This window comes from Streptomyces sp. BoleA5 (assembly GCF_000373665.1).
Taxonomy (GTDB): domain Bacteria; phylum Actinomycetota; class Actinomycetes; order Streptomycetales; family Streptomycetaceae; genus Actinacidiphila.
The window spans coordinates 113922-213543 of record NZ_KB892094.1; the positions used below are offsets into that span (position 1 = coordinate 113922).

The following is a 99622-nucleotide window of genomic DNA, read 5'->3' on the forward strand; positions in this document are numbered from 1 at the left end:
GGGAGCGGCCGACCTCGTCGCTGTACGAGCCGAGCAGCAGCGGGGCCGCCTCGACCCGCAGGCACTCGGGGACCATGCCCGAACGCCAGTCGCCGCCGCCGTACTTGGAGTCCCAGCGCCGGGCGTCCTCCGCGGCCTCGCGGAGCTTGGCGACGTCGGAGTGGCCGACGTGGTGCGTGCCCGGGGCGGGGTCCTCGCGGGCGACGCGGGCGTCGGCCGGGGTTATCAGCCAGCGGGAGGCGGGCGTGACGTACGCGCTGACCGCGAAGGAGCCGGCGAGGCTCTGCCAGATGCCGCCGCCGCCCGGGCCGCGGCGGCCGGGGTCGAGCTTCCACAGGTCGGTGGCGGACTTGACGGCCTCCCCGACGTCGCGGGGGAAGGCGAGGCCCACCTCGGGCGCCGGGTCGGCGTCGGCGAGACCGATCTCGTGCAGCGGCACGGGCCGGCCGAGCTTGCTGCCGATGGCGGCCGCGATGAGGTGCGGGGCGGCGCCCTGCGGCACCATGCCCTTGGTGACCCAGCGGGCGACGGAGGTCTTGTCGTACCGCAGGGTCAGACCGCGCTGGGCGCCGAGGTCGTTGACCCTGCGGGCGAGTCCCGCGTTGCTGATGCCGGCCAGGGCGAGAAGGGTGCCCAGTTTCTCGTTGGGCCCTCGGGGTTCTTTGGTCATGACCACTACCACCTCTCGCCGTAAGCGCGAGGGCCGCGTACGCCTGCCACGCCTGTCACACCCTCTCGACGCACAACAACGGCTGGCCCGGCGCCTCTTGTGGAGGGGTGCCAGGGCCGCCGCCACCCGCCACCGGGCATGCGCCGGACCCCGAGCTGCCGGGACATCGCTTCTCGGGTGCACCCAGCGTAGTTCGCCGTATCCCGCCCGTTAAGAGCTGTTGTCCCGGATGGCGAGATTCCTGCCCTGAATGCGGCCTGGCGACTCCTGCTTGTGGCGCGTGCTACCGGCGTATGCGGCTGTGCGCCCATCCGCGCGCTCTGTGCCGGTTCGTGCGGTAGGGGTTCCATGGTGGCGTGGGTTGGCCCGCGGCTCTCATGTGCGGCTATGGGGGGTAGTGGCGGGTCAGGGGGCTCCGTCACCACAATCCCCGCGGGTGGCGGACCGGTCCGGGAGGTGCGCCACGCCTCCCGGACCGCGACCCCCAGATGTCGCACAACGGGCGAATGCGGCCTCCTGGGGCATTGACCGGAAAATGACGTTTGAAATCCCGCAGCTCGTTCCAAGTGACCTTGATCAGGCGGGAGTTGGGTCGAACCGGCCCGCGCCGGACCGCGCGTGAAGCGCGGTCCGGCGCTCAACCATGTCCTCATGCGCCTCTTTGTGCGCCGCTCCGTGGCAGCATGTTCCTCGGACGGGGCGGCAGTTCGGCCTGCCGAGAGGCCGGTTGGCCACGCCGGCCCACGTAATCCACAACCTGTGGAGGCGGCGATGCGGTGGTTGGTGGGGTGGAGCAGCGCTGCCGTGGGACAGGTTCCCGGCGTGCGCCCCGGCCGCACCCTGCAGCCCGTCGGCGCCCAACTCCTGTGGGCCGACCCCGATCCGCTGTGGATGGTGGGCGACTGGCGCGCCGACGAGGTGCGGATCGTCCACGCCGAGAACGGCTCCGTGGCGCGGCTGGCGGTGCTCGGCCGCTGCGCCGCCTCCGACGCCGACCTGCGGGTGGGACTGTTCGCCGCGCGCGGCGGGGCGCTGCGCCATCTGACGGCCTGGGCCGGGAGCTACACCTGCGTGCTGCAGATCGGCCGCCGCATCACGGTGCTGGGCGATCTCGCGGGCGCCCGGCCGGTGTTCCACACCCAGTGGGCGCGGGGCACGGCGTACGGCACGGCGGCGCTGCCGCTGGCCGACCTCACCGAGGCCGCCCTGGACGTGACCTACCTGGCGGCGCTGCTGGCCTGCCCCGACTCCCCCGAGGCGCTCGGCGAGGGCACCCCGTACGCCGGGGTGCGCCGGGTGCCGCCCGGGCACGCGCTCATCATGCGCGACGGGGTGCCCGAGGTCAGCGGCTACGAGCCCACCGCCTCGCTCGCCGTCGCGGGCACCCCGGCCGCCCACGCCGACCCGGACCACGCGATCGCCGGCATACGGGACGCCCTGGTGGACGCCGTCCGGACGCGGCTGGCGCAGCCCCGCTTCGTACCGGACCCCGGCGAGGACCCCGCGCCGGGCATCGGGGCCGACCTGTCCGGGGGCAGTGCCTCCTCCACGCTCGCCCTGCTCGCCGCCGGCCTGCCCGGGATGCCGGGCACACCGCTCGGGCACGGCTCCGCCGCGGGACAGCGCCTGCTGGCGGTCACCTTCAACGACCTCGCCACGGGCAGCGTCCACGCGCGCGAGGCGGAGCTGGATCGCGCCCGCAGCATGGCCGCCGACCCCCGGCTGCACCACGTCGTCGTGCCGGGCGGACCGGAGTCCCTGCCGTACGCCGACCTCGACGGCGGGCCGCTCACCGACGAGCCGGGCCCCTCGCTGATCACCGCGGAACGGCACCGGCGGCGCCTGGCGGCGGGCGGCGCCGACCACTTCGTGGGGCACGGGGCCCGGCAGGTGCTGGACGCCCATCCGGCGCGGCTGGCCGACCTGTTGATGGACCGGCGGCGGCGCGGCCTGCTGCGTCCCGTCACGGCCCTGGCGCGGGCGGACGGGCCCTCGGGGCGCTCGGTGTTCGTGCCGTTCACCGTGTACCGGGCGGCGCGGCGGCTGGCCCGCACCAGCTACCGGCAGGGTGTGGAGGACGTGGCGGCGCGGCTGCTGGACCGGAGCTTCGAGGAGCACGGCGGCGCGCTGGCCGCGTCGCTCGCGGCCCTCGCGTGGTGCCGGCCGGGCCCCGCGGCGCGCTGGCTGACCGGTGAGGCGCTGGCCGAAGTATCGGTTCGCCTCCAGGACGCGGCGGCCCGGCCGGGCACGACGGTGGAGCGCCCCGGTGAGCGCCGGGCGCGTGCCGCGCTCGCCCGGCACGCCGCGGACCACCGGGTCTTCGAGCAGGCCGCCGAGGTGCGCAGCCAGCGGCTCCACGCGCCCTTCCTGGACAACCAGGTGGTGCGGGCCTGCCGGGCACTGCCCGAGACGCTGCGCGTCCAGCCCGGCGCCCGCGCCACGATCCTGCGCTCCGTCCTGGCGGGCGCGGGCATCCGCGAACTGCCGCCCGGCTGGGGCGCCAACTCCCACGTCTCCACGGCCGTCGCCGTCCGCGCGGGCCTGCGTTCGGCCGTCGACGACCTGCTCGACCTCTTCGAGGCGCCGCTGCTCGCCGACGCCGGGCTCGTCGAGGCCCGGGTCGTACGGGCCGCCCTGCGCGCGGCGGCGGAAGGCGAACCGGTGGCCGTCGACGGGCTCACCGACCTGGTCGCCACGGAGGTCTGGCTGCGCCGCCTGCTGGCGCGGCGCGGCTCCTGCTGGACGGGCACGGAGGTGCCGGAGCAGCGCGCGGTCGCGGGCGGGGTGCAGCGGCTGTCGCTCTGAGCGGCGGCTCACGCGCGCCAACTGCCGTGCGCATAAGCCAATTCGGGTGAGCGTGCGCCCCATGTGTCCCCTGTACGGGGGGAAATGGACGCCGTTACTCCACAAATGTCGTCGGCCGGAAATGGACCCCGGCGCAGCCCTCCGCGCGGGTCTCCGGGACACTCTGAACATGCGCATCCGTACCACGGCGGCGGCCCTCGCCGCCGCTGCCGCCGCCGCGGCCCTTTTGGGCCTGGCCGCGCACGCTTCCGGCGCGCCCTCCGACCGGCCCGGAGTCCGCCTCTACGACGAGGCCCTGGGCCGGACGCGCGAAGACGGCGCCACGGTGTGCACCTTCTACTTCAGGGCCGAGGGCTTCGTCCCCGACCAGCCGGTCAACTGGACGGTCTCCTACGCCCGGGGCGAGGACGCGGTCGTGGGCACGCTGGTCACCGGCGACCAGGGCACGGGGAGCAGCGACCGCGTCGTGCTCGCCGACGGCTCCTACCGCTTCCGGTGGGCCGGCTCCGAGGCGAAGCCGCAGCGCTTCACCGTGGCCTGCCCGGACGGGACGGCGACGCCGTCGCCGGGCAGTGCGGCCGCGGCCCCGTCCGCCCCCGTGGGCGCCGCGCCCGGGGTGACGGCCGCGGCGTCCACCGGCCCGGGCACGGGCCTCCCCGCCGCGGGGCTCACCTCCGTGTCGACCTCCACCGGCCCCTCGACCGGTCCCTCCGACGTCACCGCGGGCGTGGCCTCCGCGCTGGCCGCGCTGGGCATCGCCTCGGGAGCGGCCTTCGTCATGCTCCGCCGCAAGCCGGCGGCGCCTCGTCGACACCGCCGCGGGTCCGGCTGACGCCGCGGACCGGGGTCGGTTGTTGCGGCCGGTTGTCGCACACGGGCAACCGGCCGCAACCACAACCACCCGCACGATCCTGTCGGTGGCGTACCCGACAATGGTGGAGCCGGAGCAGGCGAGTGCAGGCACCACAGGACGGGCGGGCGCGATGGCGGTATGGGACGACCTGGTCGGCCAGGACCGGGTGACGGAGCAGTTGGCCGCCGCCGCGCGGGACGCGGACGCCTTCGTGACGGCGGCAGCCGCCGGTACCGCGCTGCCCACGGCGTCGAAGATGACGCACGCCTGGCTGTTCACGGGCCCGCCCGGCGCGGGCCGTGACACCGCCGCCCGCGCCTTCGCCGCCGCGCTGCAGTGCGTGAGCCCGGACCGGGCCCTGGGCGGCGCGCCGGGCTGCGGCTTCTGCGACGGCTGCCACACGACCCTGGTCGGTACGCACGCCGACGTCGAGGTGGTCCGCACCGACCTGCTCTCCATCGGCGTCAAGGACACCCGCGACCTGGTCCGCCGCTCCACGCTCTCGCCGGCCTCCGGCCGCTGGCAGGTGATCGTGCTGGAGGACGCCGACCGCCTCACCGAGGGCGCCGGCAACGTGCTGCTGAAGGCCGTGGAGGAACCGGCGCCCCGTACGGTGTGGCTGCTGTGCGCGCCGTCCATCGAGGACGTGCTGCCGACGATCCGCTCGCGCTGCCGGCACCTGGTGCTGCGCACCCCGCCCGTGGCGGCCGTGGCCGACGTGCTCGTCCGGCGCGACGGCATCGACCCCGTGATCGCCGAGTCCGCCGCGCGTGCCACGCAGGGCCACATCGACCGGGCCCGCCGGCTCGCCACCGACGAGGCGGCGCGTTCCCGCCGGGCGGCCGTGCTGAGGCTGCCGCTGCGCGTGGACGACGTCGGCGGCTGCCTCAAGGCCGCGCAGGAGCTGGTGGACGCGGCGACGGAGGACGCCAAGCAGGTCTCGGAGGAGATGGACGCCAAGGAGACCGAGGAGCTGCGCACGGCGCTCGGCGCGGCCGCGGGGGCGGGCAGCCGCATGCCGCGCGGCACGGCGGGCGTGATGAAGGATCTCGCGGACCGGCAGAAGCGCCGCTCCACCCGTACCCAGCGCGACACCCTCGATCTGGCCCTCACCGACCTGGCGGGCTTCTACCGGGACGTGCTGGCCGTGCAGGTCGGCACGTCCGTCGCGATCGCGAACGTCGAGGCACGGGACGCCGTCGAGCGGATCGCGGCGGGCTCGCGGCCGGAGAACACCCTGCGCCGCATCGAGGCGGTGCTCGCCTGCCGTGGGGCCCTGGACAGGAACGTCGCGCCGCTGCTGGCCGTCGAGGCGATGACGCTGGCCCTGCGCGCGGGCTGACCGCCGGCGCGCGCGACCGGCCGCGCGGACCGCCTCCGCGCCCTTGATCATCCGGCGGACGGGTGATCGTTTGGGGTGCCCGCGCGTCGCCGGTCCCCGGTGTGCCCGGCCTTGCCGCAGGCTGCTGTGCGGTGCCCCCGGCCGCTGTCCCCGCGGGGGTGATCCAGCGCACGGGATGCGCTCCCCCCTGCCTCCGGCGCGGGTGCCCACCCGTGCCCGAAGCACCCTCGGGGACGTCCCGAGGTGGTGCCGCACGTGCCCGAGGTGGCCGAGGTCGTCGTTCTGTACGCGCTGCTGACCGTGGCGGGGGCCGCCGCGGTGGCGCTCGCCCGCTCGGCACTGCGGCACTGGTGGGAGCAGCGCGCGGGCCGCGTGTACGAACTGCCCGTCGAGCGCGCCGGCACGGTGCTGCGCGGGGCCGGGTCCGCGCTGGCCGCCGCGGTGGCGATCACGCTGGGGGTCTGCTTGCCCCCGGGCCCGGGGTCGCCGTCGCTCTCGCCGCACCGCCAGGTCACCGCCGCCGGGCCGCCGTCGTCGCCGAGGCCGCGGCCGGTGCCGTCCGATCCCGCGGACGCCGGGCTGGTGCCGCCGCGCACCCTCGGTCACCCGGCCGGGGGTACGCTCCACGAATTGTCCGACGGCACGCGGGTCTGGCTGCCCCCTCAGTACGACTACCCGGACTCCGCAGGGCTCTACTTCCCCCTGGTCGTGGCCCACATCGACCCCGCCGACCCGGATCTGTTCGCCGGCTTCGCCGCCCAGTCGCTGCGGGGCCTCGCCGACCCCTTCGTGGTGGTGCTGCCCGCCCGCTGCGACGACGGTCCGGGCGCGCGCCCCGCGTCCGTCCCGGCCGCGGTCGCCCGCCTCTACCGCGTCCTGCCCGGCCGCCCCGCGCGGGCGCTGCTGGGTGCCGACGGGGACGCGGACTGTGTCGTGCGGCAGCAGTTGACCGACCCCCGGGGCTTCGCGACGGCGATCGGCGTATCGGGCGGCTACGAGGAGATCGACCGCTCCGGTCCGCCGCCGTACTTCTCCGCGGACGGCCGCTACGCCGGACGGGACATGCCGCGCCCCGCGTTGTTGCTCGCCGTACCCTCCGGAGAGGAGAACGCCCGGCGCTCGGCGCTCGCCCTGCGCGGGCGGGTGCGCGGCGTGTCCGCCGAGGTCCGGGTGCTCGACGGCATCGCCCCGCGGCGGCGGCTCTTCGCCCTCGTCGCCGGGTACGCGACCGAGAAGCTCGACAGCCCGGACCGTCCCTGACGGCGCGGGCCGGAATCACCCGTACGAGGACTGTGGACGGCGGTTCGCCACCGGCCCTGCGGATACGCTCCAGATGACCACCACGAGGAACCGAGGCTTCGATGCACACCCCGCGCCTGCTCCGTACCTCCGGCACCGTCCTCGCCGTCGCCGGGCTGATGCTGTCCGCGTGCACGACCGGTGGCAGCACCCGCAGTGCCGCCGCGTCTTCCCCGGCGGGCTCGCTCGGCGGGCCGCCGCCCTCGGGCGCTGCCGCGGACTCCTACGGCGACCTCCGGTCGTACTACGAGCAGAGCCTGTCCTGGCGCGAGTGCAAGGACATGCCGGGCATGCAGTGCGCCACCATGAAGGTTCCCCTCGACTACGCGCACCCGTCGGCCGCGACCGACCTCAAGCTCGCCGTCGCCCGGAAGCGGGCCGGAGACGGCGGCAAGCGGCTCGGCACCCTGCTGGTCAACCCGGGCGGCCCCGGCGGCTCCGCGATCGACTACCTGCAGTACGCGGCCTTCGGCTACCCGTCGGCGGTCACCTCCCGCTACGACATGGCCGCCATCGACCCGCGCGGCGTGGCCCGCAGCGAGCCCGTCGAGTGCCTCAGCGACAGCCAGATGGACGCCTTCGCGGCGACCGACGTCACCCCGGACGACGGTGCGGAGGTCAACGCGCTCGTCGCCGCCGACAAGAAGTTCGCCGACGGCTGCGAGCAGCGCTCGGCCAAGCTGCTCAAGCACGTGAGCACGGTGGAATCGGCCCGTGACATGGACGTCTTCCGCGCCCTGGTCGGCGACCGCAAGCTCAACTACGTCGGCAAGTCCTACGGCACCTTCCTGGGCGCCACCTACGCCGAGCTCTTCCCCGACAAGGCGGGCCGGCTCGTCCTCGACGGCGCCGTCGACCCGTCGATCTCCGCCCTCGACGCGAGCCGCGGCCAGGCCTCGGGCTTCGAGACCGCCTTCGACGCCTTCGCCGCGGACTGCATCACCCACCGCGACTGCCCGCTCGGCACCAAGAGCACCGCCGACGCCGGGCGCCGCCTCGACGCGCTCTTCAAGCAGCTGGACGGCAAGCCGCTGAACACCGGCAGCTCCCGCAAGCTGACCGAGGCGCTCGGCACCACCGGTGTGATCGCCGCGATGTACGACGAGTCGATGTGGCCGACCCTGAGCACCGCGCTCACCAAGGCGAACAAGGGCGACGGGAGCGGCCTGCTCACGCTGTCCGACACGTACTACGAGCGGGACGACCGCGGCCACTACGGCAATCTGATGTTCGCCAACGCCGCCGTGAACTGCCTCGACCTTCCGCCGGCCCTGTCCGGTCCGCAGGCCGCCGAGCAGTCCGTCTCCGCCTTCACCGCCGAGTCCCCGCTCTTCGGCAAGAACCTCGCGTGGTCCAGCATGATCTGCACCTACTGGGCCGTTCCGCCGACCGGCAAGCCCCACCGCATCGAGGCCGCCGGCGCCGACCCCATCCTCGTCGTCGGCACCACCCGCGACCCCGCCACCCCGTACGCCTGGGCCAAGTCCCTCGCCGGCCAGCTCGACTCGGGCGTCCTCCTCAGCTACAACGGCGACGGCCACACGGCGTACGCCCGCGGCAGCAACTGCATCGACTCCGCCGTCAACCGCTACCTCCTCGAGGGCACGCCCCCGGCGGACGGCAAGACCTGCTGACCCCCGAGGGGCCCCGCCCGACCCGGCCGACGGCGACCGGAGCGCCGTCGCACCCTGGTCAGGGGCCCCTCGAGAACTGTGTAGACTTGTGGCCGCTGCCGATGCCAAGCTGTCTCGGCGGCTTGCCGCCTTAGCTCAGTTGGCCAGAGCGACGCACTCGTAATGCGTAGGTCAAGGGTTCGATTCCCTTAGGCGGCTCAAAGTGAAACCCCAGGTCGGAGTATTCCGACCTGGGGTTTCTTCGTTCAACGGATGCGGCGGCGGTGGCGTGATCGGGCCGCGCGGGTGTCGGCGGTCTCAGTTCTGGTCTCAGTGGGGGCCGGATCGCGGTCTGTGGGAGCGGGGGCGAAGAACTCGCCCATGCGCCGCATGGCGTCCTTCGAAAGGTGGGATCGACCCTTCACATAGCGGCGGGTCTGGCTGATCTGGGTGTGCCGCAAGATCTCCATGATGGTGGTCATGTCGACCCCGAGCTCGTTCAGGATCGTGCCCGCTGTGTGGCGGCTTCCGTCGTAGAGGCGACGGTCGTCGATCCCAGCCTCGGCGAGCAGCTCCTTGAATTCTCCGTAGTCGGCGCGCGGGTCCAGCGGGCGCCCGTCCGGCCGCGAGAACACGACGTGATGTTCCTCCCATAGCTCGCCGGCCGCGGCCCGCATCGCCTCCTGTCGCGCCTTGTGGTCGGCTAGAAAGGGGATGAAGACGGGTGGGATCGGGACGGCGTTCCGGCTCTTCTTTGTTTTGGGGCGAGTGAAGACGAGACCGCCCTCCTTGCGTGCTGGACAAGCGCTCGCGTGCCTCGTGCACGTCTTGGTGCAGGGCTTCGGACAGCCACGCGTGTAGGCCTTGTGCGTGGTGCAGCCGGATGGGCACGGCTCGAAGCGGTGGAGGTGTTCTCCGCACGCGTGCGGGTCGTCACATCCGTGTCGCCACGTGAGGCGCTGTAGCTGCCACTCGGGGCGGAACAGCTCCGCCTTCAGATCGACGTACGGCCATCGCAGCCCGAGCGTCTCGCCCTGCCGGAACCCCATACCGACACCGACGATCCACCGCATGAAGGTGGGCCGCTTCGCTGCGGCTTCGAGAAATGCCTTGGCCTCCTCCTGCGTGAACGGGTTCGCCTCGGTCTCATCGACGCTGGGCGGGTCCACGAGCGTGGCGACGTTCTCACTGATCATGCGGCGACGGTGGGCAATCTTGAGTGCGCGAGACAAGATGCGGTGCACCTTCACGACGTGCGAGGGAGCATGGCCGGCGTCGAGCAGGGCGCGGTACATCCGCTCCAGATGCTCCGGCCGCAACTTGTCGATTCGGTGCTGACCGACGCCCGGAATGATGTCGTTGCGCGTCTTCGACCAGTAGTCATCGAGGGAGCGCGGCTTGAGCTTCAGGCTCGCGATGTCGGTGAGGTAGATCTCCATCCACCTCGCGACGGTCGGCGCGCGGCCCGCTTTGGTTGCGCGGCCTTCGTCGCGCTGCCGTTCCAGATCCTTGACCTTGCGCTTGATCTCGGGTTCGGTCTTGGCGCGCCGGTGGCGACGGTCAGGGCTTCCGTCGTTCTTGACGCCCATCGTGACGCGGCCGTGCCACCAGCCATCGGCACCGAAGTAGATGGACGATTCATTGTTCGGCTTGCGGGGGCTCATGTGCTCCTCCATGCGGAAGGCGCCCCGAGCGCGATGCTCGGGGCGCCTCTGGGCGTGGGCAGGTCAGTTCTGCTGGGACGGAAGGGCCGCTACGTAGGCTTCGAGATCGGCGCGCCGAATCCGACGTGTGCGGCCCAACTTGATGTACTTCAGGCCGCCCTCGGCCATCAGCTCGTAGACGGTGGAGCGGCCGATGGCGAGCGCCTCGGCGGCTTCCTCGGGCTTGTACAGGAGTCGGTCGACGGGGGCAGCAATCGCGGTGCTCATCCGGGGTGCCTCCTGGGCAGTCCTTGCCTTCGGGAAATTGGGCTCGGGGTCTTGGCCCGCGTGTGTCCGAGGTGCGGATTTCTGCGTCACCTGCGTCATCTGCGTCATTCGCCCCTCTGACCTGGGGTTTCGAGGTGACGCAGCACGGTGGGTGTCCGTCACCGGTGACACATGCCTGCGTCATCGGGTGACGCAGGTGACGCAGGATGACGCAGGAATCGGCCGTCTGCGTCACCTGCCTTTCAGCAGGTCACCGGTCGTTTTCGGGGCGCGGGTGACGCAGGTGACGCAGCGTCTCCCTACTTCGGACAAAGAGGGGGGTGTCTGTAGTAGTGCGGCTCAGAGAGTGAAGAAGGAGCCGCTTCGCGGCGCGACCCTTGCAGGGCGGCGCTGCCGCCGAACAGCAAGAGGAGCACGCGCCGGCGGGTGCTCTTCTTGCTTGTCCGCGCGCGGAGCGCGGTCCGGCTAGAAGGCCGTTTCCTGCTCGGGCTGGGGCGGAGCGGCGGCCGGCCGCGCGATCTCGATGTAGCGGGATGCGTTGGTGCGTCCCCAGTCGATGAGGACGCCCCGGGCGGCGAGGGTGGGCTGAAGGCGCTTGAGGCGGTCCGAGAGCACCTTGCCGGTGGTCGGCCAGCCTTTGGGCAGGGGACGGAAGTCCTCACCCGTGTAGAGGCCTGTGAGGCAGTGCAGCCACTCGGCCGAGGTCATCCGCTGCTCGCTGCCCGGGGCAATGCCGGCGGCGTACTTCAGTACGGTCTGCGCCAACAGGTCGCCTTCAATGACGTCGTCGTTGAGGTCGTCCAGGCTGGCCCGGTAGGCGGCGAGCGCTCCCAAGCCGGTAGCCGCGTCGAGCTGCGCGCACAGGTGCGCGAAGTCGGCCATGCGCAGGTCGGTCGGGATGTCCGCCTGAGCTGCCCGCACCTGCACGGTGAGGTCCAGGAGCGAACCGAGGATGACCGGCAGCACCTCAGCGAAATCGGACCACAGTTCGGCCTCGGTGCGCCGGACGCGAGGGCGTTCTAGTCGGAGCGGCAGGAGCCGTTCGGCGAGGTCGGGGCGGATGACGCCGACGTCGATGCCGGTCAGGAGCAGCGGCCGGCGATAGCCGATGCGGAAGACGTCCCCGTCGGTGAACAGGGCGCGCTTGACGTTCTCCGCTCCGGTCACGATGCAGCACATCGCGTCCGACAGTTCCGGGGTCATGTGGGAGAGGTTGTCCAGGGCGGTGACCCATCCGGCCGCCACCGCCGTGATCAGGTTCTCCTCATCCTTGGGTGCCCGGCGCAGGTCGCCGCTCATGCCCTCGATGATCCGCACGAGCATCCGCCCACCGGTGGACTTCCCCGCCCCCTGCGGGCCGGTGAGGAACGGCGCCGGGACCGGCACGTTCGGACCGAGGCAGCCGATGAGCCACGCGATGGCCAGGCACTCGGTCTCAGCGGTGGCGAAGTTGCACAGCCGCATCAGCAGGTCGATGCCCTTCCCGTCGGTGTCCTTCACGGGCAAGGGCAGTTCCCCGGTGAGCTGGGTACGGCGCCAGCACACCTCGCGTGGGTCCGGCGTGAGGATGTCCCACCCGGTGGGGTGGATGCGCACGGACTGCCCGTCGCTGCGTCCCAAGTCCAGCCACGTCGCCCCATCGAATCCGGAGGCCACGCGGATGTGGACGGGCTGCACGTCCTCGGTCAGCGCCAACGCCTCGATCAGGTCCAGAGCCTCCTTCATCGCAGTGCCGTTGAACACGCCGATACCGTCCCTGAACAGCCCGACCATGAGTTCCTGCCGGTGACTGCCCGTGGTGCCCTGCGAGCGGATCGGACGTGCCACGGGGTGGCGCTTCTTCTGCGCGTACACGGTGCCGTCGGCGGTGCGGAAGTACCGGAAGTGCGCTTGCGCGTAGTCGGTGATGATCTCCCGGCCAGGGGTCTTGTCGTCGTCAGCCATGGTCACAGTCCCAACGTGATGCGGGCGTTGGTCCACGCGTCGGCACAGTGCCGGGCCGATTCGCCCTTGCCCTGAGCGGCCGTGAACAACCGCGCGGTGTGCGCGTCGGTGAGGCAGCCGCACCGGCCATGAGTGGACAGCACGGCCAGGAACGTCCGGTACACCGTGGCGTGCACCGCAGTGGAGGCTTGGGTGATGCGCTGCTCCGCCATGGCGATACCGCGGTCCAGGTAGGCCGGTGTGCGGTGAGGGCACTGTCCGTCCGCGGTCCCTGCGGGCACGCTGACGGCCTGGGCCGCCGGCCGGACGGTAGAGGGTTCCTTCACGGCCAGCGCACGTACGGCGTCCGGCAGCGCCGTGATGGTGCCGGTGCCGGGGCCGAGCCACCGGGCGTAGGCCATGGTGGACTTGATGTCCACGCCGGGCCGGACCGCGTTGGCAGAGGGCATCGCACCGAGGTAGAGCCAGTGCTCGCCCCGGGTGGTGGGCACGGTCTGCGTGGCCGGCAGGACGGCGCGGGCCCACTCGATCGCGTCGGCGTTGTCCAGGTCCAGGACCGTCCATCCCGCCCCGCCCGGGTGATAGGCGACTGTCTCGGCTTGCCGCCACGCACGGCGCCATGGCCCGGAGCTGATGACGTGCGGATCGGTGGACGCGGCGGCCCACGCGTGGCAGGGCTCCGGGCACGAGCACGGCCCGGGGGTCTTCATGTTCGGCCGGCCGCCGCACGCGTTGTTCGCGCAGCGCGTGCAGTTGCCGAACGGGACCTTGCCCGCCCGCAGCGGCAGTACCGGGATCTGTAAAGCGGCGAGTTCAAGCGCGGTGCGCAGGTGCTCGCTCATGCCGCCACCGCCCCGGCTTGCAGAGCGGTGTGGAAGGCTTCGCCGACCCATTGCGTGTAGGCGGGTGGGATGCATTCGCGGATGCCGTCGCGGGTCATCCAGTGGACGCCCATGTCGGCGCGGACGTAGGGGACGTTGGAGAAGTTGCCGACGGCGTGGTACCAGTCACCGGGGTTCAGGGGGCGACCCATCTTCACCATCGCTGCCTTGTGTTCGGGGTGCGGGGGCGGGGTGAGGGTGAGGCATCCGCCGGTCTCGAACAGGCGGTGCCGGTAGGTGTGCAGGCCGAATGCCGCGCCGCACAGGGTGACCGGGTCGCGCAGCTCACCTCGGGCGTCCTCGACATTCTCGATCACCCACGGGCGCCCGGTGGATTCCAGGGCTTGGCGGGTGGGCGCGATCAAGTCGGGATGGTCGCGGCGCTGGATGCGATGGGTGAGGCTGTAGAGCTGGCACGGCGGGGACGCGTGGATGACGTCGAACGCGTGGCCGTACTCGCGGATGAATGCGACCGCGTCGCCCTGTACGAAGTTGAACGGGTACCGGGGCTGGGGGGCGATGTCGATGCCGGTCACGTCGAAGCCGGCCAGGCGGTAGCCCGTGCTTGCGCCGCCCTGGCAGCAGAACGCATCCAGCAGGCGCGGCCTGCGGGATCGCCCGGCGGGGACAGGTTGGGTCATGCTGGATATCTCCAGTTCTCTGCGGAGGTGCTGGGACCGGAGCGGGCCGCGTGTCTTTGGCGAGATCGGGCGGCCCGCTCCGGCGTAGTCAGCCGTGGAAGTGGTTGCGCTTGAAGACGGCCTTGCGGATGTTGACCGTCGTCCCCTGGTCGGTCTTGCCGGAGCGGAGGACTTGGGTGGCGATCCATCCGCCGAAGATGACCGCGGCCAGGACGATGAGCTGATGGACCAAGGCCGCGAGTGCGGCGATGAACGTCGTCAGCAGCACAAGCCCGCCACACACAGCGGCGAACCCGACACCGCCCAGCGCGATGTTCACCGCAGTCCGCGACACGGCCGGCCGAGCCTGCTCCGGCGTCGGGGCGAGGCTGTGCGGGCTGAGGGTGTAGCCGGTGACGACGCGGCCGTCGGGCAGGACGACGCTCGCCACGGTGGCGTCCGGCTGGACCGGTATCAGCGGGGCCGCGTACGGCTGCACGGGGATGACGGGGGTGGGCTGGTGGATGGTGACGGCCTGCTCGGTGGCCGCGCGGGGGGTGCTGTCGGGGAACATGCGGAATCCCTTCTCGGCATGGTGCAGGGAGGCTGAGGCACCGCCTGGCGGGGTGCCCCTGGAGGGGGTTTGAGGGGTGCTGACCTGCGGTCCTCCCTGACTCCCTGATGGATCATCTGGGCTGGTCAGGGGCAGGGAGGCGGGTCAGGGAGGGTGTCAGGGAGTTCTCCCTGCCTCCCTGACCCGTCGGGGGTGCGGCTCCCTCTAGTCCGCGGTGGAAGCGGAACCGTCGGCGTCGCGGTTGGCGAGGGCGCGGGCGAGGCGTTCGCGGCCGATGACCATGCGGCCGTCGGACTTGTAGGGCTCGGCTCCGGTGCCGTCGAGGACGCGCTTGAGGTCGATGAACGACCAGCCGCCGTAGGCGTCCGCGTTCAGCGTCGCCAGCCGCTTGAGGACGTCCTGGGTGAGCACCCGCGACGCGTCGCCGAGGACGCCGGCGATGTCTGCGAGCGGGTCGCGGTCCTCGCCGGACTCGATGACCCGCAGCGTGGTCACCCCGTCCCGCATCGCCTTGGCCCGGTCGGCGATCTCCGCGGCGGTGTCGGTGTCGATGTAGTGGGTTCGGACCGTGATGGACGCCTGACCTGCGGGGATGGCGATCCCGTCGGAGGCGACGACGACCGTGCCCTTGTCCAGCCCTGGGCGGAGCAGGTTGGGGGCGGCGCCGCCGTCGACGGCCTTGTCTCCCAGTGCCATACGGGCCTGCGACTCCGTGCCCAGCGCGAGCGAGGCGCGGGTGTGGGCACCTTCCCGAACGAGCTTGGGGAGGTTTTGGTCGGTGGGGTCCTGGGTGCCCTGCCACAGCAGGACGTTCACGGCACGGCCCTGGTTGTGGATCTTCCGTGCGGCCATGAAGTACCGCGACGTGGCCTTGGACCCGCCGTAGGGGCGCTTGTCCTCGTCCTTGAGCGGGCACATGAACGCGACCTGCGCCTCGTCCACCAGCACGATCAGTGGCGGGAAGACGCTGCCGGGCGGGGCGGTCAGGCGGCGTTCCATCTCGCTGACGCCGCTTTCCACCATCTCGGTCGCTTGGATGACGTGGTCGTCGGTCGGGCCCTGGATCAGCACGGTGGCCAGGCCGTCGAACATGGCCCAGTCGCCAGCGCCCTTGAGGTCCGCGACGCGGAACTCCACCGATCGATCGAGTGCCAGCCACAGGGCGAGTGCTCGCAGGGCCGCGGTCTTGCCCTGGTTGGACAGGCCCGTGATGAGCAGGTGGCGCTGATACAGGCTCAAGCCCGCGGCGTCGCCGCGCAGGTCCTGGCCCCACGGGGCGCGGCCCTTGGCGTAGTCGGCCCGAAGTGTCTCGTCGGCGACCAGCGGGGACGGGCCGATCGGCTCGTCCAAAGCGCCGGAGTCGGCGATCCACAGCCGCACGGTGCGGGCCGCGGTGGGGATGGTGATGAACACCTCGTGTTCATGGCGGGTCAGGTTCTCGGCGAGCTTGCGGCGCCGGTTCTGCACCTCGATCGTGGACACCCCCGAGGGGAGGGTGACGTCGACCTCGACGCCGCATCCGGCGATCCGGATCGGTCCAAGCATCGAGGCGCCGGCGTCGCCCATCTCCTTGATGGCGCCTCGCAGGGCGGGCACCCCGAGGTCGCGCAGGGCCTTGACCACGATGGACGGGGTGATCGGCTCTCCCTCACCCGACCGGACGTTCGCGGGCATCGTCCACTGCGGCGCGGCCTGCTGGTGCCGGCCGACGGCCCACAGCGCGAGCAGGGCGAGGAACGGGCCGATGTGGACCAGGGGACCCCACACCACCTGAACGATCGTGATCATCAAGTTGATGAACTTGATCACCGCCATGACCGGGGTGACGACGTCCGTGACGTCCTTCGTCGCGATCGCCATCACGATGCCGAGGGTGACCAGGCCACCGATCCCGACGCCGGTGCCGACCACGATGCCCTTGGCTGCAGCGATGGGCGAGTAGAGCAGGTCCATGCGGCGGCGGTGCCGGGCGGCACGGAAGCGCTGCCCGCGCTCCTCCCACTGCATCGCCTCATCGAACTGCCCCGCGGCCTCCGCCGCGCGCAGCATCCGCTCATAGCGGGCCGCGGTGCGGCCCTCCCACGTACGGCGGACCACGATCCGTGTGCCACCGAGGACGTACATGCCATGCCGGATCACCGCACGCGCCACGGTCTTCGTGCGCTCGTGCGTCGCAGCCGACTTGATGGCGCGCCCGCTGCGGACCCAACGCCGCGTGAGCTGCGGCTGTTCGGGGGCCGGTATGGGCTTGGGGTCGACCGCAGGCGCGGTGTCGGTGTCGGTGTGCTTGAACAGTCGAACGACGTTGTCACTCATGCTTCGGGGTCTCCAGACTGCCCCGCTCCCGGGGCACGCAAAGGGAAGCCCGGGACGGGGTGACGTCCCGGGCGGTGGCTTCCGGTGTTGCGGGTCAGGCAGCAGTGCCGATGAGCTGGGCGCGACGCGTCCGGTGTGCCTCGATCGGGGGTTCGATAGAGTCCCGATCGTGGAAGGGGCCTACCTGCGGGATGACGGCAGCTATCACGGCGAACTGCCTTGCCGGTGGTGCAAGACACGCATCAACCAAGGGGGACGCCGGAAGCCGCGTCTCTACTGCCGAACGTCACATCGCTGGAAGACCTACGGGGCATGGGTTGGCGCCGTGGTCGCTGGCCTGTTCTGACCTGAACTACTCAGTGCGCTGTTCGGAGGGGTAGGCGCAGGTCACGCACATGCCGAGCGACGTCGGGATGCAGTAACCGGCATCAGTCCGGCAGGCGGGGCACCGCCGGCGAGCGGCCATCGCCGCCGCGAGCGCGGCCCGCTTCCCGGGGGTCATCGGCCGCACGGGCTTCGCGCGGTCGACGCGGTAGAGGTAGGCGACCAGCACACCGGACTTGCGCCGGCGTGCCTGCCGCATGAGCTGAGCCGCAACCGGCTGACCACCAGGGCGCAGGCCACGGGCCCGCAATTGGCGGCGGGTGGCGTAGCCATCGGGCGCGAGGCGCCACGGGAAGGTGGGGATTCCCCACGTGGCGCCGGACGGGTCGTAGCACTTCCCGAACGCCGGCGACATCAGGCGACCGCGTCAGCGTCGCCGGGGCCGTCGGTGCGCTCGGCCCGCAGGGTCTCGCGCAGCACCCGCGCCTTTGCCGGCGAGGTACGCACGGCCCGGCGGATGCCCTCCGCCGTCAGATCCTCGACCGGCCAACCGGCGGTCGCCTTACGGGCCTCGATCAGCAGCTCATCGGCCGTCCGGACCGGTCGGGGCGTACGGGCTACCTCGGGGACTCGACCGGTCGCCCCACGGAGTCGGGCCGACTCCGCCGCGGCAACCGCGACCGGTGCCGACTCGATCGACCGGGCCAGGTCCACCACGGCGGGCGGGGTCGGGGTGGGAAGCTCAACCGGAGCCGGTGCCGGAACAGGCTCCGGCGGGGTCGACTCTTCCAGGTCAGCCGTAGACCGATTCCTCCCGGTCTCAGACGATTCCTCCGTATTCGCGTGCGGAGTCGACTGGTGGTGCAGCACCTTGGCCACCAGGTCCGAGCCGAAGTAGATCGACCCGACCGGAAGCGACGTTGCCAGCAGCACCAGGGCCCAGTTCGCCGGGTCCCAGTCGGCCAGTCGACCCCAGTCGACCGACCCGCCGTGCAGTTCCGGCACCAGCCCGTGCACGTAGTTCAGCAGCAGCGATGCGACCGTGTAGGTGGCCAGGACCCGCAGTGCGAAGCGGCGGTCCCGATCGGTCAGGACCAGGGTCGCGATCAGGGCCAGGGCCATCAGGCCGTCGACCACGAACGGATACAGCGTCGCCGCGGTCGCGTCCGCGCCGATCGTGGTTGCGACGTCGCGCAGGGCGTTCCATGAGACGCGGAAGGCCATGCCGACGACGCCGACCAGGGCCAGCACCAGGGCGGCCCGCCCCTTGCGCTTGAGATTCATGCGGCACCGCCCGTCCGGCCCACGGGGCCGTTGGCCAGCACCCGCCGGGCGGCGAGCACACGCCGGCGGGCCCGACGCAGACGACGGGCGTCCACCTCGGTGGGCGTGCGGTCAAGCGTCATGATCTGCGCGTCCAGCAACTCCACCTCCGCCAGGACGACGGGCATCTCACGCTCGATCGCAGAAAGCTCGGCATCCGACGGTTCACCGTCGGACAGGGCGCCGGTAACAACCGGCTGACGTGCAGCGATGTGCACCATGGGTCACAGTTCCTTTCACGGAGGAACGGCCCGACAGCGGNCCCCGGGGTGCCACCCGGGGACCGCGCGCCGTTAGAGCAGGAAGACCCGGCTCCCCTCAGCGCTGCTCGTACGAGACGAGCAGCGGAGGCAACCGGCCGCCGCGCGACGCGGCGAGGGTTAGAGGTGCGCGGGCCTGAGCCGCGCCGGACACCTTTTGCGGGAGGTGACGGCCCGTACTGCGCGATATGGATCTGTGCCTCAGTCCCGCTCCTCCGAGGAATCGCATCTCGGTCTCTTCGCGTGGCGTTCGCACCCTTGGGCAGATCCGGTCTTTTGAGTCGGTTCGTGCCCCTGACGGGAGATGACCGACTGGTCTCCACTCGCCTCGACCGGAGTCGTCACGGCCGTCGCATCTGCGGTGGATCACGCTGTGGAGTTGTCGTGCACCGGCACGGAGGCGAAGCCCTTGCGGGCCGCCCGTCCGGCGATAGAGCTAGATTGACCTATGTCAATCTAGCTGTCAAGCGGAGTCCGTTGAAGGATGAGAGATTGACCTAGGTCCGGTTACTCTCGATGGCATGGACCAGAGCCCCAAGGCGCCCAAGCAGACGCCCACAGCCAAGGAGATCGCGGCGCAGTTCCGCGAGAAGATCACGGGCCCCGACCGCGAGTACGAGCCGGGCGACCAGCTCCCAGCCGCTCGCAAGCTCGCCAAGGAACTTGGCGTGCAGCTCATGACTGTCCAGAGCGCGTTCGGTCAGCTCCGTGACGAGGGGTTGGTTCTCACCCAGCAGGGTCGCGGTACGTTCGTCCGCGACCCTTCCGTGCCCCTCGGCAGCGAGCCGGGCAGCAGCCCAGCGTTCACCGCCCTCGCCGCAGAACTCAGCACGGTTCATGACGCCCTGGCCCAACTCGGCGAACGCCTTGATCGCCTTGAGCGGCTTGTGGGTAGCGAGACTCCGCCGTCGCCGTGAGTTCGTCCGCGCGCCTCAGCAGTCGTTCGACCTTGGCGCGCGCCTCGCTCAGACTCGCTTTCACGAAAGCGAGTTCGGCGGGAGTCATACCTCCCAGCTCGCCGTGTTGCTCATTGATCCCTGACATGACAATGAGCATGTGGCCGCGAACGGCAGAGGACCCGGACAGAGTGTCCGGGTCCTCTTTCCTTGCAGCTCAGAGTGGTTGACGGCCCGTCACCGCGTTGCGTCGTCCACCGTATCCAACACTGTCGACCAGGGGAGCGGACGATCGGCCGGCGCTTCCCGAGGCTCGTACAGCGGCCACACATCCGGGCCGTAGACGACGTGTACGCCCCCCGCCCGGAGGGTGTCGATGTGGTGCTGCCAAGCCGGATGGCGAGCGTGCGCCGCATTCACCCGCGGAAAGACGACGACAGGCAGTCCGAGGGTGCCGATGGCCTCGCCCACTTGCGTCAGTGCCTGGTTGTCCATCAGGCCGGCCGCTAGCTTCGCGACCGTGTTCGCGGACGCGGGAGCGACGACGTAGCAGTCAACCGGCGGGTGAGGCCGTGCCTCGCCGGGCAACCGCGGCTCGTCGCGCACGGGCAGGCCGGTCAGTTTCTCCAGCCGTCCAACCTCGCCACTCAGCCGCAGCCACTGACCTGCGGTCGGCGTGAGCGTGACGGCTACCCGCCATCCGCGATCCATTGCAGACTCTACGAGACCGGTGCGCAGCGCCTCTACGCCTCCAGCCGCAGACCCGACGACCCCGAGCACTCCACGCCTGCCTGAACTCACTGCACCGCCCTGCACCGCTGAGCCATCACGAACACCTCGGACGAACGCGAGCCACCCGTGACCGGAGACTGTTTGATGAGGTCCCGCAGCGTCTCGCGCACCCTGGGATTGTTGCGTACGAGCTGCGGCGACGTGCGCTCAGCCGTCCGGAGTTCCGTGAACGCATCATCGCCGTGGCCCGCTAGCGACAGGGCGCGCGCAAAGTCGATTCGGTGCGAGACGCTGCGTTCCTGCGGCATGTGGTCCACGTTGATCTGTCCGTGCTCCACCACGTACGACACGTTGTCGAGGTCCAGCTCTATGGACAGGCGGTGGAGCAGCACGTTCGTCGGCCCAAAGCCGGTCTGCCAGTAGTTCTCATCCGACCCGAGGTCGTCCGCAAGTTCCTCGGCTCGATCCACCAGCCCCGTAGCGGTGGGTCGATCCTGGTGACGCGCTGCCGCCACAGCGGCGCGCAGATGGATCATGCCCAGCAGGCTAAGTGCCGCGGGGTCGTTCTCGGTGACCCGGGACGACAGCCATGTGGCGGCCGTGTTGCCCAGTTCCAGCGCGTCGTCATACCGGCCGTTGGCCAGTAGGGCATGTGTACCGGAACGCGCGGCTGACGCCAGCACAAGCGGGTCGTCCGACTCGTCAGCGGCCCGCATCGCGCGCTCGGCAGCGAGCCATGAGATGTCTGACTCGCCGATCTTCGCGAGCGTCGTCGCCGCGAGGTGATGTGTGCGCGCCGATACAGCCCAGCAGTCGCTACGGTCATCACCGCGCCGTGCGGCGCGATCCTCCAGCTCCTGTGCGGTCTGCAAGAGGGCCGGAAGAGCCGCTATCACGCTGCCGAGCCGCCCGCCCTGGTAGTCGTTCCATGCCTGCTCCACGCGCACGGCGACGGGGGCCGGTGTCGGCAGTTGCGCGTCTGCCTCGGGACCGAACAGCAGGCGCGAGAGTCGCCGCGGGGTCATCAGCGCGTCGCGCACGGCCGGCACGTCGTCCTGTTGCCGCTCGTCCTCCATGAGCATGGTCTGACCGAGCAGATCCCCGAGAGGGACGCGCAGGATGCGCGATAGCTCGGCGAGCATGTCGATACGGGGCGGCTTCCGGCGCCCCGTCTCGATCTTCGCCAACCAGTCGGTGCTTCGGCCGACCAGACCGGCCAAGACCTCTTGCGTGTACCCGCGACGCTTGCGGTAGAACGCGATCCGCTCGCCGATGCTGAGGTGATCTCCAAGACCACGCATTGCGTGCTGCCTCCTACTGCTTGTGAGGGGCCGGTTTTACGGTACAGAGCCGGTGAAGAGGCGGGTAGCGGGCGTGTCCGCTACCTGAGCGAGTACGAGCGTGACAGGCCCGAAAGGCGAGAACCCGGACAATCTGTCCGGGTCTCTGAACCTCACGGCGGGCCACGGTGCGGACCATGAACGCCCGCTGCCGGAACGGGGCCGCCGTCAGCCCGCACACGTCCATCGTGGAGGCGTAGGTGAAGTGGAACCGGCCCAACGCGACCGGCAGCCCGACCAGCGACCGAGCTGTTACGGGTTTCCCTATCTCATCAAGGCGCTCCCGCCGCGCAGAGCGCGGCGGCGCGCGGCCCGGCGCCTCGGGCCGCCGCTCCTGTCTTCGCCCCGCTCCGGCCCGGCCGCTGGCCGCCCGCCAGACGGCGAGAGGTTGCCGAGGGGAAACCCGCTGTGGCTGGGGCGGTCGGCTCCGCGGCTTTACGCAGCCACCATGGGGCGAGCCTCGAAGATCGGGGCCCACATCGGGCCATTGCGGGCAGGTCCACAGACCGCCCGAGTCGCCGCAAGCTTACGGGCCCCGATCTCTCGCCCCATGGCAGCTCCTGCCCAAAGCCGCTCCGTCGACCTCACGCCGCCATTGCCGAGGGTAGTCGCATCGCTCCATGCTGGACCCATGCCTGTGTCCGCCGAAGTACATGATCTGTGTCGGACGATGTTCGCTGAAAACGATGTGCACCTTGCGCTCCATGTGCTCAATACGTACGAGGGGGAGCAGTCGGATCGGGTGCACGAGGCCGTGATCAAGCTGAGCAAAGGCGATCTGCACCTCTTGGCCTCCTGGGTTTCCGGGGTGAGAGAGCGGGGGCTTGAGACGCTCTTCTGGTTCGCCGGAGCCATGGAGCCAGGTGCCACAGAGAAGCAGATCTTTGGCGCTGGGTGGATGAACAGCTTCTACAACAAGAACCGTCTCGCATCACCGGGTGACGGTTCCTGACGGCAGTAGGCAAAGTGCCCCTCACGCGTGCCCCATCTGGCGGGAAGCCGCGGGGAAACACCGGTCGATCATGGGGAACGGTTGCTTTCCCGCCCGGGCTTGCTTATACCCCGGGCCGTCTACGGGCCGCCCGAGGCTGGCCAACGGTGACAGGCGAAGACAGCCACCAACCAGATCATCGCTGGCCAGCGCGGCAAACTGGAGCATCCATGCAGGTCGCCGACCAGCCGCACCACTTCCAGAAGATCTGACCGTCCGCGAGCGGCCCTGCTTCTGCCAACTGCACGGGGCCCCTTACCGGCGGCAGGCTGGCCATGCAAAGATCACGCCTGGCGGCCATGGAGTCGCACAGTTGTTGCATGGGGGGACTCGCTGTGGATGTCATCGGATGGACCGTGTTGGCGCTCTTTTGGCTGCTGACCTTCGTCCCTGGCATTGCCGCCACCTGCTTCGGATGGGTCTCCCCGTGGTTCAGGAAGACGGTTTCTTCGCCGCGACTTGGAGGCTGGGCGGACATCTGCGCAGGCATCGGCGGCACGATCACCGTGGGTCCGGTGCATCGCCACCTGGACTCGACGCCAATGTCGACATTCGTCACAATCGTGGGCTTCTGCTTCCTCTTCGGCGCCTTCGGTCTCTACCGACGGTCCTATCGGCCGGAGCCGTCGAGGTTGACGGCATACCAGCACGCAGCAGGTTCGGTTGATGCTGTACAGCAGCGGAGTACAGCAACCATGGCGCCCGCAAACGACTCCCATCGGCCGCAGACGCCCAACTGACGTGCTTGGCGTACCTCAGCGACCGTCGCGCCCATAGTTCGCATCGAGAGGGTCAGAAGGAATGTCGAACCAGGCACCCACCCCCGACCCGCTGCAGAGCCTCAGACTGCTGGTCCCGGCTCCGCCATCCGGCGGCACGCACGTGGACTGGCAGGATCTCGCGGCCGAGTACCCACATGGGTTCCCCGACGACTATTGCGTCTTCATGCGTGATTACGGCGAGGGCGAATTCGATAATCACCTGATGGTGTTTCCGCCTGTGCCCGACGTCTACCCGCAAGATCCCGACTCGACGGTGCGCGGTGTGACTGCGGAAGCCCGCTATCAAGCGGAAGAGGATGAATACGACCAGCCCGACCTACTTGTCGGCTGGGCCATGACAGCCGACTCTGACCTACTGTGCTGGCGTACGACTTCGTCCGACCCGAACGATTGGACCACGGTGATCTGGCGCAGGCAGTGGCTGGAGTGGCAGGCGTTCGACTTCGGCATGACCGAATTCCTGCGACGGTTCGCGGCGCGCGATCTGCCCGAGTTGTGGACCTTTGACCTCCCCTATGAGGGGTGCCGGTTCATCCATAGTAGGGACACCAAGCGGCTCCACCTAGAAGGCATCAACCCCTGGAGGCCGGAACCGGCCGCCGGCTCATGAAGCGAATCATCCTCCAACGGGGACTTTCCGCGGACCCAGCGCCGGCTCAATCGCGGCTGACATCTCCGGATGACATCAACGACGAGAGACCACCACGGTGCGAGGCAGCCGAGAACGAACCAGCGGTCGCCCGCATACGCGTCTTCTGGCAGGCCGCACCAAGCGGGGCTCGAACTTGTAAGGCGAGGGTCAGGGGCCGGTGGACGTGGACTATCGCAACTCGGCTTGAGCGGGCTTGGGGTCTCAGTTCGGGTCTCAGTCGACGCTGGTTCCGCAGCGGTTGGCATCTGTCTACCGTCGTCCGACAGGGCGGCTGAGCTTGGACGTCGCCCATGGGACGGACACTCGTGGACGCCAGTAGACCTAGAACGGACAACTCGTAATGCGTAGGTCAAGGGTTCGATTCCCTTAGGCGGCTCAACGAAGAGGGGCCAGGTCAGTAACTCCGACCTGGCCCTTTCTCATTTCCCTGATCGGCTCGCGGGCTGGCCGTATCGGCCGGCGGCCTGGGCTCTCCGGCCTGTCGCATGCGCCGACGGCGGCGGGTGCGCTCTCCCGTGCAGCGGGCCTCGCTTCCGGTCCCGGTTTCGGGGACGCCGAGCGTCATGCGGCGGGGTCGGGCCGGCCCTGCGCTCCGGCTCGTCCGCATCCCGGGCCGTGGCGCGCGGCGCCCGGAGGTCACCTGGTGAGGTGGACGGTCAGCCTGCCATGCGTGGTGTCGATGTTGACGCCGTCCATGTAGCCGCGGGCGTCGCGGTAGGCGCCGGTACCGCCGGTGGCCGCGAGTGTGAACCTGGTCGGGAAGCCGACGATGAAAGGCGCGAAGCCCTGATGTCGCCCTTGGTCAGCCGGAGGGTGGACTGGCACTGGCGGAGACTCTTCTGGAGGCTGACGACGGTGCAGACGAAGCCGCCGGTGCCCACCTTGCGACCGTTCTGGAAGAAGTCCGAGAAGCCGATGGCCTCGTCGCCGAGGCTCATTCCCGGGCCGCCCACGTCCGACCGGACGCGGGGCCGGTGCAGGGCGTGCGCCGGCAAGCCCGTGAGCGGCGGCCCGAAGGGGCCCGCGCAGACGGCCAAGAGCCCCTGTCCCAGGTGGGGTGGGGCCGTTTCGCCGAGCAAAGGTCTTCGCGCTGGACGCCGCTTCGCTCCCCGCGCCGTGACGAACGTCCCTTTGACCGGACCCGCGGGTCCGGTTACGGTGGCGACAAGTGGACCCACAGGTCCGTTTATTCGCCGCGCACAGGAGATTCCATGATCGACAACCCGACGGCGCTGGTCACCGGCGCCAACAAGGGGCTGGGTCGCGAGACCGCCCGGCAGCTCGCGGCCGCGGGGGCGACCGTCCTGCTCGGCAGCCGCGACCTCCGGCGGGGCGAGGCCGCCGCCGCCGAACTCGCGACCGCGGGCCTTCGTGTCCTCCCGGTCCGACTGGACGTCACCGATGTGGACGGCGTCGAGAAGGCCGCCGAACGGATCCGCCGGGAGTTCGGGCGCCTCGACATCCTCGTCAACAACGCCGGCGGAATCGTCGAGTCCCCGGCGTTGAGCACCACGGCGGCGGACGTCCGAGCCACGTACGAGACGAACGTCTTCGGCGTGGTCACGGTCACCCACACGATGCTGCCGCTGCTGGCCGCCTCGGCCGCCGCGCGCATCGTCAACGTCTCCAGCACCACCGCCTCGCTGACGGTGACCAGCCAGCCGGGCACCCTCTACGCCGACGCCGACCACATCCTGCCCTACGCGTCCTCGAAGGCCGCGTTGAACATGCTCACCGTCCAGTACGCGCAGGCGTTCCGGCGGGAGCCCGGGTACGGGCACATAAAGATCAACTCGGCCTCGCCAGGACTGACGGCCACCGACCTCACCCACCACGCCGGCGCCCGTACGGTCGAGGAGGGGGCCAGGGTCATCGTGAAGCTGGCCACGCTCCCCGACGACGGCCCCAGCGGCGGCTACTTCGACGAGGACGGCCCCGCTCCCTGGTAGCGCGGAAGGCGGACACCCCGGGCGGTCGACGCGCGCAGTAGGTTCGTCCCATGGGCGACCCGATCGTGAACCTGGACCAGTCCGACGCGTGGAACGGGTACGAGGGGCGCCACTGGGCCACGTATCCCGAGCGGTACGACGCGCTCAACGACGCGGCGAACCACTACCTGCTCGACGACCTTCCGGTCGTGGCGGGCAGCCGGGTGCTGGACGTGGGCTGCGGGACCGGGCGCGTGGCGCGCCTCGCCGGACGGCGGGGCGCCACGGTGCTCGGCGTGGACCTGTCGGAGCCGATGCTGGCGGAGGCGGTCGCCGCCGCCGAACGGGAGGGGCTCGGCGGCGTCGCCTTCGCGAAGGGCGACGCCCAGGTGCACCCGTTCGCCTCTGAGGGCTTCGACGCGGTGGTGAGCCGCTTCGGGGTGATGTTCTTCGCCGACCCCGTCGCCGCGTTCGCCAACCTCCGCCGGGCGCTGCGTCCCGGCGGGCGGCTGGCGTTCGTGTGCTCGCGCGGACACCAGGTCATGGACCAGACGAAGATCTACCGGGCGATCGGGACCGTGGTGTCCGTGCCCGACTTCACGGGGAACACCGGGCCGGCCTCCTTCGCCGATCCCTCGTACACCGAGCGGATCCTGACCGGGGCGGGCCTCACCGGGGTGACCTCGACCGCGGTGGACGTCCCGCAGCTCTGGGGGAGGGACGCCGAGGACGCGGCCGACTTCCTGATGGGCTGGGGGCCCGTGCAGTACTGGCTGCGCGAGGACGAGGCCGACGAGACGGCCCGCTCCCGCGCCCGCGACGCCGCGCTGGAGGCCTTCCGCGGCTTCACGACCCCGGACGGGGACGTCGTGCTGACCGCCCGGCTCTGGCTCGTGACCGCCGAACGCCCCATGAGCCGCTCCTGAACCCCTCGGACCGGACCCGCCCCCCGACGCGGCCTGTAATCGTCGGCGCCCGGCCGGACATTCCCCCAGTGACAGCCTGTTCCGGGAGGGGAAGGTGCGCATGACGGCACGTGAGGGCCCGCGAGGGCACGAGACGGTGGAAGAGTGGTTCGAGGCCCATGCCGACCGGGTGATGGGCTACCTGCTGCACCGCACGGACAGGGAGACGGCCCAGGACGTGCTCTCGGAGACGTTCCTGCCGGCCTGGATCTCTGGTCTGCCGTCGGACGCGGTGAAGGAGTTCGACCAGAAGGACCCGGGCGCGGTCTGCGCCCGGCGCTGGAAGGAGATGTGGGGGCCGTCCGAGCCCGTCCCCGCGTCCTTCGCGGCCTGCTACTACCCGGGTGGCACGGGCAAGGTCGTCTGGCCCGCCGACGGCCTCGGCCAGGACGAGGCCTGCGCCCGCATCGGGGCCCGGCCCATTCCCGCCGGGTAGCCCGTGGGCCAGGGGCCCGTACCACCGGTGGGGGCTCGGCGGCGGTCGCCGCGGGGCCCCCACCGGGCTTGGGGCGGCCGGGCTCAGCCCGCCAGGGCCTTCTTGAGGGTGGGCTGGATGAACGGCACCAGGGACTTCGCGTAGCCCGCGGTGATGTGGCTCGAGTCGAAGTAGACGATCTGGTCGGAGATCACCGTCGGGCAGACGCCGTTCGCGCAGAACGCGGGCAGCACGTCGATGACCACGGCGCCGTGGCGCACGGCCACTTTCTGTTCCATGGCGCGGAAGTCGGGGAACTCGATGGCGGCCTGCTGCTCGGGGTTGCAGGCGGAGATGTCGCGCGTGTGAGTGGCGAGGCAGTCCGGGACGTTCTTGCCGGGCTGCGGGGTGTCGGTCATGTAGATCAGCGCGGCACCGGAGTCCTCCAGGGCCTGGAACGCCTCCTCGGCACCGTCCTCCGTTGCCTCCTGGCGGCTGCGGTTGGTGATGACGACGACATCGGGGCGGAGCTTGTCGATCTCCTCGAACGCCGACTGCCGCCAGCTGTCGCACTCGGAGTACTCGCGGTCCAGCTCCGGGTTCTTGATGGCGTAGACCTCGGGCGAGCAGCCGCCCTTCGCCACGGTCACGACCCTCGCGTGGAGCGACTGCCCGATCTCGTGGAAGGCGTCGCCCCACTGCCAGGCGTGCGAGTCGCCCATGACGACGATCGTGGACTTGCCCTGGCGGTCGCCGACGACGCAGTTGTCGCGCATCACGAACGTCCTGACGTCGGTGTTGTCGATGCAGCCGAAGTGCGTGCGGTCCTCGGGGGAGTTGGGGAGGGCGCCCGCCGCCACACCGGAGAGCTGCTTCTGCAGGACGGCGCTGCGCACCGAGTCCGCTCCGCGGTACCCGGCGGCGGTCCCGTTCGAGGCGACGGCGGAGGCGGAGATGTTCAGGGGGACGACGAGGGCGACGGCCATGGCCGCCGCGGCTCCCGCGGTGGCGGTGCCGCCGGCGAAGATCCCCTTCCAGGGCTTCGCCACCAGCTGCTTGTTGTTCCTGAACCGCAGTTCGACGCTGTAGTACATGACGGCCGCCAGGATCAGCGACAGCGACGCCACCCGGTAGCGGTCCGAGTAGGCCAGCTCGTGCCCGGTGATGTCCGGCCACAGGATGAGGAGCGGCCAGTGCCACAGGTACCAGCCGAAGCTGACGTTGCCGATGAAGTCGGTCACCGGGTTGATCAGGATGACCTCCGCGCCGTAGCGGGGCGCGGCGCAGCCGCCGGCGATCACCATGACGGCGCCGAGCACGGGACCGCCCACCGCGTACCCCGGTAGCGGCGTCTCCTTGGTGATCAGGAGCGCGGTACCGATCGCGGTGGCGAGCCCCGCCCAGGAGAGCACGGCCGCCAGCGCCAGGTTCATGCGGGAGAGGAAGGGGGCGGCGAGGGCGAGCAGGATGCCGGAGGCCAGCTCCCAGATGCGGGCCTGGGTGCCGAAGTAGGCCAGCGGCTGGTTCGACGCGGTCTGTGTGACGGACAGGTACAGGGAGCCGCCCACCACGGCCAGGAGGAACAGCGCCACCAGGGCGCGGTTGCGGAAGAGGGAGCGGCTGAGCCAGGCCGTGGCGATGAGCGCCAGCGGGGCGGCCACGTAGAACTGCTCCTCGATGCCGAGCGACCAGAAGTGCTGGTACGGGGACTGGGTCCCGTCGTTGGCGAAGTAGTCGGTGCCGGTCTCGACGAGCCGCCAGTTCATGAAGCTCAGCGCCGAGCTGAGGCCGTCCGTCATGTGGTCGCGGAACCTGAGCGGGCTGGCGTAGACCCACGACAGGACCGCGGTGGCGACGATGACCAGGGCCATGCCCGGGGCGAGCCGTCGCATGCGGCGCGCCCAGAACTTGCTCAGCGACACCCTGCCGGTCTTCTCGATCTCGGCGAGGAGCTGGCTGCCGATGAGGAACCCGCTCAGCACGAAGCTGACGTCGACGCCGCCGTGGATGTCGAGCACGCCGACGTGCATGCTGACCACCATCATGATGGCGACGGCACGCAGGCCCTGGATGTCCGGCCGGTACTTCCGGAGGCGGTCCGCCCTCGGGGCCGTTGCGCGGTGGTGGGTCATGGTTCTCCCGTGGCCGGGCGTCGAGCCGGCCGGTAGACGCGGGTTCAGTGGATCGTCGGGCAGGCGGCGGCCGTGCCGCTGAGGCGCACTCCGCCGGCGGGGATGTCGATGCCGCAGGCCAGCCGCAGCTGGGCGGGCAGTTCGTTCTCCGCGCCGACGCGGGCGTGGCAGCCGACCACGGCCTCGCGCAGGACGCACCCGCTGCCGATCGCCGAGTCGTGGTCCACCACGGACTCGTGGATCAGGGCTCCCTCGGCCAGGGTCACGCCCGCGCCGATGATGGAGCGGTCGACGACCACGCGCGGACCGACGACGGCGCGGGGACCCACCGTGGAGCCTCCCGTGACGCGGGCGGTCGGGTGGACCTCCGCCGTGGGGTGGATCAGCGCCTCGGCGGGCGGTCCCACCAGGGGCGAGGCCGCCCGGCCGGTGACGAGGTCGGCGGAGCCGTGGACGAAGGCCAGCGGTGTGCCGAGGTCGCGCCAGTAGTCGTCGGTGGTGTGGCCGAACACGCGCCCGCCGCGGGCGACGAGTCGCGGGAAGGTCTCCTGCTCCACGGAGACCTCCCGGCCGGCCGGGACGGCGTCCAGGACGGACCGGCGGAAGACGTAGCAGCCGGCGTTGATCTGGTCGGTGACGCACTCCTGCGGCGTCTTCGGCTTCTCGAGGAAGGACAGCACCCTTCCGGAAGGGTCGGTGGGGACGAGGCCGAAGGCGCGCGGGTCGGGGACCCGCGTGAGGTGCAGGGTCACGTCCGCCTCGCGGTCCTCGTGCCGCGCGAGGATCGCGCGCAGGTCGACGCCGGAGAGGATGTCGCCGTTGAGGACGAGGACCGGGGCGTCCGCGCCTCCGCGCAGCAGGCGCCCGGCGTTGCGGATCGCACCGCCGGTGCCGAGCGGCACCTCCTCGACGGCGTAGGAGATCTCCAGGTCCTGGGTGAAGTCCCGGAACTCCTCCTCGAACAGGGCCGCGAGGTAGGAGGTGGCGAACACGACGTGCTCCACTCCCGCGTCCATCAGCTTGGCCACCTGGTGCCGGATGAAGGAGGCGCCCGCGACATCCAGGAGCGGTTTGGGGGTGTGGTTCGTCAGCGGGCGCAAGCGGGTTCCCTTGCCGCCCACCAGGATGATGGCTTCTCGCACGATCGCCTCGCTCGCTCAGTTCGCCGGGTCGGTGCCGGGGCCCGCGTACCCGGAGGTGAAGCAGGACTTGATGGCCTTCTCGGTGAGGGGGCGGCCGGCGAAGTCGAGCCGGGAGGCGACCTTGTCGTCCGGCGCGGTCCTGGGGTCGTCGTCGAAGTAGATCGACCACCAGTAGACGCCCCTCATGTGGCGTTCCCGGACGACCTTGCAGACCGCGGTGTACCAGGTGGCCTGCACTTCGGGGTTGACCGCGCGCTTGGTGTAGAAGTCGCCGGGGGCGCGGTAGCCGCCGTCCATGGCGCCGATGCCGGCCTCGGCGACGGTGATCTTCGGTAGGGGTCCGGTGGTCTTCTTGTCCAGCCAGTCGTCCCAGCCGGCGACGAGCGTGTCGACCGACGCGTCGTCCGGGACCTTGACGGGGAAGTAGGCGTCGATGCCCAGGTGGTTGACGGGCATGTGGACCGGGCCGTTGACGTAGGCGTCCCAGTTGGAGTCGTACGCGACCTCGCCGGAGAAACGTTTCTCGGCGTCGTCCACGAGCGCGTCCCAGTGGGCGTCGCCCTCCATGGAGTTCAGCTCGGTGGCGATGACGAAGGTCGCCGCGTTCGCCTCGTCCGCCGCCTTCAGGTAGGGCGCGAGGAACTTCTCGTAGGACGCGAACCAGGCGTCGCGGTCGGCAGGGGTGATGTTCCCGCGCCAGCCGCCTGCCTTCGTGTCGAGGGATTTCTCGTCCATGATCGGCCGGACGGTCGTGCGCAGGCCGGCCTCGTGGAAGATCCGCAGGACGCGGGCGATGCGTTCGGGGGTGGGCGTCTTGTCCCCTCTGCCGATCTTCGACGACGAGCGGCCGCCGGTGTAGAAGGGGAAGCTCACGCTGACGGAGTTGGCGTGCAGGCCGACGAGGTAGTCGGCCTGCACCCGGGCCTGCTTGTCGATGTACTCCAGGGCGTGGTCCGGGTGGTCCTCCCAGTAGAGCTGGATGCCCCACTGGGGCATGCCCTTCTTCCACTCCTTGTCCACCTTGGCGGTCTCCGCCGTGGGGGAGGGCGAGGCGCTCGGTGCGGTGCCGCCGTCCCCGCCGGAGGCGGCCTTCGACGGCCCGGTGTCCTCGTCCCCGAGCACCAGGCTGGGTACGAGCGAGCCCGACTCCCAGCGGAGCGGATGGTCACCGGCGACGAAGGGCACGGCGACGACGAGGGCGATGACGGTGACGGGCAGCACGGCGAGCAGGGGCAGACGGGTGCGCTTCATGATGAGAGGCCGGTCTCTTCCGGGTCAGGCGGGCTTGGCGATGACGACGAACTTGTTCTCCTCGCGGCGGATGAACTTCAGGAGCCCCCTGAAGCCGCCGAGCCCTTCGATGAAGGAGAACAGGGGCAGCAGGAGGATCACCGCGAAGGGCTCCCACCACCTGCGCCTGCCGTTCGCCGAGGCGATCGCGTTGAGCCGCAGTCCTTCCCAGTACGCCCAGATCACGTAGGCGAAGCTGAGCGACCAGAGCACGACGACCGACTGGGTCACGGGTGAGGTGTTCATGTCGCCGATGAACCAGGCGACGAACACGATCGTGCCGACGTGCTGCAGCGGGCCCAGGATCCAGCTGCCCACGCAGATGGTCAGGAACCAGCGGTAGCGCAGCGGCACCTTGCGGTTGAAGCAGAGGGCGACCAGGCCCCACGACCAGCGTTCGCGCTGCTTGATGAAGTCCTTGACGTTGGCCGGCGACGCTCCGTAGCAGCGTCCGTTGAACCAGTCGCTGCGGCCCGGGTAGAGGCGGCAGAAGGTCAGGGCCAGCCGGGCGTCCTCGACGATCTCCTTCGGGCCGAAGTCCCAGCCGATCTCGGCCTCGATGGTCGCGCGGATGACGAGGAGTTCGCCGTGCACGCCGGCGGCCGGGGTGCCGAGGCCGGTGAAGGCGCGGAACCGGGCGATGTCGTCGGCGGGGCGGATGGCGTCGGCGAACCAGGTGAGCATGCTCACCGCGTTCTCGCGGGGGTAGGTCAGGATGCCCTGCGCCATGTGCTTGACCTCGTCCGGGGTCGCTCGGCGCTGGCGGTTGATGAACTGGGCGAGGGAGGCCGCGGTGTCGGGGCCGACGCCGGTGTCGTCGTCCATGTGCAGGACCCAGACGTGGTCGAGGGCCTCGCCCTCGGCGATGCGCAGTTCGTGGGCGTAGTTGTTGGCACGGGCCTTGAAGCGGGTGCCGTTCGCGGTCTCGTAGGCCTTGGGCACCGTGACCACGCGGATCAGCGGGCTGGTCGCCGCGAGCCGGTCGATCCGCTCGGCGGCCTCGCAGCCCTCCTCCGTGAGGACGTCGACGCGCATGTACGGGAACCACTCCGGGAGGTGTTCCACGTAGGACAGGACGGAGCGCTCCAGGGCCGGGTAGGTGTCGTGCCGCCCGATGGTCGGGACCAGCACGATGAGGAAGTCCTGCTCGACGAGGGCCGGCGGGGCCATCAGATGGGCCTTGCGGGCCCGGCGGCGGATGAGCAGGAAGCCCTGGATCGAGACGAGGACGCCCGGGACGGGCAGTGCCCAGCAGATGGTTATCAGCCACGCCAGTGGTGAGTCGCTGGGCGTGTACGACCAGAGACTGAAGGCGAGCAGCGCCACCAGTGGGAGGAGGAACGGCATGATGCCGGGCCGCCACGCGGCGGTACGTTTTGCCAGCTTGGCGTTGTGCCGGGAATGCGGCACACCCCCGTCTACCTGTGTCGTAGCCATGACGACTGCGGAACTCCCGTGAATGTGGTGGTGCGTTGAGGCAGCAAAGGACCCCCGGTCGTGGCACGGCGGAGTGCCACGAACGTGCTTGTCTCCCGGGCTCCGTTCCTCTCAACGCCTTCTGTGGCGCCTGGGCCGTGGCCGCTCAGAAGCCCCCCCAGGCGCCCAAGCCACTGGCCGAAAACAGGAGCACGTTACTCGTATGCGTGCGCGATGCACGGGGATTGTTTGGTGAACTTGTGCTTAAAAGTTCACGATATGGTTTTTCTGTGATGACCTTGGGTAACGCGAGCTGACCTGCGTCTTTTACCCTTCGCACGTCATTTTGTGCCGCGTCGTGAGGTGCTTCGGGCTCCGGGTGATGCGGACATTCGTCCCTCCGCTGACACATGGCCTCCGCCCCTCCGTACTCGTTGACAGGGCAACGGCCGGACGCGGCGCCACGGCGGGCGCGTCCGGGACATCGGACGAGGGAAGGCGCGCATGAACGTCAGTGCTCACATCGAGGCCGTCTACGCGGACGTCTGCCGGCGCAATGCCGGCGAGACGGAGTTCCACCAGGCGGTGGGGGAGGTGCTGCGCTCGCTGGCGCCGGCTCTGGAGCGGCACCCGGAGTACCTCGGGACCCGGATCGCGGAGCGCATGTGCGAGCCGGAGCGGCAGGTGATCTTCCGGGTGCCGTGGGTGGACGACCAGGGAGGCGTGCGGGTCAACCGGGGCTTCCGCGTGGAGTTCAGCAGCGCGCTCGGCCCCTACAAGGGGGGCCTGCGCTTCCACCCGAGCGTCGACCTCGGCATCGTGAAGTTCCTCGGCTTCGAGCAGATCTTCAAGAACGCCCTGACCGGGCTGGCGATCGGCGGCGGCAAGGGCGGTTCCGACTTCGACCCCAAGGGCCGCTCCGACGGCGAGGTCATGCGCTTCTGCCAGTCGTTCATGACCGAACTCCACCGGCACCTGGGCGAGCACACCGATGTGCCGGCCGGGGACATCGGCGTGGGCGGACGGGAGATCGGCTACCTCTTCGGGCAGTACAAGCGGATCACCAACCGCTTCGAGGCCGGGGTCCTGACCGGGAAGGGCGTCGCCTGGGGCGGCTCGCACGCGCGGACCGAGGCGACGGGGTACGGGGCGGTGTACTTCGCCGCCGAGATGCTGGCCACGCGCGGGCAGGGCTTCGAGGGGCGCCGGGCCGTGGTCTCCGGCTCGGGCAACGTCGCCGTCTACGCGATCGAGAAGGTGCGCGCGCTCGGCGGCTCCGTGGTGGCCTGCTCGGACTCCGGCGGCTACGTCGTCGACGAGGCCGGCATCGACCTGGAGCTGCTGAAGGAGATCAAGGAGGTGCGCAGGGCGCGGCTGTCGGCGTACGCGGAGGCCAAGCCCTCGGCACGGTACTCCGAGCGCGGCTCGGTCTTCGACGTGCCCTGCGACGTCGCGCTGCCCTGCGCCACGCAGAACGAGCTGGACGGGCAGGACGCCGGGACGCTGGTGAAGAACGGTGTGCTGGCGGTCGCCGAGGGCGCGAACATGCCGTGCACCCCGGAGGCGATCGAGGTCTTCCGGGAGGCGGACGTGCTCTTCGGCCCGGGCAAGGCCGCCAACGCCGGCGGGGTGGCGACCTCGGCGCTGGAGATGCAGCAGAACGCCTCCCGCGAGCTGTGGACCTTCGAGCGGACCGAGGCCCGGCTCGCACAGGTGATGCGCGACGTCCACACCCACTGCCGGGCCACCGCCGCGGCGTACGGCGGCACACCGGACGACTACGTCCTCGGCGCCAACGTCACGGGCTTCCTGCGCGTGGCGGAGGCGATGACGGCGCAGGGCGTCGTCTAGCCAGTCCCGGCCCTGGGCCGGGGGCGCTGCTCAGCGGTGCCCGTGCCCTCCCGCGTACGTCGCGGGAGGGCACGGGCGTTCCCGGGCGGCGATCAGGAGGGGCCGCCGCCCATCACGCGGGCGAAGGACGCCGGGTCGGCGTCGTAGCCGTGGACGCCGGGCCGGAAGCGCCACTCGCCGGTGTCGCCGCGGCGGAACTCGCCGACGGTGGCGGCCGTGGCGGTGGCCACCTCGCCGAGGTCGGAGGCGGCGAGGTCGGTGTGGCCATCGACCACGTGCACACCGGTGCCCGCGACGTCGCCGAAGGTCATCCGGCCGTCGTGCTGCTGCACGACCACGCCGACGACGACCCGCTGGTACGCGGGGCTGAGCCGGTGGAGTTCGAGGGTCATGACCTCGTCGAAGCCCAGCCCCTTGCCGGTCTTGCTGTCGCGGTTGAGCGTGATGGTGCCGTCCGGGGAGCGGCTGTCGAAGTGGACGAGGTAGGCCGGAGTGCCGTGGAGGTCGGCCGCGCTGTAGGTCGCGGCCACTATGTCCAGGTCGCTCACGGGCGCGCCGAGCGGACTGGGATCCCATTTGAGCCGGACCTCGACCTTGGCGAGGCCCTTGGTGACGCTGCTCACAGGCCGGCCCCCCTTGCTTCCGACTGGTCGGGTGCGGTTGCCACGGAGAACGCCCTTTCTTCTGCGGTCAGTTGGGGACGCCCACGCGCCGCGCGGCTGTCCGAGGCGGCAACGAACGAGGACGAGCACGGATTCCCGGCAACCGATCCGGCGTCCCGGACGGTTCGAACGGGTGTGAGGCTGCTCGGAGCACGGACAGGAACGCGATGGCAAGGACACCACGGTGAGGGATGCGCAGGCGGACTTCGAGGAGTTCGTCGCCGCGCGCGGGCCGCGGTTGCTGCGGGTCGCCTGGCTGCTGACCGGCGACACGCACCTGGCGGAGGACCTGCTGCAGACGGTCCTGGCCAAGGTGTGGCCGAAGTGGCGGGGCATAGCCGGGGAGAATCCGGAGGCCTACGTGCGCAGGGCACTGGTGAACACGGCCTCGTCGTGGTGGCAGCGCCGCTGGCGCGGCGAGGTGCCGCACGGCGAGGTTCCGGACACGGTGGTGACGGCGGTGGAGGACCCGTTCGCCTCGGTCGACCTGGAGCAGTCGCTCGCGGTGCTGATACGCCGGCTGCCCGCGCGGCAGCGGGCGGTGGTCGTGCTGCGCTACTTCGAGGACCTGAGCGTCGAGGAGACCGCGGAGGTGCTCGGCTGCCGGCCCGGCACGGTGAAGAGCCAGGCGTCCAAGGCGCTGACCATGCTGCGGGGGCAGCTCGCGGCCGTGCCGAGCCTCGCGAGGGGTGGTGAGCGGTGTGAACGCTGATCCCGAGCCGGAGGAGGAATGGGAGCTGGCGGTGCTGCTGGAGCGCGTCGTGCCGCAGACGCCCGCACCCCACGACCGGATGGCGCAGATCAGGCGACGGGTGCGGCTGCGCAGACGGCGCCGGGTGGCCGCAGGTGCGGCGGCCGCGCTCGGCGGTCTCACGGCGGCGGCGGTGGTGGCCGCCGCGTTGCTGCAGCCCACGGACCCCGCGATGCCCCGGGGGCAGCACGTCGTCCCCGCCGCGTCCGCCGACCGCGCGATGCCGGCCCCGGAGACGCCCCTGCCGTCGCCGACGCGGACCACGGACTCCGCCTACGACCTCGTCAGCCTGGACGCCCTGTCCGGGCTGCGGCTGAAGCTGCCCGGCAGCGGCTGGACGTCCCTGGTGGCCACGGCCGCGGACGGCCGGGTGGTCGGATTCGTCGCCGCGCAGCCCCTCGAGGAGCGCGCCGAGTGCACGAAGCAGGAGGTGGTCGCCTACTCGGTGTGCCCACCCGTCGGCAAGGTCGCCGTGGGCGGTGCGCTGATCTCCTTCCGCCAGGTGGAGAAGCTCGCGGGCGGCTCCCTGCCGGGGCGGTTCGCGGTGAAGGGCGTGGCGGACGCGGGAGACGGCTGCCGCGCGCTCGGCGGCCGGCGGGAACTGACGGCCTGGGGGCGGGACCCGGACCGCTCCTCCGCTGTGGGCCTCGTGGTCAGCGCCTGCTTCGACCGGCCGGCGAAGGGCATGGTCGAAGGGGTCATCGCGGGCCTGAAAGGCGGGTTCTACACCCGGCCCTCCCCCGGCGGCTCGACGCTACCCGGCACATCGGGCTGACCGCCTCGGTCCTCTCCCCGCACTTCCGCCCCTCGGCCACCGGCCGAGGGGCGGCTGACGGCGAGTAGGGCAGGCGCGGCGCCCCGGGCCGCCCGTTCACCCCCTCCGGGCGTTGGCCGCCGAACGAGACGGAGGGGGCGGGGGAGGTGGGGGCACCCCGGCCGAAGGCTGGGGGAGGGCGGGGGCAGCCCGCCGCAGGCGCAACGCACTCGCACACACCCAACGCACTCGCACACACCCACCGACCGCAACCGCAACGGCGCCGCACACGAACCCGCGCCCGCTGCGGGGCAGGCATCCGGCGGACGCGGTGCTACAGTGCGAAGTGCACGCCTGCGCGCCGCTCTTCGGCGCCGGTGCCTTCCCGTGACCGCCCCGCGGTCCGCTCCCGCAGTCCGCTGCGGTCGGTTTTCCCTTCGCCCGCGCCCCGCGCCGGCGATCTCCCCGAGGCTTCGCCTCTTCTGCCGCGTGTCCCGGCGGCCGGCCGATTCCGCCGCCGTGCGCGCCCTTCTTCCGAGGACCCCGTATGTCCACAAACCCCAGTGCAACGATGGCGACCAACGCAATCGGCGAGACCGGCACGACCACCGCACCCCCCGCTCCCCGGGAACGGCTCGTCGCCGTCGCCGGAATCCTCGACGTCGAGGGTGGACGCGGCTTCCTGCGCACCGCCGGTTACGCGCACGGTCCGCACGACGTCCCGGTGCCGCCGGAGGTGATCAGGCGGTACGGGCTGCGCAAGGGCGACGTCGTCGAAGGCGTGGCCACGGCCGGCCGCTCGCGCGCCCTCGTACGGGCGGAGCAGGTCTGCGGCAGGGCCGCCGACCAGGCCCGCGGGCGGCGGCACTTCGCGGACCTGACCCCGCTCCACCCCTCCGAGCGACTGCGCCTGGAGTGCTCGAAGGGCGGTCTGACGACCCGTGTCGTGGACCTGCTGGCCCCCGTCGGCAAGGGCCAGCGCGGGCTGATCGTGGCACCGCCGAAGGCCGGCAAGACCATGCTGCTGCGCCGGCTGGCCGACGCGGTCGCGGACAACCACCCGGAGTGCCACCTGATGGTGGTGCTCCTGGACGAACGCCCCGAAGAGGTCACGGAGATACGGCGATCGGTGCGGGGCGAGGTCGTCGCCTCGACCTTCGACCGCACGCCCCGGCAGCACATCGCCGTCGCCGAACTGGCCGTCGAGCGGGCCAGGCGGCTGGTCGAGACCGGCCGGGACGTGGTCGTGCTGCTGGACTCCCTCACCCGGCTGTGCCGGGCCCACAACAACGCGGCGTCCTCGGGCGGACGGACGCTGTCCGGCGGTGTGGACGCGGCGGCGCTGCTCGGCCCGAAGCGGCTGTTCGGCTCCGCGCGGCTCGCCGAGGAGGGCGGTTCGCTGACCATCCTGGCCACCGCGCTGGTCGACACCGGGTCGCGGGCCGACGACTACTTCTTCGAGGAGCTGAAGAGCACCGGCAACATGGAGCTGCGCCTGGACCGCGGGCTCGCCGACCGCAGGGTCTTCCCGGCCGTGGACGTGGCCCCGTCGGGGACCCGTCGCGAGGAGCTGCTGCTCAGCCCCGCCGAACTGAGCGCCGCCCGCGGGCTGCGCCGGGCCCTGCGCGGTCCCGGGAGCTTCGAGACGCTGCTGGAGCGCTTGCGGGCGACCCCGGACAACGCCGCGTTCCTGCGGCAGATCCGCGGCACGGTGCCGGCCGCCTGAGCCCGCGGCGCACGCTCGCACCCGCATCATGGAACGGTGACCACACCGCAGCGCGTGGGGCCCCGGAGCGTCGGCCGGCGGGACCGGCCGCCCGGCGTCGTCTGGTACGCGGCCTACGGCTCCAACACCCACCTCGTGCGCCTCGGCAGCTATCTCGCCGGTGGGGTGCCGCCCGGCGGCGGCCGGGAGTACCCGGGCTGCCGGGACGCGCGGCCGCCGCTGCGGTCGGTGCCGCTGGAACTGCCGGGGCGGATGTACTTCGCGACGCGCTCGCAGGTCTGGTCGGGTGGCCGGGCCTTCTACGACGGCGACGCGCCGGGCGGCGGAGTGCGGGCCCGGGGCCACCTGCTGACGGTAGGTCAGTTCTCCGACATCGTCGCCCAGGAGACGTACCGTTCACCGGGCGCCGACCTCGACCTCGGCGAGGTGCTGCGGCACGGCAGGGCCCGGCTCGGCGACGGGCGCTACGAGACGCTGCTGTACCCCGGGGACGTGGACGGTCACCCGGTGCTCGTCTTCACCGCGCCCTGGGGCTCGGGCGGGGCCGAGCACGTCAGGCCGTCCGGGATCTACCTGCGGCACATCGCCGAGGGCCTGGCGGAGACGGGCGCCTGGGACCTGCCCGGCATCGCGGCCTACCTCGCGGAGTGCGCGGACGGGGCCTGGGACCCCCGGGAGATCGCGGCGCTGTTCGGACGGTGACGCGCGGCGGCGATGGATTACGGCCGTGCCGCCGGTCCTAGGGATGTACGGAGGCGTACGGGACCCGTACGCCCGCGCCCGGATCCCGCTCCAGGAGGTCGCCCATGGCCCGGCCGGCGCCGCCCCCGCCCCCGCCTCCGCCCGCGTCCAGGCCGGGCGGTGGGCCGGCCGTGCTCGTCCTGACCGGAAGGCTCGACCGCTCCGGGATCGCGCCGCTGGCCGAGCGGGTGCGCGTACTGCTGGCCGAGCGCGGCGGCGGCACGGTGACGTGCGACGTGGGAGGGCTCGAGGGTGCCCCTGACGTCGTGCTGGTCGACGCCCTCGTACGGCTGCAGCTCACCGCACGGCGCCACAGCGGGCGGATACGGCTGCGGGGCGCCGGGGGCGCGCTGCGGGAACTGCTCGCGCTCACCGGGCTGGGCGGACTAGCGGGCCTCGGGCTCGAGGCGCGCGGGGAGGCCGAACAGCGGGAAGAGCCGCTCGGTGTCGAGGAAGGAGTTGAGCCCGGTGATCCGGCCCTGTGATATCTCGATGACCTGCAGCGCCCACGGCTCGTGCCCCCCGCCGGGGCGGGGCCGGTACTGCCCGAAGCCCGGGGTGCCGTTGGCCGTGACGGGGACCAGCCGCGAACCGCGGCAGCCGGCGCCGATCCCGAGCATCCAGGCCCGGATGTCCGCGGGACCGCGCAGCCACAGGCCGAAGGGCGGCATGGACAGCGTGGCGTCCTCGTGGAGCAGTGAGGTGAGGGCGTCGAGGTCGTAGGACTCGAAGGCGGCGACGTAGCGGCCGAGCAGGGCGCGCTGCTCCTCGTCGAGCGGACGGGCCGGGTCGGTCGTGGCCGGGGCGGCGGCGGCGAGCGTGGCGCGGGCACGCTGCAGCGCGCTGTTGACCGAGGCGACGGTGGTGTCGAGCAGTTCGGCGACCTCGGCGGCCTTCCAGGCCAGCACCTCCCGCAGGATGAGCACGGCCCGCTGGCGCGGCGCGAGGTGCTGCAGCGCGGCGACGAACGCCAGGCGCACGCTCTCGCGCTGGTCGGCGAGATCGGCGGGGTCGCTCGTCGCGGGAAGGACGCGGCCGTCGGGGGCGGGCGAGATCCAGGTGCTCTCCGGCAGGGTGCCGGGCAGCGGGCCCTCGGCGCCCCCCGGTGAGGCCAGGTCCATCGGGCGGGCGCGGCGCCCCGTACCGCCGAGGATGTCCAGGCACGCGTTGGTGGCGATGCGGTAGAGCCAGGAGCGGAGGCTGGAGCGCCCCTCGAAGCGGTCGTACGAGCGCCAGGCGCGCACCATGGTGTCCTGGACGGCGTCCTCCGCCTCGAAGGCCGAGCCCAGCATCCGGTAGCAGTAGCCGGTCAGCTCCGCGCGGTACCGCTCCAGCTCCTGCGCCACGTCCGGGGGTGCAGCGAGATCGCTCATGATTCTCCTCCGCCTTCCGATGAGTTCCGGAGCGCCCACGGGTCTACTTCAGCACAGACCACTGACAGAACCCCTGGAACGGAACGAGGCGCACCATGTCGACCCAGATCTTCGTCAACCTTCCCGTGCAGGATCTGCCCAGGTCGAAGGCGTTCTTCGGGGGCCTCGGGTTCTCCTTCGACGACCGGTTCACCGACGACAACGCCGCCTGCCTGGTGATCGGCGAGGGCATCTTCGCGATGCTGCTCGCCGAGCCCTTCTTCCGGCAGTTCACCAAGAAGGAGGTCGCCGACGCCACCAAGACCACGGAGGCCATCGTCTGCCTCGGCGTCGAGTCGAGGGAGCGGGTGGACGAACTGGCCGACACGGCCCTGGCCACGGGCGGACACCCCTCGAACGAGCCCATGGAGCAGGGCCCCATGTACGGCCGCAGCTTCCAGGACCCGGACGGCCACCTGTGGGAGGTCGTGTACATGGACGCGGCGGCGTTCCAGGGCTGACCGCCGCGCCGCCCCCGGCCCGCGCCGCCCCCGGCCCGCGGGGGCCGACGGGCCGCCCGGCCTCGCCGACCACCACCGCCCTGGTCGCGCGCCGAAGGCTCAACCCCGGGGGATGTCCGGGATCTCCTGCTCCGCCCAGATCAGCTTGCCGTCGGCGGTGTAGCGGGTGCCCCACCGGCGGGTGAGCTGGGCGATGAGGAAGAGCCCGCGGCCGCCCTCGTCGGTGGTCCGGGCGTGCCGCAGCCGCGGCACGGTGTTGCTGCCGTCGTAGACCTCGCAGATGAGGACCGACTGCCGGATCATGCGCAGCCGGATCGGTCCCGAGGCATGCCGGATGGCGTTGGTGACCAACTCGCTGACGACCAGTTCGGTGGTCGCCCGCAGCTCCTCCAGTCCCCATTCGGCGAGTTGGCGGCCGGCCAGCGCGCGGGCCTCGCTGACGACCACCGGGTCGACCGGCAGGTCCCAGGCGGCGAACCGGTCCGGGGCGAGCGCGTGCGTACGGGCGACGAGCAGTGCCACGTCGTCGGCGGGCGGACCGGGCAGCAGGCGCTCCAGCACACCCGAGCACAGTTCCTGCAGCGGCAGTTCGGGGTGGGCCAGGGCGCGCGCGAGCCGGTCGAGGCCGACGTCGACGTCCTCGCCGAAGGTGTCGATCAGGCCGTCGGTGTAGAGGGCGATGACGCTGCCCTCGGCCAGTTCTAGTTCGGCGGACTCGAAGGGCATGGCGCCGAGACCGAGCGGCGGCCCCGCGGGCAGCTCGGCGAAGGTGACCCGGCCGCCGGGGTCGACGACCGCCGGCGGCGGATGCCCGGCGCGGGCCATGGTCAGCCGGCGGGTCACCGGGTCGTAGACCGCGTAGAGGCAGGTGGCGCCGGTGACGGTGGCGGCCACGGAGGGGTCGGCGCTCTCCTCCTCCGTGAGCCGCATGATGAGGTCGTCCAGGTGCGCCAGCAGTTCGTCGGGCGGCAGGTCCATGTCGGCGAGGGTGTGGACGGCCGTACGCAGCCGCCCCATCGTGGCCGCCGCGGTGAGCCCGTGCCCGACCACGTCCCCGACCACCAGCGCGATCCGCGCCCCGGACAGCGGGATGACGTCGAACCAGTCGCCGCCCACACCGTCCTGGATGTCGGTGGGCAGATAGCGGGAGGCGACCTCCAGCGCCGTGCCGCCGGGCAGCGTCTGGGGCAGCAGGCTGCGCTGCAGGGTGAGCGCCGCCTCGTGCTCGCGGGTCCACCGCCGGGCGTTGTCCACGCACACCGCGGCGCGGGCCACGAGTTCCTCCGCGAGCAGCAGGTCGTCCTGCTCGAAGGGGTCGGGGCGGCGGTGCCGGATGAAGGTCACCACGCCGAGGACGGTGCCCCGGGCCCGCAACGGCACCCACATCACCGACCGCATCCCGAACTCGCGGATCTTGGCCGCCCGGGCCGGGTCGTCGGTGAGCCAGGACGCCCGGTCGATGGCGATGTCGCCCTCCACCTCGGACCGGCCGCTGGTCATGCAGCGCACATGAGGGGAGGTGTCGCCGGCTTTGATCCGCTCGCCGAGTGCGACGATCGACTCGGGGGTGCCCGGGTTCACCGAGCGCATCCCGGCGCGGCACAGCGGCACCCCGCCGAGCCCGCCGCCGGACGGCGGCTCGCCGCCGCACAGCACCGGTTCCAGCAGGTCGACGGTGACGAAGTCGGCGAGCCGGGGGACGGACACGTCCGCCAGTTCCTGGGCGGTGCGGGTGACGTCCAGGGTACTGCCGACGCACGCCCCGGCCTCGTTGAGCAGCGCGAGCCTGGCCCGGGCGCGCCACCGGTCGGTGACGTCCATGGCCATGTAGCAGACGCCCATCGACCTGCCCTCGGCATCGTTTATGCGGTAGAAGGAGGTGGAGAATGACCGCTCGCGGTACGGGGAGGCGAGTGTCCAGCCCTGGAACTCGTGGTCGATCGCCGGCTCACCGGTCAGCAGCACCTCGCGCATGACGGCCTCCATGGCCCCGGTGTCCATCCCGGGCAGGGCGTCGGCCAGGCGCATCCCGATGCGGCGCTCGCGCGGCACGCCGCCGAAGTGCTCCAGGGTGTCGTTGAGCCACACGTACCGCAGATCGGGGCTGAGCACGGCCATGCCGATCGGGGAGCGGGTGAGGAAGCCCTCCAGGATGGCGCTGCTCACCGCCCAGGACGGGGTCTTGGCCAGGTCGATGGCCGACACCAGCCAGCGCTCCTGCCCGTCGGGCGCCGTCAGGGCGGACACCCGCAGGCCCACCTCGATCCGCCGTCCGTCACGGTGCCGGGCGGCCACCAGACCGCCCCAGATGTCGTGGTCGCGCCACTGGGCGGCCAGCTCCACCGCCTCGGCGGCCTGCCCGGGTGAGGCGAGCAGCAGCGTGGCGGGGCGGTGCAGCGCCTCCGCGGGCGGATAGCCCAGCAGGTGCTCCGCGGCGGCCGTCCAGCCGACGATCGTGCCCATGCCGTCGATCAGCGCGGACGCGGCGTATGCGAGATCGAACGGCGCCTTCGCCGGCGCCGCCGCGCCTCTCTCCGGCGTGACCATCTGGGGCGTCCCATGTCCGCGGATACGTGCCTCCCATGCTAGGACGTCCCGTCCGCGGGGGCTCCCCGCACGGGAGCCGGCGCGGCCATGCCCCTGCCCCTGCCCCCGCGCCGCTCAGGGCAGCGGCTCCGGAGGGAGGGGAGGCGTGGGGCGCAGCGCGTGCAGGCCGCCGTCGACCGGGAGCGCGGTGCCGGTGACCGCGGCGGCCGCGGGCCCGGCGAGGTAGGCGACGGCGTCGGCGACCTGCTGGGCGGTGACCAGGCGCCCGCTGGGCTGGCGTGCCTGAAGGGCGGCCCGCTCGGCCGCCGGGTCGGGGGCGGAGGCGATCAGCCGCTCCACCCAGGGCGTGTCGACGGTGCCGGGGGTGACGCAGTTGACCCGGACGCCCTCCGCCAGATGGTCGGCGGCCATCGCCAGGGTGAGCGCGAGGACGGCGCCCTCGCTCGCCGCGTACAGCGCCTGGCGGGGGAGCCCGGCGGTGGCGGTGACCGAGGAGATGTTGACGATCGACGCGTAGGGGGAGCGGCGCAGGAACGGCAGCGCCGCCCGGCTCGCCCGGACCACGCCGAGGAGGTTGATCTCCAGCACCCGGCGCCACTCGCCGTCCGGGTTCTCCTCCACGGTGCCGACGGCCCCGGTCCCCGCGTTGTTGACCAGGATGTCCAGTCCGCCCAGGTCCTCCACGGCCCGGCCGACCGCCCAGCGCACGGACGTGTCGTCGGCCATGTCGGCGGCGAGCGCGTGCACGTGCCCCGGTGCCCGGCCGGGGGCCTGGTCCAGCACGGCGACCCGTGCGCCGCGCGCCGCCAGAGTCTCCGCCGTGGCGAGCCCGATCCCGGTGGCGCCGCCGGTGACGATCGCGGCGAGCCCCTGCAGTTCGCTGGCCGTCATCGGACGTCCCCGCTCCCCGCGCGCGTGACATTGCTCCCCAGAGGGGCCGCGCGCAAGTACCCGTCACTCTTCCGGGTGAAGCGAATTTTTGCGTGCCTCCCGGGTCCCGCGGTCCGGGCGCACCGCGCGCGGCGGGACGGCGTCCGCCGGGGTCGCACCGCCCTGCCCGCGGGGGCCCCGCCGTACCGCCCGGGCAGACCTCGGGGGGCCGGCCGCTGGGCGGGGGGCCCGGCACCGTCCGCGGGCGCCGCCCGAACCGCCCGCCGCCCTTGCGGGGCCTGGCCGGCGCGCGTCCCGCCGGGGCCGCGTGACGTGCGCAAGCGGCGCCCCGGGGCCCTCGCGGAGGCGGCCCGCCCGGCGTGTTCCTGCTCGCTCATGGGGGCCTCCCGGGGTGCGGGAACCGGCGTCGGAGTCGACCGAGCCATCCTTGGTCAAACAGTTTATATCGGTCATTGCTCATGATCGAATCGTGGCCGCACAGATGGTGCTGGAGTGTCCGGGAGGGGTTTGCGTCGACGCGCAAGAACCGATAACCATACGTCAATCGGCATGTGCCAAGGGCATCGTGATGCGGCATCAGCCATGAATGGAAGCGGCTATGCTACTTGCGGCTCAGCGTGTTGTAGCAATTACGCCAGGTCAGGCACGGCCTGCTGGTTGCCCACTCCGTTGAGGCCGCAATCCGCTGCTCTTGCCGTGTTCGTTCCATGACTAGCGATCACCTGAGGATGCTGATGGTTCGTGCTGGATCGTCCCCCGGAGACCACCGGCCCACCGCTACGTCCGCGTGGTTATTTCCGGTCGTCATAGTCGCGGCGGTCGCGACCGTCGCCGTATGGACCGTCCCCTCGTCCGCCAGGATGGCGGTGCTCTGGTGCGGTGTGACCGCCACGGTGGCCATCGCCGTCCTCGCCGTCGAAGTCGCGCGCCGAGGGCACCTGAACGCGGAGCTACGTGCCGACGTCGCCCGGCACGACGCCGAGTTGAGGTACCGACTGGCCCAGCAGGAGGCGGAGACCGTACGTCTCGCCAAGGAACAGCTGCCCGACGCCATGGCGAAGCTCCAGCGCGGTGAGTTCCTGGAGGACGTGCTCAAGAGCGTCGAGACCCGCACCGAGGGCCTCACGGCCGAGTTCCACAGCGCGCACCAGGCCGTTCTCCACTCCGTCCTCACGGCCGTCTCCGCCGAGGAGGACATCCGTGAGTCCTCGCAGCGCGCCTTCGTGAACATCGCCCGCCGTGTGCAGGCCATCGTCCACCAGCAGGCGAGTGCCCTGCGGGAGATGGAAGACCGCCACGGCCAGAACCCCGACGTCTTCGGCGACCTGCTCCGCCTCGACCACGGCACCGCGCTGATCGGCCGTCTCGCCGACAGCATCGCCGTCCTCGGGGGCGCCCGTCCCGGACGTCAGTGGAGCAAGGCGGTTCCCCTCTTCAGCGTGCTGCGCGGCGCGATGTCGCGGATCACCGACTACCAGCGCGTCGAGCTGCACTCGGTCTCCGAGGTCGCGATCGTCGGCACCGCGGTCGAACCGCTGATCCACGCCGTCGCCGAGCTGCTCGACAACGCCACTCGTTACTCGCCGCCGCAGACCCGCGTCCACCTGACCGCGGTCGAGGTGCAGTCGGGCATCGCGATCGAGATCGAGGACGGCGGGGTCAGCCTCAGCGAGGAGGCCCGCCAGCGGGCGGAGCAGATGCTCGCCCAGGCGCAGGCCGGCATGGACCTCAACGGCCTCGGCGAGACGCCCCGCCTGGGCCTGGCTGTCGTGGGCCGTCTGTCGAAGGCCTACGGATTCCAGGTCTCGCTGCGGACCTCCGCCTACGGCGGTGTGCGCGCGGTCCTGATCGTCCCGCAGGACCTGATCACCACCACCACCAACGCGACGGGCCTGGCGCACGGCATCGGTGCCGCCTCCGGTCCGCGGACCGTCCCGGCGCCCCGCGCCGGTTCCCGCCCGGGGTCCGGATCCGACACCAAACGAAGCACGGGGCCCCAGGCTTCGGCCCCCGTGATGGCCGACATGGCGGACGACACACCCGTCGTTCACGAGCGCACCTCGAACGGGCTGCCCCAGCGGCGTCGGCGCACCCCGCCCGCCGCGGCCGCCCCCGCGGGCTCTGCGTTCCCCGCCGGTTCTGTCACTGCTTCCCGTGCCAAACCACCGGCGCAGGAGCCGGTGCAGCCCGGCATGTGGTTGGCCGCCTTCCAGAGCGGCGTGTCAGGAGAGACGCCCGCTGCCGCTCCCGTCAGCAACAGTGACGAGTCGTTAGATAAGGGTGAGTAGCCGTGATTCAGCAGCGGGCCAACATGGACTGGATGCTCAAGGACCTGGCGACCAGCGTTCCGCAGACCCGGCAGGTGGTGGTGCTCTCCGCGGACGGCTTGCGCATGGCCCAGTGGGGTGCCGACACGGACGCGGCCGACCGGATCGCCGCGGCCTGTGCGGGGCTGCAGAGCCTGGCGGCGGCCGTCGCCACGGAGTTCCCGCAGGGTGACGGCCGCATGCGGCTGGTAGTGATCGAGATGTCGGGCGGTTTCTTCTACCTGATGGCGGCCGGCGCCGGGGCGTACCTCGCCGTACTCGCCGACGAGGGAGTCGATGCCGGACTGATGGGGCAGCGGATGCGCGACCTCGTGGCGCGTATCGGTGAGCACCTGAGCAGTCCGCCGCGCAGTGACGAGCAGGCCGGATGAGCGAATCGGGTCAGGGATGGGAGGAGGGAAGCCCCGAGCGGCTCTACGTGATCACGGGAGGTCGGAGCGGGGGGTCCGAGACTTCCACCCTCGACCTGGTCACGCTGGTCCGGGCGCGTACCGGACCGCCGCCGGGGATGCCACCGGAGCAGGCGGCGATCGTGCGACTGTGCAGTTCGCCGCTCTCCGTGGCCGAGATCTCCGCGTACCTCAATCTTCCGGTCAGCGTCGTCACGGTGCTCCTCGCCGACCTGCTGGCCGAGAAAAGGGTGGAGGCACGTTCGCCGATCCCACCCGCCAACCTTCCCGACGTCGCTCTTATTGAGGCGGTGATGCATGGACTTGAGAAGCTCTGACCCCCTCGTCGTCGCCGGGCCACGGAGCGAGGACGCACTGCCGGAAACCGCCACCGCCGCGGTCAAGATAGTGATCGTCGGGGGTTTCGGGGTCGGCAAGACGACCCTGGTCCGATCGGTGAGTGAGATCCGGCCGTTGACGACCGAGGAGACCATGACGCAGGCGGGTGTCGGCGTAGACGACACCGCCGGGGTGGAACGCAAGACCGCGACCACCGTGGCCATGGACTTCGGCCGGATCAGCATCAACCGGGAACTGGTGCTGTACCTCTTCGGCACCCCCGGCCAGCAGCGTTTCTGGTTCCTCTGGAACGGGCTCTTCGAGGGTGCGCTGGGCGCGGTCGTGCTCGTCGACACCAGGCGCCTCGAGGTCAGTTTCGACGTCATAGGGCGGCTGGAAGAGCGCGGAGTGCCCTTCGTGGTGGCCATCAACACCTTCCCGGAGGCTCCTCCACATCCCGTCGAGGAACTGCGTGCCGCCCTGGACCTGCCCGAGCACGTCCCGATCGTGCACTGCGACGCCCGCAAGCGGGACTCCAGCCGCGACGTGCTGCTCACCTTGATGCGATACCTGCACTCCCTCGCCCTCTCCACGGAGGCATCGTGACCACCCCACCCCCCGAGTGCCCCGCCCACGCCTCCGGTGGCGCCGGCGTACGACGCCTCTACGACCCCGAGGCCGAAGCCGACCCGATGGGCGTCTACGACAAGCTCCGCGCCGAGCACGGAGCCGTGGCTCCCGTCCTGCTCCACGACGACCTGCCGGCCTGGCTGGTGCTCGGCTACCGGGAGAACCTGGAGGTGCTTCGCACCCCCTCGCGGTTCTCCTCCGATTCCCGGCGTTGGAGTGTGTTCCAGCGAGGGGACCTCAAGCCGGAGCATCCGCTCGGCCCCACCATCAGCTGGCAGCCCTTGGTCGTCTTCGCCGACGGTGAGGATCAGAAGCGGCTGCGCGGCGCGGTCAGCCGAGGCATGGGGCGTTTCAACCGCCATGGCATCCGCCGCCATGTCACGAGGGTCTCGAACCAGCTGATCGACGAGTTCGCCGCCGCCGGCAGTGCCGACCTGGTGCCCCAGTTCGCCGAGCAGTTGCCGCTGCTCGTCATGACGAACCTGCTCGGCCTTCCCGAGGAGGAGGGCCCGCGGCTCGCCGAGGCGTGCCGTGACCTGATGAAGGGCACCGAGACCTCGGGTGCCAGCTACGTCCACATCCTGGAGTCGCTGACCCGGCTGGTGGCGGAGAAGCACAACGACTCCGGTCACGACCTGGCGTCCTGGCTCATCGACGACGCCGCCGGGTTCAGCGACGACGAGGTCATCCAGCACCTGCGTCTGGTGCTCGTGGCCGCGAACGAGACCACCGCGAACCTGATCGCGGGCATGGTCAAGCTGGTGCTCACCGACCCGCGCTTCCGTGGCAACCTGTCGGGCGGGCACATGACGCTGCCGGACGGCCTGGAGCAGGTGCTGTGGGACGAGCCCCCGCTGTGGGTGATGCCGGCCCGGTACGCCACGGGCCCGATGGAGCTGGGGGGCCAGCGCATCGAGGAGGGGGACATGCTCCTCCTGGGTCTCGCCGCGGGAAACACCGACCCGGCGATCCGTCCCGATCTCGCGACCCCGATGCACGGCAACCGTTCACACCTCGCCTTCGGCGGCGGTCCCCACGAATGCCCCGGCCAGGACATCGGGCGTGCGATCGCGGAGACCGGCATCGACGTCCTGCTGGCCCGGCTTCCCGACCTTCGGCTCACGACCGAGCCGGACGACCTCGCCAGAATCCCGGCGTGGACCTCGCACCACCTCGCCGAACTCCCCGTGGAATTCACACCACGCCGTCCGCGTGAGGGTGAGGACACCGGGGTCAGCGCGAGGCCGGTACCGCGCGAGGTGATCCCCCAGAAGCTGCCGCAGGCGGAGCCGCAGCCTTCTGTGGCCACCGTTCCCCAGGTGGCCGCAGCGCCGATGCCCCCGGTACGGCCGCGCAGGCGCTCCTGGTGGAGCGCTCTGACGAGCTGGCTGCGGCGGTAGCCCGAGCGTCTCATTCTGTGACCCGCGCACGGCGGGCGCACGGGCGGATGCGCCCGTGCGCCCGCCGTGCGCCTTTGTCTATCCGGAGAGTCCTTCGCGCCAGGTCGGGGCGCGCACGTGCGCCGACGGCGCACCCGGCGCAAGCACCGCGTGGGCCAACTCAGGTTCACATGGCGAGATTTAGCCACTTGACTGGACGGCCATATGCCGGAGTAATGGTCGCTGTAAATGATCCACTCGCGTTCCGCTTGGGCATGTGCCAGGCGCAACTGCTGGTGGTCATAGGGTTGACAACTGAGAGGTGACCGTCAGTGGAGCCCGACCTGATAGTTCCACCGATCTACTCTCCGCTCAGTCCGGCCATCCATCCCAGCCACGCCGCCATCGACGCACGGACCGCCGAATGGGCCGACCACTTCTCCATAGGCTCCGACGCGCTCCGCAGCCACCTCGTGCAGCACGACATCGGAACCTTCGCGGCGCGGATCCTCCCGGACGGCCGCGAGGAAGTCATCTCGATCACCGCGGACTTCATCATCTGGCTCTTCGGCGTCGACGACGGCTACTGCGAGGAAGGCGACATCGGGACCCGGCCGGGCGACCTCATGGGCGCGCTTTCCCGCCTGCTGCGCATCGCCCAGAATCCCGAGGTCACCATGCTGGCGGACGACCCGCTGGCACAGGGGCTGCGGGACCTTCGCTACCGGATGGACCTGTACGGCACTCCCGGGCAGGTCGCCCGCTGGGTCGACGCCCTGCGCGAGTACTTCTCGTCCGTTGTGTGGGAGTCGTCCTTCAGGAGCCGCGGCGCCGTACCGGACCTCAACGACTACACGCTCATGCGCATCTACGACGGCGCCACGTCGGTCATGATGCCGCTGCTGGAGATGGGGCACGGCTACGAACTCCAGCCGCTGGAGAGGGACCTCACCGCCGTACGCGCCACGGCCGAGATGGCGTACTTCATCATCTGCTGGGACAATGACATCTTCTCCCACCACAAGGAGAAGCGGGCCGGTGGCTTCTACCTGAACGCGGTGCGGGTGCTAGCCGAGGAGCGAGGCCTCTCGCAGGACAAGGCGCTCACCCTCGCCATCGCACAGCGCGATCGCGTGATGAACCTCTTCCTCCGCGTCACGGAACATCTGCGGATCTTCGGCAGCCCACAGCTGCGCCAGTTCCTCGACAGCCTCGGCCACTTCATACGCGGGGCCCAGGACTGGGGTGTCAGCTCGGTCCGCTACACCACACCCGACGATCCGGCGAACCTCCCCTCGACCTTCTGCGACACACCGAGCGACGACAGTCTGGATCCGCTGGACATCCCGGCGATCGCCTGGTGGTGGGACCTGCTTCCCGACGGGGATCCGTCCCGCTCGCCGCACGAGTTCACCCAGGCGACAACCGTCGACTCCTTGATACACCCGATCGCCCAGCGCACGGCGTAGTTTCCCGCGAAAGAAGAGGAGTTCTCGGGGTGAATGCAGACTTGCGCTCGGTTCCGCGCGCCCCCGGTCGGCTTCCGCTCATCGGCCACGTCTGGCCGCTGGCACGCAACGCCCTCGGCTTTGTCACGTCGCTCCGGGACACCGGTGACCTGGTCCGGGTCGACGTGGGCACGATGCCCGTCTACTTCGTGAACAGCCCCGCGCTGGTGAACGAATTGCTCGTCACCAGGGGGCGCAGCTTCGAGAAGGGACGTTTCTTCGACCGGCTGAAGGTCCTGGTGGGCGAGGGACTGGTCACCGCGGGGGGAGACACCCACCGGCGGCACCGCCGGCTGATGCAGCCGATGTTCCACCGGACCCGCATCGCCGGATACGCCGAGGTCATGTCAGCGCAGGCGCGGGAGACGGCCGACTCGTGGCGGCCGGGGGACACCGTCGCGGTGGAGCGGGAGATGGCCGCCATGGTGGTCAACACGCTGGCGGGGACGATGTTCTCGACGGACATCGGCAAGCCCGCGGTCGACGCCATACGGGTGCACCTGCCGGTCATCGTCAACACCCTGCTCCTGCGCACCGCCTCACCCAAGTTCCTCGACCGGGTACCCATCCCGGCCAACCGCCGTTTCGACGCCGCGGCGGACGAACTGCTCCGGGTGATCGACGACGTCGTCGCCGCGGCCCGCGTGTCCGGCGACACGGACCGCCCCGACCTGTTGTCGACGCTGCTCGCGGCGCGTGACGCGGACTCCGGCGAGGCCCTCACGGACGTGGAGGTCAGGGACGAGCTCAGCACGATTCTCTTCGCGGGTGCGGAGAACACCGCGACCACTCTCACCTGGGCGTTCCACGAGATCGCCCGGCACCCCGAGGTCGAGGAGCGGCTGCTGGCCGAGATCGCGGCGGTCTCGGGCTCCGGACCGGTCGCGCTGGAGCACGTCGCCGCGTACGAGTACCTGCCGCGGGTCATCAACGAAGTGGTCAGGCTGCACGGCGTCACCCTGCTGATGCGGCGTGCGGTCGAACCCGTCGAAATCGGCGGGGTGACCCTGCCTGCCGGCACCGAGGTCGCCTTCAGCCTCTACGCCCTGCACCGGGACCGCCGTTCGTTCCCCGACCCGGAGCGCTTCGACCCGGACCGGTGGCTGCCGGAGCGCAGCGCGGCCCTGCCGAGAGGGGCGTTCGTGCCGTTCGGCGCGGGAACCCGCAAGTGCATCGGGGATTCCTTCGCCTGGACGCAGATGATCATCTCCCTGGCCACGGTGCTGAGCCGGCGGCGACTGCGGCCGGCCCCCGGCCACACGGCCCGGGAGGTCACCGCGGCCGTGCCTCACCCCGACCGGTTGCCGATGGTGGTCGAGGCCCGGGAGCGGGCCGAGACCTAGCGTCCGTTCCGGGGCCGGGGGACGTGCGCCGTCTCGTTGATCGTGAGGGCACACGTCCCCCGGCCCCGGGTGTTGAACGCCGGGGGAAGTTGATCCGTACCGGAGGGCGGCGGGAGCCGGCGCCTCCTAGGATCACGCCATGGAACTGACGTTCGTGGACGTGAAGCCTGGTGACCCGGCCATGACCGCTGAAGTCGGCCCGTTGATCAGGGCGTTGAGGCCGGCGCTGACCGCCGACGGGTTCGCGGCGTTCGCCGCGGAGGCGCACGATCAGGGCGTGGTCTTCACGGCGGCTCTGGACGCTCGGGAGCGTTACCTGGGGGTGGCCACGCACCGGGTGCTGACCACCAGCAGAGGGCGGACGCTGCTCGTCGACGACATGGTCACGGCGCTGGACGCGCGCGGCGCCGGGGTGGGCACGCGGTTGCTGGCGGAGCTGGAGACCAGGGCCCGGGCGGCGGGCTGCGAGCGGCTGGAACTGGACGCCGGCGTCGCCAACCACGGGGCGCACCGCTTCTACCACGCACATCGCATGGCGATCACGGCGCTGCACTTCGCGCGCGAACTCACCTGAGGAGGACGGCGGACGACGCAGGCGCGCCCGGCGCCGCCGTTCAGAGGTCGCCGGTGAACGCCACCAGCTGCGGGGTGCCCCATGGTTCGGCGACGGCGGAGCGGGTGGCGTGGTCGAGCAGCCATTTCTTCAGCACCTCGAAGCCGGCGTCCCCGTAGGTGTCCTTGTAGAGCGCGGCGATACCGGTGACGTGGGGGGCGGCCATCGAGGTGCCGCTCATGATCGCGTAGAGCCCGTTGGGGAAGGCGGAGGCGATGTCGACGCCGGGCGCGTTCAGGTTGACGCAGCTGCCGAAGTTGCTGAACGGCGCCCGGTGGTCGGCGCGGTCGGTCGCGGCGACGGTGAAGGCCTCCGTGGCGCTCGCCGGGGAGATGACGCAGGAGCTGACGTCGTCGTTGCCGGCCGCGACGACCGGGAAGACCCCGGAGCGGGCCAGTGCGTCCAGGCTCTCGTTCATCGTCGGGGAGTACAGCCCGCCCAGCGAGATGTTGGCCACGGCGGGCCGTGCCGCGTGCTCGGCCACCCAGTTGATCCCGGCGATGATCCCGGAGTTCGGGCCGCGCGCCTCGCAGTCCAGCACCCGCACGGAGACCAGCGAGACGGCGCGGGCGACCCCGGTGTGCGCCCCGCCCACCGTGCCGGCGACGTGCGTGCCGTGGCCGGCGCAGTCCGCGGCGTTCCGGTCGTCCTCCATCTCGTCGATTCCGGGCTTGGCGCGGCCGCCGAACTCGGGGTGGGTGAAGTCGATGCCGCTGTCGATGATGTACGCGGTGACCTTGGCGCCGGTCGCCCGTACGGTGAAGCCGTGGGTGGCCGGTGCGCGGTTGTTCACCCGCTCCAGGCCCCAGAAGCGCCCGGTGCCGGCCGGGGGCGCGCCGATCGGCAGCCGGTGGCCGGTCGCTACCGGCACGCGGTCCTCCGCGGGCAGGCTGACGGTGGTGTCCTGCTCCACGCCGCGCACCGAGGGCAGGGCCCTCACCCGCGCCAGTTGCCGTCCGGTGAGCGGGGCGGCGAAGCCCCGCATCACCCGGTCGTAGACATGGGCCGGGGTGATCCCGGCCGCGCTCGCGACGGAGGAGGGGTCGCTGCCAGGGGCGAGGGTGACGATGTAGCGGCCGGGGATGGAGTTCGGCGCTCCCACGCCGAGCAGGGGTGCCAGTGCGGCGGGGGAGTGCGCCTGCGCGGGGGACGGCGTGGGGAGGGCGGCCAGCGCGGGGACGGCGGTCATCAGCACTGCGGCGAACGTCCGGCGCAGGGACACACGCATGCGTCGATCTCCTCGGGGGCTCGGCGGACAGCACGGCCGACGGGCCGTCAGCCGGCCCTCTCTCCCACCCTGTCAGCCAGGATCGGACGCGGGCGCGCCCTGGTACGCCATCCGGGCCGGGGTGCGACGAGCATCCCCAGACCGATCCACACGTAGGCGCTGCCGCCCACGAGGGCGCCCACGCCGCCGGTGCCGGGGTCGTCCCGCCACAGCCACACGAGGCTGCTGCAGAGCAGGACGTAACTGCCGACCGCCGCGACCACCAGTCCGCGGGTCCGCAGCCGCAGCGCCCTGCCGGCCAGCGCCGCCAGCGCGGGGATCAGCCACACCAGGTGGTGCACCCAGGTCACCGGGCTGACCAGACAGGCCGTCACACCCGTGAGGGCGGCGCCCGTCACCACGTCGGTCCCGCGGACCCGGTACACCCACACCGCGAGCACCGCGACGACGGCCACCGCCCACACCCACGTGGGGGCGTCGAGGCGGGCGAAGGTGCCGCGCAGCGACTGGTTGGAGGCGTACGACAGCGAGCCGACGCGGTCGGTGTCCCACATCGCCCGGGTCCAGAAGTCGCGGGACGCGCCGGGCGCGACGGCCGCCGCCAGCAGGGTCGCCCCGGCCGCGGTGGCGGTCGCGGCGAGCCCGGCGCGGCGGTGCCCGGCGAGCAGCAGCCAGCCGATGAACAGCGCGGGCGTCAGTTTCACGGCGGCGGCGAGGCCGATCGCGCAGCCGGCCCAGCGGCTGCCGCGGCGCAGCAGTTCGGTGTCGGCGAGTACCAGGGCGAGCAGGACGAGGTTGACCTGCCCGAAGGAGAAGGTGTCGTGGACCGGTTCCAGCAGCGACATCAGGCACCCGGCCAGCACCATCGCGTACCAGGGGGTCCAGCCCTCGCGGCGCACGATCGGCCACACCGTCCACCACAGGACGGCCCCCGCCGCGCAGATGTTGACCGCGGCCGCGAGGACGACGGCCGCGGGCCAGGTCAGCAGGGTCAGCGGCAGCATGCACAGCGCGGCGAAGGGCGGGTAGGTGAAGCCGTACGCGGTGCCGGGGCTGAGGTAGTCGTAGACACCGACGCCGTCGTGCACCCAGGCGTTGACGGTGCCCCAGTAGACGCCGAGGTCGAACCAGTGCCGGTGCAGCGGCACGGTCGCCAGGAACAGCGCGGTCGCGGCCACGGCGGCGGCCGCCGTCACGATCCGCCTCATGAGGCGAGCGCGGGACGGACGAGCCGGACCAGCCGTATCGCGGCGAGCGGCAGCAGCGCGAGGGCCGCACCGGTGGCCGCCAGGGCGATCTGACGGGGTGTGGCGGCGAACCCGCTGGGCAGCACCGCGAGGGCCAGCACCGCGCTGGCGAGCGCGGCGAGCCGCCGCACCCGGCCGTCGGGCGCGGCGACGGCGAGCGGAACGAGCCCCCACAGCAGGTACCAGGGGCGGATCGCCGGGCCCAGCAGCGCCACCGCGAGCAGGCTGATGCCGAGGGCGTACACCGGCCCGAGCCGCTCGCGGAAGAACCACACGGCGGCGATGACGAGCGCGGCGGCGGCCATGCCGAGCAGCCGCCAGACGTCCGGGGTGCCGATGAACCGGCCCAGGACGTTGACCAGGGACCAGTTGGAGGCGGAGGCGGGCGTGGTCAGCGCGCCGATCCAGCCGTAGCCGACGCCGGTGACGGCGGTGACCGCCACGGTGGCCGCGCCGGCGACCGCCGCCGTGGCCGCCCCGGCGCGCGCCAGGCGCCAGCGGCCCTGCAGTTGTTCGGCCCACAGGCTTGCCACGACGAGCAGTCCGAGGGCGGCGGGTGCCTTGACCAGGGCGGCCAGGGTCACCAGCGCGGCGGCCGGTATCGGACGGCGGGCCAGCGCCGCGCCCAGGCCCGCACCGAGCAGGCCGAGCATGACGGCGTCGTTGTGCGCCCCCGCCACCAGGTGCAGCAGCACCAGGGGGTTGAGAGCCCCGAGCCACACGGCGGCGGCAGGGTCCGCGCCGCAGCGCCGTGCGAGCCGCGGCAGCAGGGCCGCGAGCAGGGCCACGCCCAGCAGGGCCAGCGCCCGCATCCCGATGACCCCGGCGTGTGCTCCGTAGCGTGCCAGTGCCAGGAAGGCGGGCCCGTACGGCGCGGGGCTGTTCCGCCAGATCGCCGGCACCTCGGCGGCCGCCGTGCCCCCGAGCACGCTCGGCCCGTGCGTGTAGACGTCGATGCCCGCGTTCACCATCGCGCCCTGCGCCAGGTAGCTGTAGACGTCCCTGCTGAACAGCGGCGGCGCCAGGAGCAGGGGCGCCGCCCACACGGCGAAGGTCGTCAGCAGGGCGCGGATCGACGGCGGCCGGGGCCCGCGCACCAGCCGGCCGAGCCGCCACCACGCGGCGACGAGCAGGCCGAGGCCGAAGTACGCCACCAGCAGTCCGGCCGCCGCCTCGCCGTGCGGCAGCGCGATGCCGTCCCGTACCGGCAGCGCCCCCGCGGCGCTGCCGCCGGCCGCCAGCGCGGCGGTACCGGCCAGTCCGAGAGCCATCGTGCGAGTCACGTCCGCACGGTCCCATCACCGGATGTCCGCCGGACGACCGGTGGGCGACCGGTGGATGACCGGCCCGGTCGCGCGGCGTCCGGATCGTCGCGGTGAGGGCGTGTCCACACCCGGGGGACTCGCCGGCGTCCACGGCCCGGCACCACGTCCCGCAGGCCGCGGCGAGGAGCGCGCGGGCCCGGTTGCGGCAGGCCGAGCAATGGACCGGCGCGGTGCGAGCTCAGTTCATCGCCCTCGCTGTCCGCGTCTTGGGTGTCCGGCGGCCTACGCCGAGGAACTCGGCCGTGCACAGGGCGCCCGGCAGCAGCAGGGCCCTTCGTGCGGCGTCGTGCGGTCCGGCCGTGCGGATGTCCCAGCCCGCGCGCCCGCTGTCGGTGCTCACGGCTCCACACCCCGGCCCGGTCCGCGTGGGCGGGTGGGCACCGCGCTCCGTACGCGGCGTGTCGGTGCGATCCTGAACCCCGTGCGAGATGCGATGACGGTGGTCGAGGCGGCGTTCTCCGGCGCTCTGGGGGCGGCGGAGGGGGACGTCGATACGGCGCTGGACGCCGGGGCGTCGGCCATGGCGGCGGCGGAGGCCGGCTGGGACGAGGTCGGCCGGGCAGTGGTGACCGCCGTGGGCGGACTGCTGCGGGGCTGCCGGGCGCGCGGCTGGCAGGACGCGGACGTGCTGCGGATGGTGCGCCGGGAACTGCGCCCCGAGCACGTGCGGCTCGCCGGCCGGCTGAGCGCGGCCGGCGGCGACCCGGCGGGCCTCCTGACGGCGTACGGGGCGGCGGAGCGGCTGGACCGCTTCGCGGTGGCGACGGCCGTGCTGGAACTCGTCCGCCTGCTGGGGCGGCTGCCCGGCATCACCCCGCTGGCCGCGCCCCCGGCGGCGTCCGGCGGTACGGGGCACCCGATGCTGCGGCGGATCAGGGCGCTGCTGGCGAAGGCCGAGTCCACGGCCTTCCCGGAGGAGGCGGAGGCGCTGAGCGCGAAGGCCCAGCACCTGATGGCGCGGCACAGCGTGGACGAGGCGCTGGTCGCGGGTACGGCGCCGGGCGGCGGCCCGGGCGCGCGGCGGATCGGCGTGGACCGCCCGTACGAGGCGCCGAAGGCCCTGCTGCTGGACGCGGTCGCGGAGGCGAACCGCTGCCGTGCCGTGTGGTCGGCGGAGTTCGGCTTCTCGACGGTCGTGGGCTGGGAGGCCGACCTGGAGGCCGTGGAGGTGCTGTACACGTCGCTGCTGGTGCAGGCCGAGGCGGCCATGCGCGGCGGCGGCGCCCCGGAACCGGCCGCACGTCGCCCGCGCCGCAAGGGCGGCCGGGGCGGCGACCTGTCGCGGGACTTCCGCGAGTCCTTCCTCATCGCCTACGCGGGCCGCGTCGGCGAGCGCCTGGCCTCCGCCTCCCGCGACGCGACGGAGGAGGCCGCGCAGGCCACCGGAGCCACGGAGGTCCTCCCCGCGCTGGCCGCCCGCGAGGTCGCCGTCGGCCGCGCCGCGGACGCGATGTTCCCCGAGACCCGCACGCAGCGCCTCAGGGGCCGCGACCACGAGGGCTGGGCCCGCGGGACCGCCGCAGCCGACCGCGCCGCCTTCCACGGCCCGGCCGGCCCGGGCCCGTCCAGGCGTTCCCGCGGGTGATGGCGCCCTCCGGTGCCTGTGTTCGGCCTCTCCCGCCGTCTTGCGCCCTCCGGGGCGCAGAGCGGGCTGCGGACCGGAGGGTGGGTGGCGGCTCTCCCCTCGACGCGGTGCAGGTGGCGGGCGGCCGGGGTTCAGGCTCCGGAGCGGTTCGCGTTTCCGGTGGTGCCGGTCTGCGCGCCCGCCGTGACCGGCGTCCGCGGGTGCTTCCCCGAGATCGGGCCCTGTTCCGACGTCCATGCCGGTGAAGGCGAGCTTGATGCCCCCCGCTCGGTACCCCGGCGAAACAGGGCCTGATCTCCCGCCGACCGCTCGACAGCACCCCGAATCACCCGCAGACGCCGGCAACGGCGGGCGCACCCGCCCTCCCCTCCGCTGCCGCCCGCTTCGCGCCCGCGGGGGCGCGAGACGAACCCGCACCCGACGACAGGCCACAGGCGCTACGGGCCGCGTCCCCCGGGTTCACCTAGAACAGCCAGCGGGTCTGGCTGTAGGTGGTGCCGCGGGCGTAGGCGAAGGCCGTGGTGGGTTCGACCTCGTAGACCAGGGCTTCGTGGCCGTCGCCGACGAAGACCTGGTCGCGTACGTCGAAGTGCCATTCGGAGCCGTACTTGCTCTCGTACGCCTCCGCGATCCGGCGCAGTTGCTTGTCACTGCGCACACGCGCCGCCCTGCCCTCGAGCACGATGTCCAGGCCCTCGCCGAGCGCGTTGTTGCCGGTGGTGAGGACGACCCGGGGGTTGCGGTCGAGGTTCCCTGCCTTGCGCTCGTCGGCGCCGGTGCAGAAGTGCAGCGCGTCGTCGAGCCAGACCCCGATCAACGGGGTGACGTGGGGGCGGCCGTCCGGGCGGACGGTGGTCAGCCAGTAGATCTCGGCGCCCGCCAGGTGTCCGCGGGCGTCGTGCCAGGTCGTGGGGGTCGCGCCGGCGCTGCTGTGACGGGCGTCGAGCTCGGGTTCGGGTTCCTTCTCTTCTGCCATGTCTCCACTGATACTCCATCAGCCCGCGCGCAGCGCGTACGCGCTGTCGACGGCTTCCGCCAGGTCGCGTACGGCCGGGTCCTCGGTGGTCGCGGCCAGGGCGTGCGCGCGGTCGCCGAGCTCGGCGAGGCCGGGGGCGCCGGGCAGTTGCCCGTCACCGGTGTCGTAGGTGCGCAGCGCGTCGGCGAAGTACGCGGCGACCGCGTCCACGCGGAGCCGCGGGGACGTGCCGGAGTCCCACAGGCGGCCGGCGAGCCGGTCCGCCTCGACGGCGCCCGCGGCCTCGTGCGGGGAGCGGTCGTGCGGGTCGAGCCAGCGCACGGTGGCCGTGGCGACGTGGCCCCGGGCGCCCGCCTTCAGCCGCACGGCGTAGAGCGCGGTGACGGTGTGGCCGGGGCCGACCTCGCCGCCGTCGACGCGGTCGTCGCGGAAGTCCTCGTCCGCGACGGCGCGGTTCTCGAAGCCGATCAGGCGGTAGCGGTCGACGGTGCGCGGGTCGAAGGAGATCTGGGCCTTGGCGTCGCGGGCGCGCAGCCCGATGTTGACGGGCAGTCGGTCCACGAACAGGGCGCGGGCCTCGGCCGGGGTCGAGACGTACGAGGTGTGGCCGTCGCCCTTGTCGACCAGCCGTTCCATCAGCTCGTCGCCGTACTCGCTGCCGACGCCGACGCCGAAGAGCGCGATGCCGTGCCGTGAGCGGGCCCGGTCGATCCGCTCCAGGAGGGCGTCGGGGTCGGTCTCCCCGGCGTTGGCGAGGGCGTCGGAGAGCAGTACGACCCGGTTGGTGGCCCCGCGCCGGGCGCTCTCCAGGGCCACGTCGTAGCCGGTGAGCAGACCCGCCTCCAGGTTGGTGGAGTCCTCCGGTGCGAGGCGGTCGACGACGGACAGGGCGTGCTTGCGGGCGCCCCCGGCGCCGAGCCGGGTGGCCGGCAGGGCGACCCGCGCGTGGTCGCTGAAGGTCACGACGGCGAGGGAGTCGTCGTCCCGCAGCTCGCCGACCGCGGCGCGCAGCGCCTTCTGGACGAGGTCGAGGCGGCCCGGGTCGCCCATGGAGCCGGAGACGTCCACGACGAAGGTGAGCACGGCCGGCGGCCTGTTCGCCTCGTCCGCGGGGCGGGTGGCGAGGCCGACGCGCAGAAGGGACCAGCCCTCCTCGTCGCCGATGCGGGCGCCGTCGACGGTGACGGAGAAGCCGTCGCCCCTGGGTGCGGGGTAGTCCTGGCGGAAGCTGTTGACGAACTCCTCGTGGCGCACGTCCTTCGGGGAGGGCAGGAAACCCTGGTCGAGCCGCCGCTTGGCGTAGCCGTAGGAGGCGGTGTCGACGTCCAGCGCGAAGGTCGACAGCCGCGACGCGTCGGGCGCCCGTTCCAGGCCCCCGTCCTCGTGCGTGCCCTGCCCGTTCCACTCGGAGCCGTTCTCGGGGCCGTCCGCGCCCCGTACGGGACCGGGCCGCTGCGCGCGGTCGCCGCTTCCCCGGTCCGCGTCGGCGCCGCAACCCGTCAGTACCGCTCCGGCGGCGACCGTCGCCAGTACCGCCGCCGTGATCCGCTGCATCAGCGTCATTTGCCCTGCCCTCCCCCGTGGGCGCCCCCTGCGCCTTCTGCGACTGTGACGCAGGAGCCCGCGGACGGGTGGCATCGGGGCCGTTGCGGATGGATCTCGGTAGGGCAACGCCCCTCGCCCGGGCGACCCGCGTCAGGCGCGCCGGGAGCCCCGGGAGCGTGCCGCGTACACCGCCGCGCCGACGGCCAGGACGGCCGCGCCCGCGGCGACGGAGGTCCACGGCAGGGCGAAGGCCAGGACGAGGCAGCCGAGCAGGCCGAGGGCGGGTACGGCGCGCCGGGCGCCGGGGCCGAGGGTCCAGGCGGAGGCGTTGGCGACCGCGTAGTAGGCGAGGACGCCGAAGGAGGAGAAGCCGATCGCCCCGCGCAGGTCGGCGGTGGCGGCGAGGACGGCGACGACCGCGCCGACGGCGAGTTCGGCGTGGTGCGGCACCCCGGACCGGGGGTGCACCGCGGCCAGGGTCCGTGGCAGGTGCCCGTCGCGGGCCATGGCCAGGGTGGTGCGGGAGACCCCGAGGATCAGTGCGAGCAGGGAGCCGACGGCGGCGACCGCGGCGCCCACCCGCATCAGCGGCGCGAGGTCGCCCGCGGCGTCGGCCAGGGGCGCGGCCGAGCCGGCGAGCCCCTGCGGGCCCAGCACCGCGAGCAGGGCGACCGCGACGGCCGCGTAGACGATCAGCGTGATGCCGAGGGCGAGCGGGATCGCGCGGGGGATGGTGCGCGCCGGGTCCCTGACCTCCTCGCCGAGGGTGGCGATCCTGGCGTATCCGGCGAAGGCGAAGAACAGCAGGCCGGCCGCCTGCAGCACCCCGCCCACGGTCGCGTCGGCACCGATGTCCAGCCGGGCGGCGTCGGCGTCGCCGCCGGTGAACGCGGCGACCGTGAAGGCCGCGAGCACCGCGAGGACGACGGCGACGATGCCCCGGGTGAGCCAGGCCGCCTTCTGCACACCGGCATAGTTGACGGCGGTGAGCGCCACGACCGCGGCGACGCCGACCGCCCGCTGCTGCTCCGGCCAGACGTACGCGCCGATCGTCAGGGCCATCGCGCCGCAGGAGGCGGTCTTGCCGACGACGAAGGACCAGCCCGCCAGGTAGCCCCAGAACGGCCCGAGCCGCTCGCGCCCGTAGACGTACGTCCCGCCCGAGGCGGGGTACAGCGCGGCGAGCCGGGCCGAGGACATGGCGTTGCAGTAGGCGACGACGGCGGCGGCCGCGAGCCCGGCGAGCAGCCCGGACCCGGCCGCGCGGGCGGCGGGGGCGAAGGCGGCGAAGACCCCGGCGCCGATCATCGAGCCGAGTCCGATGACGGTGGCGTCGAAGACGCCGAGCCGTCGCTGCAGTATCGCGTTCGCACCGGTCACAGCGGCAAAGGTATCCCGTCCCACTGCTAGACATCGCGTCAGCAAGCTGCCATCGTGGCCGCCGGGAACGGCGGCGGAACGGGGCGCGAAGACGAGGTGACGCCGCGACGGCCAAGTGGTGACGCGGCGACGCGGCCGCGACGCGAGGACGAAGGGCGGCGGACATGGCGCAGCGCTGGGTCACGGCCTCCGACGGGGTGCGGCTGGCGGTGTACGAGCAGGGGGACCCGGCCGGGCCCACGGTGCTGTGCGTGCACGGCTTCCCCGACGACCACGGGGTGTGGGACGGCGTCGCAGGGCGGCTGGCCGCCCGCGGCCTCCACGTCGTGTCGTACGACGTGCGCGGCTCGGGCGCCTCGGACAAGCCGCGCCGTACCCGCGCCTACCGGCTGCCGCGGCTCGCCGCCGACACCACCGCCGTCGCCGACGCGGTCAGCCCGGGCGCCCCGGTGCACCTGCTCACCCACGACTGGGGGTCGGTGCAGAGCTGGCACACCGTCAGCACCCCCGAACTCGCGCACCGCTACGCCTCGATCACCTCGATCTCCGGACCCGACCTCGACCACACCGGCCGCTGGTACCGCGCCCAGCTGCGCCGCCCGTCCCCGGCCCGTCTGCTCAAGCTCGCCAAGCAGTCGCTGGCCTCGCAGTACGTCGGCTTCTTCCATCTGGCGGGGATCGCCGAACTCGCCTGCCGCGGCGGCTTCCTGGACGGCGTCATCGCGACCCTGCGCCGCCTGGAGACCGGGGAGGCCCCCGCCGGGTACGGCCCCGGGCTCGCCGCCCGCAACCGTGCCGGGCTGAGGCTCTACCGCGCCAATGTGCTGCCCCGCATGCTCCGCCCCCGCGTCCGGCACGCCGGGCTCCCCGCGGTGGTGCTGGCCCCGTCCAAGGACGTGTTCGTCCTGCCGCCCTGGCAGACCGAGATCACCGACTGGGCACCCGCCGCCGAGATCCACCACGTGGACGGCGGCCACTGGCTTCCCTCCCACCGCCCGGACCTCGTCGCCGGGCACGCCGCGCGCCTGGTCGAACGCGCGGAACGGGACAGGGCCGAAAGGGCCGCGCCGCGACCGCCGAGCCCGGGCGCCGGCCGCTGACGCCGCTTCCACCGGGCCGGCCCGGACAGCCCCTCCGGACACGGCTCGGCCGGGACGGGCGGGTGCTCCCGTCCCGGCCGGCCGCGGGACTACACGGACAGCGGGTCGAGCGGCGTCGGGACGGGGTGGCCCTCCATCATGGCGCCGAGTCCGAGCACCGCGCAGACGTCGGGCCGGTCCGCGACCGTGACCGGCATCCCGGTGGCCTGACGGAGCATCATGTCCAGGCCCGGCAGCAGGGCGCTGCCGCCCGCCAGCATGACGCCGCGGTCGGTGAGGTCGGCCACCAGGTCCGGCGGGCACCTCCGGAGCACCTGGCCGATGCCGTCGACCAGCGTCGCCATGGGCATCCGGATCGCCTGCCGTACCGCCTCGGTGTCGACGCGGACCGTACGGGCGATCCCGCTGGCGACGTCGCGCCCCTGGACCTCGGCGCTGGGCGCGGTGGGCCCGGGCGCGGAGAGGGCCTCGTGCAGCGACCGCACCGACTGGCTGGGCAGCAGCAGTTCGTGCGTGTTGCGCAGGTGCTGGACGACGGCGTGGTCGATGGCCTCGCCGCCCACCCCGATGGTCTCCGCGGCGACGATCGAGCCCATCGACATGACCGCGATCTGCGTGGTGCCGGCCCCGGCGAGCATGATCATCGTCGCTTCGGGCTGCTCGACCGGCAGCCCGCACCCGATGGCGGCCGCGATGACGGAGTCCACGAGTTCGACCCGCCGCGAACCGAGGCCGTACAGCGTCTCGACGGCGGCCCGCTGGGCCAGCGGCCCGCTGCCGTTGGGGGTGCAGACGGCCGCCCGGAGCATCGGCTTGCGCCGCCAGGCCTTGCGGAGCTGACCGCCCAGCAGGTGGCGGAGCATGCGCTGGGCCATCTCGATGTCGACGACCATCCCGGCCTGGATGGGGCGGACCACGCGGATGTGCTCCGGCGTGCGGCCGGTCATCTTCTCGGCGAGCGAGCCGACCGCGATGAGGGCACCGCTGTGCGCGTTGACGGCGGCCACGCTGGGCTCGTCCACGACGAGTCCCTGGTGCTTGAGGTAGACACGGGTGCGCGACGCCCCGAGGTCGACGGCAACGGAGCAACGACGCAGATGCGCCAGACTGACGGTCACGGCAGATCCTCCCCGAGGGGCCGGTTCCCGGGACCGCCCCTGCGGCGGCCCGTCTGATCATCGTGCGGGCGCAAGTCGAGATCCGCCTCTTGTGATAGTCCGAGCGGTTGATCCGGTTATCGGACGATCCGTGCGGTGGAGGATCCGGTCGACCGGTCCGCCCAGATCACCGTCGGAGTGCAGACGCAACCCGGCGAGCCGGTCGAGCGCCGAGTGGATGCCCACCGAGCGGAAGGCGGCCATCCGTTCGCGGGCCGACCCGCCGTGGGTGACCAGTTGCCGGGCTCACCGTCACCGCTCACCCGGTCACCCTCCTGTCCGCCGAGTGCGCCCGTTCCCATGATCGGGCGGTCCCCGGGCGGGCGCACGCCCGGATGCGGTCACCCCGCCGGGTGGCCCCGGGCCCGGCGGGGCGTGTCGTCCGGGCACCGCGGTGACCGGGCCCGAAAGGATCGGGCGATGCGATGGAGGACGGCGGCCGTGGCCCTCTGCCTGCTGCTGACCGCCTCGCCGGCGGTGGCCGGCGAGCGCCCCGAGCCGCGCCCCGGCCCGCCGGCCCGGGTGGAGCGGCTGTACGCGCAGGCGGCCCGTGCGGTGCAGGCGTACGAGGACGCGGAGCGGGCGGTCCGCCGCAAGCGCGCCGACCTGCGGCTGCTGCACCGGGCCGCGGCGGTGGAGCGGCACCGGCTGGACGTGCTGCGGGACCGGATCGGGGCGATGGCGCGCAGCGAGTACCGCAACGGGGTGCTGGGGCCGTCGGCGCGGCTGCTGCTGTCCGGGCGGCCCGACCAGCTGCTGGAGGGGGCGACGCTGGCCCGGCAGGGCGACCACGCGCAGGCGGCGCTGCTGGCCGAGCGGATGCTGGCCCAGCGCCGGCTGGCGGCGGACACCGTGGCCGTGGACCGGACGCTGGCGGTGCTGGCCCGCGAGGCGCACCGCAAGGACGTGCTGCGACGGGGCATCGAGGCGCGGCTGCAGCGCGCCCGGGCCCGGCTGTCCGCCCGGGACCTGGCGCTCATGGCCCACGAGGGGCTCTCGGCGGGATGCCCCCGCGACCTGTCCCCGGCCCGGCCCCGGTCATCCGCCGCCGCCCACCGCCGGGGCGCCCCGCACTGGGTGCGCCCGGTGGCGCACTACACGCTCACCGCCCGCTACGACGCCTCCGGCGCGCACTGGGCGCACCGCCACACCGGCCAGGACTTCGCGGTGCCGCCGGGCACCCCGGTCCGCGCGGTGGGCGACGGCACGGTGGTGGTCGCCGCGTGCGGTGACGGCTTCGGCAACCAGATCGTCGTCCGGCACGACGACGGGTACTGCACGCACTACGCCCATCTGTCCGTCCTGGAGGTCGTCCCCGGGCAGCGGGTCAGCGCGGGCGAGCGGATCGGCCGGTCCGGCAACTCCGGCAACTCCACCGGCCCGCACCTGCACTTCGAGGTCCGCGTCACGCCCCAGATGGGTTCATCGGTGGCACCGCTGCCCTGGCTGGCCCGGCACGGCGTAGGCGTCGGCCGCTGACCGCCGCGGCAGGCCCGCACCCGGGGCCAGGCCGGGCGGCCGGGTCAACTCCCGCTCCCGCCCTTGCCCTTGCCCGCCTCGGCGCGCAGCGCCCGCCGCAGCCGGTGGGCCGCGCGGCGGTCCTCCTCGGAGGCGTCGGTGACGTCCAGGAAGATCTGGTCCAGTTCGGGGAACTCCCCGGCCAGCGCGCCCTTGATGCGGACCGCCGCCTCCTCCACGGTCTCGCTGTCGATGCCCTCGGTCAGGTCCACCCGGGCGGCCAGCAGCACCGAGTCGATCCCGAGGCGCATCGTCAGCAGCGCGGTGACGGTGTCGATCTCCGGCTGCCGCGTCAGCAGTTCGTGCGCCCGGTGCCGCAGCCGGGGGTCGGCGGCCTCGCCGATGAGGGTGTCCCGGCAGTCCTTGCCGAGCCGGTAGGCGACGTACATCAGCAGGACGGCGATCGCCAGGGACGCGTACGCCTCCCAGGTCCGGTCGCCGGTCGTCCAGTGCAGCACCACGCCGGTGAGCGCCAGCAGCACGCCGAACACCGCCGCGGTGTCCTCGCCGAGCACGGTGCGCAGGGTGGGGTCCTCGCCCTCGCGCAGTTCGGTGCGGAAGGGGCGGCCGTGCTCGCGGGCCCCGCCGCGTACCTGCAGCAGCGCCCTGACCAGCGAGGTCCCCTCGGCGAGCAGGGAGATGACCAGCACGGCCACGGCGATCACGAAGGCCCGCACGGTGTGCGGCTCGCTCTCGTGGAACGCGGACACGCCCTGGTAGAAGGAGAAGCAGCCGCCCATCACGAAGATGCCCACGGCGGCGAGCAGCGACCAGAACCAGCGCTCCTTGCCGTAGCCGAAGGGGTGCCGCGCGTCGGGCCCGCGCCGGCTGCGCCGCAGCGCGGCCAGCAGGAAGACCTCGTTGAGTGTGTCGGCCACCGAGTGCGCCGCCTCCGACAGCAGCGCCGGCGAGGTGGTGAGCAGCCCGCCGATCGCCTTCGCCACGGCGATCACCAGGTTCGCGGCGAGCGCGACGAAGACGGTGCCCCTGGTCTGTTTGTCCTTCCCCATGGGGAGCGTGTGCCCCGCGAGGCGCCGCTCAGTGGTGGAAGGCGGTGGGCGCCTCGCCGGGCGGGTGGAGCGGGTGGTCCTGGGCGCGCAGCTGGGGGAGGTAGCGCGCCAGGTCGGCGAGGAAGAGGTCGGCGAGGTCCTCGGAGAAGCCGTTGCGGACGACGATGCGCAGCACCGCCAGGTCCTCGCGGTTCGCAGGGTAGGTGTAGGCGGGCACCAGCCAGCCGCGCTCGCGCATCCGCCGGGAGACGTCGAAGACGTCGTACGCGGTGACGTGGTCGGCGGTGGTGAAGGCGAAGACCGGCAGCTGGTCGCCGCGGGTGATCATCCGGAAGTCCCCGCACTCCTCGATCCGCGAGGAGAGGTAGGTGGCCACGTCGCGGGCGGTCTGCTGGACGGTGCGGTAGCCGTCCCGGCCCAGCCGCAGGAAGGTGTAGTACTGGGCGACCACCTGGGCGCCGGGCCGGGAGAAGTTGAGGGCAAAGGTCGGCATGTCGCCGCCGAGGTAGTTGACCCGGAAGACCAGTTCCTCGGGCAGGGCGTCGGTGTCCCGCCACAGCGCCCAGCCGACGCCGGGGTAGACCAGCCCGTACTTGTGGCCGGAGGTGTTGATCGAGGCCACCCGGGGCAGCCGGAAGTCCCAGACCAGGTCCTCGTCGAGGAAGGGGGCGATCATGCCCCCCGAGGCCCCGTCTACGTGCACGGGGATGTCGATCCCGGTGCGCTCCTGCAGGGCGTCGAGGGCGGCGCAGATCTCGGCCACGGGCTCGTAGGAGCCGTCGAAGGTCGAGCCGAGGACGGCCACCACCCCGATGGTGTTCTCGTCGCACATCGCGACGGCGGCGTCCGCCTCCAGGTGCAGCCGGTCGCCCTCCATCGGCATCAGGCGCGGCTCGACCTCCCAGAAGTTGCAGAACTTCTCCCAGCAGACCTGCACGTTGGCGCCCATGACCAGGTTCGGGCGGCCGGTGCCCGGGTGGCGGTCGCCGCCGCGCCTCGTCAGGCGGCGTGCGAGGGACGCGCGGGCGCCGTCGCCGGTACGCCTCGTCCAGCGGCGCTTGAGAGCCATGCCGGCGAGCATGCAGGCCTCGGAGGAGCCGGTGGTGGAGCAGCCGACGGCGCTCTCCGGATCGGGCGCGTGCCACAGGTCGGCGAGCATCGACACGCAGCGCCGCTCCAGTTCGGCGGTGCGCGGGTACTCGTCCTTGTCGATCATGTTCTTGTCGAGGCACTCGCCCATCAGCACCCCGGCCTCGGGCTCCATCCACGTCGTGACGAAGGTGGCCAGGTTGAGCCGGGCGTTGCCGTCGAGCATCAGCTCGTCGTGGACGAGCTGGTACGCCGTGGCCGGCACCATCGGGCCGTCCGGCAGCCGGTGCTTCGGTGGCGCCGAGCGCATCCCGGCGACCGGGTCGGCCCCGGCGTAGAAGGGGTTCACGGCGAGCTTCGGCAGGCCCTCGGCACCTTTGTGCAGCGACATACCGTCACGATACGGGTGAATCCGGTCACCGGCAGGTCGGCGGCCGCCCCGGGCCGGGGCCGGTCAGCCCGCCGAGGACATCGACAGCTTGGCCGCGAAGCCCAGGAACAGCGCCGCCGCTCCCGAGGTCAGGCCCGCCGCGAGGCGCCTGCGGCGGCGGAACTGGCCGGCCAGGTAGGTGCCGCCGAAGATCAGCAGTGTCAGGTAGCAGAAGCTGAAGACCTGCGCGATCGTGCCCAGCGCCAGGAAGGACAGCGCGGGATGGGCGTAGCCGGGATCCACGAACTGCACGAAGAAGGAGATGAAAAAGAGGATCGCCTTGGGGTTGAGCAGGCTGATCACCAGCGCCCGCCGGAACGGCTGCTCGGCGTCCGCCACCTCGTCGGCCGCGGTCGCCACCGCCGCCGGCTCCGCGCCCTGGGACCGCCACATACTCCAGGCGGCCCGCGCCATGCCGAGGGCGATCCACGCCAGATAGCCGGCGCCGGCGTACTTCACGATGCCGAAGAGCACGGCGTTGGCCGTGAGCAGCCCGGCCACGCCCGCCGCCGAGGCGGTCATCAGCACGGTGTCGCCGAGGAAGACGCCCAGGGCCGCGCGGTACGCCGTCCGGACGCCGCGGCGCGCCGCGACGGAGAGCGTGTACAGCGAGTTCGGCCCGGGCAGCAGCACGATCAGTACGGTGCCCAGCACGTACGTCGGCAGATCGGTGATTCCCAGCATGCGCACCAATATGGCACTTGCACCTCACGTGGCGTGAGGCCGGAGGGTGTGGTCATGAACACGAGCGCGGGCTACCCGGTCGGGCAGGTGGCGGCTTTCGCCGGCGTGACCGTCCGCACGCTGCACCACTACGACGAGATCGGACTGCTCTCGCCGAGCGCCCGCAGCCACGCGGGCCACCGGCGCTACAGCGACGCCGACCTCGACCGGCTGCAGCAGATCCTCTTCTACCGGGAGCTCGGCTTCCCCCTGGAACAGGTCGCGGCCCTCCTCGACGACCCGGACGCGGACCCGCGGGAGCACCTGCGGCGCCAGCACGAACTGCTGACGGCCCGCATCGGGAAGCTGACGGAGATGGCCGACGCCGTCCAACGAGCCATGGAGGCACGCACGATGGGCATCAACCTCACGCCCGAGGAGAAGTTCGAGGTCTTCGGGGACTACGACCCCGACCGGCACGCCGAGGAGACCCGGGAGCGCTGGGGCAACACCGACGCGTACGAGCAGTCCCAGCGCCGGGCCGCCTCCTACACCAAGGAGGACTGGCTGCGGATCAAGGCCGAGCAGGAGGACTGGGGCGCCCGGCTGGTCGCGCTCCGCGAGTCCGGCGCCCCGGCGGACGGCGAGGCCGCGATGGACATGGCCGAGGAGCACCGGCGGTTCATCGTGGACCACTACTACGACTGCACGTACGAGATCCACACCGGGCTCGCCGGGATGTACCTGGCCGACCCGCGCTTCCACGCCTTCTACGAGTCGATCGCGCCGGGCACCGCCCGGTACGTCCACGACGCGATCATGGCCAACGCTAGGCGTGCCGGGGCGTGATCACCGCCGCGGTGCCGTAGGCGCACACCTCGGTCCCGGCCTCCGCGGCCTCGCTGACGTCGAAGCGCATCATCAGCACCGCGTTGGCGCCGCGCGACTGCGCCTGCTCCACCAGCCGCTCCATCGCCTGGGTGCGGGTCTGGGCCAGGGTCTTGGTGAGCCCCTTCAGCTCGCCGCCGACCAGGGACTTCAGACCCGCGCCGATCTGGCTGCCCAGATGGCGGGAGCGCACGGTGAGGCCGAAGACCTCGCCGATCACCCGTTCCACCCGGTAGCCCGGCACGTCGTTCGTCGTGACCACCAGGACGGCGGACTGGGGCGACTGTCCGCCGCCGTACTCGTCGATACCCATACGGGCATCGTCGTCCCCCGGCCGCGGTCCCGCGCGGTGTCAGTACTCCAGGTGCGGTGCCTGCTCCGGGGCGGGGCAGATCCGGCGGCCCGTGTGGTCGAAGACGTACAGGTGGGCGAGGTCGACCAGCAGCGGCACGTGCTGTCCCGCGCGGAGCCGCAGATCGGGCCCGGTGCGGACGACCAGGTCACCGCTCCCGCCGACGGGCCGCTCGGTCTCCGGCCGCGGCGGCCGGTCCAGTACGGCCGTCTTGCCCTGGCCGGACACCCGCGCGGCGGCCTTCTGCACCAGCCGGCCCAGGCCGGCGGTTCCGCCCTGCCGCGAGGCCGCCCGGGAGCGCTGCCGCCCGGTGCCCGGACGGGCGGACTCCAGCTCGGGCACGACGGCCGGACGGGCGCCGGTGTCCAGGTGCACCAGTGACTCGTGGCCCTGGTACTCCACGTGCTCCACGACACCGCTGAGCACCACCTCTCCGGGCCGGGCGCTGCTCGGCCGGTCGATGCGCACGGCCTCCGAGCGCAGGCCGACGATGACCGGCCGGCCCTGCTGGATGCGCAGCATCTGGTGGTCCCGGCTCAGCGGCCGGGGGAGGACGAGCCGCTGCCGTCCCAGGTCGATCCACATCCCGCCGTCCAGCTGGGCCACCACGGTCGCCTCCATGAGGTTGATCCGGGGGGTGCCGATGAAGGCGGCGACGAAGACGTTCTGCGGCAGGTGGTACGCCTCCCGAGGGGCGCTCACCTGCTGCAGCACGCCGTTGCGCATGATCGCCACACGGTCGCCCAGCGACATCGCCTCGGCCTGGTCGTGGGTGACGTACACGGTCGTCACGCCCATGCCGCGGGTGAGGCGGGCGATCTCGGCGCGCAGGTGCGAGCGGAGCTTGGCGTCGAGGTTGGACAGCGGCTCGTCCATCAGGAAGACGGACGGGTGCCGCGAGATGGCCCGGCCCATCGCGACCCGCTGCCGCTCGCCGCCGGACAGCTGAGCCGGGTAGCGGTCGAGGATGTCCTCGATGCCGAGCGTCCGCGCGGTCTCGGCGACCCGGGGCCCGGTGTCCTGCCCGGGCATCTCGAAGCGCAGCGGGAAACCGATGTTCTCCCGGCTGGTCATGCTCGGGTAGAGGGCGAAGTTCTGGAAGACCATGGCCATCCTGCGGTCGCCCGGTGCCAGGTCGTTCGCGGGCTCGCCGTCCAGGAGCAGCTCACCGGAGGTGATGTCCTCCAGCCCCGCGATCATGCGCAGCACCGTGGACTTGCCGCAGCCCGACGGGCCGAGCAGCACCAGGAACTCGCCGGGGGCGATGTCCAGGGAGAAACGCTCCACGGCGCGCACGCCGCGGCCGTAGGTCTTCGAGACGTCGTGCAGGGAGATGGCGCGAGTCATGTGGGTTCCGCCGGATCATGATGATTCAGGAGTGACGGGCGACTTGCGGTGTTGCACGGTAAAACGCTTGGGAGGACCGTAGCCGAGCGTTTCCGGGCTGGGAACGGTTCGGTCGCGACCGCGTTGATACTTTTGGCGCGTGACGACTATCGCCCTGGGCCCGCAATGGCTCGACCCCGATTACCTCATCTCGTCAGCGGGCCTGATCGGCCTGCTGGCGATCGTCTTCGCCGAGTCGGGTCTGCTCATCGGCTTCTTCCTGCCGGGTGACTCCCTCCTCTTCACCGGCGGCCTGCTGGTCGCGGGCGGCAAGCTCGACTATCCGATCTGGCTGGTCTGCGTGCTGGTCTGGATCGCGGCCGTCGCCGGCGACCAGGTGGGCTACCTCTTCGGCCGCAAGGTCGGGCCCTCGCTCTTCCGGCGCCCGGACTCCAGGCTCTTCAAGCAGGAGAACGTCGAGAAGGCCCACGAGTTCTTCGAGCGGCACGGCGCCAAGTCGATCGTGCTCGCCCGCTTCGTGCCGATCGTGCGGACGTTCACCCCGGTCATCGCCGGCGTCAGCCGCATGAACTACCGCGTGTTCGTGACGTACAACGTCATCGGCGGCCTGCTGTGGGGCGTCGGCGTGACCCTGCTCGGCTACTGGCTGGGCCAGATCGCGTTCGTCCACGAGCACATCGAGCTGATCCTCATCGCGATCGTGCTGCTCTCGGTCGTCCCGATCGCCATCGAGTTCCTGCGCGCCCGCGCGGCCTCCCGGAAGGCCGTGCCGCTGCCCGGGGCACCCGAGTTCGAGGCCGACGACGAGGCCGGCCAGCCGCCGCTCCAGCGCGGCACCGGCGGGCGGCACCGCGCCAACCGCCGTTAGCCGACGGAGAGAGTGGGCAGTCGTCCCGCTGTGCCAGAGCCGAGGGGGGAGGGTGCCCGCACCCTCCCCCCTCGGCACACCCGGCGCCCGCCGGGCGATCACGCGCCGAAAGGAGGATCCCGTGGCGCATCCCAAGGAGACCGAGCAGCATGCGGGCGGCTCGGAGTTCACACCGCCCCTGGGTGTGGAGCTGCCGAGGCCCGAAACGCAGGGCTCCGCCTTCGCCCGCCCCGGGACGCGGACCTCCTCGCAGCTGTCCCACCCGGCCTTCACGCCCCCCGAGGGCATCCCGGTCGTCAGCCTCTCCAAGGAGACCCCGTGGCCCGACCGGATGCGCACGATGCTGCGCATGCCCGTCGGCGAGCGCCCCGCCCCCGAGCAGCCCGCCCGGCAGCCCGAGGCGGAGGGCGGCCCACCGGTCCCGCGCGTGCTCGACCTGACGCTGCGCATCGGTGAGCTGCTGCTCGCCGGCGGCGAGGGCGCGGAGGACGTCGAGGCCGCGATGCTCGGCGTCGCCCACGCCTACGGGCTCGGGCGGGTCGAGCCGACCGTGACGTTCACCCTGCTGGGCATCTCGTACCAGCCCTCGCTGGTGGACGCGCCGGTCACCGCCAACCGCACGGTGCGCCGCCGGGCCACCGACTACACCCGTCTCGCGGCCGTCTTCCGGCTGATCAACGACATCACCGCCGCCGATCTCAGCCTGGAGGACGCCTACCGGCGGCTAGCCGGGATCCGCCGCAACCGGCACCCCTACCCGGGCTGGCTGCTGACCGCGGCGGCCGGGCTCCTCGCGGGCGCGGCGAGCATGCTCGTCGGCGGCGGCGGTCCGCTGGTGTTCGCGATCGCCGCGCTCGGCGCGATGCTGGGCGACCGGCTGGCCTGGCTGTGCGCCGGCCGCGGGCTGCCGGAGTTCTACCAGTTCGTCGCCGCGGCGATGCCCGCCGCCGTCATGGGGGTGCTGGTCGCCCGGTTCGGCCAGCACCTGCCCGGTACGAGCAGCCTGCAGGCCTCCGCGGTCATCACCGGTGGGCTCTTCGCGCTGATCCCGGGAAGGGCTCTGGTCGCGGCCGTCCAGGACGGCCTGACCGGCTTCTACATCACCGCCTCCGCCCGCCTGCTGGAGGTGATGTACCTCTTCACCGGCATCGTCGTCGGCGTGACGCTGATCCTCTACGCCGGGGTCAGCCTGGGCGCGGAACTCGACCCCGACCAGGCCTTCCGGGCCTACGAGAACCCGCCGGTGCAGTTGGTCGCCGCGATGGTGCTGAGTCTCGCCTTCGCCGTGCTGCTGCAGTGCGAGCGGGGCGTGCTGGTGGTCGCCGCCCTCAACGGCGGAGTCGCCTGGACGGTCTACGCGGCGCTGCACCAGGAGACGATCGGCGTCGGCATGTCGCCGGTCGCGGCCACCGCCGTCGCCGCGGGCCTGGTGGGCCTCTTCGGCCAGGTGCTCTCCCGTTACCGCCACGCCTCGGCGCTGCCGTACGTCACGGCCGCGATCGGCCCGCTGCTGCCGGGTTCCGCCACGTACTTCGGGCTCCTCGGGCTGACCCGCGGTCACCTGGACCAGGGATTCGCCTCGCTGACGAAGGCTGCGGCGCTGGCGCTCGCCGTGGCCATCGGGGTGAACCTGGGAGGCGAGATCGCGCGGCTGTTCATCAAGCTGCCCGGTGGCGCCGGCCAGGCACGACGCCGTGCGGCGGCCAAGCGCACCCGCGGTTTCTGAGCCTTCCGGACCCCGCCGCCTCGCCACCCGGCCATGGCACAGGCAACCTGATGTTAACTGTCCGTATCGTGGTCGTAGTTGACTGTAATCGGTTTTAGGGGTTTCACTTCACCATCTGGAGTCCGTTCCGGGGCAAACCGCGATCTTTCGGAGGCATGAAGCCTTGGCTGACGAGCACCTGAGCCCGCTGGACCTCGCGTTCTGGAACCTGGACTCCCCGGGCCACCCCATGCACCTGGGTGCCGTGGCCGTCTTCGACCGCGACCCGGAACGCCCGGTCGACGCCGACGGACTCGCCGCGCTGCTCACCGCCCGTGCCGAGGCCGTTCCGCGGATGCGGCAGCGCGTGAAGGACGTCTGGTACGGCGTCGGCGGCGCCGCCTGGGCGGCCGACGAGCACTTCGACGCGCGGCACCACGTCCACGCCGTACGGCGGACGGACGCCTGGGCCGCCGTCGCCGAGCTGATGGCCCGCCCCATGGACCGCCACCGGCCGCCGTGGGAGGTCTACGTCATCGAGGGCGCCCCCGACGCGCCCTTCCGCATCCTGGTCAAGCTGCACCACGCCCTCGCCGACGGGCTGCGCGCCGTGGAGTTCGGCGCCGCGCTCCTCGACCAGGGGGCCCGCACGCCCGCCCCCTCTGCCCCGGCTTCCGCCAACGCGGCGCCGCGGAAGGGCACCGAGGCGGCCGTACCGGCCCAGGTCCGGGCTTCCGGCCTCCACCTGCCCGCGCTGCCGCTGCCCGATCCCCGGCAGGTCGTGGCCTCCCTGCCGGACCGGGTGCGTGAGGCCGGACGCGCTCTGGGCATCGGCTCGGCCGTGCTGCGCGCCTCCCTCGACCCCGGCGGGCCCGCCGCGCTCGGCGCGGCCTGGACGCCCGGCGGCGCCGAGCGGCGCTTCGCCACGGCCTCCCTCGACGTCGACGACCTGCACCGGGTCCGCAAGACCAGCGGCGGCACCGTCAACGACGTCGTCATGGCCGTCGTGGCCGGCGCGCTGCGGCGGTGGATGGAGGCGCGCGGCGACGACCCGGCGGGCCCGGGGCCGCGCGCCCTGATCCCGGTGGCGCGCCGCCGCCGCAGGGGCGTGCGCGGCGGCCGGGGCAACCGCATCTCCGGCTACCTGCTGCGGCTGCCGGTCGGCGAGCCCGATCCGCTCGCCCGGCTGCGCGACGTGCGCGCGGGCATGGACCGCAACAAGGACGCCGGGCCCGACACCGGCCCGGGTGCCGTCGCCCTGCTGGCCGACAGCGTGCCGCCGCTCGCCCACCGCTTCGCCGCCCCGCTGCTCGCCGCCTCTGCGCGGCTGCTCTTCGACGTACTGGTGACCAACGTGCCGATGCTGGACGTGCCGCTCACCCTGGACGGCTGCCGCATGACGGAGCTCTACCCGATCGCCCCGCTCGCCCGCGGCCAGTCCCTCGCCGTCGCCTGCTCCACGTACCGTCGCCGGGTGCACATCGGGCTGCTCGCCGACGCGGAGTCGCTGCCGGACGCCGACACGCTCGCCGCCGCCCTGCACGGCGCGCTGGCCGAACTCCTCGACGCCTGCGGGTGAGGCCGCCCGGCACGCGCGAGGGCGGCACGCCCCGGCAGGGAGCGCGCCGCCCTCGTCGCGGCGGGAGCCGGCGGGTCAGTGACCGCCGTGCTCCTTCAGGCGCTTGTAGGACGCCTCGATCTCGGCCTCGGCCTCGCCGCGGCCCACCCAGTTGGCGCCCTCGACGGACTTGCCGGGCTCCAGGTCCTTGTAGACCTCGAAGAAGTGCTGGATCTCCAGGCGGTCGAACTCGGAGACGTGGTGAATGTCACGCAGGTGCTCGACCCGGGGGTCCGAGGCGGGCACGCACAGCAGCTTGTCGTCGCCGCCGGCCTCGTCCGTCATGCGGAACATGCCGATCGCGCGGCAGCGCACGATGACGCCGGGGAAGGTCGGCTCGTCGAGCAGCACCAGGGCGTCCAGCGGGTCGCCGTCCTCGCCCAGGGTGTTCTCCACGAAGCCGTAGTCGGCCGGGTAGACCGTCGAGGTGAACAGGTGCCGGTCCAGGCGGATACGACCGGTCTCGTGGTCCACCTCGTACTTGTTGCGGGAACCCTTCGGGATCTCGATCGTTACGTCGAACTCGAGCACAGCCTGTCCTCCATGATCAGCACATACTTCTGGTGATTAAGTGTCTCCCACGCTTGTGTGTGGTCGCGAAAGGGGCTGGTCCGGGGTGCCCGTTCCGAAGAACTGGCAGGTGGTGGCAGGTTCGGCTGCCGCAGGATTTGCCGTGGCGCTGACGGCCGTGGCCGCAGCGGGACCGTGGGAGTCAGGCCAGCGTACGGCCGAACGGGCGATCGCCGCCTCCCGGGACGGTCAGGGGAAGCAGGCGCGACCCCACAAGAAGGGGGCGACAGGCGGTCACAAGGGGGCGCTCGCCCCGGTGCCGCCCGCCGCCCCCGAGGTGCTCGCCGCCGTGACCGGTCCGCACAACGCGCCGGTGCCGACCAAGGCAGGACTGGCAGGGCGGCTCGGCCCGTTGCTGTACGACGGGGCGCTCGGCTCGCTGACGACGGGCGCCGTCGTCGACGCCGTCTCGGGCCGGACGGTGTGGGGGCAACGCCCCGGCACACCCGCCGTGCCCGCGTCCACCACGAAGGTCGCCACGGCCGTCGCGTCCCTGTCGCTGCTCGGGGCCGACCACCGCCTCACCACTTCCGTGGTCGCCGCGGGCAAGGACCGCGTCGTCCTGGTCGGCGGCGGCGACCCCACCCTGACCGCCCGCGCGAAGCCCGGCGGCGGCTGGACGGCCGCCTCCCTGCGCACCCTCGCCTCGGACACCGTCCGCGCACTGCGGGCCAAGGGCGTCCGCTCGGTGAGGCTCACGTACGACACCTCGCTCTTCACCGGCCCGGCCGTCCACCCCATCGGGCACAACGACAACATCGCGCCCGTCACCGCCCTGATGGCCGACGAGGCCCGCAGCGACGGCAAGAGCGTCAAGGGCCCCGCGGCCCGCCACGCCGACCCCGCGGCCAAGGCCGCGGAGGCCTTCGCGGACCTGCTGCGCAAGGGCGGCGTCAAGGTGGAGGGCGCGGTGAAGGCCGGCAAGGCGCCCTCGCACGCGCAGGCGGCCGACCGGCTGGCGGAGGTGCGGTCCGCGCCCCTGGCCGACCTGGTCGAGCGCATGCTCACCAACAGCGACAACGACATCGCCGAGGCGCTCGCCCGGCACACCGCGCTGGCCGCGGACCGCCCGGGGTCCTTCTCCGGCGGCGCCAAGGCCATCGGCTCCGCGCTCCGCGAGCTCGGTCTCCCGCTGAAGGGGGCCCGCTTCGCGGACGGCAGCGGGCTCGACCGCACCGACCACCTCACGGCGGAGCAACTGGCGCGGCTGCTGGCGCTGGCGGCCGACCCCGACCACCCGGAACTGCGCCCCGTCCTGACCGGGCTGCCGGTCGCCGGCTTCAGCGGGTCCCTGCGGGAACGCTTCACCTCGTCGCGCGGGGGCGCGGGGCTGGTCCGCGCGAAGACGGGGACGCTCACCGGGGTCAACGCGCTCGCCGGGACGGTGGTGGACGCGGACGGCCGGCTGCTCACGTTCGCCTTCCTGACCAACGGCACCACCAATCCCGTGGCCGCACAGTCCGCCCTCGACCGCCTCGCCGCCGGACTCACCACGTGCGGCTGCCGCACGTAGGGACGGCCGAACCACCGTCACCGCCACAACCCCCACCCCACCCCACCCCATCCCACCCCACCCGCCCCGACCCGCCCGCGCCCCGGCGAGGAACGCTCCCGGCGAGGGGGACAAGCACGTACCGTGAAGGGATGACGAGCATCGGTGGTGCGGAGATGGTCGACTGGAATCTCGCGGTCGCGACCGCGACCCGCTTCGTGCGGCCCGGCCCGGAGGTCAACCGGGACGAGGCGCGCGCGGTCGTGGCGGAACTGCGGCGGCACGCAAAGGAGTCGGAGGCGCACGTCCGGGCCTTCACCAGGATGTTCGGCGACCAGGAGGACCCGGCCGACACCGGGACCCCGGTGCTGATCGTGGACCGCCCGGGGTGGATCAAGGCGAACGTCGCCGGCTTCCGCGAAGTGCTGAAGCCGCTGCTGGACAAGATGCAGGCCCGCAAGCCGGGCGGCCCCGGCGGTGCCGTGCTGGGCACCGTGGGCGGGAAGGTGACCGGGGTCGAGGTCGGGATGCTGCTGAGCTTCCTGGCCTCGCGCGTGCTCGGCCAGTACGAGACCTTCGCCCCCGCGACCCGTGACATGCCGGCCGGCCCCGCCGCGCCCGGCCCGGGCGAGCCGCGTACCGGGCGGCTCCTGCTGGTGGCCCCCAACATCGTCCACGTGGAGCGCGAACTCGACGTGGACCCGCACGACTTCCGGCTGTGGGTGTGCCTGCACGAGGAGACCCACCGGACGCAGTTCACGGCCGTGCCGTGGCTGCGGGACCACATCGAGCAGGAGATCCAGGCCTTCCTCGGCGAGACGGAGATCGACCCGTCGACGCTGCTTGAGCGGCTCCGTGAGGCGTTCCAGGCGTTCTCTTCCGGCAGCCGGCCCGACGCGGAGGAGGCCTCGGTCGACGCGGACGGCGACGAGGGCCGCAGCCTGATCGACCTGGTGCAGACCCCGAACCAGCGGGAGATCCTGGGCCGGCTGACCGCGGTCATGTCGCTGCTGGAAGGGCACGCCGACTACGTGATGGACGGCGTGGGGCCGGACGTCGTGCCGTCGGTGGCCGAGATCCGCGAGAAGTTCCAGCGCCGCAGGCAGAGCGGAGCCGGGCGGATGGACATGGCGCTGCGCAAACTGCTGGGCCTGGACGCCAAGCTGCGGCAGTACCGTGACGGCGAGCGGTTCGTGCGGGCGGTGGTGGACGAGGCCGGGATCGGCGGCTTCAACCGGATCTGGACCTCGCCCAACACCCTGCCCACCAAGCAGGAGATCGCCAAACCCGCGGACTGGGTGGCACGGGTGCACGGGCGGAGCGAAACCTGAGTCGACCCGGGGCACAGAAGGGCCCCGGGGCCTCCCGGTTCACCCGTCCGAGGGACCGTGGGCGCAGGGTAAGCGTGCGATGCTCGAGTATCGCACGCTTTCTGTCACCATCTAGCTACCCTGCGTCATCTTCACCGTCCCGACGCCTCCCCCAGCCTCTCCAGGAGGGAAACCGGACATGGGTCCCCACCCCGCGGTCGCGGCGATACGCCTGGCGGTCCGCCGCGTACTCCAGGACATCCTGACCGACCACCCCGGCGGCAGCCCGCTCGTGCTGGCCGCCTGCAGCGGCGGAGCCGATTCGATGGCCCTCGCCACCGCCCTCGCATTCGAAGCGCCCAAGCTCGGCATCCGGGCCGGCGGTGTCACCGTCGACCACGGCCTGCAGGAAGGCTCGGCGACCCGCGCCGTCGACGTGGCCGACCGCCTGCGCGGCCTCGGACTCGCCCCGGTGGACGCCGTCGAGGTCACCGTCGGCCGTCAGGGCGGCCCGGAGGCCGCCGCGCGCGACGCGCGGTACGCCGCGCTGGACGCCGTCGCGGAACGCGCCGGCGCCTCCGCCGTGCTGCTCGGCCACACCCGGGACGACCAAGCCGAAACGGTGCTGCTGGGTCTGGCCCGCGGTTCCGGCATCCGGTCGCTGTCCGGTATGCCCGCCGTCAACGGGCGCTACCGCCGCCCCTTCCTGCTGCTGGACCGGGACACGGTCCGCAAGGCCTGCCTGGTGCAGGGCATCGACGTGTGGGAGGACCCGCACAACCACGACCCCGCCTACACCCGCTCCCGGGTCCGCCACGAGGCGCTGCCGGTGCTGGAGAAGTCCCTGGGCAAGGGCGTCGTGGAGGCGCTGGCCCGCACCGCCCAGCTGTCCCGGGACGACGCCGACGCCCTCGACCAGTGGGCGGCCCAGGCCGAGCGGACGGCCGCCGACGCCGACGGCGGGCTGGACGTCGCCCGGCTGCTGACCCTTCCCGCCGCGGTGCGCCGCCGGGTGCTGCGCCGTGCGGCCGTCGCGGCGGGCTCGCCCGCCGGTTCGCTCTTCGCCCGGCACATCGAGGAGACCGACCGCCTGCTCACCGGATGGCGTGGGCAGAAACCGCTCAACCTACCGGGCGGCGTCGCCGTCGGCCGGCGGAATGGCAGACTGTTCTTCCAGGCCCTGTAGACCGAGCCGGAAGTTGTGCGGGTGAACGAGAACGACATGGGCACCGACCTTGAGAAGGTGCTCATCTCCAAGCAAGAGATCGACGCCAAGCTGGCGGAGCTGGCTGCGCAGATCGACAAGGACTACGAGGGCAAGGACCTTCTGATCGTCGGCGTCCTCAAGGGCGCCGTCATGGTGATGGCGGACCTCGCGCGAACGCTGTCCTCCCAGGTCACCATGGACTGGATGGCCGTGTCCTCGTACGGCGCGGGGACCAAGTCCTCGGGTGTCGTGCGGATCCTCAAGGACCTGGACACCGACATCGCCGGGCGGGACGTCCTGATCGTCGAGGACATCATCGACTCCGGTCTGACCCTGTCCTGGCTGATCAGCAACCTGGGCTCGCGCCGCCCGGCCTCGCTCGAGGTCTGCACGCTGCTGCGCAAGCCGGACGCCGCCAAGGTCGAGATCGATGTGAAGTACGTCGGTTTCGACATCCCCAACGAGTTCGTGGTCGGCTACGGCCTGGACTTCGCGGAGAAGTACCGGAACCTGCCGTTCATCGGCACCCTTGCGCCGCACGTGTACGGCGGCTGAGGCTCCGGGAACCCCGACGCCCTCCTCCGCGTTGGAGGGTGGTAACGCTGTTTGTTTACGGTCTCCGGCAACTTCGGGTGACAATGCTGGGGTACCGTCCGAAGGTCGGTTCATACACCGGATGCACCGGCGGCCCCCAGGCCGCGGTGCCTCACTGTGGCAGGAGGGACGGGGCGTGTTCGCCCCGCATGGATGGACGTGAAGCGCTATTTCCGTGGGCCAGTCATGTGGATCGTGCTGGCTGTCCTCGCTGTGGTCGTTTTGATGCAGGTCGTCGGCTCGTCCGGTGGCTACAAGACGGTGGACACCGGCCAGGCCATCGAGGCCATCAACAGCAACCAGGCCAAGTCCGCCGAGCTGACCACAGGCGACGAGAACACGATCAAGGTCGAGCTCAAGGACGGCGCCAAGGTAGGCGGCAAGGACCTGGGCTCCAAGATCAAGGCGAGCTACATCGGCGACCAGGGCGTCGACGTGGCGAAGATCCTGCAGGCCAAGGTCGACGACACCGACAAGAGCACGCTGCCCGACGGCTACACCGTCGCGCCCTCGAAGCAGAACGCCTTCGTCGGCATTCTGTTGTCGCTGCTGCCCTTCGTCCTCATCGTCGTGGTCTTCCTGTTCCTGATGAATCAGATGCAGGGCGGCGGCTCCCGGGTGATGAACTTCGGGAAGTCCAAGGCCAAGCTGATCACCAAGGACACCCCGAAGACGACCTTCGCCGACGTCGCGGGCTCGGACGAGGCCGTCGAGGAGCTCCAGGAGATCAAGGAGTTCCTGCAGGAGCCGGCGAAGTTCCAGGCCGTCGGCGCCAAGATCCCCAAGGGTGTGCTGCTCTACGGCCCGCCCGGAACGGGCAAGACCCTGCTCGCGCGCGCCGTCGCCGGCGAGGCGGGCGTCCCGTTCTACTCGATCTCCGGATCCGACTTCGTCGAGATGTTCGTGGGTGTCGGCGCCTCGCGTGTCCGCGACCTGTTCGAGCAGGCCAAGGCGAACGCCCCGGCCATCGTCTTCGTCGACGAGATCGACGCCGTCGGCCGGCACCGCGGTGCGGGTCTCGGCGGCGGTCACGACGAGCGCGAGCAGACGCTCAACCAGCTGCTGGTCGAGATGGACGGCTTCGACGTCAAGGGCGGCGTCATCCTGATCGCCGCCACCAACCGCCCGGACATCCTGGACCCGGCGCTGCTGCGCCCGGGCCGGTTCGACCGGCAGATCGCCGTCGACCGCCCCGACCTGCAGGGCCGTCTGGAGATCCTCCAGGTCCACCAGAAGGGCAAGCCGGTCGCCCCGGACGTCGACCTGAAGGCCGTCGCCCGCCGCACCCCCGGCTTCACCGGTGCCGACCTGGCGAACGTCCTCAACGAGGCGGCGCTGCTCACCGCGCGCAGCGACAAGAAGCTGGTCGACAACGCGATGCTGGACGAGGCCATCGACCGTGTCGTGGCCGGCCCGCAGAAGCGCACCCGGATCATGTCCGACAAGGAGAAGAAGATCACCGCGTACCACGAGGGCGGTCACGCCCTGGTCGCCGCGGCTTCTCCGAACAGCGACCCGGTGCACAAGATCACGATCCTGTCGCGCGGCCGTGCCCTCGGCTACACGATGGTCCTGCCGGACGAGGACAAGTACTCCACCACCCGCAACGAGATGCTCGACCGGCTCGCCATGACCATGGGCGGCCGCGCGGCGGAGGAGCTGGTCTTCCACGACCCGACCACCGGTGCCGCGGACGACATCGAGAAGGCCACCACCACGGCCCGCGCGATGGTGACCCAGTACGGCATGACCGAGCGGCTGGGCGCGATCAAGTTCGGGACGAGCGACGGGGAGCCCTTCCTCGGCCGTGAGATGTCCCACCAGCGCGACTACTCGGAAGAGGTCGCCGGGCTGGTCGACGAAGAGGTCAAGAAGCTCATCGAGACCGCGCACAACGAGGCGTGGGAGATCCTCGTCGAGAACCGCGACGTCCTCGACAACCTGGTTCTGGCCCTCCTGGACAAGGAGACGCTGAACAAGGAGGAGCTCGCCGAGATCTTCAAGCCGATCGTCAAGCGCCCGCCGCGTCCGGCCTGGACGGGTTCCTCGCGGCGTACGCCGTCGACCCGCCCGCCGGTGCTCTCGCCCCGTGAGCTCGCCCTGACCAACGGCACCCAGCCGACGGCCAACGGCAGCGCCACGGCGTCCCTGAGCAAGCCCGCCGAGACGGTGGAGCTCCCGGAGGAGCCGAACCCCGAGGCCTGACACCTCGGACGTGGCCTTGGTCACGGACATCGGAATGCGTGCCGCGCCCCCCAGGTTTCCTATCCTGGGGGGCGCTGCGTTTCCGCGGTTCCCGCGGTACGACGCATTCGGTACGTCTGAGGAACGAGGCACACATGACCGACCCGGTGACCCTTGAGGGCGCACTGCGCCCCGTCGGAGAGTTCGACGAGAAGCGCGCCGAGAACGCGGTCCGTGAGCTGCTGATCGCGGTCGGGGAGGACCCCGACCGCGAGGGTCTTCGGGAGACCCCCGCGCGGGTGGCCCGGGCGTACCGGGAGATCTTCGCCGGGCTCTACCAGGAGCCCGAGGACGTCCTGACGACCACCTTCGACCTCGGCCACGACGAGATGGTCCTGGTCAAGGACATCGAGGTGCTGTCGAGCTGCGAGCACCACCTGGTGCCGTTCGTGGGCGTCGCCCACGTCGGCTACATCCCCTCGTCGGACGGCAAGATCACCGGCCTGTCGAAGCTGGCCCGTCTGGTCGACGTCTTCGCCCGCCGCCCGCAGGTGCAGGAGCGGCTGACCACGCAGATCGCGGACTCGCTCATGCGGATACTCGAACCGCGCGGCGTGATCGTGGTCATCGAGTGCGAGCACATGTGCATGACGATGCGCGGGGTCCGCAAGCCCGGCGCGAAGACCATCACCTCGGCGGTGCGGGGGCAGTTGCGCGACTCCGCCACCCGCGCCGAGGCGATGAGCCTGATCATGGCCAAGTGACCTGAGGGGCCGCGGCCCCCGGCCGTCCCGGCCGATGTTCTGGACGCCCTGGAGCTGGGCGACGAGGCCGTCGTGGAGACCTCCCGCTTGTCCCTGTCCGGGCGGGCGATGCGCAACGTGCGGCAGATGGTCAAGCGCACCGAGCGCGCCGGCTATGTGTGCCGGGTCCGGCGTGTGGCGGAGCTGGGCGAGGAGGAACGCGACGCGGTCCGCCGCGCGGCCGACGCCTGGCGGGGTACGGACACCGAGCGGGGCTTCTCCATGGCGCTGGGCCGCTTCGGCGACGCCGCGGACGAGGGGAGTGCGTGGTGGTGACGGCGTACGACGGCCAGGACGCGCTGCGGGCGGTGCTGCACCTCGTGCCCTGGGGCGAGGACGGCATGTCGCTGGACCTCATGCGGCGCGACCGGTCCGCCGACCCGGGGCTGAACGAACTGCTGATCGTGGCCGCGCTGGGCGAGGCGCCGCGGCTGGGCGTGCGGCGGGTGTCGCTGAACTTCGCGATGTTCCGGTCGGCGCCGGCCCGCGGGGAGCGGCTCGGCGCGGGGCCGGTGCTGCGGACCTGGCGGGGCCTGCTGGTCTTCCTGTCCCGGTGGTTCCAGATCGAGTCGCTGTGCCGGTTCAACGCCAAGTTCCAGCCCGAGTGGCTGCCGCGCTTCCTGGTCTTCCGGGCCACCGGGGACCTCCCGCGGATCGGGCTGGCCGCCATGCGGGCCGAGGGATTCGTCACCCTGGCCCTCCCCGCCTGGGCCTCACGGCGCCTGCGGTGAGCGGCCCGCTCTAGGCTGAGCCCATGGGTACGTTGCGCGGCCACGTGGCCGGATTGCCGTCCTGGGACCGGTGCGCGGTCATGGGCGTGGTGAACGTCACGCCGGACTCGTTCTCGGACGGCGGCGAGTGGTTCGACACCGAGCTGGCGGTGAAGCACGGCCTGGACCTCGTCGCGGCCGGTGCCGACCTGGTGGACGTCGGCGGCGAGTCGACCCGTCCGGGCGCGGCGCGGGTGGACGAGGCGGAGGAACTGCGCAGGGTCGTCCCGGTCGTGCGCGAGCTGACCCGGGCCGGGGCGGTGGTGAGCGTGGACACGATGCGGGCCGCGGTCGCGGAGAAGGCGGTCGAGGCGGGCGCGGTCCTGGTCAACGACGTCAGCGGCGGTCAGGCGGACCCGGCGATGATCCCGGTCGTCGCGGCGACCGGCAGCCCGTTCATCGTGATGCACTGGCGGGGCCAGAGCATCGACATGAACAACCGGGCGGTCTACCGGGACGTCGTGGGCGAGGTCACCGCGGAGCTGCGGCACAGCTTCGACCGCGCCGTGGCGGGCGGCATCGACCCGGAGCGGATCGTCCTCGACCCGGGGCTGGGCTTCGCGAAGAACGCCGAGCACGACCTGACCCTGATCGCCCACCTGGAGGACCTGCGGGCCCTGGGCCGCCCCCTGCTGATCGCGGCCTCCCGCAAGCGGTTCCTCGGCCGGGTACTGGCCGGCGAGGGCGGCGATCCGCCCCCGGCGAGGGAGCGCGACGCCGCCACGGCCGCCGTCACCGCCATCGTGGCGGGCCGCGGCGCCTGGGCGGTCCGGGTGCACGAGGTGCACGACAGCGCCGATGCCGTGCGGGTCGCACGGGCACTGGAGGGGGCACGATGACGCCGCGCACAGCCGAGGCCGCACGGGTCGAGCAGGCGAACCAGGCGTTCTACGACGCCGTGGAGCAGTCCGACCTGGACGCGCTGGAGGAGCTGGTGCTGACCGGCCCGCTGGCGGAGACGGTGTCCGTGGTGCACCCGGGCTGGCCGGTGCTGCGGGGACGCCGCGAGGTGATGCGCTCCTACGCCCTGATCATGGCGAACACCGAGTACATCCAGTTCTTCCTGACCGACGTCGAGGTGGCGGTCGACGGCGACACGGCCCTGGTGACCTGCACCGAGAACATCCTCACCGGCGGCCCCGCCGAGGAGGAGGGCGAGATGGGCTCGCTCGTGGGCGGCCTGGTGGTCGCCACGAATGTGTTTCGGCGCACATCCGAGGGCTGGCGGCTGTGGGTGCACCACGGCTCGCCGGTGATGGCCGACGGCATCGACGAGGACGCCGCGGAGGACGTGGACAACGGCGGCGAGGGGTCCGCCTGAGGCGTTCTGACCACCCGTTCGTGCCAAGAACCGGCAAGAAGTTGTGAAGGCGCGAGTAGGACACCGCGTCCCCGGGTAAGCGCGGGGTCGGCCGCCTCGCCGCCCGGTACTCGGGACTGTCGGCGGTCGAAGGTACATTCGAGTAAGGGCAGTGCGGCGCTCCCCTCCCGCTGGGCGGGCGGACCGCGCCCGTCCGTCCGTTCGTCGACCTGCGGGAGTGAATCGTGGATCGTGTCGCGCTGCGCGGCCTGAAGGCCCGCGGGCACCACGGCGTGTTCGAGCACGAGCGCCGCGAGGGCCAGGACTTCTTCGTGGACCTCGTCCTCGGCCTGGACACCGCCCCCGCCGCAGCGACGGACGACCTGACCAGGACCGTGCACTACGGCATCGTGGCCGAGGAGGTCACCGCCGTCGTCGAGGGCGAGCCCGTGGACCTGATCGAGACCTTGGCCCAGCGGATCGCCGACCAGGTCCTCAAGCACGACCTGGTCCAGGAGGTGGAGGTCACCGTGCACAAACCACAGGCCCCGATCACCGTCCCGTTCGCCGATGTGTCCGTCACCATCACCCGGAGGCGCCCGTGAGCTACGACCCCACCGTGCAGCCCGTCCCCGCCTCCGTCGTCGCGCAGGTCGACGCCGCGGACTCGACGCTGCAGAACCCGAAGTACGCCGTCATCTCGCTGGGCAGCAACCTCGGCAACCGCCTGGAGACGCTGCAGGGCGCCGTGGACGCCCTGGAGGACACCCCGGGCCTGCGGGTGAAGAAGGTCTCCCCGGTGTACGAGACGGAGCCCTGGGGCGTCGAGCCGGGCTCGCAGCCGAACTACTTCAACGCCGTGGTCCTGGTCAGGACGACGCTCCCGCCGTCCTCGCTGCTGGAGCGCGGACGGGCGATCGAGGACGCCTTCGCCCGGACCCGCGGTGAGCGCTGGGGTGCGCGCACCATCGACGTCGACATCGTCGCCTACCAGGGCGTCGTCTCCGACGACCCGGAGCTGACGCTGCCGCATCCGCGGGCGCACCAGCGCGCCTTCGTGCTGGCGCCGTGGCTCGACATCGACCCCGGCGCCGAACTGCCGGGCCAGGGGCCGGTGGCGGGTCTGCTGGCGGGCGTGGGCCGGGAGAGCGTGTGGTCCCGGGGCGATGTGGAACTCAGGCTGCCGGAGTAATCGTTACGATCCCGTCCGTACGTTCGTCGATGTGATGTGGGGAGCGAGCACCCGGTGAAGGCGCTGCGCATCAGGACCCTGGTCGGACTGTTCGTGGTCGCCGGAGTGCTCTCGTGGGCGGGGGCGAAGCTGTGGGACTCGCTCGGCACCCTGCCGGGCGTGCCCGTGGCCGCGCCGATCGTGCTCGCGCTGATCGCCGCCGTCCTGGCGGCGACGGCGCTGTCGCTGCGCTCGCGGCTGCGCGCGCAGCGTGAGCGGCGTCCGGGGGCCAAGGGCGTCGACCCGCTGCTGGCCGCCCGCGCGGTGGTCTTCGGCCAGGCCAGCGCCCTGGTCGCCGCGCTGGTCGCGGGGATGTACGGCGGTGTGTGCGCCTTCCTCCTGATGTACCAGATGGACAGCGACCCCCGCCGCGACCAGGCGATCTACGCCGGTGTCGCGGTTATCGCCGGCGCCGCCGTCTGCGCCGCCGCGATCTTCCTGGAGCGGGTCTGCCGCCTCCCCGAGGACGAGGACGACAACCGCACCGGCACGGTGGGCGGCCGGGCGTAGCGCGGGGGCTCCGCCCGGGCTCAGTAGCCCCGCCGGACGTTCTCCGCCGCGGCGTCGGCCTGGCGCCGGGAGCGGCGCCGGCGTTCGGAGGCCAGCTCGGCCAGCGCGTCGTCGAGGGCGGCCAGGACGCGGGCCGCGGAGGCGTCGCTCACGGCCGGTGCCGCGTCGGCGGCAGAGCCGCGGCGCAGGCCGAGCGTGGTGGTCAGGGCGGCCAGGACGGGTTCGTCCGCCGCCATGCGGGCGGCCGCGCGCCGCCGGGCGCGGGAGTCGGTCAGCACGGTCCGGGTGTCGCGGACCAGCCAGTTGCGGTGCCGTTCCCTCACCACCTGGCCCTCGGCCGCCAGGCCGGTCAGGTACGCGTCGGCCAGCCCGCGGCCGCGGCGCCACAGCCAGTCGCCGGGCGCCTCGTACGGCGCCCCGCGCACCAGCGAGGCCGCGGCCTCGGCCAGCAGGGGGTCGGCGATCTCCGGGTGCCCGTCCGGCACCAGGCGGCCGCCCTCCAGGGCGACGGCCCCCGCGGCCAGGAGGTCGACGGCCTCGGCCGCGGCGAGCGCGAGCGAGAGGTCGCCCGGTTCCACGGCGGGTCGGGCGGCCGCGGCCCGTTCCAGGGCGGTGATGATCAGGTCCCGCGGGGTGGTCATGGAACGCTCCGCATCACGAGGCTTCGGCGTCCGGTTCCGTCCGGCGATTGTCGCCCGCTCCGGCCGGGGCCGCCACCGGCTGCCCCGCTCCGGCCGCGTCGCCGTCCTCGCCGTCCTCATTGACCGAACGGCGCAGCGCGGCGTGGAGCGTCGCGGGGGTCAGCACCCCGGCGAAGCGGTCGCCGTCCACGACGGCTATCCAGCCCGCGTCGTGCTGGAGCATCGCGCTGAAGGCCCGCTTGAGGGGGGAGCCCACCGGGACCCAGGCCTCCAGGCGGCGGGTGTGGTCCGCCACGGTGCCCGAGGTGAGGGTGCCCGCGGCGACATAGCCGCGCAGCCCGCCGTCGTCGTCGAGCACGACCGCGTAGGGGTCGCCCTGCTTCGCCAGGAGGGCGGCGGCCTCCGCGGCCGGCGAGCCGGCGCGCACGACGGGCGGGTGCTCCAGGTCGGTGGTCTCGACCGGGGTGACGGACAGTCGCTTCAGACCGCGGTCGGAGCCGACGAAGTCGGCCACGTACGGGGTGGCGGGGGAGCCGAGCACCGTCGCGGGGGTGTCGTACTGCTCGATCCGGCCGGGCCCGAAGACCGCCATGCGGTCGCCGAGCCGGACGGCCTCCTCGATGTCGTGTGTGACGAACAGCACGGTCTTGCGCACCTGTTCCTGCAGCCGCAGGAACTCCGACTGCAGCCGCTCCCGCACCACCGGGTCGACGGCGCCGAAGGGCTCGTCCATCAGCAGCACCGGCGGGTCGGCCGCCAGCGCCCGGGCCACGCCGACCCGCTGCCGCTGGCCGCCGGAGAGTTGCTCGGGGTAGCGGGCGCCGTGCACGGACGGGTCCAGGCCGACGAGTTCCAGCAGCTCGGCGGCGCGCGCCCGGCGCTTGGCGCGGGTCCAGCCGAGCAGGTGCGGCACGGTCTCGGTGTTCTCCAGCACGGTCTTGTGCGGGAACAGCCCGACGTTCTGGATGACGTAGCCGATGCCGCGGCGCAGCCGTACCGGGTCGGTGCGGGCGATGTCCTCTCCGTTCAGCAGGATCCGGCCCGCGGTGGGCTCGATGAGCCGGTTGACCATCTTCATCGTGGTGGTCTTGCCGCAGCCGGACGGCCCGACGAGGGTCACGAGTTCGCCCTCGCGCACCTCGAAGGACAGGTCGTCGACGGCTGTCGTGCCGTCGGGGTAGCGCTTGGTGACGTTCTCGAAGCGGATCATCGGGACCTCTCGTCGGCGCTGGGCGGTTCGGCTCACCCCCCAGCTTGGTACACGCTCGGCGACGGATGTGAAGGGGGTGTTGCGAGGATGTGGCAGGACACCGGGAATGTCCGTGGCCGGGTTTACGCTCACCTGCATGATCTGAACCGGGCGGGGGAGGTGGCATCGCATGGCCGGACAGGACTGTCTCGCGGCGAACGAATGGATTTGCGGCGAGTTCGTGCGCACGCGCAGCCAGGAGTTGGTGGACGCGAGTGTGGAGCATCTGTGGATCACCGCCGCGTCGGTGGCGGCGGGTGTTCTGCTCGCGCTGCCGCTGGCCTTGCTCGCCCGGCGCTGGCGGGCGGCCGCGGCGCCGGTGCTGGGGGTGACGACGGTGCTCTACACGATCCCGTCGCTGGCCCTCTTCTCGCTGCTGGTGCCGGTGTTCGGGATCTCCGCGTCGGTGGTCGTCACCGGCCTGACCCTGTACTCGCTCACCATCCTCGTCAGGAACTTCCTGGCCGGTCTGGACGCTGTGCCCGAGGACGCGCGGGAGGCCGCGCGCGGCATGGGCTACGGACCGATACGCCTGCTGTGGGAGGTCGAGCTGCCGCTGGCGATGCCCGCGGTGATGGCGGGCGTGCGCATCGCCACGGTCGCCACGGTCTCCCTCACCACGGTCGGCTCGCTCATCGGCTACGGGGGTCTCGGCAATCTCATCAAGGACGGCATGAAGAGCTTCTTCAAGGCTGAGGTGCTCACCGCGTCCGTGATCTGCGTGGTGTTCGCCCTCGTCGCCGATCTGCTGCTGCTCGGGGTGCAGCGGCTGCTCACGCCGTGGGCCAGGGCAGCGAAGGCGACCGGCTGATGGGGACGATCCCCGGCGCGTGGGGCTGGCTGACCACGGGCGCCAACTGGACCGGCACCGACGGGGTGCTGCAGCGGCTCGGCGAGCACCTGGCGCTGACCTCCGTGTCGATGGCCATCGCCTGCCTCGTGGCCCTGCCGGTCGCGGTCCTCCTCGGCCACCTCGGCAAGGGCGGCGCGCTCGCCGTGAACCTCTCGAACGTCGGGCGGGCGGTGCCCACCTTCGCCGTCCTGGTGCTGCTCGTCGTCGCGACGAACTCGGTGCGCTACTGGCCCACCGTCATCGCGCTGGTGCTGTTCGCGGTCCCGCCGCTCCTCACCAACACCTACGTCGGCATGCGCCAGGTCGACCGGGACGCGGTGGAGGCCGCCCGCGGCATGGGGATGACCGGCGGCCAGCTGCTGGCCCGGGTGGAGCTCCCGCTCGCGGCGCCCTTCGTCATGAGCGGGGTGCGCTCGGCCGCCGTCCAGGTCATCGCCACCGCCACGCTCGCCGCGATTCCCGGCGAGGGCGGCCTCGGCCGCATCATCACCGCGGGCTTCGCCCAGTTCGACACCCCGAAGGTCGTCGCGGGCGCGGTGCTCGTGGCCGCGTTCGCCCTGCTCGTGGAGGGAGTCTTCCTGTTGTTGCAGCGCCTGGTGTCCCCCGCACGGAAGTCCCGACCCGCCCGAAGACCTGCCCGTTCCACCCATCAGATGGAGTTCACATGAGCAAGGCCCTGCGCACCGCCACCGCCCTGGCCGCTGTGGCGGTCCTCTCCGCGGGCCTGGCGGCCTGCGGCGGCGACAGCCTGGAGAAGAGCGGGGGAGGGGGCAGTTCGCCGGCCGGCGGCTCCAAGGGCTCCCTGACCGTCGGCTCCGCCGGGTTCACCGAGAGCACGGTCCTCGCGCAGCTGTACTCGCAGCTGCTGACCGACGCCGGCTACAAGACCACGATCAAGACCGTCGACAACCGCGAGCTGTACGAACCCGCCCTGGAGAAGGGCCAGATCGACGTCGTCCCCGAGTACGCGGCCACGCTCGCGGAGTTCCTCAACGCGAAGGCGAACGGCAAGGACGCCGCGCCCGTCGCCTCCTCCGACGTCGACGCCACCGTCCAGGCGCTCAGCGAACTCGCCGCCCCGCGCGGGCTGAAGGTGCTGCCGGCCGGGGAGGCCGTCGACCAGAACGCTTTCGCGGTCACCAAGGAATTCGCGGAGAAGAACGACCTCAAGACCCTTTCCGACCTCGGTAAGTCGAAGATCAAGGTCAAGCTCGCCGCGGGCGAGGAATGCTCGATCCGCCCCTTCTGCTCGCCCGGCCTGAAGAAGATCTACGGCATAGACGTCACGTCGGTCGACGCCAAGGGCGTCGGCACCGTCCAGGCCAAGCAGGCCGTCAAGGACGGCACCGACCAACTGGTGCTCACCACGACGACGGACGCCACCCTCGACCAGTTCGGTCTGGTGCTGCTGGAGGACGACAAGGGCCTGCAGAACGCCGACAACCTGCTGCCCGTGGTCAACGCGAAGGAGGCCGGCGGGGCGGACGTCGCCGCCGCCCTCGACAAGCTCACCCAGGTGCTGACCACGGCCGACCTCGCCGGGCTGAACAAGCAGGTGGACTCGGAGCGCAAGAAGCCCGAGGACGTCGCGGCGGATTACCTGAAGTCGAAGGGCCTGCTGAAGGGCTGAGCCCCGCGGGCCGGACCGGCCCGACGGACAAGATCGAATAAATGGTGGCGGGAGGGTGCTCACGTGACGATTCGTATGCGCGTGAGCGCCCTCCGTATTTGTCGTTGGGTGTTCGGTGAGAAATCGGATGCCGCGGCCCCACACGACCCACCGGCACGCTAAGTTCCCTACCATGCCCCGTGGACGCCACCGCCATTCCCAGCCGCTGCACCGGCTGCTCCCGCCCGCGACGGTTGCCGGCTCGGCCGCGGCCCTCGCCGTCGGCGCACTGGTGATCGGTGATCCGGTGCTGCTCCGTGTGTTCGTCGTCGCGGCGGCGGGTGTCGCCGGTGGCGGCGCCTTCCTGCTGCGCAGTTGGGACCGCGCCGCGGGCAAGCAGGTCGCCGATCTCAAGACCGCGCGGGTGCGCGACGAGTGGCGTGCCGACGAGCGGATCGCGGAACTCGAGGTGGACCTCGAGGACTCCCGCGAGCTGCGCGGCAAGCTGGAGAACAAACTGCGCGGCAAGCGCGCCGAACTGGCCCGGCTCCGTTCGGAGCACGCGGACCTGCTGCGCCGCTACGCCACCGCCGAGTCCGAGCGGGCCCGCGCCCTGGAGGACGGCCGCGTCGCGAAGAAGGCGGTCAGCTCCGCGCTCCCCGTGCCCTACACGGCGCCGGTCAGCCCGGCCGCGTACCTGCGGGCGTCCGCCGCGTTGCGGGACCTGTCGCGCAACGGGGCCCGACAGCAGGCCGCGCTCACCGTCGAGGAGGCACGCCGCCGCGACCTCGCGGACACCGACGAGCCGCAGGGCAAGCACGCGCTGGACCCGGCGGTGCGTGACCGTCCCGACGACGCCACCACCAGCGGCAGCGGGAGCAACCCGGCGCTGCCGGTGCGTCAGCCCAAGCTCGTCCCGGCGGTCGCCGCGGCCGTGCTGCCCTACGCCAGGCCGAACCGGCAGGCCAGCCGCGCCCAGGGCGGCTTCGACTTCTTCGGCACGAAGAACGAGAAGGCCCGCCCCCAGGAGCTGGAGGCGGCGGGCGAGACGGCGACGGCGCCCGCGGACGCGGACCTCGCCGACGTCGTCGGGGACGAGGCGGTGGCCGAGCAGGCCGAGGTCATCGACCTGACCGTGCACGACGAGACCGAGCAGCTCGACCTCAGCGAGCTGCGCGCCCGCTCCTCCTGACATTCCTGACATCCGGCGGCCGCGGGCCCCCCGGGGGCGGCCCGCCGGTCACTTGTCGATGTCGCCGACGACGAAGAACATCGAGCCCAGGATCGCCACCATGTCGGCGACGAGCGTGCCCGGCAGCAGCACGGCCAGCGCCTGGACGTTGTTGTAGGACGCCGAGCGCAGCTTCAGGCGGTACGGCGTCTTCTCGCCCTTGGAGACGAGGTAGTAGCCGTTGAGCCCGAGCGGGTTCTCGGTCCAGGCGTACGTGTGGCCCTCGGGGGCCTTGAGCACCTTCGGCAGCCGCTGGTTGACGGGGCCCGGCGGCAACTCGGCCAGCCGGTCCAGGCACGCGTCGGCGAGGTCGAGGGCGTTGTGGGTCTGCTCCAGCAGCACCTCGAAGCGCGCCAGGCAGTCGCCCGCGGTGCGGGTGGGGACCTTCAGGGTGTCGGCGAGCTCCTCGTAGGCCAGGTAGGGCTCGTCCCGGCGCAGGTCGAAGTCGACGCCCGAGGCCCGGGCGATCGGCCCGCTCACCCCGTAGGCGTGCACGTCGTGCGCGGAGAGGACGCCGACGCCGCGGGTGCGGCCGCGGAAGATCTCGTTGCCCAGGACGAGGTCGTCGAAGGTCCCCATGCGGGAGCGCACCTCGGCGACGGCGCCGCGGACCCGGCCGTGCCAGCCGTTGGGGAGGTCCTCCTTGAGGCCGCCGACGCGGTTGAACATGTAGTGCATGCGGCCGCCGGAGACCTCCTCCATGACCGCCTGCAGGTCCTCGCGCTCGCGGAACGCGTGGAAGATCGGGGTGATCCCGCCCAGTTCGAGGGGGTAGGAGCCGAGGAACATCAGGTGGTTGAGCACCCGGTTCAGTTCGGCGAGTAGCGTGCGGGTCCACACCGCGCGCTCCGGCACCTCCATGCCGAGCATGCGTTCCACGGCGAGCACGACGCCGAGTTCGTTGGAGAAGGCGGAGAGCCAGTCGTGCCGGTTGGCCAGCATGATGATCTGGCGGTAGTCCCGGGCCTCGAAGAGCTTCTCGGCGCCCCGGTGCATGTACCCGATGATCGGCTCCGCCGAGCCGATCCGCTCGCCGTCCAGGCTCAGGCGCAGGCGCAGCACACCGTGTGTCGAGGGGTGCTGCGGGCCGATGTTCAGCACCATGTCGGTGCCCTCGGCCGCGCCGCCGATGCCGATCGTGGTCTCCGTCATGGCCCCAGTTTCCCATCCCTTTACGTGGCCGGGGCCGTGCCCCCCGGGGCTCTCCCGGCCGCGGGCACGGGCTGCTCCAGCCAGAGGAAGCCGCCGAGCCCGGACGGGTCGGTGAGTTCGGCCGCCTGGCCCGCGCGGGCCAGGGCGCGCACGTAGCCGGCGGGGTCGGAGGAGGCCAGCGAGAGCGGTGGACGGCCCCCGGTGACCCCCAGGGCGCCCAGGGCCTCGCGCTGGCTGCGCAGGACCGCCCCAGGGCCCGCGCAGGCGTCCATGGCCACGTGTGCCGTGATGTCGCAGGAGCCGTCGGGCACCGGAGGCGAGAGCTCGCGGCCCGCCCGGAACGCGGTGAGCGTCCCGTACGGCGGGCGGGCCCCGGCCAGGTGGCCGTAGTCGACCGCGACGGCGAGCCCGGCCTCCAGGGAGGCCACCGCGGACGCCCAGGCGGAATCCCGCCAGCGGCCGATCTCCGCCCTGGTCCCGGCCTCCGCGCCCTCGACCGGCCACCAGCGGCGCAGCCAGTCGGCGTCCTCCCCGGCCGCCGGCTCGCCGAGGCGTTCGGCGCCGTCCGAGGCGCGGACGAGGACGTGCCGGGGCACCCCGTGCGCGTCGGTCTCCACGACTGCGACCGGCACGTTGTCCAGCCACTCGTTGGCGAACAGCAGGCCCCGCAGGCCCCGCGGGAGCTCCTCGGACCAGCTCACCCGGGCGTCCAGGCCGTCCGGTCGCGGGGCCCTCTCCACCGCGTACGGACGCAGGCGGGCGCCCAGCGTGGCGGGAACCACATCGAGCACCCCCGTGAGCAGTTCCCCGGCGCCCGCGCCGACATCCACCAGGGCCAGTTCGGCGGGGTGCCCGAGGTCCGCGTCGACGCGCTCCAGGAGCCGGGCGACGGCCCCCGCGAAGAGCGGCGAGACATGGACCGACGTGCGGAAATGGGCGGCCGGGCGCTCCTGCCGGAAGAATCCTCCCGGGCCGTACAGGGCCCGCTCCGTGGCCTCCCGCCACCCCGTCCACACGGCTGTGCTGTCGATCACGCCTCCACCGTATGCGCACAACCCGGGGCTTCGGACGGTTGAGCGGCCCATCACCGGTTCCAGGTAGGGTGCCGTGGTCAGAGGTGTGTCCGCCCGTGACGGCCGCGGATGAATCGATCATGAACATTCGCCACCGCGGGGAGCGCACGCCTTTTGCCGGATGCCCCGGTACTGATAGGTGCTGTGCAAGCGACAGGCAGTGGAAGGTGAAGAGCGATGACGGCCGGCAACAACGGTGCCCCCGAGCCCGGGAGTGACGACCCCTTCGCGTACCTGTACCGCCAGGACGGCGAGGAGCCGGGTCAGGCGGCCGCTGCCCAGCCCGGCGTGCCGCGCACCTCGTACAACCAGGTGCAGCGGGTCGGCGAGCGGCGCCCGCAGCAGCCGCAGCAGGGCGGCTACGGCTACCCGCAGCAGCAGCCCGGGTACGGCCAGCAGCCGCCCGCCTACGGTCAGCCGCAGCCCCAGCAGGCCCAGGCGACCCAGCAGTTCCCCCAGGGCCCCGGCGGACCCTCCGGCCCGGCGGGACCGGCCGGTGGCGGAAGCCGCCGCGCGGCCGCTCCGCGCCCCGGCGGCCCCAACAGCAAGGGCCTGCTGATCGGCGCCGTCGCCGTGGTCGCCGCGGTCGCGATCGGCATCGGCGTCGCCATGGCGGGCGGTGACGACGACAACCCGCAGGCGGGAAGCAGCCCGACCCCGACGGCGAGCAGCGACGGCGGCAAGGGCGACGCTTCCGGCGAGCCCTCGGCCCCGGCGAGCGGGGAGCTGCCGGGAGTCGCAGACGCGGCCGATCTGAAGCTCGCCGGCGGCGCCACGGTCACCACCGGTGTCTCCGGGGGCAAGGGCGCCGACGGCAAGTACGTCGCCGGGATGGAGTCCGTGGGCGCCTCCGCCACGTGGACCTTCTCCGCCCCCGAGGACGGCGCGTACACGCTGTTCGTCGAGTACACCGTGCCGGGCGCCGACGGGAACGCCACGATCACCGTCAACGGCGAGAAGCAGCAGCGACCGATGAGCCTGAAGAACTTCGCGAAGGCCAAGCCCGGTGACTACCAGGGCGGTTGGACGAAGACCTACAGCTACATCCGGCTGAAGCAGGGCGAGAACACGGTGGCCCTGTCCTGCGAGGCGGGCAACCAGTGCAACTACTACCTTGACCAGGTCTCGGTCGAGCAGGGCGAGCACAAGAGTTAGAAGGACTTGTCCGGTGGATCATGTAGGGAGCCTGACGGGGAGCGCTACTGCGGTGGCGGTACCGAGGTAGACGTGTCTGCGCTTGTCATAGCGGATGGCCACGGGCCTGGTGCTGCTTCCGCCGCTTGATCGCCCGGTCGATGGTGTTGCGCTTCTTGTGCCGCTCTTCGTCGAAGCCGCGTGGCCGTCCGTCGCGTGAGTCTTTGCGCAGGCGGGTGGCCCGGGTGTCAGCCTTCTCCGGGAGCGTGTGCCGGATTCCTTGGCGTCGCAGGTACTCGCGAACAAGCCGGTTCCTGTAGTCCTTCTCCGTCGCAACGCTGTCGGGCTTCGTGCGAGGTTTGACCGGTCCGGGTTTGGCGATGCGAACCATCTTCAGCACCTGCTTGAGATGGGTGCAGCCAGCCCGTTGTCGCAGTGTGACGATCAGGGACAGCGGGCGCCCTTCGATGCCGGGATCGGTGCGGGCGCCGGCCGCGTGCACATGTGCGCGGACGATGGTGGATTCCACGAGTCCCCCCGGCCGTGCCGCAGCCTGGACCTGCTACGACAGACGCTCCCATGTCCCCTCGGCCGACCACAGTCGGTGTCGTTCGTAGGGTCTCCCACGGTCCGAACCGTTCGGGCAGGTCACGCTACTGGAAACTGGTCCGCACCCGGTGCAGGATGCCGTCGATGACCTGCCGGTGATTCCGACACCTGCCACAACGCCTGTTGGTGGCGGAGTGGGTACGGCCGCAGCCGTTCCCACTGCGCGTCATTCAGATCACCCCGCCTCATGTCCACATCAGTTACCCGGACACCGGGTAGTCACATGATCGGCAGAGGGCAAATCCTAGTGCGACTCTGCCCCGTGGGCTAAGATCGCGAAGTCTGTCATGGACCCGTCAACTATCGAAGATCCGGAGTACTTAGACCGACCGGCAAATGGATCATGTGAGGCGTCGAGTGGTGGGTCGGTCGTCCCAGCGGTAGCGACTCGTTGCTCGGCGGATCAGCATGCGGAGCGTGACGAGGGTGGCGGCGAGGTAGAGGTAGAAGTCCACGACCTTGCCGCTTCTCTCCGTGCAGCGCCGTAGCTTGCCGTAGTCGTTCATCCATGAGTGCGTGCGTTCGACCACCCAGCGTTTGCCGGCCTGGATCGGAGCCGGCACGCCCTTGCGCGCGATCTCGGCAGAGAATCCCAACTCTGCCACCAGCGCACGGGACTTGGCACTGTCGTAACCGCGGTCGAGGTTGACGTTGACCGTCATCGGCATCGCGCCGACCTGGGCTTTCGCGGCTTCCAGGGTGGGGCCGAGCAGAGGCGAGTCGTGCCGGTTGGCACCGTCGGAGACGATCCCGAGAGGGACACCGCACGCGTCGGAGGCGACGGAGCGCTTCAGCCCCTGCTTGCCCCGGTCGACCGGGGAACGTCCGGCCTTCTCGCCCCCGGAAGGAGCCTTGGTGATGCAGCCGTCAACGGAGATCTCGCTCAGCCCCAGGCCGATCATCCGGTCGTACGCCTCAAGCGCGAGGGCGTGCACCTGACCGGATATTCCCAGCTCAGCCCACTCTTTGACGCGCCGTCGGATCGTGCGGTCAGAACATCCGGGACTGGAGATCCGTTCGTATCCGGAGCCGTGGACCAGCGCGAGCACGATGTGCTCGAAGACCTTCCGGTCGGAGATCCGACGGCGGTGACAGCCGAGCGGATGGTCCGCGACGAACTCTCCCCGGACGGGCAGAAGGGCAGCGAACTGGTTCCAGAGGGGTTCAAGCAGGCAAGATGGCAGAGCGGGCACGGCGTCCTTCATGATCACTGAGCGTAGAGAACTCCATGATCACGTAGGCCCGTGCCCGTGCCGCATCCAGACCATCTCTCAGACGCACAGCGGCCACCTATTGCCGGTCGGTCTTA

At 72.1% G+C, this 99622-nt stretch carries 92 protein-coding genes, 1 tRNA gene and 1 pseudogene (1 of these 94 running past the window's edge); 52 read left to right on the forward strand and 42 right to left on the reverse strand.

All coding sequences use genetic code 11. The annotated features are described in order from the left end of the window. Positions 1–670, reverse strand: the 5' portion of a protein-coding gene (locus B085_RS0110055; protein WP_018558441.1) for a hypothetical protein. It extends 743 nt beyond the left edge of the window; the window shows 670 of its 1413 coding nt (coding positions 1–670); the start codon lies at positions 668–670; the stop codon falls past the left edge of the window. Between the two features lie 771 nt (positions 671–1441). Between B085_RS0110055 and B085_RS0110060 the strand changes: the two genes are divergently transcribed. The 6 genes from B085_RS0110060 to B085_RS0110085 all read left to right on the forward strand — a co-directional run bounded on the left by B085_RS0110060 (position 1442) and on the right by B085_RS0110085 (position 8801). Next, a complete protein-coding gene (locus tag B085_RS0110060; RefSeq protein WP_078619832.1) occupies positions 1442–3475 on the forward strand; it encodes an asparagine synthase-related protein in 2034 nt (677 codons plus the stop codon). A 169-nt stretch (positions 3476–3644) separates the two neighbouring features. Further along, complete coding sequence (locus tag B085_RS0110065; protein ID WP_158689708.1) at positions 3645–4307, forward strand: hypothetical protein; 663 nt, start codon at positions 3645–3647, stop codon at positions 4305–4307. A gap of 151 nt (positions 4308–4458) precedes the next feature. Next, entirely contained in the window at positions 4459–5670 is a 1212-nt protein-coding gene (locus tag B085_RS0110070; protein WP_018558444.1) for a DNA polymerase III subunit delta', read from the forward strand. A 255-nt stretch (positions 5671–5925) separates the two neighbouring features. Continuing rightward, positions 5926–6930, forward strand: coding sequence for a hypothetical protein (locus B085_RS41920; protein WP_158689709.1), 1005 nt, complete (start codon positions 5926–5928; stop codon positions 6928–6930). 101 nt (positions 6931–7031) lie between these two features. Further along, complete coding sequence (locus B085_RS0110080) at positions 7032–8603, forward strand: alpha/beta hydrolase (RefSeq protein ID WP_018558446.1); 1572 nt, start codon at positions 7032–7034, stop codon at positions 8601–8603. Between the two features lie 124 nt (positions 8604–8727). Continuing rightward, positions 8728–8801: transfer RNA gene (locus B085_RS0110085), tRNA-Thr, on the forward strand. 47 nt (positions 8802–8848) lie between these two features. Here B085_RS0110085 and B085_RS0110090 read toward each other — a convergent pair. The 10 genes from B085_RS0110090 to B085_RS0110135 form a co-directional block, all read right to left on the reverse strand. Beyond that, on the reverse strand, positions 8849–10246 hold the full coding sequence (locus B085_RS0110090; protein ID WP_026250875.1) for a tyrosine-type recombinase/integrase: 1398 nt from the start codon (positions 10244–10246) through the stop codon (positions 8849–8851). A 63-nt stretch (positions 10247–10309) separates the two neighbouring features. Beyond that, positions 10310–10513, reverse strand: coding sequence for a helix-turn-helix domain-containing protein (locus B085_RS0110095; protein WP_018558448.1), 204 nt, complete (start codon positions 10511–10513; stop codon positions 10310–10312). A gap of 465 nt (positions 10514–10978) precedes the next feature. Continuing rightward, a complete protein-coding gene (locus tag B085_RS0110100; RefSeq protein ID WP_037731525.1) occupies positions 10979–12457 on the reverse strand; it encodes a hypothetical protein in 1479 nt (492 codons plus the stop codon). Positions 12458–12459: 2 nt separating this feature from the next. Continuing rightward, positions 12460–13299: a bifunctional DNA primase/polymerase gene (locus tag B085_RS0110105; protein ID WP_018558450.1), complete on the reverse strand. Its 840-nt coding sequence runs from the start codon at positions 13297–13299 to the stop codon at positions 12460–12462. After that, positions 13296–13979: a DNA cytosine methyltransferase gene (locus B085_RS0110110; protein ID WP_018558451.1), complete on the reverse strand. Its 684-nt coding sequence runs from the start codon at positions 13977–13979 to the stop codon at positions 13296–13298. Before B085_RS0110110 ends, B085_RS0110105 begins: the two co-directional genes overlap by 4 nt. An 88-nt stretch (positions 13980–14067) precedes the next feature. After that, positions 14068–14532, reverse strand: a complete 465-nt coding sequence (locus tag B085_RS0110115; protein WP_018558452.1) for a hypothetical protein — start codon at positions 14530–14532, stop codon at positions 14068–14070. A gap of 204 nt (positions 14533–14736) precedes the next feature. Next, positions 14737–16848 (reverse strand): cell division protein FtsK, encoded by a 2112-nt coding sequence (locus B085_RS0110120; RefSeq protein WP_018558453.1) that lies wholly within the window; start codon positions 16846–16848, stop codon positions 14737–14739. Positions 16849–17200: 352 nt separating this feature from the next. Continuing rightward, positions 17201–17587, reverse strand: coding sequence for an RRQRL motif-containing zinc-binding protein (locus B085_RS0110125; RefSeq protein ID WP_018558454.1), 387 nt, complete (start codon positions 17585–17587; stop codon positions 17201–17203). Beyond that, the gene (locus B085_RS0110130) at positions 17587–18456 is read right to left on the reverse strand and encodes a DUF2637 domain-containing protein (protein WP_018558455.1); all 870 of its coding nucleotides are present in this window, start codon (positions 18454–18456) and stop codon (positions 17587–17589) included. The genes B085_RS0110125 and B085_RS0110130 overlap by 1 nt, the downstream gene beginning before the upstream one ends. Further along, positions 18453–18716, reverse strand: coding sequence for a DUF6284 family protein (locus B085_RS0110135; RefSeq protein ID WP_018558456.1), 264 nt, complete (start codon positions 18714–18716; stop codon positions 18453–18455). The genes B085_RS0110130 and B085_RS0110135 overlap by 4 nt, the downstream gene beginning before the upstream one ends. A gap of 560 nt (positions 18717–19276) precedes the next feature. On the opposite strand from B085_RS0110135, the gene B085_RS0110140 reads away from it, so the two are divergent. Beyond that, on the forward strand, positions 19277–19672 hold the full coding sequence (locus B085_RS0110140) for a GntR family transcriptional regulator (RefSeq protein ID WP_018558457.1): 396 nt from the start codon (positions 19277–19279) through the stop codon (positions 19670–19672). 216 nt (positions 19673–19888) lie between these two features. Here the strand turns inward: B085_RS0110140 and B085_RS0110145 are convergent, their stop codons facing one another. Beyond that, entirely contained in the window at positions 19889–20467 is a 579-nt protein-coding gene (locus B085_RS0110145) for a flavoprotein (RefSeq protein ID WP_199789183.1), read from the reverse strand. Further along, positions 20449–21684 (reverse strand): helix-turn-helix domain-containing protein, encoded by a 1236-nt coding sequence (locus B085_RS0110150; protein ID WP_018558459.1) that lies wholly within the window; start codon positions 21682–21684, stop codon positions 20449–20451. The genes B085_RS0110145 and B085_RS0110150 overlap by 19 nt, the downstream gene beginning before the upstream one ends. A gap of 670 nt (positions 21685–22354) precedes the next feature. Here B085_RS0110150 and B085_RS0110155 point away from each other — a divergent pair. From B085_RS0110155 to B085_RS0110160, 3 genes are all read left to right on the forward strand, one after another. Beyond that, on the forward strand, positions 22355–22675 hold the full coding sequence (locus B085_RS0110155) for a hypothetical protein (protein ID WP_158689710.1): 321 nt from the start codon (positions 22355–22357) through the stop codon (positions 22673–22675). 359 nt (positions 22676–23034) lie between these two features. After that, on the forward strand, positions 23035–23454 hold the full coding sequence (locus tag B085_RS49235) for a hypothetical protein (protein WP_158689711.1): 420 nt from the start codon (positions 23035–23037) through the stop codon (positions 23452–23454). A 61-nt stretch (positions 23455–23515) separates the two neighbouring features. Beyond that, on the forward strand, positions 23516–24106 hold the full coding sequence (locus B085_RS0110160) for a hypothetical protein (protein WP_018558461.1): 591 nt from the start codon (positions 23516–23518) through the stop codon (positions 24104–24106). 678 nt (positions 24107–24784) lie between these two features. Here B085_RS0110160 and B085_RS0110165 read toward each other — a convergent pair. Further along, complete coding sequence (locus tag B085_RS0110165) at positions 24785–24973, reverse strand: hypothetical protein (RefSeq protein WP_018558462.1); 189 nt, start codon at positions 24971–24973, stop codon at positions 24785–24787. Between the two features lie 386 nt (positions 24974–25359). Between B085_RS0110165 and B085_RS0110170 the strand changes: the two genes are divergently transcribed. The 3 genes from B085_RS0110170 to B085_RS0110180 all read left to right on the forward strand — a co-directional run bounded on the left by B085_RS0110170 (position 25360) and on the right by B085_RS0110180 (position 27477). Further along, positions 25360–26097, forward strand: coding sequence for an SDR family NAD(P)-dependent oxidoreductase (locus B085_RS0110170; RefSeq protein ID WP_018558463.1), 738 nt, complete (start codon positions 25360–25362; stop codon positions 26095–26097). Between the two features lie 50 nt (positions 26098–26147). Continuing rightward, positions 26148–27002, forward strand: coding sequence for a class I SAM-dependent methyltransferase (locus B085_RS0110175; RefSeq protein ID WP_018558464.1), 855 nt, complete (start codon positions 26148–26150; stop codon positions 27000–27002). 100 nt (positions 27003–27102) lie between these two features. Further along, entirely contained in the window at positions 27103–27477 is a 375-nt protein-coding gene (locus tag B085_RS0110180; protein ID WP_018558465.1) for an RNA polymerase sigma factor, read from the forward strand. Between the two features lie 83 nt (positions 27478–27560). On the opposite strand, the gene B085_RS0110185 is transcribed toward B085_RS0110180, so the two are convergent. From B085_RS0110185 to B085_RS0110200, 4 genes are read right to left on the reverse strand one after another with little or no spacing between them, the layout of a single operon-like run. Then, positions 27561–29588, reverse strand: a complete 2028-nt coding sequence (locus tag B085_RS0110185; protein WP_018558466.1) for an acyltransferase family protein — start codon at positions 29586–29588, stop codon at positions 27561–27563. A 44-nt stretch (positions 29589–29632) separates the two neighbouring features. Then, positions 29633–30730: a nucleotidyltransferase family protein gene (locus B085_RS0110190; protein ID WP_018558467.1), complete on the reverse strand. Its 1098-nt coding sequence runs from the start codon at positions 30728–30730 to the stop codon at positions 29633–29635. Positions 30731–30745: 15 nt separating this feature from the next. Next, entirely contained in the window at positions 30746–31981 is a 1236-nt protein-coding gene (locus tag B085_RS0110195) for a glycoside hydrolase family 113 (protein ID WP_018558468.1), read from the reverse strand. Positions 31982–32005: 24 nt separating this feature from the next. After that, complete coding sequence (locus tag B085_RS0110200) at positions 32006–33457, reverse strand: glycosyltransferase family 2 protein (protein WP_202470985.1); 1452 nt, start codon at positions 33455–33457, stop codon at positions 32006–32008. Positions 33458–33940: 483 nt separating this feature from the next. Here B085_RS0110200 and gdhA point away from each other — a divergent pair, with 483 nt between their 5' ends. Continuing rightward, positions 33941–35287, forward strand: coding sequence for an NADP-specific glutamate dehydrogenase (gene gdhA, locus B085_RS0110205; protein ID WP_018558470.1), 1347 nt, complete (start codon positions 33941–33943; stop codon positions 35285–35287). Between the two features lie 92 nt (positions 35288–35379). Here gdhA and B085_RS0110210 read toward each other — a convergent pair whose 3' ends face one another. Continuing rightward, a complete protein-coding gene (locus B085_RS0110210; protein WP_018558471.1) occupies positions 35380–35910 on the reverse strand; it encodes a TerD family protein in 531 nt (176 codons plus the stop codon). A 223-nt stretch (positions 35911–36133) separates the two neighbouring features. Between B085_RS0110210 and B085_RS0110215 the strand changes: the two genes are divergently transcribed. From B085_RS0110215 to B085_RS0110235, 5 genes are all read left to right on the forward strand, one after another. Continuing rightward, the gene (locus B085_RS0110215) at positions 36134–36661 is read left to right on the forward strand and encodes a SigE family RNA polymerase sigma factor (protein ID WP_018558472.1); all 528 of its coding nucleotides are present in this window, start codon (positions 36134–36136) and stop codon (positions 36659–36661) included. Next, complete coding sequence (locus B085_RS0110220) at positions 36651–37475, forward strand: hypothetical protein (RefSeq protein WP_018558473.1); 825 nt, start codon at positions 36651–36653, stop codon at positions 37473–37475. The genes B085_RS0110215 and B085_RS0110220 overlap by 11 nt, the downstream gene beginning before the upstream one ends. A gap of 526 nt (positions 37476–38001) precedes the next feature. Next, positions 38002–39180 carry a transcription termination factor Rho gene (gene rho, locus B085_RS0110225; protein WP_199789184.1) on the forward strand — a complete coding sequence of 393 codons (1179 nt, stop codon included), beginning with the start codon at positions 38002–38004 and terminating at the stop codon, positions 39178–39180. A 36-nt stretch (positions 39181–39216) separates the two neighbouring features. After that, positions 39217–39882, forward strand: coding sequence for a histone deacetylase (locus B085_RS0110230; RefSeq protein WP_234018542.1), 666 nt, complete (start codon positions 39217–39219; stop codon positions 39880–39882). A gap of 170 nt (positions 39883–40052) precedes the next feature. Then, a complete protein-coding gene (locus B085_RS0110235) occupies positions 40053–40406 on the forward strand; it encodes an STAS domain-containing protein (RefSeq protein WP_026250877.1) in 354 nt (117 codons plus the stop codon). Here B085_RS0110235 and B085_RS0110240 read toward each other — a convergent pair. Beyond that, on the reverse strand, positions 40308–41294 hold the full coding sequence (locus B085_RS0110240) for a sigma-70 family RNA polymerase sigma factor (RefSeq protein ID WP_026250878.1): 987 nt from the start codon (positions 41292–41294) through the stop codon (positions 40308–40310). The genes B085_RS0110235 and B085_RS0110240 overlap by 99 nt on opposite strands. A 95-nt stretch (positions 41295–41389) precedes the next feature. Between B085_RS0110240 and B085_RS0110245 the strand changes: the two genes are divergently transcribed. Then, positions 41390–41794 (forward strand): VOC family protein, encoded by a 405-nt coding sequence (locus B085_RS0110245; RefSeq protein WP_018558477.1) that lies wholly within the window; start codon positions 41390–41392, stop codon positions 41792–41794. 99 nt (positions 41795–41893) lie between these two features. On the opposite strand, the gene B085_RS0110250 is transcribed toward B085_RS0110245, so the two are convergent. Both B085_RS0110250 and B085_RS0110255 read right to left on the reverse strand, forming a co-directional pair. Further along, positions 41894–44341, reverse strand: coding sequence for a SpoIIE family protein phosphatase (locus B085_RS0110250; RefSeq protein WP_018558478.1), 2448 nt, complete (start codon positions 44339–44341; stop codon positions 41894–41896). Positions 44342–44455: 114 nt separating this feature from the next. Beyond that, positions 44456–45232: an SDR family NAD(P)-dependent oxidoreductase gene (locus tag B085_RS0110255; protein WP_018558479.1), complete on the reverse strand. Its 777-nt coding sequence runs from the start codon at positions 45230–45232 to the stop codon at positions 44456–44458. Between the two features lie 734 nt (positions 45233–45966). On the opposite strand from B085_RS0110255, the gene B085_RS41925 reads away from it, so the two are divergent. The 8 genes from B085_RS41925 (at position 45967) to B085_RS0110295 (ending at position 53721) form a co-directional block, all read left to right on the forward strand. Further along, a complete protein-coding gene (locus tag B085_RS41925; protein ID WP_037731526.1) occupies positions 45967–47520 on the forward strand; it encodes an ATP-binding protein in 1554 nt (517 codons plus the stop codon). 23 nt (positions 47521–47543) lie between these two features. Then, on the forward strand, positions 47544–47930 hold the full coding sequence (locus B085_RS0110265; RefSeq protein WP_018558481.1) for a roadblock/LC7 domain-containing protein: 387 nt from the start codon (positions 47544–47546) through the stop codon (positions 47928–47930). Beyond that, complete coding sequence (locus tag B085_RS0110270) at positions 47927–48286, forward strand: DUF742 domain-containing protein (RefSeq protein ID WP_018558482.1); 360 nt, start codon at positions 47927–47929, stop codon at positions 48284–48286. The genes B085_RS0110265 and B085_RS0110270 overlap by 4 nt, the downstream gene beginning before the upstream one ends. Beyond that, entirely contained in the window at positions 48267–48893 is a 627-nt protein-coding gene (locus B085_RS0110275) for a GTP-binding protein (RefSeq protein ID WP_026250880.1), read from the forward strand. The genes B085_RS0110270 and B085_RS0110275 overlap by 20 nt, the downstream gene beginning before the upstream one ends. Further along, positions 48890–50317, forward strand: a complete 1428-nt coding sequence (locus B085_RS41930) for a cytochrome P450 (RefSeq protein WP_018558484.1) — start codon at positions 48890–48892, stop codon at positions 50315–50317. Before B085_RS0110275 ends, B085_RS41930 begins: the two co-directional genes overlap by 4 nt. A 311-nt stretch (positions 50318–50628) precedes the next feature. After that, on the forward strand, positions 50629–51765 hold the full coding sequence (locus B085_RS0110285; RefSeq protein WP_018558485.1) for a selina-4(15),7(11)-diene synthase: 1137 nt from the start codon (positions 50629–50631) through the stop codon (positions 51763–51765). 29 nt (positions 51766–51794) lie between these two features. Next, positions 51795–53147, forward strand: a complete 1353-nt coding sequence (locus B085_RS0110290; RefSeq protein ID WP_234018543.1) for a cytochrome P450 — start codon at positions 51795–51797, stop codon at positions 53145–53147. Between the two features lie 139 nt (positions 53148–53286). Continuing rightward, positions 53287–53721 carry a GNAT family N-acetyltransferase gene (locus B085_RS0110295; RefSeq protein ID WP_018558487.1) on the forward strand — a complete coding sequence of 145 codons (435 nt, stop codon included), beginning with the start codon at positions 53287–53289 and terminating at the stop codon, positions 53719–53721. 40 nt (positions 53722–53761) lie between these two features. On the opposite strand, the gene B085_RS0110300 is transcribed toward B085_RS0110295, so the two are convergent. The 4 genes from B085_RS0110300 to B085_RS49240 form a co-directional block, all read right to left on the reverse strand. Further along, positions 53762–54988, reverse strand: coding sequence for a S8 family peptidase (locus tag B085_RS0110300; RefSeq protein WP_018558488.1), 1227 nt, complete (start codon positions 54986–54988; stop codon positions 53762–53764). Between the two features lie 47 nt (positions 54989–55035). Beyond that, a complete protein-coding gene (locus B085_RS41935; protein ID WP_106434907.1) occupies positions 55036–56196 on the reverse strand; it encodes a glycosyltransferase family 87 protein in 1161 nt (386 codons plus the stop codon). After that, entirely contained in the window at positions 56193–57506 is a 1314-nt protein-coding gene (mptB, locus tag B085_RS0110310; RefSeq protein ID WP_018558490.1) for a polyprenol phosphomannose-dependent alpha 1,6 mannosyltransferase MptB, read from the reverse strand. Before mptB ends, B085_RS41935 begins: the two co-directional genes overlap by 4 nt. A 232-nt stretch (positions 57507–57738) precedes the next feature. Beyond that, positions 57739–57900, reverse strand: coding sequence for a hypothetical protein (locus B085_RS49240; RefSeq protein ID WP_158689712.1), 162 nt, complete (start codon positions 57898–57900; stop codon positions 57739–57741). A gap of 81 nt (positions 57901–57981) precedes the next feature. On the opposite strand from B085_RS49240, the gene B085_RS0110320 reads away from it, so the two are divergent. Then, the gene (locus tag B085_RS0110320) at positions 57982–59145 is read left to right on the forward strand and encodes a DUF2786 domain-containing protein (RefSeq protein ID WP_234018544.1); all 1164 of its coding nucleotides are present in this window, start codon (positions 57982–57984) and stop codon (positions 59143–59145) included. Between the two features lie 463 nt (positions 59146–59608). Here B085_RS0110320 and B085_RS0110325 read toward each other — a convergent pair whose 3' ends face one another. From B085_RS0110325 to B085_RS0110335, 3 genes are all read right to left on the reverse strand, one after another. Beyond that, positions 59609–60121, reverse strand: a complete 513-nt coding sequence (locus B085_RS0110325) for a pyridoxamine 5'-phosphate oxidase family protein (RefSeq protein ID WP_018558492.1) — start codon at positions 60119–60121, stop codon at positions 59609–59611. A gap of 18 nt (positions 60122–60139) precedes the next feature. Continuing rightward, complete coding sequence (locus B085_RS0110330; protein WP_018558493.1) at positions 60140–61684, reverse strand: vWA domain-containing protein; 1545 nt, start codon at positions 61682–61684, stop codon at positions 60140–60142. A 132-nt stretch (positions 61685–61816) separates the two neighbouring features. After that, a complete protein-coding gene (locus B085_RS0110335) occupies positions 61817–63046 on the reverse strand; it encodes an APC family permease (RefSeq protein WP_018558494.1) in 1230 nt (409 codons plus the stop codon). A 164-nt stretch (positions 63047–63210) separates the two neighbouring features. On the opposite strand from B085_RS0110335, the gene B085_RS41940 reads away from it, so the two are divergent. Beyond that, positions 63211–64146 (forward strand): alpha/beta fold hydrolase, encoded by a 936-nt coding sequence (locus B085_RS41940; RefSeq protein WP_018558495.1) that lies wholly within the window; start codon positions 63211–63213, stop codon positions 64144–64146. Positions 64147–64235: 89 nt separating this feature from the next. Here the strand turns inward: B085_RS41940 and B085_RS0110345 are convergent, their stop codons facing one another. Further along, positions 64236–65264 carry a rod shape-determining protein gene (locus B085_RS0110345; RefSeq protein ID WP_018558496.1) on the reverse strand — a complete coding sequence of 343 codons (1029 nt, stop codon included), beginning with the start codon at positions 65262–65264 and terminating at the stop codon, positions 64236–64238. A gap of 459 nt (positions 65265–65723) precedes the next feature. Between B085_RS0110345 and B085_RS0110350 the strand changes: the two genes are divergently transcribed. Next, the gene (locus B085_RS0110350) at positions 65724–66782 is read left to right on the forward strand and encodes a M23 family metallopeptidase (protein WP_018558497.1); all 1059 of its coding nucleotides are present in this window, start codon (positions 65724–65726) and stop codon (positions 66780–66782) included. Between the two features lie 44 nt (positions 66783–66826). Here B085_RS0110350 and B085_RS0110355 read toward each other — a convergent pair whose 3' ends face one another. The 3 genes from B085_RS0110355 to leuE all read right to left on the reverse strand — a co-directional run bounded on the left by B085_RS0110355 (position 66827) and on the right by leuE (position 70034). After that, positions 66827–67831, reverse strand: a complete 1005-nt coding sequence (locus B085_RS0110355) for a cation diffusion facilitator family transporter (protein ID WP_018558498.1) — start codon at positions 67829–67831, stop codon at positions 66827–66829. Between the two features lie 28 nt (positions 67832–67859). Continuing rightward, positions 67860–69311, reverse strand: coding sequence for a glutamate decarboxylase (locus B085_RS0110360; RefSeq protein ID WP_018558499.1), 1452 nt, complete (start codon positions 69309–69311; stop codon positions 67860–67862). A gap of 63 nt (positions 69312–69374) precedes the next feature. After that, the gene (gene leuE, locus B085_RS0110365; RefSeq protein ID WP_018558500.1) at positions 69375–70034 is read right to left on the reverse strand and encodes a leucine efflux protein LeuE; all 660 of its coding nucleotides are present in this window, start codon (positions 70032–70034) and stop codon (positions 69375–69377) included. 54 nt (positions 70035–70088) lie between these two features. Here leuE and B085_RS0110370 point away from each other — a divergent pair, with 54 nt between their 5' ends. Then, the gene (locus B085_RS0110370) at positions 70089–70862 is read left to right on the forward strand and encodes a MerR family transcriptional regulator (protein WP_018558501.1); all 774 of its coding nucleotides are present in this window, start codon (positions 70089–70091) and stop codon (positions 70860–70862) included. On the opposite strand, the gene B085_RS0110375 is transcribed toward B085_RS0110370, so the two are convergent. Together B085_RS0110375 and B085_RS0110380 are read right to left on the reverse strand one after the other, a co-directional pair. Further along, a complete protein-coding gene (locus B085_RS0110375) occupies positions 70843–71214 on the reverse strand; it encodes a YbjQ family protein (protein ID WP_018558502.1) in 372 nt (123 codons plus the stop codon). The genes B085_RS0110370 and B085_RS0110375 overlap by 20 nt on opposite strands. Positions 71215–71253: 39 nt before the next feature. Beyond that, positions 71254–72600 (reverse strand): ABC transporter ATP-binding protein, encoded by a 1347-nt coding sequence (locus B085_RS0110380; RefSeq protein ID WP_018558503.1) that lies wholly within the window; start codon positions 72598–72600, stop codon positions 71254–71256. A 139-nt stretch (positions 72601–72739) separates the two neighbouring features. Between B085_RS0110380 and B085_RS0110385 the strand changes: the two genes are divergently transcribed. From B085_RS0110385 to B085_RS0110395, 3 genes are all read left to right on the forward strand, one after another. Then, entirely contained in the window at positions 72740–73468 is a 729-nt protein-coding gene (locus B085_RS0110385; RefSeq protein ID WP_018558504.1) for a DedA family protein, read from the forward strand. A 121-nt stretch (positions 73469–73589) separates the two neighbouring features. After that, the gene (locus B085_RS0110390; RefSeq protein ID WP_018558505.1) at positions 73590–75194 is read left to right on the forward strand and encodes a threonine/serine exporter family protein; all 1605 of its coding nucleotides are present in this window, start codon (positions 73590–73592) and stop codon (positions 75192–75194) included. A gap of 163 nt (positions 75195–75357) precedes the next feature. Next, a complete protein-coding gene (locus B085_RS0110395; protein WP_018558506.1) occupies positions 75358–76752 on the forward strand; it encodes a wax ester/triacylglycerol synthase family O-acyltransferase in 1395 nt (464 codons plus the stop codon). Positions 76753–76827: 75 nt separating this feature from the next. Here the strand turns inward: B085_RS0110395 and B085_RS0110400 are convergent, their stop codons facing one another. Further along, the gene (locus B085_RS0110400) at positions 76828–77322 is read right to left on the reverse strand and encodes an inorganic diphosphatase (RefSeq protein WP_018558507.1); all 495 of its coding nucleotides are present in this window, start codon (positions 77320–77322) and stop codon (positions 76828–76830) included. A gap of 142 nt (positions 77323–77464) precedes the next feature. On the opposite strand from B085_RS0110400, the gene dacB reads away from it, so the two are divergent. The 12 genes and pseudogenes from dacB (at position 77465) to B085_RS0110465 (ending at position 88762) form a co-directional block, all read left to right on the forward strand. Continuing rightward, positions 77465–78874 carry a D-alanyl-D-alanine carboxypeptidase/D-alanyl-D-alanine-endopeptidase gene (gene dacB, locus B085_RS0110405; protein WP_018558508.1) on the forward strand — a complete coding sequence of 470 codons (1410 nt, stop codon included), beginning with the start codon at positions 77465–77467 and terminating at the stop codon, positions 78872–78874. A gap of 131 nt (positions 78875–79005) precedes the next feature. Next, the gene (locus tag B085_RS0110410; protein WP_018558509.1) at positions 79006–80184 is read left to right on the forward strand and encodes a zinc-dependent metalloprotease; all 1179 of its coding nucleotides are present in this window, start codon (positions 79006–79008) and stop codon (positions 80182–80184) included. A 178-nt stretch (positions 80185–80362) separates the two neighbouring features. Further along, complete coding sequence (tilS, locus tag B085_RS0110415; RefSeq protein ID WP_018558510.1) at positions 80363–81349, forward strand: tRNA lysidine(34) synthetase TilS; 987 nt, start codon at positions 80363–80365, stop codon at positions 81347–81349. Between the two features lie 36 nt (positions 81350–81385). After that, on the forward strand, positions 81386–81925 hold the full coding sequence (gene hpt, locus B085_RS0110420; RefSeq protein ID WP_037731546.1) for a hypoxanthine phosphoribosyltransferase: 540 nt from the start codon (positions 81386–81388) through the stop codon (positions 81923–81925). Positions 81926–82117: 192 nt separating this feature from the next. Next, on the forward strand, positions 82118–84169 hold the full coding sequence (gene ftsH, locus B085_RS0110425; RefSeq protein WP_026250884.1) for an ATP-dependent zinc metalloprotease FtsH: 2052 nt from the start codon (positions 82118–82120) through the stop codon (positions 84167–84169). A gap of 134 nt (positions 84170–84303) precedes the next feature. Beyond that, positions 84304–84912, forward strand: coding sequence for a GTP cyclohydrolase I FolE (gene folE, locus B085_RS0110430; RefSeq protein ID WP_018558513.1), 609 nt, complete (start codon positions 84304–84306; stop codon positions 84910–84912). 39 nt (positions 84913–84951) lie between these two features. Continuing rightward, positions 84952–85682 (forward strand): annotated as a pseudogene (locus tag B085_RS41945) (phosphatidylglycerol lysyltransferase domain-containing protein); the annotation flags it as partial. A 23-nt stretch (positions 85683–85705) separates the two neighbouring features. Next, positions 85706–86560 (forward strand): dihydropteroate synthase, encoded by an 855-nt coding sequence (gene folP, locus B085_RS0110445; protein WP_179279670.1) that lies wholly within the window; start codon positions 85706–85708, stop codon positions 86558–86560. Continuing rightward, positions 86557–87042 (forward strand): nuclear transport factor 2 family protein, encoded by a 486-nt coding sequence (locus B085_RS0110450; protein ID WP_018558515.1) that lies wholly within the window; start codon positions 86557–86559, stop codon positions 87040–87042. Before folP ends, B085_RS0110450 begins: the two co-directional genes overlap by 4 nt. A gap of 224 nt (positions 87043–87266) precedes the next feature. Further along, complete coding sequence (gene folB / locus B085_RS0110455) at positions 87267–87626, forward strand: dihydroneopterin aldolase (RefSeq protein WP_018558516.1); 360 nt, start codon at positions 87267–87269, stop codon at positions 87624–87626. Beyond that, complete coding sequence (folK, locus tag B085_RS0110460) at positions 87623–88213, forward strand: 2-amino-4-hydroxy-6-hydroxymethyldihydropteridine diphosphokinase (protein WP_018558517.1); 591 nt, start codon at positions 87623–87625, stop codon at positions 88211–88213. The genes folB and folK overlap by 4 nt, the downstream gene beginning before the upstream one ends. Positions 88214–88267: 54 nt before the next feature. Beyond that, positions 88268–88762 (forward strand): DUF3180 domain-containing protein, encoded by a 495-nt coding sequence (locus tag B085_RS0110465; protein ID WP_018558518.1) that lies wholly within the window; start codon positions 88268–88270, stop codon positions 88760–88762. A gap of 20 nt (positions 88763–88782) precedes the next feature. Here the strand turns inward: B085_RS0110465 and B085_RS0110470 are convergent, their stop codons facing one another. Together B085_RS0110470 and B085_RS0110475 are read right to left on the reverse strand one after the other, a co-directional pair. Beyond that, positions 88783–89403, reverse strand: a complete 621-nt coding sequence (locus tag B085_RS0110470; RefSeq protein ID WP_018558519.1) for a GPP34 family phosphoprotein — start codon at positions 89401–89403, stop codon at positions 88783–88785. A gap of 13 nt (positions 89404–89416) precedes the next feature. Continuing rightward, complete coding sequence (locus B085_RS0110475; protein WP_018558520.1) at positions 89417–90613, reverse strand: ABC transporter ATP-binding protein; 1197 nt, start codon at positions 90611–90613, stop codon at positions 89417–89419. Between the two features lie 169 nt (positions 90614–90782). Between B085_RS0110475 and B085_RS0110480 the strand changes: the two genes are divergently transcribed. The 4 genes from B085_RS0110480 to B085_RS0110495 all read left to right on the forward strand — a co-directional run bounded on the left by B085_RS0110480 (position 90783) and on the right by B085_RS0110495 (position 94306). After that, a complete protein-coding gene (locus tag B085_RS0110480) occupies positions 90783–91463 on the forward strand; it encodes an ABC transporter permease (RefSeq protein ID WP_018558521.1) in 681 nt (226 codons plus the stop codon). Beyond that, on the forward strand, positions 91463–92173 hold the full coding sequence (locus B085_RS0110485; protein WP_037731548.1) for an ABC transporter permease: 711 nt from the start codon (positions 91463–91465) through the stop codon (positions 92171–92173). The genes B085_RS0110480 and B085_RS0110485 overlap by 1 nt, the downstream gene beginning before the upstream one ends. Next, complete coding sequence (locus B085_RS0110490; RefSeq protein ID WP_018558523.1) at positions 92170–93135, forward strand: ABC transporter substrate-binding protein; 966 nt, start codon at positions 92170–92172, stop codon at positions 93133–93135. The genes B085_RS0110485 and B085_RS0110490 overlap by 4 nt, the downstream gene beginning before the upstream one ends. 172 nt (positions 93136–93307) lie before the next feature. Continuing rightward, a complete protein-coding gene (locus tag B085_RS0110495; protein ID WP_018558524.1) occupies positions 93308–94306 on the forward strand; it encodes a hypothetical protein in 999 nt (332 codons plus the stop codon). 48 nt (positions 94307–94354) lie between these two features. On the opposite strand, the gene B085_RS0110500 is transcribed toward B085_RS0110495, so the two are convergent. After that, the gene (locus B085_RS0110500; RefSeq protein WP_018558525.1) at positions 94355–95497 is read right to left on the reverse strand and encodes an NADH-quinone oxidoreductase subunit D; all 1143 of its coding nucleotides are present in this window, start codon (positions 95495–95497) and stop codon (positions 94355–94357) included. 20 nt (positions 95498–95517) lie between these two features. Next, complete coding sequence (locus B085_RS0110505) at positions 95518–96531, reverse strand: SAM-dependent methyltransferase (RefSeq protein ID WP_018558526.1); 1014 nt, start codon at positions 96529–96531, stop codon at positions 95518–95520. 216 nt (positions 96532–96747) lie between these two features. Here B085_RS0110505 and B085_RS0110510 point away from each other — a divergent pair, with 216 nt between their 5' ends. Next, positions 96748–97725 carry a hypothetical protein gene (locus B085_RS0110510; protein WP_018558527.1) on the forward strand — a complete coding sequence of 326 codons (978 nt, stop codon included), beginning with the start codon at positions 96748–96750 and terminating at the stop codon, positions 97723–97725. 85 nt (positions 97726–97810) lie between these two features. On the opposite strand, the gene B085_RS51870 is transcribed toward B085_RS0110510, so the two are convergent. Next, positions 97811–98233: a hypothetical protein gene (locus tag B085_RS51870; protein WP_420706588.1), complete on the reverse strand. Its 423-nt coding sequence runs from the start codon at positions 98231–98233 to the stop codon at positions 97811–97813. A 421-nt stretch (positions 98234–98654) separates the two neighbouring features. Continuing rightward, complete coding sequence (locus tag B085_RS0110520; protein ID WP_026250888.1) at positions 98655–99506, reverse strand: IS5 family transposase; 852 nt, start codon at positions 99504–99506, stop codon at positions 98655–98657. Positions 99507–99622 lie beyond the last annotated feature (116 nt).

Bases quoted from the DNA above. Each gene is read 5' to 3' on its own strand.
- B085_RS0110255 (WP_018558479.1), bottom strand. From the start codon at position 45,232: ATGACGGCCAGCGAACTGCAGGGGCTCGCCGCGATCGTCACCGGCGGC.
- B085_RS0110240 (WP_026250878.1), bottom strand. From the start codon at position 41,294: ATGAGCGATCTCGCTGCACCCCCGGACGTGGCGCAGGAGCTGGAGCGG.
- B085_RS0110060 (WP_078619832.1), top strand. From the start codon at position 1,442: ATGCGGTGGTTGGTGGGGTGGAGCAGCGCTGCCGTGGGACAGGTTCCC.
- B085_RS41935 (WP_106434907.1), bottom strand. From the start codon at position 56,196: ATGAGGCGGATCGTGACGGCGGCCGCCGCCGTGGCCGCGACCGCGCTG.
- B085_RS0110265 (WP_018558481.1), top strand. From the start codon at position 47,544: ATGGACTGGATGCTCAAGGACCTGGCGACCAGCGTTCCGCAGACCCGG.
- B085_RS0110370 (WP_018558501.1), top strand. From the start codon at position 70,089: ATGAACACGAGCGCGGGCTACCCGGTCGGGCAGGTGGCGGCTTTCGCC.
- B085_RS0110510 (WP_018558527.1), top strand. From the start codon at position 96,748: ATGACGGCCGGCAACAACGGTGCCCCCGAGCCCGGGAGTGACGACCCC.
- B085_RS0110375 (WP_018558502.1), bottom strand. From the start codon at position 71,214: ATGGGTATCGACGAGTACGGCGGCGGACAGTCGCCCCAGTCCGCCGTC.
- B085_RS0110355 (WP_018558498.1), bottom strand. From the start codon at position 67,831: ATGGGGAAGGACAAACAGACCAGGGGCACCGTCTTCGTCGCGCTCGCC.
- B085_RS0110500 (WP_018558525.1), bottom strand. From the start codon at position 95,497: ATGACGGAGACCACGATCGGCATCGGCGGCGCGGCCGAGGGCACCGAC.
- B085_RS0110155 (WP_158689710.1), top strand. From the start codon at position 22,355: ATGCCTGTGTCCGCCGAAGTACATGATCTGTGTCGGACGATGTTCGCT.
- B085_RS49235 (WP_158689711.1), top strand. From the start codon at position 23,035: ATGGGGGGACTCGCTGTGGATGTCATCGGATGGACCGTGTTGGCGCTC.
- B085_RS0110495 (WP_018558524.1), top strand. From the start codon at position 93,308: ATGCCCCGTGGACGCCACCGCCATTCCCAGCCGCTGCACCGGCTGCTC.
- B085_RS0110270 (WP_018558482.1), top strand. From the start codon at position 47,927: ATGAGCGAATCGGGTCAGGGATGGGAGGAGGGAAGCCCCGAGCGGCTC.
- B085_RS0110330 (WP_018558493.1), bottom strand. From the start codon at position 61,684: ATGACGCTGATGCAGCGGATCACGGCGGCGGTACTGGCGACGGTCGCC.
- B085_RS0110195 (WP_018558468.1), bottom strand. From the start codon at position 31,981: ATGAAGCGCACCCGTCTGCCCCTGCTCGCCGTGCTGCCCGTCACCGTC.
- B085_RS0110175 (WP_018558464.1), top strand. From the start codon at position 26,148: ATGGGCGACCCGATCGTGAACCTGGACCAGTCCGACGCGTGGAACGGG.
- B085_RS0110325 (WP_018558492.1), bottom strand. From the start codon at position 60,121: ATGGCAGAAGAGAAGGAACCCGAACCCGAGCTCGACGCCCGTCACAGC.
- B085_RS0110095 (WP_018558448.1), bottom strand. From the start codon at position 10,513: ATGAGCACCGCGATTGCTGCCCCCGTCGACCGACTCCTGTACAAGCCC.
- B085_RS0110115 (WP_018558452.1), bottom strand. From the start codon at position 14,532: ATGTTCCCCGACAGCACCCCCCGCGCGGCCACCGAGCAGGCCGTCACC.
- B085_RS0110135 (WP_018558456.1), bottom strand. From the start codon at position 18,716: ATGGTGCACATCGCTGCACGTCAGCCGGTTGTTACCGGCGCCCTGTCC.
- B085_RS0110245 (WP_018558477.1), top strand. From the start codon at position 41,390: ATGTCGACCCAGATCTTCGTCAACCTTCCCGTGCAGGATCTGCCCAGG.
- leuE (WP_018558500.1), bottom strand. From the start codon at position 70,034: ATGCTGGGAATCACCGATCTGCCGACGTACGTGCTGGGCACCGTACTG.
- rho (WP_199789184.1), top strand. From the start codon at position 38,002: ATGTCCACAAACCCCAGTGCAACGATGGCGACCAACGCAATCGGCGAG.
- B085_RS0110475 (WP_018558520.1), bottom strand. From the start codon at position 90,613: ATGATCCGCTTCGAGAACGTCACCAAGCGCTACCCCGACGGCACGACA.
- B085_RS0110125 (WP_018558454.1), bottom strand. From the start codon at position 17,587: ATGTCGCCGGCGTTCGGGAAGTGCTACGACCCGTCCGGCGCCACGTGG.
- hpt (WP_037731546.1), top strand. From the start codon at position 81,386: ATGGGCACCGACCTTGAGAAGGTGCTCATCTCCAAGCAAGAGATCGAC.
- B085_RS0110250 (WP_018558478.1), bottom strand. From the start codon at position 44,341: ATGGTCACGCCGGAGAGAGGCGCGGCGGCGCCGGCGAAGGCGCCGTTC.
- gdhA (WP_018558470.1), top strand. From the start codon at position 33,941: ATGAACGTCAGTGCTCACATCGAGGCCGTCTACGCGGACGTCTGCCGG.
- B085_RS0110140 (WP_018558457.1), top strand. From the start codon at position 19,277: ATGGACCAGAGCCCCAAGGCGCCCAAGCAGACGCCCACAGCCAAGGAG.
- ftsH (WP_026250884.1), top strand. From the start codon at position 82,118: ATGGACGTGAAGCGCTATTTCCGTGGGCCAGTCATGTGGATCGTGCTG.
- B085_RS0110490 (WP_018558523.1), top strand. From the start codon at position 92,170: ATGAGCAAGGCCCTGCGCACCGCCACCGCCCTGGCCGCTGTGGCGGTC.
- B085_RS0110200 (WP_202470985.1), bottom strand. From the start codon at position 33,457: ATGGCTACGACACAGGTAGACGGGGGTGTGCCGCATTCCCGGCACAAC.
- B085_RS0110100 (WP_037731525.1), bottom strand. From the start codon at position 12,457: ATGGCTGACGACGACAAGACCCCTGGCCGGGAGATCATCACCGACTAC.
- B085_RS0110410 (WP_018558509.1), top strand. From the start codon at position 79,006: ATGACGAGCATCGGTGGTGCGGAGATGGTCGACTGGAATCTCGCGGTC.
- B085_RS0110160 (WP_018558461.1), top strand. From the start codon at position 23,516: ATGTCGAACCAGGCACCCACCCCCGACCCGCTGCAGAGCCTCAGACTG.
- B085_RS0110090 (WP_026250875.1), bottom strand. From the start codon at position 10,246: ATGAGCCCCCGCAAGCCGAACAATGAATCGTCCATCTACTTCGGTGCC.
- B085_RS0110120 (WP_018558453.1), bottom strand. From the start codon at position 16,848: ATGAGTGACAACGTCGTTCGACTGTTCAAGCACACCGACACCGACACC.
- B085_RS0110350 (WP_018558497.1), top strand. From the start codon at position 65,724: ATGCGATGGAGGACGGCGGCCGTGGCCCTCTGCCTGCTGCTGACCGCC.
- B085_RS0110380 (WP_018558503.1), bottom strand. From the start codon at position 72,600: ATGACTCGCGCCATCTCCCTGCACGACGTCTCGAAGACCTACGGCCGC.
- B085_RS0110110 (WP_018558451.1), bottom strand. From the start codon at position 13,979: ATGACCCAACCTGTCCCCGCCGGGCGATCCCGCAGGCCGCGCCTGCTG.
- B085_RS0110170 (WP_018558463.1), top strand. From the start codon at position 25,360: ATGATCGACAACCCGACGGCGCTGGTCACCGGCGCCAACAAGGGGCTG.
- B085_RS0110275 (WP_026250880.1), top strand. From the start codon at position 48,267: ATGGACTTGAGAAGCTCTGACCCCCTCGTCGTCGCCGGGCCACGGAGC.
- B085_RS0110180 (WP_018558465.1), top strand. From the start codon at position 27,103: ATGACGGCACGTGAGGGCCCGCGAGGGCACGAGACGGTGGAAGAGTGG.
- B085_RS41925 (WP_037731526.1), top strand. From the start codon at position 45,967: ATGGTTCGTGCTGGATCGTCCCCCGGAGACCACCGGCCCACCGCTACG.
- B085_RS0110480 (WP_018558521.1), top strand. From the start codon at position 90,783: ATGGCCGGACAGGACTGTCTCGCGGCGAACGAATGGATTTGCGGCGAG.
- B085_RS0110080 (WP_018558446.1), top strand. From the start codon at position 7,032: ATGCACACCCCGCGCCTGCTCCGTACCTCCGGCACCGTCCTCGCCGTC.
- B085_RS41940 (WP_018558495.1), top strand. From the start codon at position 63,211: ATGGCGCAGCGCTGGGTCACGGCCTCCGACGGGGTGCGGCTGGCGGTG.
- B085_RS0110360 (WP_018558499.1), bottom strand. From the start codon at position 69,311: ATGTCGCTGCACAAAGGTGCCGAGGGCCTGCCGAAGCTCGCCGTGAAC.
- B085_RS0110300 (WP_018558488.1), bottom strand. From the start codon at position 54,988: ATGCGTGTGTCCCTGCGCCGGACGTTCGCCGCAGTGCTGATGACCGCC.
- mptB (WP_018558490.1), bottom strand. From the start codon at position 57,506: ATGGCTCTCGGACTGGCCGGTACCGCCGCGCTGGCGGCCGGCGGCAGC.
- B085_RS0110450 (WP_018558515.1), top strand. From the start codon at position 86,557: ATGACGCCGCGCACAGCCGAGGCCGCACGGGTCGAGCAGGCGAACCAG.
- B085_RS0110485 (WP_037731548.1), top strand. From the start codon at position 91,463: ATGGGGACGATCCCCGGCGCGTGGGGCTGGCTGACCACGGGCGCCAAC.
- B085_RS0110295 (WP_018558487.1), top strand. From the start codon at position 53,287: ATGGAACTGACGTTCGTGGACGTGAAGCCTGGTGACCCGGCCATGACC.
- B085_RS0110105 (WP_018558450.1), bottom strand. From the start codon at position 13,299: ATGAGCGAGCACCTGCGCACCGCGCTTGAACTCGCCGCTTTACAGATC.
- B085_RS0110070 (WP_018558444.1), top strand. From the start codon at position 4,459: ATGGCGGTATGGGACGACCTGGTCGGCCAGGACCGGGTGACGGAGCAG.
- B085_RS0110150 (WP_018558459.1), bottom strand. From the start codon at position 21,684: ATGCGTGGTCTTGGAGATCACCTCAGCATCGGCGAGCGGATCGCGTTC.
- folE (WP_018558513.1), top strand. From the start codon at position 84,304: ATGACCGACCCGGTGACCCTTGAGGGCGCACTGCGCCCCGTCGGAGAG.
- B085_RS0110065 (WP_158689708.1), top strand. From the start codon at position 3,645: ATGCGCATCCGTACCACGGCGGCGGCCCTCGCCGCCGCTGCCGCCGCC.
- folP (WP_179279670.1), top strand. From the start codon at position 85,706: ATGGGTACGTTGCGCGGCCACGTGGCCGGATTGCCGTCCTGGGACCGG.
- B085_RS0110185 (WP_018558466.1), bottom strand. From the start codon at position 29,588: ATGACCCACCACCGCGCAACGGCCCCGAGGGCGGACCGCCTCCGGAAG.
- tilS (WP_018558510.1), top strand. From the start codon at position 80,363: ATGGGTCCCCACCCCGCGGTCGCGGCGATACGCCTGGCGGTCCGCCGC.
- B085_RS0110470 (WP_018558519.1), bottom strand. From the start codon at position 89,403: ATGACCACCCCGCGGGACCTGATCATCACCGCCCTGGAACGGGCCGCG.
- B085_RS0110130 (WP_018558455.1), bottom strand. From the start codon at position 18,456: ATGAATCTCAAGCGCAAGGGGCGGGCCGCCCTGGTGCTGGCCCTGGTC.